The 115,343-nt window shown below is 34.5% G+C and carries 108 protein-coding genes, 5 pseudogenes and 1 riboswitch; of the genes and pseudogenes, 38 read left to right on the forward strand and 75 right to left on the reverse strand.

The window, feature by feature from the left end; genetic code table 11:
* Positions 1-378, reverse strand: a pseudogene (locus tag JM172_RS24705) (4-hydroxy-tetrahydrodipicolinate reductase); the annotation flags it as partial.
* 5 nt (positions 379-383) lie between these two features.
* Complete coding sequence (locus JM172_RS06400) at positions 384-716, reverse strand: nucleotide pyrophosphohydrolase (protein WP_214481271.1); 333 nt, start codon at positions 714-716, stop codon at positions 384-386.
* Between the two features lie 495 nt (positions 717-1,211).
* Here JM172_RS06400 and JM172_RS06405 point away from each other — a divergent pair, with 495 nt between their 5' ends.
* Positions 1,212-2,084 (forward strand): YitT family protein, encoded by an 873-nt coding sequence (locus JM172_RS06405; protein WP_214481272.1) that lies wholly within the window; start codon positions 1,212-1,214, stop codon positions 2,082-2,084.
* Positions 2,085-2,230: 146 nt separating this feature from the next.
* Here the strand turns inward: JM172_RS06405 and JM172_RS06410 are convergent, their stop codons facing one another.
* The 8 genes from JM172_RS06410 to JM172_RS06445 all read right to left on the reverse strand — a co-directional run bounded on the left by JM172_RS06410 (position 2,231) and on the right by JM172_RS06445 (position 9,844).
* A complete protein-coding gene (locus JM172_RS06410; RefSeq protein ID WP_214481273.1) occupies positions 2,231-2,908 on the reverse strand; it encodes a zinc metallopeptidase in 678 nt (225 codons plus the stop codon).
* Between the two features lie 67 nt (positions 2,909-2,975).
* On the reverse strand, positions 2,976-3,767 hold the full coding sequence (gene ypjB, locus JM172_RS06415) for a sporulation protein YpjB (RefSeq protein ID WP_214481274.1): 792 nt from the start codon (positions 3,765-3,767) through the stop codon (positions 2,976-2,978).
* Positions 3,768-4,249: 482 nt separating this feature from the next.
* Positions 4,250-4,843 (reverse strand): lipoprotein heptaprenylglyceryl N-acetyltransferase LhaT, encoded by a 594-nt coding sequence (gene lhaT, locus JM172_RS06420; RefSeq protein WP_214481275.1) that lies wholly within the window; start codon positions 4,841-4,843, stop codon positions 4,250-4,252.
* Positions 4,844-4,891: 48 nt separating this feature from the next.
* Positions 4,892-5,797, reverse strand: a complete 906-nt coding sequence (locus JM172_RS06425) for a chemotaxis protein (protein WP_214481276.1) — start codon at positions 5,795-5,797, stop codon at positions 4,892-4,894.
* Between the two features lie 631 nt (positions 5,798-6,428).
* Positions 6,429-7,004, reverse strand: coding sequence for a hypothetical protein (locus JM172_RS06430; RefSeq protein ID WP_214481277.1), 576 nt, complete (start codon positions 7,002-7,004; stop codon positions 6,429-6,431).
* A 153-nt stretch (positions 7,005-7,157) separates the two neighbouring features.
* Positions 7,158-7,526 (reverse strand): YybH family protein, encoded by a 369-nt coding sequence (locus JM172_RS06435; RefSeq protein WP_214481278.1) that lies wholly within the window; start codon positions 7,524-7,526, stop codon positions 7,158-7,160.
* Between the two features lie 229 nt (positions 7,527-7,755).
* Complete coding sequence (locus JM172_RS06440) at positions 7,756-8,748, reverse strand: NAD(P)-dependent alcohol dehydrogenase (protein ID WP_214481420.1); 993 nt, start codon at positions 8,746-8,748, stop codon at positions 7,756-7,758.
* A gap of 421 nt (positions 8,749-9,169) precedes the next feature.
* Positions 9,170-9,844 carry a DUF4386 domain-containing protein gene (locus JM172_RS06445; protein ID WP_214481279.1) on the reverse strand — a complete coding sequence of 225 codons (675 nt, stop codon included), beginning with the start codon at positions 9,842-9,844 and terminating at the stop codon, positions 9,170-9,172.
* Between the two features lie 997 nt (positions 9,845-10,841).
* On the opposite strand from JM172_RS06445, the gene JM172_RS06450 reads away from it, so the two are divergent.
* Entirely contained in the window at positions 10,842-11,045 is a 204-nt protein-coding gene (locus JM172_RS06450) for a hypothetical protein (RefSeq protein ID WP_214481280.1), read from the forward strand.
* Between the two features lie 217 nt (positions 11,046-11,262).
* Here JM172_RS06450 and JM172_RS06455 read toward each other — a convergent pair whose 3' ends face one another.
* A complete protein-coding gene (locus JM172_RS06455; protein ID WP_214481281.1) occupies positions 11,263-11,760 on the reverse strand; it encodes a DinB family protein in 498 nt (165 codons plus the stop codon).
* 409 nt (positions 11,761-12,169) lie between these two features.
* On the opposite strand from JM172_RS06455, the pseudogene JM172_RS06460 reads away from it, so the two are divergent.
* A pseudogene (locus tag JM172_RS06460) lies at positions 12,170-12,292 on the forward strand (YjcZ family sporulation protein); the annotation flags it as partial.
* Between the two features lie 100 nt (positions 12,293-12,392).
* Here the strand turns inward: JM172_RS06460 and ald are convergent.
* The 3 genes from ald to JM172_RS06475 all read right to left on the reverse strand — a co-directional run bounded on the left by ald (position 12,393) and on the right by JM172_RS06475 (position 15,394).
* On the reverse strand, positions 12,393-13,523 hold the full coding sequence (ald, locus tag JM172_RS06465) for an alanine dehydrogenase (RefSeq protein ID WP_214481283.1): 1,131 nt from the start codon (positions 13,521-13,523) through the stop codon (positions 12,393-12,395).
* Between the two features lie 216 nt (positions 13,524-13,739).
* Positions 13,740-15,098: an aspartate aminotransferase family protein gene (locus JM172_RS06470; protein ID WP_214481284.1), complete on the reverse strand. Its 1,359-nt coding sequence runs from the start codon at positions 15,096-15,098 to the stop codon at positions 13,740-13,742.
* 59 nt (positions 15,099-15,157) lie between these two features.
* Positions 15,158-15,394 (reverse strand): hypothetical protein, encoded by a 237-nt coding sequence (locus tag JM172_RS06475; protein WP_214481285.1) that lies wholly within the window; start codon positions 15,392-15,394, stop codon positions 15,158-15,160.
* Between the two features lie 306 nt (positions 15,395-15,700).
* Between JM172_RS06475 and JM172_RS06480 the strand changes: the two genes are divergently transcribed.
* Positions 15,701-16,849, forward strand: coding sequence for an aminotransferase A (locus tag JM172_RS06480; protein ID WP_214481286.1), 1,149 nt, complete (start codon positions 15,701-15,703; stop codon positions 16,847-16,849).
* Between the two features lie 430 nt (positions 16,850-17,279).
* Here JM172_RS06480 and JM172_RS06485 read toward each other — a convergent pair whose 3' ends face one another.
* The 6 genes from JM172_RS06485 to JM172_RS06510 all read right to left on the reverse strand — a co-directional run bounded on the left by JM172_RS06485 (position 17,280) and on the right by JM172_RS06510 (position 23,893).
* On the reverse strand, positions 17,280-18,185 hold the full coding sequence (locus JM172_RS06485; protein ID WP_214481287.1) for a hypothetical protein: 906 nt from the start codon (positions 18,183-18,185) through the stop codon (positions 17,280-17,282).
* 460 nt (positions 18,186-18,645) lie between these two features.
* A complete protein-coding gene (locus JM172_RS06490) occupies positions 18,646-19,047 on the reverse strand; it encodes an acyl-CoA thioesterase (RefSeq protein WP_214481288.1) in 402 nt (133 codons plus the stop codon).
* Between the two features lie 162 nt (positions 19,048-19,209).
* Positions 19,210-19,989 (reverse strand): GH25 family lysozyme, encoded by a 780-nt coding sequence (locus JM172_RS06495; RefSeq protein ID WP_214481289.1) that lies wholly within the window; start codon positions 19,987-19,989, stop codon positions 19,210-19,212.
* A gap of 492 nt (positions 19,990-20,481) precedes the next feature.
* Positions 20,482-21,480, reverse strand: coding sequence for a proline racemase family protein (locus JM172_RS06500; protein ID WP_214481290.1), 999 nt, complete (start codon positions 21,478-21,480; stop codon positions 20,482-20,484).
* A 203-nt stretch (positions 21,481-21,683) separates the two neighbouring features.
* Complete coding sequence (locus tag JM172_RS06505; RefSeq protein WP_214481291.1) at positions 21,684-22,709, reverse strand: proline racemase family protein; 1,026 nt, start codon at positions 22,707-22,709, stop codon at positions 21,684-21,686.
* Positions 22,709-23,893, reverse strand: coding sequence for an NAD(P)/FAD-dependent oxidoreductase (locus JM172_RS06510; protein WP_214481292.1), 1,185 nt, complete (start codon positions 23,891-23,893; stop codon positions 22,709-22,711). Before JM172_RS06510 ends, JM172_RS06505 begins: the two co-directional genes overlap by 1 nt.
* 229 nt (positions 23,894-24,122) lie before the next feature.
* Here JM172_RS06510 and JM172_RS06515 point away from each other — a divergent pair, with 229 nt between their 5' ends.
* The 4 genes from JM172_RS06515 (at position 24,123) to JM172_RS06530 (ending at position 27,777) form a co-directional block, all read left to right on the forward strand.
* Positions 24,123-25,853, forward strand: a complete 1,731-nt coding sequence (locus JM172_RS06515) for a sigma-54 interaction domain-containing protein (protein WP_214481293.1) — start codon at positions 24,123-24,125, stop codon at positions 25,851-25,853.
* Between the two features lie 81 nt (positions 25,854-25,934).
* Positions 25,935-26,207 (forward strand): (2Fe-2S)-binding protein, encoded by a 273-nt coding sequence (locus JM172_RS06520; RefSeq protein WP_413785427.1) that lies wholly within the window; start codon positions 25,935-25,937, stop codon positions 26,205-26,207.
* Positions 26,204-26,542 carry a (2Fe-2S)-binding protein gene (locus JM172_RS06525; protein ID WP_214481295.1) on the forward strand — a complete coding sequence of 113 codons (339 nt, stop codon included), beginning with the start codon at positions 26,204-26,206 and terminating at the stop codon, positions 26,540-26,542. Before JM172_RS06520 ends, JM172_RS06525 begins: the two co-directional genes overlap by 4 nt.
* Positions 26,539-27,777, forward strand: a complete 1,239-nt coding sequence (locus tag JM172_RS06530) for an NAD(P)/FAD-dependent oxidoreductase (protein WP_214481296.1) — start codon at positions 26,539-26,541, stop codon at positions 27,775-27,777. The genes JM172_RS06525 and JM172_RS06530 overlap by 4 nt, the downstream gene beginning before the upstream one ends.
* A 319-nt stretch (positions 27,778-28,096) precedes the next feature.
* On the opposite strand, the gene JM172_RS06535 is transcribed toward JM172_RS06530, so the two are convergent.
* The 15 genes from JM172_RS06535 to JM172_RS06605 all read right to left on the reverse strand — a co-directional run bounded on the left by JM172_RS06535 (position 28,097) and on the right by JM172_RS06605 (position 44,154).
* Positions 28,097-29,059 (reverse strand): NAD(P)-dependent alcohol dehydrogenase, encoded by a 963-nt coding sequence (locus JM172_RS06535; RefSeq protein WP_214481297.1) that lies wholly within the window; start codon positions 29,057-29,059, stop codon positions 28,097-28,099.
* A 287-nt stretch (positions 29,060-29,346) separates the two neighbouring features.
* On the reverse strand, positions 29,347-30,783 hold the full coding sequence (locus tag JM172_RS06540) for an aldehyde dehydrogenase family protein (RefSeq protein WP_214481298.1): 1,437 nt from the start codon (positions 30,781-30,783) through the stop codon (positions 29,347-29,349).
* Positions 30,784-31,154: 371 nt separating this feature from the next.
* Positions 31,155-32,036: a dihydrodipicolinate synthase family protein gene (locus tag JM172_RS06545; protein ID WP_214481299.1), complete on the reverse strand. Its 882-nt coding sequence runs from the start codon at positions 32,034-32,036 to the stop codon at positions 31,155-31,157.
* A gap of 513 nt (positions 32,037-32,549) precedes the next feature.
* Entirely contained in the window at positions 32,550-33,014 is a 465-nt protein-coding gene (locus JM172_RS06550) for an NUDIX domain-containing protein (RefSeq protein ID WP_214481300.1), read from the reverse strand.
* 323 nt (positions 33,015-33,337) lie between these two features.
* Complete coding sequence (locus JM172_RS06555; RefSeq protein WP_214481301.1) at positions 33,338-33,514, reverse strand: hypothetical protein; 177 nt, start codon at positions 33,512-33,514, stop codon at positions 33,338-33,340.
* 140 nt (positions 33,515-33,654) lie between these two features.
* Positions 33,655-34,527: an NAD(P)-dependent oxidoreductase gene (locus JM172_RS06560; protein ID WP_214481302.1), complete on the reverse strand. Its 873-nt coding sequence runs from the start codon at positions 34,525-34,527 to the stop codon at positions 33,655-33,657.
* A 432-nt stretch (positions 34,528-34,959) separates the two neighbouring features.
* Positions 34,960-36,456 (reverse strand): histidine ammonia-lyase, encoded by a 1,497-nt coding sequence (gene hutH / locus JM172_RS06565; RefSeq protein ID WP_214481421.1) that lies wholly within the window; start codon positions 36,454-36,456, stop codon positions 34,960-34,962.
* Positions 36,457-36,680: 224 nt separating this feature from the next.
* Positions 36,681-37,124, reverse strand: a complete 444-nt coding sequence (gene hutP / locus JM172_RS06570) for a histidine utilization transcription antiterminator HutP (protein ID WP_214481303.1) — start codon at positions 37,122-37,124, stop codon at positions 36,681-36,683.
* A 98-nt stretch (positions 37,125-37,222) separates the two neighbouring features.
* Positions 37,223-37,465: a DUF2164 domain-containing protein gene (locus JM172_RS06575; RefSeq protein WP_214481422.1), complete on the reverse strand. Its 243-nt coding sequence runs from the start codon at positions 37,463-37,465 to the stop codon at positions 37,223-37,225.
* Between the two features lie 95 nt (positions 37,466-37,560).
* A complete protein-coding gene (locus JM172_RS06580; RefSeq protein WP_214481304.1) occupies positions 37,561-37,770 on the reverse strand; it encodes a hypothetical protein in 210 nt (69 codons plus the stop codon).
* A gap of 594 nt (positions 37,771-38,364) precedes the next feature.
* Positions 38,365-40,083 carry a phosphoenolpyruvate--protein phosphotransferase gene (ptsP, locus tag JM172_RS06585; protein WP_214481423.1) on the reverse strand — a complete coding sequence of 573 codons (1,719 nt, stop codon included), beginning with the start codon at positions 40,081-40,083 and terminating at the stop codon, positions 38,365-38,367.
* A gap of 2 nt (positions 40,084-40,085) precedes the next feature.
* Positions 40,086-40,352, reverse strand: a complete 267-nt coding sequence (locus tag JM172_RS06590; RefSeq protein WP_214481305.1) for a phosphocarrier protein HPr — start codon at positions 40,350-40,352, stop codon at positions 40,086-40,088.
* Positions 40,353-40,508: 156 nt separating this feature from the next.
* Positions 40,509-42,581, reverse strand: coding sequence for a glucose-specific PTS transporter subunit IIBC (ptsG, locus tag JM172_RS06595; RefSeq protein ID WP_214481306.1), 2,073 nt, complete (start codon positions 42,579-42,581; stop codon positions 40,509-40,511).
* Between the two features lie 192 nt (positions 42,582-42,773).
* On the reverse strand, positions 42,774-43,619 hold the full coding sequence (gene glcT / locus JM172_RS06600) for a glucose PTS transporter transcription antiterminator GlcT (RefSeq protein WP_214481307.1): 846 nt from the start codon (positions 43,617-43,619) through the stop codon (positions 42,774-42,776).
* A gap of 82 nt (positions 43,620-43,701) precedes the next feature.
* Positions 43,702-44,154 carry a hypothetical protein gene (locus JM172_RS06605; RefSeq protein ID WP_214481308.1) on the reverse strand — a complete coding sequence of 151 codons (453 nt, stop codon included), beginning with the start codon at positions 44,152-44,154 and terminating at the stop codon, positions 43,702-43,704.
* A 336-nt stretch (positions 44,155-44,490) separates the two neighbouring features.
* Here JM172_RS06605 and JM172_RS06610 point away from each other — a divergent pair, with 336 nt between their 5' ends.
* The 3 genes and pseudogenes from JM172_RS06610 (at position 44,491) to JM172_RS06620 (ending at position 47,078) form a co-directional block, all read left to right on the forward strand.
* Complete coding sequence (locus JM172_RS06610) at positions 44,491-45,297, forward strand: HAD family hydrolase (RefSeq protein WP_214481309.1); 807 nt, start codon at positions 44,491-44,493, stop codon at positions 45,295-45,297.
* A 291-nt stretch (positions 45,298-45,588) separates the two neighbouring features.
* A complete protein-coding gene (locus JM172_RS06615; RefSeq protein ID WP_214481310.1) occupies positions 45,589-46,116 on the forward strand; it encodes a MerR family transcriptional regulator in 528 nt (175 codons plus the stop codon).
* 452 nt (positions 46,117-46,568) lie between these two features.
* Positions 46,569-47,078, forward strand: a pseudogene (locus tag JM172_RS06620) (DNA topology modulation protein).
* A 239-nt stretch (positions 47,079-47,317) separates the two neighbouring features.
* Here the strand turns inward: JM172_RS06620 and JM172_RS06625 are convergent.
* Complete coding sequence (locus JM172_RS06625) at positions 47,318-47,935, reverse strand: C40 family peptidase (RefSeq protein WP_214481311.1); 618 nt, start codon at positions 47,933-47,935, stop codon at positions 47,318-47,320.
* A 458-nt stretch (positions 47,936-48,393) separates the two neighbouring features.
* Between JM172_RS06625 and JM172_RS25110 the strand changes: the two genes are divergently transcribed.
* Entirely contained in the window at positions 48,394-48,528 is a 135-nt protein-coding gene (locus JM172_RS25110) for a hypothetical protein (RefSeq protein WP_284730435.1), read from the forward strand.
* Positions 48,529-48,612: 84 nt separating this feature from the next.
* On the opposite strand, the gene JM172_RS06630 is transcribed toward JM172_RS25110, so the two are convergent.
* Complete coding sequence (locus JM172_RS06630; RefSeq protein ID WP_214481312.1) at positions 48,613-50,061, reverse strand: PAS domain S-box protein; 1,449 nt, start codon at positions 50,059-50,061, stop codon at positions 48,613-48,615.
* A 218-nt stretch (positions 50,062-50,279) separates the two neighbouring features.
* Here JM172_RS06630 and dat point away from each other — a divergent pair, with 218 nt between their 5' ends.
* From dat to JM172_RS06645, 3 genes are all read left to right on the forward strand, one after another.
* Positions 50,280-51,110 carry a D-amino-acid transaminase gene (gene dat / locus JM172_RS06635; protein ID WP_214481313.1) on the forward strand — a complete coding sequence of 277 codons (831 nt, stop codon included), beginning with the start codon at positions 50,280-50,282 and terminating at the stop codon, positions 51,108-51,110.
* Between the two features lie 210 nt (positions 51,111-51,320).
* Positions 51,321-51,422, forward strand: a complete 102-nt coding sequence (locus JM172_RS06640) for a YjcZ family sporulation protein (RefSeq protein ID WP_214481314.1) — start codon at positions 51,321-51,323, stop codon at positions 51,420-51,422.
* 218 nt (positions 51,423-51,640) lie between these two features.
* Positions 51,641-51,775, forward strand: coding sequence for a YjcZ family sporulation protein (locus tag JM172_RS06645; RefSeq protein WP_214481315.1), 135 nt, complete (start codon positions 51,641-51,643; stop codon positions 51,773-51,775).
* Positions 51,776-52,676: 901 nt separating this feature from the next.
* Here JM172_RS06645 and JM172_RS06650 read toward each other — a convergent pair.
* The 5 genes from JM172_RS06650 to JM172_RS06670 form a co-directional block, all read right to left on the reverse strand.
* Positions 52,677-54,551, reverse strand: a complete 1,875-nt coding sequence (locus tag JM172_RS06650; protein ID WP_214481316.1) for a glycoside hydrolase family 30 beta sandwich domain-containing protein — start codon at positions 54,549-54,551, stop codon at positions 52,677-52,679.
* A gap of 423 nt (positions 54,552-54,974) precedes the next feature.
* Positions 54,975-55,436: an NUDIX hydrolase gene (locus JM172_RS06655; RefSeq protein ID WP_214481317.1), complete on the reverse strand. Its 462-nt coding sequence runs from the start codon at positions 55,434-55,436 to the stop codon at positions 54,975-54,977.
* 81 nt (positions 55,437-55,517) lie between these two features.
* Positions 55,518-55,976 (reverse strand): hypothetical protein, encoded by a 459-nt coding sequence (locus JM172_RS06660; RefSeq protein ID WP_214481318.1) that lies wholly within the window; start codon positions 55,974-55,976, stop codon positions 55,518-55,520.
* A 252-nt stretch (positions 55,977-56,228) separates the two neighbouring features.
* Entirely contained in the window at positions 56,229-56,435 is a 207-nt protein-coding gene (locus JM172_RS06665; RefSeq protein ID WP_214481319.1) for a hypothetical protein, read from the reverse strand.
* A gap of 3 nt (positions 56,436-56,438) precedes the next feature.
* Positions 56,439-56,966 (reverse strand): ATP-binding cassette domain-containing protein, encoded by a 528-nt coding sequence (locus tag JM172_RS06670; RefSeq protein ID WP_214481424.1) that lies wholly within the window; start codon positions 56,964-56,966, stop codon positions 56,439-56,441.
* Between JM172_RS06670 and JM172_RS06675 the strand changes: the two genes are divergently transcribed.
* The 8 genes from JM172_RS06675 (at position 56,911) to JM172_RS06710 (ending at position 65,883) form a co-directional block, all read left to right on the forward strand.
* Positions 56,911-57,099, forward strand: a complete 189-nt coding sequence (locus JM172_RS06675) for a hypothetical protein (RefSeq protein WP_214481320.1) — start codon at positions 56,911-56,913, stop codon at positions 57,097-57,099. The genes JM172_RS06670 and JM172_RS06675 overlap by 56 nt on opposite strands.
* Positions 57,100-57,485: 386 nt before the next feature.
* Positions 57,486-59,006, forward strand: coding sequence for an aldehyde dehydrogenase (gene adh / locus JM172_RS06680; protein ID WP_214481321.1), 1,521 nt, complete (start codon positions 57,486-57,488; stop codon positions 59,004-59,006).
* On the forward strand, positions 59,006-59,353 hold the full coding sequence (locus JM172_RS06685) for a DUF779 domain-containing protein (protein WP_214481322.1): 348 nt from the start codon (positions 59,006-59,008) through the stop codon (positions 59,351-59,353). Before adh ends, JM172_RS06685 begins: the two co-directional genes overlap by 1 nt.
* A gap of 543 nt (positions 59,354-59,896) precedes the next feature.
* The gene (locus tag JM172_RS06690) at positions 59,897-60,469 is read left to right on the forward strand and encodes a sigma-70 family RNA polymerase sigma factor (protein WP_214481323.1); all 573 of its coding nucleotides are present in this window, start codon (positions 59,897-59,899) and stop codon (positions 60,467-60,469) included.
* Positions 60,459-61,433 carry a hypothetical protein gene (locus tag JM172_RS06695; RefSeq protein ID WP_214481324.1) on the forward strand — a complete coding sequence of 325 codons (975 nt, stop codon included), beginning with the start codon at positions 60,459-60,461 and terminating at the stop codon, positions 61,431-61,433. The genes JM172_RS06690 and JM172_RS06695 overlap by 11 nt, the downstream gene beginning before the upstream one ends.
* Positions 61,434-62,462: 1,029 nt before the next feature.
* Positions 62,463-63,722: a metal ABC transporter solute-binding protein, Zn/Mn family gene (locus JM172_RS06700; RefSeq protein ID WP_214481325.1), complete on the forward strand. Its 1,260-nt coding sequence runs from the start codon at positions 62,463-62,465 to the stop codon at positions 63,720-63,722.
* A gap of 178 nt (positions 63,723-63,900) precedes the next feature.
* Positions 63,901-64,905, forward strand: a complete 1,005-nt coding sequence (locus tag JM172_RS06705; protein ID WP_214481326.1) for a permease — start codon at positions 63,901-63,903, stop codon at positions 64,903-64,905.
* A 12-nt stretch (positions 64,906-64,917) separates the two neighbouring features.
* Positions 64,918-65,883: a TIGR03943 family putative permease subunit gene (locus JM172_RS06710; RefSeq protein WP_214481327.1), complete on the forward strand. Its 966-nt coding sequence runs from the start codon at positions 64,918-64,920 to the stop codon at positions 65,881-65,883.
* Between the two features lie 60 nt (positions 65,884-65,943).
* Here JM172_RS06710 and JM172_RS06715 read toward each other — a convergent pair whose 3' ends face one another.
* Positions 65,944-66,597: a histidine phosphatase family protein gene (locus JM172_RS06715; protein ID WP_214481328.1), complete on the reverse strand. Its 654-nt coding sequence runs from the start codon at positions 66,595-66,597 to the stop codon at positions 65,944-65,946.
* Positions 66,598-67,057: 460 nt separating this feature from the next.
* On the opposite strand from JM172_RS06715, the gene JM172_RS06720 reads away from it, so the two are divergent.
* Together JM172_RS06720 and JM172_RS06725 are read left to right on the forward strand one after the other, a co-directional pair.
* Positions 67,058-68,146 carry a type III polyketide synthase gene (locus JM172_RS06720; RefSeq protein WP_214481329.1) on the forward strand — a complete coding sequence of 363 codons (1,089 nt, stop codon included), beginning with the start codon at positions 67,058-67,060 and terminating at the stop codon, positions 68,144-68,146.
* 19 nt (positions 68,147-68,165) lie between these two features.
* A complete protein-coding gene (locus JM172_RS06725) occupies positions 68,166-68,720 on the forward strand; it encodes an isoprenylcysteine carboxyl methyltransferase family protein (RefSeq protein WP_214481330.1) in 555 nt (184 codons plus the stop codon).
* A gap of 47 nt (positions 68,721-68,767) precedes the next feature.
* Here JM172_RS06725 and JM172_RS06730 read toward each other — a convergent pair whose 3' ends face one another.
* From JM172_RS06730 to JM172_RS06770, 10 genes and pseudogenes are all read right to left on the reverse strand, one after another.
* Positions 68,768-69,301 (reverse strand): chromate transporter, encoded by a 534-nt coding sequence (locus JM172_RS06730; protein WP_214481331.1) that lies wholly within the window; start codon positions 69,299-69,301, stop codon positions 68,768-68,770.
* On the reverse strand, positions 69,298-69,849 hold the full coding sequence (locus tag JM172_RS06735) for a chromate transporter (protein WP_214481332.1): 552 nt from the start codon (positions 69,847-69,849) through the stop codon (positions 69,298-69,300). The genes JM172_RS06730 and JM172_RS06735 overlap by 4 nt, the downstream gene beginning before the upstream one ends.
* 60 nt (positions 69,850-69,909) lie before the next feature.
* A complete protein-coding gene (gene ggt, locus JM172_RS06740) occupies positions 69,910-71,520 on the reverse strand; it encodes a gamma-glutamyltransferase (protein ID WP_214481333.1) in 1,611 nt (536 codons plus the stop codon).
* A gap of 287 nt (positions 71,521-71,807) precedes the next feature.
* Complete coding sequence (locus JM172_RS06745) at positions 71,808-72,131, reverse strand: hypothetical protein (protein WP_214481334.1); 324 nt, start codon at positions 72,129-72,131, stop codon at positions 71,808-71,810.
* A gap of 400 nt (positions 72,132-72,531) precedes the next feature.
* On the reverse strand, positions 72,532-72,696 hold the full coding sequence (locus JM172_RS06750; RefSeq protein WP_214481335.1) for a YvrJ family protein: 165 nt from the start codon (positions 72,694-72,696) through the stop codon (positions 72,532-72,534).
* Positions 72,697-72,845: 149 nt separating this feature from the next.
* On the reverse strand, positions 72,846-73,064 hold the full coding sequence (locus JM172_RS06755; RefSeq protein ID WP_214481336.1) for a DUF2922 domain-containing protein: 219 nt from the start codon (positions 73,062-73,064) through the stop codon (positions 72,846-72,848).
* A gap of 80 nt (positions 73,065-73,144) precedes the next feature.
* Complete coding sequence (locus JM172_RS06760) at positions 73,145-73,363, reverse strand: DUF1659 domain-containing protein (protein ID WP_250886544.1); 219 nt, start codon at positions 73,361-73,363, stop codon at positions 73,145-73,147.
* Between the two features lie 111 nt (positions 73,364-73,474).
* Complete coding sequence (locus JM172_RS25620; RefSeq protein ID WP_483297246.1) at positions 73,475-74,422, reverse strand: methyl-accepting chemotaxis protein; 948 nt, start codon at positions 74,420-74,422, stop codon at positions 73,475-73,477.
* Positions 74,423-75,172, reverse strand: a pseudogene (locus JM172_RS25625) (MCP four helix bundle domain-containing protein); the annotation flags it as partial.
* A 491-nt stretch (positions 75,173-75,663) separates the two neighbouring features.
* Positions 75,664-77,013: an aspartate kinase gene (locus tag JM172_RS06770; RefSeq protein ID WP_214481338.1), complete on the reverse strand. Its 1,350-nt coding sequence runs from the start codon at positions 77,011-77,013 to the stop codon at positions 75,664-75,666.
* A gap of 575 nt (positions 77,014-77,588) precedes the next feature.
* On the opposite strand from JM172_RS06770, the gene JM172_RS06775 reads away from it, so the two are divergent.
* Both JM172_RS06775 and JM172_RS06780 read left to right on the forward strand, forming a co-directional pair.
* Positions 77,589-78,005, forward strand: a complete 417-nt coding sequence (locus tag JM172_RS06775; RefSeq protein WP_214481339.1) for a Fur-regulated basic protein FbpA — start codon at positions 77,589-77,591, stop codon at positions 78,003-78,005.
* Positions 78,002-78,160 carry a hypothetical protein gene (locus JM172_RS06780; RefSeq protein WP_214481340.1) on the forward strand — a complete coding sequence of 53 codons (159 nt, stop codon included), beginning with the start codon at positions 78,002-78,004 and terminating at the stop codon, positions 78,158-78,160. The genes JM172_RS06775 and JM172_RS06780 overlap by 4 nt, the downstream gene beginning before the upstream one ends.
* Before the next feature lie 299 nt (positions 78,161-78,459).
* On the opposite strand, the gene JM172_RS06785 is transcribed toward JM172_RS06780, so the two are convergent.
* The gene (locus tag JM172_RS06785; protein WP_214481341.1) at positions 78,460-79,344 is read right to left on the reverse strand and encodes a hypothetical protein; all 885 of its coding nucleotides are present in this window, start codon (positions 79,342-79,344) and stop codon (positions 78,460-78,462) included.
* A 375-nt stretch (positions 79,345-79,719) separates the two neighbouring features.
* Between JM172_RS06785 and JM172_RS06790 the strand changes: the two genes are divergently transcribed.
* Positions 79,720-80,037: a YbjQ family protein gene (locus JM172_RS06790; protein WP_214481342.1), complete on the forward strand. Its 318-nt coding sequence runs from the start codon at positions 79,720-79,722 to the stop codon at positions 80,035-80,037.
* 314 nt (positions 80,038-80,351) lie between these two features.
* On the opposite strand, the gene cysK is transcribed toward JM172_RS06790, so the two are convergent.
* The 7 genes from cysK to JM172_RS06825 form a co-directional block, all read right to left on the reverse strand.
* Positions 80,352-81,281: a cysteine synthase A gene (gene cysK, locus JM172_RS06795; RefSeq protein ID WP_214481343.1), complete on the reverse strand. Its 930-nt coding sequence runs from the start codon at positions 81,279-81,281 to the stop codon at positions 80,352-80,354.
* A gap of 43 nt (positions 81,282-81,324) precedes the next feature.
* Positions 81,325-82,788, reverse strand: a complete 1,464-nt coding sequence (locus tag JM172_RS06800) for an amidase family protein (RefSeq protein WP_214481344.1) — start codon at positions 82,786-82,788, stop codon at positions 81,325-81,327.
* 209 nt (positions 82,789-82,997) lie between these two features.
* Entirely contained in the window at positions 82,998-83,636 is a 639-nt protein-coding gene (locus JM172_RS06805; protein WP_214481345.1) for a response regulator transcription factor, read from the reverse strand.
* The gene (locus JM172_RS06810; protein ID WP_214481346.1) at positions 83,620-84,681 is read right to left on the reverse strand and encodes a HAMP domain-containing sensor histidine kinase; all 1,062 of its coding nucleotides are present in this window, start codon (positions 84,679-84,681) and stop codon (positions 83,620-83,622) included. The genes JM172_RS06805 and JM172_RS06810 overlap by 17 nt, the downstream gene beginning before the upstream one ends.
* Before the next feature lie 12 nt (positions 84,682-84,693).
* The gene (gene liaF / locus JM172_RS06815; RefSeq protein WP_214481347.1) at positions 84,694-85,506 is read right to left on the reverse strand and encodes a cell wall-active antibiotics response protein LiaF; all 813 of its coding nucleotides are present in this window, start codon (positions 85,504-85,506) and stop codon (positions 84,694-84,696) included.
* Between the two features lie 775 nt (positions 85,507-86,281).
* Complete coding sequence (locus tag JM172_RS06820) at positions 86,282-86,677, reverse strand: VOC family protein (protein ID WP_214481348.1); 396 nt, start codon at positions 86,675-86,677, stop codon at positions 86,282-86,284.
* Between the two features lie 185 nt (positions 86,678-86,862).
* Positions 86,863-87,018 (reverse strand): hypothetical protein, encoded by a 156-nt coding sequence (locus tag JM172_RS06825; RefSeq protein WP_214481349.1) that lies wholly within the window; start codon positions 87,016-87,018, stop codon positions 86,863-86,865.
* 238 nt (positions 87,019-87,256) lie between these two features.
* Here JM172_RS06825 and JM172_RS24710 point away from each other — a divergent pair, with 238 nt between their 5' ends.
* A complete protein-coding gene (locus tag JM172_RS24710; RefSeq protein ID WP_214481350.1) occupies positions 87,257-87,358 on the forward strand; it encodes a YjcZ family sporulation protein in 102 nt (33 codons plus the stop codon).
* Positions 87,359-87,558: 200 nt separating this feature from the next.
* On the opposite strand, the gene JM172_RS25115 is transcribed toward JM172_RS24710, so the two are convergent.
* Complete coding sequence (locus tag JM172_RS25115; protein WP_284730436.1) at positions 87,559-87,681, reverse strand: hypothetical protein; 123 nt, start codon at positions 87,679-87,681, stop codon at positions 87,559-87,561.
* 315 nt (positions 87,682-87,996) lie between these two features.
* Here JM172_RS25115 and JM172_RS25385 point away from each other — a divergent pair.
* Together JM172_RS25385 and fdhF are read left to right on the forward strand one after the other, a co-directional pair.
* Positions 87,997-88,158 (forward strand): annotated as a pseudogene (locus JM172_RS25385) (hypothetical protein); the annotation flags it as partial.
* Between the two features lie 3 nt (positions 88,159-88,161).
* Positions 88,162-90,057 (forward strand): formate dehydrogenase subunit alpha, encoded by a 1,896-nt coding sequence (gene fdhF, locus JM172_RS25390; protein WP_352223068.1) that lies wholly within the window; start codon positions 88,162-88,164, stop codon positions 90,055-90,057.
* Positions 90,058-90,303: 246 nt separating this feature from the next.
* On the opposite strand, the gene JM172_RS06845 is transcribed toward fdhF, so the two are convergent.
* Positions 90,304-91,809: a vWA domain-containing protein gene (locus tag JM172_RS06845; RefSeq protein ID WP_214481352.1), complete on the reverse strand. Its 1,506-nt coding sequence runs from the start codon at positions 91,807-91,809 to the stop codon at positions 90,304-90,306.
* A gap of 168 nt (positions 91,810-91,977) precedes the next feature.
* Between JM172_RS06845 and JM172_RS06850 the strand changes: the two genes are divergently transcribed.
* A complete protein-coding gene (locus JM172_RS06850; protein ID WP_214481353.1) occupies positions 91,978-92,376 on the forward strand; it encodes a DUF2500 domain-containing protein in 399 nt (132 codons plus the stop codon).
* A gap of 178 nt (positions 92,377-92,554) precedes the next feature.
* On the opposite strand, the gene JM172_RS06855 is transcribed toward JM172_RS06850, so the two are convergent.
* Complete coding sequence (locus tag JM172_RS06855; protein WP_214481354.1) at positions 92,555-92,758, reverse strand: cold shock domain-containing protein; 204 nt, start codon at positions 92,756-92,758, stop codon at positions 92,555-92,557.
* Between the two features lie 584 nt (positions 92,759-93,342).
* Between JM172_RS06855 and JM172_RS06860 the strand changes: the two genes are divergently transcribed.
* A complete protein-coding gene (locus JM172_RS06860) occupies positions 93,343-93,933 on the forward strand; it encodes a GNAT family N-acetyltransferase (protein ID WP_214481355.1) in 591 nt (196 codons plus the stop codon).
* Between the two features lie 73 nt (positions 93,934-94,006).
* Here JM172_RS06860 and JM172_RS06865 read toward each other — a convergent pair whose 3' ends face one another.
* Positions 94,007-94,801, reverse strand: coding sequence for a C39 family peptidase (locus JM172_RS06865; protein WP_214481356.1), 795 nt, complete (start codon positions 94,799-94,801; stop codon positions 94,007-94,009).
* 498 nt (positions 94,802-95,299) lie between these two features.
* Here JM172_RS06865 and JM172_RS06870 point away from each other — a divergent pair, with 498 nt between their 5' ends.
* Complete coding sequence (locus JM172_RS06870; protein ID WP_214481357.1) at positions 95,300-96,301, forward strand: hypothetical protein; 1,002 nt, start codon at positions 95,300-95,302, stop codon at positions 96,299-96,301.
* Positions 96,302-96,558: 257 nt separating this feature from the next.
* Here JM172_RS06870 and JM172_RS06875 read toward each other — a convergent pair whose 3' ends face one another.
* The 4 genes from JM172_RS06875 to JM172_RS06890 all read right to left on the reverse strand — a co-directional run bounded on the left by JM172_RS06875 (position 96,559) and on the right by JM172_RS06890 (position 102,000).
* A complete protein-coding gene (locus JM172_RS06875) occupies positions 96,559-97,014 on the reverse strand; it encodes a hypothetical protein (protein ID WP_214481358.1) in 456 nt (151 codons plus the stop codon).
* Positions 97,015-97,658: 644 nt separating this feature from the next.
* Positions 97,659-97,901, reverse strand: coding sequence for a hypothetical protein (locus JM172_RS06880; protein WP_214481359.1), 243 nt, complete (start codon positions 97,899-97,901; stop codon positions 97,659-97,661).
* A 755-nt stretch (positions 97,902-98,656) separates the two neighbouring features.
* Positions 98,657-99,703, reverse strand: coding sequence for a ribonucleotide-diphosphate reductase subunit beta (locus JM172_RS06885; RefSeq protein WP_214481360.1), 1,047 nt, complete (start codon positions 99,701-99,703; stop codon positions 98,657-98,659).
* A 26-nt stretch (positions 99,704-99,729) separates the two neighbouring features.
* Positions 99,730-102,000, reverse strand: coding sequence for a ribonucleoside-diphosphate reductase subunit alpha (locus tag JM172_RS06890; RefSeq protein WP_214481361.1), 2,271 nt, complete (start codon positions 101,998-102,000; stop codon positions 99,730-99,732).
* A gap of 282 nt (positions 102,001-102,282) precedes the next feature.
* Positions 102,283-102,501, reverse strand: a riboswitch (cobalamin riboswitch).
* A gap of 207 nt (positions 102,502-102,708) precedes the next feature.
* Between JM172_RS06890 and JM172_RS06895 the strand changes: the two genes are divergently transcribed.
* Positions 102,709-103,398 (forward strand): tetratricopeptide repeat protein, encoded by a 690-nt coding sequence (locus tag JM172_RS06895; protein ID WP_214481362.1) that lies wholly within the window; start codon positions 102,709-102,711, stop codon positions 103,396-103,398.
* Between the two features lie 89 nt (positions 103,399-103,487).
* Here JM172_RS06895 and JM172_RS06900 read toward each other — a convergent pair whose 3' ends face one another.
* Positions 103,488-103,934 carry a DUF1330 domain-containing protein gene (locus JM172_RS06900; protein ID WP_214481363.1) on the reverse strand — a complete coding sequence of 149 codons (447 nt, stop codon included), beginning with the start codon at positions 103,932-103,934 and terminating at the stop codon, positions 103,488-103,490.
* A gap of 359 nt (positions 103,935-104,293) precedes the next feature.
* On the reverse strand, positions 104,294-107,137 hold the full coding sequence (locus tag JM172_RS06905) for a fibronectin type III domain-containing protein (RefSeq protein ID WP_214481364.1): 2,844 nt from the start codon (positions 107,135-107,137) through the stop codon (positions 104,294-104,296).
* A gap of 591 nt (positions 107,138-107,728) precedes the next feature.
* Between JM172_RS06905 and JM172_RS06910 the strand changes: the two genes are divergently transcribed.
* Positions 107,729-107,908, forward strand: a complete 180-nt coding sequence (locus tag JM172_RS06910) for a hypothetical protein (protein ID WP_214481365.1) — start codon at positions 107,729-107,731, stop codon at positions 107,906-107,908.
* Positions 107,909-108,622: 714 nt separating this feature from the next.
* Entirely contained in the window at positions 108,623-108,814 is a 192-nt protein-coding gene (locus JM172_RS06915) for a hypothetical protein (RefSeq protein WP_214481366.1), read from the forward strand.
* A gap of 82 nt (positions 108,815-108,896) precedes the next feature.
* Here the strand turns inward: JM172_RS06915 and JM172_RS06920 are convergent, their stop codons facing one another.
* The 4 genes from JM172_RS06920 to JM172_RS06935 form a co-directional block, all read right to left on the reverse strand.
* Entirely contained in the window at positions 108,897-109,595 is a 699-nt protein-coding gene (locus JM172_RS06920) for an Ltp family lipoprotein (protein ID WP_214481367.1), read from the reverse strand.
* Between the two features lie 302 nt (positions 109,596-109,897).
* Positions 109,898-110,527: a hypothetical protein gene (locus tag JM172_RS06925; protein WP_214481368.1), complete on the reverse strand. Its 630-nt coding sequence runs from the start codon at positions 110,525-110,527 to the stop codon at positions 109,898-109,900.
* A 39-nt stretch (positions 110,528-110,566) separates the two neighbouring features.
* Positions 110,567-113,677: an SbcC/MukB-like Walker B domain-containing protein gene (locus JM172_RS06930; protein ID WP_214481369.1), complete on the reverse strand. Its 3,111-nt coding sequence runs from the start codon at positions 113,675-113,677 to the stop codon at positions 110,567-110,569.
* A complete protein-coding gene (locus tag JM172_RS06935; RefSeq protein ID WP_214481370.1) occupies positions 113,674-114,834 on the reverse strand; it encodes an exonuclease SbcCD subunit D in 1,161 nt (386 codons plus the stop codon). The genes JM172_RS06930 and JM172_RS06935 overlap by 4 nt, the downstream gene beginning before the upstream one ends.
* A 263-nt stretch (positions 114,835-115,097) precedes the next feature.
* On the opposite strand from JM172_RS06935, the gene JM172_RS25395 reads away from it, so the two are divergent.
* Entirely contained in the window at positions 115,098-115,226 is a 129-nt protein-coding gene (locus JM172_RS25395) for a putative holin-like toxin (RefSeq protein WP_352223070.1), read from the forward strand.
* Positions 115,227-115,343: the final 117 nt, after the last annotated feature.

A 115,343-nucleotide genomic window follows, 5' to 3' on the forward strand; every position in this document is an offset into this window, starting at 1 on the left:
AGCTATTATCGTACCAAGATTTTTGCTTGCAGCTAATTCAGTAACTCTTGCTAAGTCTTCAGCTGAGAAACCAGTTGTTCCAACAACAGGTCTTACACCATATTGCAAAGCTATTTCTGTATGTCTTTTACCAATTTCAGGTGTCGTCAAATCTACTAACACGTCTGCTTGGTGAGCTTGTAAACAATTCTCTAAATCAGTATAAATGGGTGTATCCATATTAGGTAAACCGTCAATATCAGAGATAAGTTGCCCATCATGTTTGCGATCTACCGCTCCTACTAATGAAAATTCCTTTGTGTTATGTATTAAATGTAAGGCCTCTTTACCCATTCTTCCTCTAGGGCCTGCAAGAACAATGTTAATTTGTTCACCCATTGCTGTCATTCTCCTTTCGCTTTTAAAGTCCAGCGATTTTTATCTCTAGTTTGAAATTTTTCCATTACACGATCGTGCGAAGTTTCCAAATTTATGTCGAGGGAATTTGCTAAACAAATTAATACAAAAAGCATATCACCTAGTTCTTCTTCAATTTCCCGTTCATTCTCACTATCCTTCTTTTGCTTTTCACCGTAATAATGGTTTATTTCTCGTGCTAGTTCTCCGAGCTCTTCTGTCATTCTAGCGAGCATTGCTAATGGGCTAAAATAACCTTCCTTAAATTGATTAATATACTGATCAACATCAAGCTGGATTTCATTTAACGTTTTAGTCATTCATAACCACCTCTTTCTCATCTTACATGTTAGCCAAAAGCTACTCATTTGACAAATGTTTCGTTTTTCAATTGACCCTTTTATCCATTATTTCATCTATTGTAACTATCGACTAGTTCAAATATAATAAGAAAAGTTGGGGCACTAAAATTTACTTATAATAAGAGTATGTCATGTTCTCATAGGTGAAATGTCGATATCCTTGCTCGGCCGACAAGATACGACCAGTTGATTCCGAAACAAGACATAAATACCCTTATGAAGCGATAAAGCTCCTGCCCTTCGTTTTTATGCGCAAGATACATAACATAAGGCTCTTTGTTGCTATTGTTTTTCAATCTAGTACAAAAAAATGGGTTATACTGTTAAATCGTTGTACTGAAGAAAAGATAGTTTATATCTAATTTCGAAAAACAACAATCAATGCGAAAACACCCTAACATAAAAGCTTTATGTGTAATTCTATTTAATCTGACTACTGTTTTGGAGGACATTATGCAATTAGGAATCAAGACTAAAAATATCTTATTTATTTTACTAGGATCAGCAATTTTCGCATTTGGGCTCGTTCATTTTAATATGCAAAATAACCTTGCTGAAGGTGGATTTACTGGTATTACTTTGCTATTATTCTTTACTCTAAAAATAGATCCGGCTTATTCAAATTTGTTGTTAAACATTCCAATGTTTATTCTCGGTTGGAGATTACTTGGTAGACAGGCATTTTTGTATACGGTAATTGGAACAGTGGGATTGTCAGTCTTTTTATGGATTTTTCAGCGCTATACTATTCAAATGCCATTAAATGAGGATTTAACTTTAGCAGCATTATTTGCAGGAGTATTTATCGGTGTTGGTTTAGGCATTATTTTTCGTTTTGGTGGAACGACCGGTGGTGTAGATATACTTGCTAGATTAGCACATAAATACATTGGCTGGAGCATGGGAAAAACAATGTTCTTATTTGATGCAGCAGTCATTACGGTTTCACTTATCGTATATTTAACATATCAGGAAGCAATGTATACACTCGTTGCAGTATTTGTTGGAGCGCGTGTCATTGATTTTATGCAGGAAGGTGCATATGCTGCCAAAGGTGCTACGATTATCTCAGATAAAAATGAAGAAATAGCTGAAAAAATTATGAAAGAAATGGATAGAGGAGCAACTTTTTTGAAAGCACAGGGCTCATTTTCTAAAATTGATAAAAATGTCTTATATTGTGTTGTCGGAAAAAATGAAATCGTCCGTTTAAAAAACGTTATTACATCTATTGATCCTCACGCTTTCGTCGCAGTAAGTGATGTCCATGACGTATTAGGAGAAGGTTTCACACTTGACGAAAATAAAAAACCACTCGAACGGTAACTCATGATGATGTAGAGTAGTTTGTACTACAAAGTTCATTACGTTATGTCTTAGATAATGATACTTGCGATTTGAAGCAAACAAAAGACCAGGATATGATTTATCCTGGTCTTGGTTTATTGCGATTATTTGTATAGCTTTACTTCTTAATCGTCTTGTGACATACCAATATACATTAGTACAAATCTTACAAGTTCTAGGACTGCAACCGCTGCCGCTGCAACATATGTTAATGCAGCCGCATTAAGCACTTTCTTCGTTTCTCTTTCTTCCTCGTTTCTAATCACACCTAGTGATACCACTTGCTCCATTGCACGGTTAGAGGCGTCAAACTCTACTGGTAATGTAACCACCTGAAACAAAACTGCAAATGCCATAAAGATGATACCTAATAACAGCATATTTGCTGAAGCAAAAATAATACCTGCAAGAATAATTATCCAAGAAAAATTCGAACCGATATTTGCAACGGGAACGAGAGAATGTCTTAACCGTAAAAATGCATAATCCTGTTGATCCTGTATCGCATGTCCAACTTCATGTGCCGCAACAGCTGTACCAGCAAGTGAATGACCATGATAGTTATCTGACGAAAGACGAACTGTTTTTGAACGTGGATCATAATGGTCTGACAGCACTCCACGTGTTTCCTCGATATTGACATCGTGTAAGCCGTTCGCATCCAATATGCTACGAGCTACTTGAGCACCAGACATTGCTGATGATGACGGGACTTTAGAATATTTTTTATACGCTCCCTTCACTTTCATTTGAGCCCAAATAGGAATAATAATTAGTAGTGCAAAATAGGCGATGTACCACATGCTAACTTACTCCACTCCTCTATTTTAATAATATAATGATAATTTTAGCTGAACAACCGATATTATGTCAATCATTTAGCTTTTTACGTGACTGTTGTTTTACTTTATCAGCTCTGTATTTCTTCCATCCAGCATATGATAGTGATAATAAAATAACACTTCCAATTGAAATCATTACCCATAATAGTGACGGATCAGTATCATCATCCTTCACTGCATTAAATAATTCATATAAATCCGATTCCATTTGATCAAGTTGTTGGATTTGTTTTGCTTTTTCCAAACTAATATGCTGATTTGATTCTAGAAAACGAATATGGCTATCCACTCTCGTTACCCACTCAGGATTAACATCAACCTTAATACTAGGTTGGATAACTTCATACTTATTTAAAAATAAATTTAACATATATTGAAATGTTTCAGTATCGTCTTGCTCAATTGCACCTTTCATTTGATGAAAGTACTTCATTGTCGAATGCTCCATTTCAACCCATAACGGTTGATGCTCTGAAATGATAGCGTCAATGACCAATCGGAATTGTACGACTTTTCTAACTCGTTCTTCATGAGAAAGGGCTGTCTTAGTTACAGCTTCAACAGCATTATTATGTGTAATTGTTATTACTCTTAATTCATCCATAGTATATGGCTTATCACTAGTACTAAATTGTAAAAATTCTTTAGTAAAGTGTTCCAACAGACTTTTTGTGTCGTCATATCTCTCACTTTTCACCATTTGTAAAGCTTCATCGGCTATTTCATCAAGTTTTTTCCAATGTTCTATTTCCGCAGCGTATTTATTACTTGGCAATACTAATAGTATTAGTAGTAACAACAACATCATACGTCCATTCATACTTGTCCCTCCTCAAACTTCTATTAATAATTATGAGAAGGTGGACAAGAGTAGAACTAAAAATACGAAAAAAGCCTAGACAAGCTGTTCACCTCGTTTTAGTATGAAGATCGACAACAGGTCATAAGCTTTTAGCTTTTGCTAAAAGTGAATTAGTTAAAGCATTTTTATAAACAGTCTTTTCGTAAATTTTGTGTTTTTCAGACAGAATGACTACAGTAAAAGAAGTCTTATGTGATTATCATCATATTGTGAAAAGAAGATCCCACGAAACAATATTTGTAACCGTGTTTATTTATTAGTAGGAAACACCACCTTCAATGCAAAAACAGCCTTGTAAAAAGACAAAAGTGGAGATTCTGCTCCACCTGATTTACAAAACTGAAATGCATTCCCTAGAAAACGATAAAAATGCTACTTGTTATGATGTTCGATTTTAATCATCGTCGTCTAAGTTTTTCGCGAATAGCAAAAGTATGTTGTTACGTTATTCTCAACACAAACCTATCTTTCTTCACACAAAGAACGTACGTAATCCCAATTGATGCTATACTAAGCCAAAAAGTAAAATACCCGATTTGTTGTACATATTCATTTAACACGTGATACCATGGCAACATGCCAAAAACATAATCAATGACATCATTATGTAAAGTCCATACACTGGCTATTGCTAAATGATACCATTTTATGCGGTAAAAAGGCGCAAAAAGTAACCCTTGCATCGCCATGGCACCATGTGAAAAGATTAACATCAAACTAGCAAAATCTAATGAACCTAACTCAAAATATACTAGTATATTCATAACAACAGCCCAAATGCCATATTTAAATAAAGTGACAATTGCTAGCGCTTCAATTAGCCCCCAATTCTTTTTAAGTAAGAAGGCCACGAGAACAAAAACAAAAAATAATGACGCAGTAGGACTATCTGGCACAAAAATAAGGTATTTTGGAGGTGTAGCATATAATTGCCATCTATACCAATAATAACCATATATTGTACCTAGTGTATTAATGACTAATAAACTAAATAGTACCCATCTCTGCCCTAAAGCTTGGACGATCCATCTCATTTTACTACCCAACTTTCGACTTATAATAACTATATTATTACCTAATTTTTATTTTATTAACTCATCTATTAAATGTACTAATTGGTCAATTTCCGGTTTACTTACTTGCCCTTCTGCACCTACCATTTGCCCTTTGTGTCGAAGGTCGTCCGTTATTAAAGAAGAAAAAATGACTACTGGTAATTTTGATAACTTTTTATCCTCTTTAATGCGTCTAGTAAAATGATGACCATCCATTTGAGGCATTTCTATGTCAGTTATCACGAGTTGTACTACCTCTGTAATCTCTTTTCCTGCATTAATTGTCTGTTCCAAGTAAGCTAATGCTTCTTTACCATTTTCAAAAAACTCAAGGTTACTGAAGCCTGCTTCTTTTAACGTATCTTCTAACTGTTTCCTTAATAAAGGTGAATCTTCAGCGATGACCAGTCTTTTAGATGATCTCTCTCGTTTACCTAACTTCTTCACTTTATTCACATTCACACCTGAATCTGGATTAATGTCAACAACAATCTTTTCAAAATCAAGCAACAACAACATGTCACTCTCCATTTTTACTACACCAATAATTTGACTTTCTAAACCTTGGTACATATCTGAAGGCTTTTCAATTTTATCCCAAGAAATTCGATGAATCTGTGTCACAGTATGAACGTGAAACACAATTTTTTGTTGATTAAATTCAGCAACGATAAACTTATCAAGTTTTGGATTATTCGACTTAGAAAACCCAAGTGCCTTAGCAACATCTACAACTGGAAGAACCTCCCCACGCAACTCAATAATACCTTCTACGTTTGGGTGTACATGTGGTACTTCTGTAACTACAACTGGATTAATAATCTCTTTAACTTTTATAACATTGATACCAAATTTATTGTTACCAATACCGAATTCTACTATTTCTAGTTCATTTGTACCACTTTCAAGTAATATACCATTTTTTGTAGCCATTAAAATGATCCCCCTCTTCTACACTAACTAATTCTCTATTTTCACTTTACTATTATTATAATAATAAATAAAGAAAAAGGTTGCCATATTTTACATCCAAACTACTATTCTATTTTTCAGTAGTTAAACTATACATACTGTGGCATGCATTGTAGTAAAATCTTTCTATTAGTTTTTCGGTACGTCAACTAATAGTAATGAAAAATGATTATTCTAAAATATGTCCTCAACGTAAACTCTCCTTCTTAACTAAAGCTCCATTTCAAAATATTTAACTTAGTAGCTAATTAACTACATCATTCGAATTTCATCGAGCATAATTATTGATGAATGACGTTATTTCATTTCACTATCCGTTTCTTATTAATACAAAAAATCCCGGTTCCTTATCATTGAGATATGACAAGGAACCAGGCGTATTTAGTCTACTACAACAAGACATTGATATTATATCAGCCATCAACTACCATTCTTTCTCCAACTCCTTTACAACTTTCACCATTGCCCTTTAAAATGCATTTTATATGGTAGTCAACTGTCATCATTTGAAATTCATAAAATATGACAATATAATTTATAATATTCCCATCCATCATTTTGTCAGTTGGTCAGAAATGTAACAAAGGGCAAACTAAGAATCCAACTCATTATCTACTACGTTAATGACACTTTCTACAATTTCGAATGCTGCTTCTTGTACAAACTCTTCACTCAAATTAAATGTAAAAGAATAAGCAGCCTCTTCATAATTTAACGCTACAAATAAAAATTCATTCTTATCATTCTTTTTTTCTACATATTCAATCGTTTTTCCATTCAAAACCATTGTTTTTCCGTTTGAAAAGGATATTCCTCCGTCTTCAATGTAAGTATATTCCAATACAGTTTTTCCTTCATATACTCCATATAAAAATTTGGAATTTGTTTCTTTCTCATAAGCTTGTATCACTGCCGGATCACTAAAGTCCTCTATGATTTCTCCTCTTTCTTCAGCATATACTATAGTTAATTTTTTACTATTACCTATTGGTGGCATTTGTATGATAGCAAATACCATTGGATAGTTTTCAAATTCTGGAATTACTACTCCTTCACCTAATTCATCATAAACTTGCTCACTAATATCCGGTTCACCAATCGTTTTTGATGAACAAGAAACAAGAATAAACAGTGAGATTATAAAAAATGTCATTTTATGAATTTTCATTATAACCCCTCCATATAAATCCTCTATTTGTATGAATTATATGTCGTTCCTCTGTAATTTAAGCTGCTTTCGATTGAATTATTGTTTTTCATTCCAAGAACGCTCTTCTTACTCATGAAGTACTAACAAAGAGGTGTGACTTTTTTAGTTCAATCAAAGACTACTTAAATGTTCGTGGATTAACTTCCAGTCGTCATAATCATTATTTTTGACAAAGATATTTGTTGCTCGCCCACTTCCAGTAACAAATTTGCCATTATAATAACCTTCATAATGATATGTATATACACAAGAGGCAGTTTTTTGATCTACTGTAATCCACTCTACATCCTTTGCTGCATATACCTCGTCTTTGATTGTATGCCACGCATTTTCGAAATAACTCTGAATTTCTTCTAAATTTACACAAGACTTGTCTGTAAACCAATAAACGGCATTTTCATGAAGAACTTTTTTCACATTGTTGAAATCATGAGAATTTGTCGCTTCTATATACTTTTGTAAGGCTTGTTGATAATTCATTGCTTTCTCCTTTACAAATTATTAATTCTATTCTTTTTATTACTAAATTATGGATTTTTTTCATTATAGTCATTATTACAAAACTTTAATTCAAAAGGAAGTAATATGTAATTGTAACAGTTAAAAAAGGGCTCTTTTCTTCTCTAAAGACTATAAAATCATATAATACACGTCAGTTGCTAATGTAAGTGAAACAAGCAACAAAGTTTAAGAAAAGAGCCTTAAAAATTTACATAGTAATAACTACAAACCCCTTTTTTTGTCCGGATTCAACATACCTGTGAGCATCATCAGTCTGTTCCAAGGGAAAGGATCTATCAATGACCGATATGATCTTCCCCTTCTCAATAAGCTCCTTTAGGAAATGTAAATCTTCAGCCTTCTCTGTAGACAATGCACAGATTACTTTCTTACTGCTGAACATTGAAGTCCACAGCATTTCATACAGTTGTTTTATCTTAAAGCTGGCTAAAAGATAATAACCACTTTGCTTTAGTGAGCCTTTACATCTTTGAAACGAACTCTTGCCTAATATGTCAAAAATAAGATCGTATGTTTCACCGTTTTTCGTAAAATCATCAGTTGTGTAATCAATGACTTTGTCAGCTCCCAGAGCCTTCACAAATTCTACTCTCGAAGTACTACATACTCCAGTAACTTCTGCACCAAAGTATTTTGCAATCTGTACTGCGGCTGAACCTATACTCCCAGACGCGCCATTTATAAGTACTTTTTGTCCACTACGAACTTCTACTTTTCGAAGTAAATTCAATGCCGTCATTGCCCCATAAGGGACGACAGTGGCTTCCTCAAAACTCATATTCGTTGGTTTTGTGGCTAATATCCCTTTTTCAGTTAGACAAATATACTCTGCATAAGCACCCATATTTTGACCGAGATATCCAAAAACCTCATCTCCTAATTTAAATAATTTGACATCTTTTCCTACTAATTCAATTTGCCCAGCAAACTCACTTCCTAGAATATTTATCTTTGGCTTCCGAAATCCGAAGTAAAATTTAGAAAGTGCCCAGAAAAGCAACGGCATGTTAAATTTACTAGGAGAAATTTCATTAAAATTTCGAGCCACTAAATCTCCATAATTTATAGAAGTTGCATTTACTTTAATCAATACTTCATTGTCCTTTGGCATTGGCTTTTTCACATCTTTTAGTTCCAAGACTTCAGGTGAACCATAATTCTCACATACTATCGCTTTTATCCTAATCTCCTCCTTTAAATATATCAAAAGAATAATAATCTATAATTAACTTCAAATCAGAGTAAGCTATTAATAAAAAATGTGCCATGTTGCTGTAAATGCACACTCCGCAATACTCTTTCGTTAACTTTGACTGTTTACATATTAATTGTCGCATTTCGTAATTAGCACACGATTAGTACCTTTTCACCTCTAAAGGCTAGAATCATCATCAGCAGTTATTCAAAAGTAAGTGCAAAAAGTTTCACGAAAAGAGGCTAATCCTAACAACATTAAGTTCTATTATTCTCTTATTAAGTAAATTTAGAATATGGTCAAGGTGTTAATAAAATGACAACTGAATCGTCTAATTTCTATTTAATGAATTACTCAGAGAAACACATTTTAAACAAGTTGCTCATATTTTAACTCATTTATCATTTTAGTCTTCAACTATTGGATTGAAACCTTTCATTATCAAATAAACAGCCAGAACCAATTCAAATATAGCTGTTGGTGTATTCATAATAAAATAAATTGGTGTTATTAATTTAATTACATCAAACATCAATAGAAATGTTACTACCAGTGTTAAATTACAGCCAATAAAACCCCAAATTGATAGCCATTTAGGAAAAAGATTCATTCGAAAAGAACAATAATATAGAATTAAACCACCTAAACTCCACGGCAGTATCATTCCAATATGATTCACCCCATCTCTAAATAATCGAAGCAATTCTCCAATAGTTTTGAAATAGGATAGATCTGGCTGACTTTCTATCATAAAACGTTCACTTATGAATAATAGTAACATCAGCGAAACTATTCCAATAAAAAGAAATGCTGCTCCAATAATTCTGAATCCGAAATACGCAAGAGCTATTCCTTCATTATATTTCTTGATTATTGGATATATTAAAACAGCCACACAAACATATACAGTGGCCATAGTAAATTGAAAAAACATAGCCACAAGAACTTGCACTTTGATTGATGATAATTTAATTAGGTAATCCGATTGCTCTAGAGCTGGAACTGTTGAGAACATACCTGAAACTAATCCTAATATTAATAAAACACCGAATATTAAGGCTTTTTTTCTGTAAGAACTCATTGTTCATACCTCCTCAGCATGTTTCTTTATCTACTTTATATTCCATTCCAATAATAAAATATTGCTAAACACATACATTGTGTTCCACCAGAGCTAATGGAACCTCTTTAATGACTGTCTCTTTGGCATGACTACTTAGATGCCACTCAGTTAACTTATTTGTAAGATTGTAACTATATTACTTCTATAAATTGGAATTTCATAGACACTTTAGTGTTGTTTTCATATATACAAAACTGTTTTATCCTACAAGTCATGAAAACACACCTATATTAAATACTCCTTTTACAAGGCTGTTTTCAAATAGTTTGTAGCTTATTATTAATAAATAATCACGAATATCACTAGATTTCGTGCCGTCTTTTCTTCTTTAATAACGACAACTTAATCTTCTAGTCTAGGAACCGTAGCAACAAAGTTAATGAAGAGAGCCATTATAATGGGAGGGTCATTTAACATCTTAAGATTTAATATTCTGACATACTATTAGCTATTATTGAGACTTATTATAGAAAATAATATGGAAGATATATGTTAACAGTAACAAATTGAAAGCTTCTTACTTAAATCCACAAACAAAATGTAGCTTTATTTGCAGTGATATTACTTTCTCTGAAAGAATGGTCTTATACTCGTATAAGCATTGTAGAACTATTTATAATATTTAGATGTAGACAAGGTAACGAAATTCTTTTAGTAAACTCTAGGCATTTCGTTTTAATCGTGAGACCTAGACACCAAGGACACCTTCAACAAACTCTAGCTTTGAGAGAATCTGTTCTATACTATGACATTGAATCATATTAAAAATACAAATGGTGAACATCATTTCTAATTAGAAAAAAGTTTGATATAAATTGAGGATTATTTGTGCCACATTTGTGAACACTTTCACATTTCTATAGACATATGAAATCACTCGGAATAAAATGTAGGTGAATTTAAAAATCACGATAAATGATCACATAAATTAGCATGTAAAAAGGGGAAGATTTATATGAAGGGTACAGCCATTTTATTCAAAGAGACTCGACCTGTAACAATATTAGAAGACGTTGATAAATCAATATACCATGAAATAAAAAAACAGTGTGGATGTCAACAATGTAATTGCTCTATTGACAATAAAAATGTAGAATTTGGCCAAGTGTCACCTGTTATGTGGCATGAGGAAGAAGTTGATTGGGATTATGGATATTAAGTAAAACCCTCTTTGTACACTTTGGCACTATGGCTTTCAAATTTAAACAGCTAATTCTCACCATTTTCAAGAAGAGAAGTTGCTACAAACGCTAGTTATGTTTCATTTCTTAGTACGAAATTTTAAAGAAAGAAACCTTAGTTACTTAAAAAAATTTAGTTATCGCTCCAGTGTCCTATAATAGGTATACTGGAGCTTTGCTTTATGTGTATTCATTTTATGCCGGATAACCTCCACCAGGCGGGGGCCATGCGCCAAGTAATCGTCGAATTAAAATAATTTCGCCTAAATGATATGTATTATGTGAAGCTATATTACGTAATGAGCTTACTGGCGTTTCAGTAGGCCAATTTTGTAATGGCTCAACTAGTCGTATCTTTCGTGTTATTTCACAGGCTTTATCAATGCCATTTAAAAAATGTTCTACAAGCTTTATCCATTCTTCGTTACTAGATGGGGATTTATCCTGTGGCCAAGTATCCATTGCATTCTTAGGTAGGTCACGGTTTCCACCTTGAAGAAATTCTAAGAAAAAATCCTGCCAATACGACATATGACCTAGAAGTTGATAAATTGTATATGGTAAACCTTCGATGCTTTCCCCTGCAAGTTGCCTATCAATATCAGATAGCGCTCTGTTAATAGGGATATGCCCACGCTCACCCTTCAATGATTGTATAAGAGTTTTAGAAAATTCTTCGTTTACTGTCGACAACGTAAACAACCCTTTCTTGATTTATATTTTCACCGATCATAATACTAACAGCATACCATACTATATTCAAATAAGGCTGTTTTCACATAGATTGTTGTTTATCGTATTACAAAATAAACATGTAAACAACTTGATCGCGTCGTATCCTTTCTTCAAAAAAACGATGACTGTTACGTAAAACGATATCTTCATCTTCTAATTTACGTAAATTAGCTGCAAATTTCACGAAAAGAGCTTAATACAAACAAGTGAAAGTTGTACACTCATACGGTTTCCAACCTAAACAATAAATTGTACGTTTTAATCATGCACATTCGTACAGACAAAATTATAAATATGTCATAGACATATATAGAGAATGAGAAAGTGGGGTGATTTATTAATGTGTAACTACGGTGTAGCTGGCGCTGGCTATCCTGGATACGGCTACGGTCCAGGAGTAGGAGGAGCCTTTGGATCTACGTTTGCGTTAATTGTTGTACTATTTATTCTGTTGATTATCGTACTTGGAGCATTTTGTTTAACATATTAGTTAATCAATTTCCATTGAGTATTATCATACCTTTTCCTTTTCATTTCACTTTTCAACAACGTGGAATAGGGAGGTTACCACGTGATTACCTCCCTCCTTTTTATACTTTTTGACCTTCATTTAATGCCGTTTTTACTTCTCTGTATGAAAGACTATGTGCATCAGCGACTTCTTTATACGTAATAAACCCTCCAGCAGCGTTGACGCCTTTTAACAGAGCTGGACAGTCCAGGCATGCATTTTTATAGCCTTTACTTGCAATATTGACAGCATATGGTATCGTGACATTTGTTAAAGCGATTGTAGATGTTCTAGGCACCGCCCCAGGCATATTTCCTACAGCATAATGCACTACACCATGTGTTACATAGGTTGGGTCCTTATGTGTAGTAACCCTATCTGTCGTTTCAAATATACCCCCTTGATCGATTGCTACATCAACGATCACAGACCTCTCTTCCATCATCCTAACCATTTCCGACGATACAAGCTTTGGTGCCTTTGCCCCTGGTATGAGCACTGCTCCTATAACTAAATCCGAATCTAATACTGCTTGCCCAATTGTATACGGATCAGACATAAGTGTTTGAATTGAGGTTCCAAAAATGTCATCTAGCTCCCTCAGCCTATTAGGATTAACATCAATAATTGACACATTTGCCCCAAGCCCTATTGCTATTTTTGCGGCATTGGTGCCAACTACTCCACCACCTATAATCGTGACCTTTCCTCTTTTCACCCCGGGCACTCCTCCAAGTAGTACCCCTTTACCGCCTTTAGATTTTTCTAGAAACTGAGCGCCAATTTGTGTGGACATTCTCCCTGCAACTTCACTCATTGGAGTTAATAAAGGTAATGTCTTGTCTTGCATTTGAACTGTTTCATATGCTATAGCGACTACTTTTTTCTCGGCGAGTGCTTCTGTTAGCTCCCGATTTGTTGCTAAATGCAAATAAGTAAATATAATTAATCCCTCATAAAAGTAATGATATTCTTCTGTTAAAGGCTCTTTAACTTTCATCACCATATCACATTCCCAAGCTGTTTTTGCAGATTCAACAATTTCTGCACCAGCTTCAATGTACAATTCATCAAAAAAACCAGATTGTAGGCCAGCACCACTTTCAATAAAAACTTTATGTCCAGCTCGCGTTAAATGTAGTACGCCAGCTGGTGTAAGCGCTACTCTACTTTCACTTGTTTTAATTTCTTTTGGAATGCCAACTCTCATCTTATCACCATCCTTTCGACCATACTTATTTGTTGTGAGATCATTCAAGTTCCCTTTAACAATACTTATCGAATATAACTGTCAAGATTGAGCTGTTCAAAGCAATGTTTAAACAGCCCTTATAATAGATTTAAAATTTTGGATTTAAAACATTAATGTATGTAGAAGAAGTATTGTTACTACTCTGTATAAATGACACAACTACCATTCGTTTTACTAGCAGATTTCATATAACGCTTGGGTAACAACTTTAATTAATAAATTCACATCTTCATCATTAATTGTTAAAGGTGGTGAAATTGTCAAAACATTGTTATACCCTGAAACAGTCATCCCATTTTTCCCGATGATTACCCCATGATTTTTACAAACCTCAATTACTTTATTTACTTTGTCAATAGCTAATGGTTGTTTTGAGGCTTTATCGATAACTAATTCTATTCCGATTAGCAGTCCCTTCCCTCGTATATTTCCCACGTAGGGATGATCTTCAAGCCTATCATCAAACTCTTCTAATATAGTTGAACCTAGTCTTTTTGATCGCTCAAAGAGCTGTTCCTGTTCCATAATTTCAATATTTTTCATTGCAAGTGCACAAGCTGCAGGGTTACCACCAAAAGTATTGACATGACGGAAAAAATCATATTGCTCTGAACCATTAAACGAATCATAAATATTTTTTCGAACAGCTGTTGCTGCTAAAGGTAGATAAGCACTCGTAATTCCTTTTGCCATTGTAATAATGTCCGGTTTAACATCATAATTCATGTATCCAAATGGCTCTCCAGTTCGCCCAAAACCGCAAATGACTTCGTCTGAGATAAGGAGGGCACCATGTTTTTCACATACTTTTTTTACACCTTTCATATACCCATCTGGGGGCATTAAAATACCACCACCCGTAATGATCGGTTCCATGATTACAGCAGCAATCGTCTCGCTTAACTCCCATGTCATCACGTTATCAATCGCTTTAACAGATGCTATATCAACAGGGTCTTTTACAGTAGTGTCTTCTTCAGACCTGTAAGCATCAGGTGGGGCAACATGAATAAAGCCTGATGCAAGCGGTTCATATTTATATTTCCTTTGTGCCTGACCTGTAGCAGCTAACGAACCAAAGGTATTTCCATGATAACCTCTATAACGAGATATAATTTTGTATCGATGGTGATCACCACGTTGTTGATGATATTGTCTGACAATTTTGAATGCGGTTTCATTCGCTTCGGAACCACTATTTGAAAAAAAGAAAACATAGTCATCGCCCAACAAGTTAGTGAGCTTTTCAGCTAAATGAATAGCTGGTATATGACTTTGAGTAAGTGGGACATATGGACATTCCAATAATTGGTCATATGCAGCTTCAGCAAGTTCTTTACGACCATACCCTACATTTACACACCATAGTCCAGACATTGCATCTAAATATTTATTTCCGTTTATATCAGTTATCCAAGATCCTTTTGCTTGACTTATTACCATCGTCGATTTAGGGTCATATGGTTTCATGGAGTGCCAGACATAATGGTCATCCTTCATCATCATATCCTTTGCAGTAATTTCTCGTTCCATATACCTCCCGCCTTTCAATGAATTAATGGTTGCAGCAAACAATCAATGCTGACATAAATCTATTTGTTATTAATAGGGAAATAGGATTGAATTTCCTTCACCATATTAGTAAATTGAGTCTGGTCTCGAAAATCTTCAGGGTGCCAATTTTCAACAATCCACCTCACTAGCTCCACTGGACTATTAAAAATTTCACCACTAGAATCCGCTTTACGAATCATATACCTCCCATTGTCTTCGTCAATTGTCACTTCACAAGGTAAGGCACTCCCTTTACAACTAAGTTCATACTCCATGTTTTCTTCCTCCCTTTTTTACTAAGGCTTGAATTCGTCGTTAACGTGATGACTGTTGCATAAAACCTCTTATCGCAGTTTTAATGCAGTGACAATAACAAAGGTACGAAAGAAGCCTTTCTATAAAATGTTCTATTACTTTATCACAGTATTTTAGAGAAACTTGTAAAAATTCGACGTTTTTTAAATCATTTCTTTCGAATGATTTCATCTTTTTTGGACAAATGCAGTCATTATTTATATACTAATCTTAATCTTTTTATATGAGATAGCTTTTAAATTTTGTTCGGAAGGATGTACGTTAACATGGAACACCTTATTAATTCACGTGTAAAAAATATTGAAATATCTGGCATACGAAAATTTTTTAACTTTGTTGCAGATTTTGAAGACGTAATATCTTTAACAATCGGCCAACCTGACTTTCATACACCAAGCCATATTAAAGACGCAGGTATTGAATCTATAACAAACAACTATACTACATACACTCCTAATGCAGGTGATCTAGCATTACGAAGAGCAGCATCAGCTTTTGTATTGGAGAAATACAGTTTGCAATATGATCCAGAAAGTGAAGTCATTGTTACGATAGGTGCAAGTCAGGCAATAGATATCGCTTTTAGAACGATTTTAGAGGAAGGTACAGAGGTCATACTTCCTGGTCCAGTTTACCCAGGTTACGAACCAATCATAAAACTTTGTGGTGCAAAGGCTATTCATGTTGATACAACAGCGAGTGATTTTAAACTGACGGCAAAATTGATCGAAGAACATATTACTGAGAAAACACGTTGTATTGTATTACCTTACCCTTCAAATCCAACAGGAGTTACTCTCACACCTGATGAGTTAGAGGAGATCGCGGCATTATTAAAAGATAAAAATATTTTTGTACTATCAGATGAGATTTATAGTGAACTCGTGTTCATAGGAAGACATCATTCAATTGCAAGCTATTTACCGAATAAAACGATAGTCATTAATGGGCTCAGTAAATCTCACTCAATGACCGGGTGGCGTATTGGTTTTTTATTTGCTCCGTCGTTCCTAGTTAAACATATTTTAAAAGTCCATCAATATAACGTTTCTTGCGCATCTTCTATTTCCCAAAAAGCTGCTTATGAAGCACTCACTAATGGTAAAAATGATGCTATTTCAATGAAAGATACATATCGACAAAGATTGGAATATGTCGAAAGTCGACTAGAAAAAATTGGGCTCCCAGTTACTAAACCTACGGGTGCATTTTATATATTTCCATCCATTAAACAGTTCAAGTTAACATCCTATGAGTTTGCAATAAAGTTAGTGAAGGAAGCAAGGGTAGCAGTCGTTCCTGGAAGTGCTTTTTCCTCTTATGGAGAAGATTATATTCGACTATCATACGCATATTCTATGGAAACTTTAACAGAGGGTTTAAATCGTATAGAACGTTTTGTTTTAAACTATTAAGATAGTAAACCTTTTTCCAGGCACCAGAAGTTAAAGATAAACGAAAGTTGCTTTTTATAGATTGAGATTATATTTGTCTGTTATATCACACATTATATAATAATAATGATCAAGTACATCACTAATATTTAGAGGTGTACTTTATTATTTAGACCTCTAACCGGATGGATTTGTTATAACAGTAATATAGTATTACTTTTTATAAGAAAGTAATTTCTAGAAACATGCTACTTTATAAGGAATGTGAGAATGAGGAGAAGGTATACATTAATAGGTAGCCGAAATCCTAGGAAAATACGATAAAAAAACGCATTCAATACAACGCCATGGAACAACTTGTACGACCTATTTTGATTAGTTTCTTTATTCTAGATCAACATGTCATTTGAACAACTTCAGTACACAAAAATCCAGGTAAGATTTTTTATCTCTATCTCTCACTATAATTGACGTTAAATAGATAATCAGTAACTTGAGCACCTCGATAGCTTCTTTGTGTTATATTTCCTTGTGCATCTCGTTCCTCACCTGTTTTTTCCAACGCATAAGCTGAAAAATAATAACCTTCAACTGGTAATTGATTGTCCTCTAATAAGTCTATTTCACCATTTAATATGATGAAATGAGTACGATTTTCTATAGCATAATTGACCCGCTCCCCTGAACTTTGAATGCCATATGAAGAAAAGTCACCCTTAGCGTAAGTTATATCTCTAATATCAAGTACATTGAGATTTTCAAAGAAATGGGCACTTTCAATTATTCGATTGTAATCTAGCCATGTATCAAGTTGACTGTGCGTTATTCGATACCTCACTTTATCAAAGTCATATCGAATATTATAAAGATTATAGCTATTGCCTTTCTGTTCGAAGAACTGCCAGCTAAAAGCTGTAATTCTTCCATCTTTAACATAGTCTAATTCAAAATTCTTAAGCCTTAAATTGAGTTCCTCTAATTCTAATTTTTCCTTAATCAGCTCATATTCGTCTTGAAAGTTAATTGTATATACTGAACCAAGTTCATGCTCAATAAATAATGGGCGGCTTTGCCATTCATTAACAGCATATGGTAAAATCCAATGGACAATGATAAAAGTAATAACACCAAATACTGCTGCCATTCGCTTGACTTCTACATTTAAAGCTGGTCTAAAGAATAATATATACAATATAAACCCAAGAGGAAGTGTAATTTGATTGAAACTAAAAGCAAAGGAGCCTAATATAAAATATCCTACTATTTTTAAGGGAAAATACGATTCTTCTTCATCTTTTTTCCATACTAAATACAAGCAACAAACAATTAATAAAACATTGTAAACATTTGTTACCATTATTACCCCCCATATACTCATAAACGGAATTAGTCATTGAAAAATAAACTGAACAAAGCAATTCTCTGTAAAATATATTCCTTTTTCATAATGTTATTTCAAATAACTGTATAAGAATAGGAGGTGCTCGTTTGCTAGGACAAGTTGTTGAAGCTTACGCCACTTCTTAATAAATCGAAATTTTTACTAAAACGAATTTGCTGTCTAACAATCAATTTTTTATTAAAGGTCAAATTGTCATTCAATTGTGTGAAAACGTATTTCATTCCATATGCCATTAAAGTACATATTATTCATATGAACTCTTACTCCACGTTGATAAAAAAAGGATAAATAGAGCAACTTAATATATTGCCTACCATCCTTCGTTTAATTATTCTTTATAATGTCTAACAATAAAGAGATATATTTTTTTAATGTTCCTAACACTTTTAATAGAACATCTAGCCGTTTCTGTTTTTTAAACTACCAATTCTTTTTCTAGTTCCAACCTTAATTGATCCGGAATAACCTCGCTTTGCTGTGTTTCAAAATTGAAATAGACAATCACAGCTTCCCCTTTTGCGATATGTTGATTGGAATGAGCATCAACAATTAAATGCTCTATTTTAAAGCTTTTTGTACCTACGTGCGATACTCTTGACAAAATTCTTAATTGCTGGTCAAAAAAAGCTTGATTAATAAAATCACATTTTATTGAAACTACAACATATTTCCAATCTTTAATATCACAATGTGGATCAAATTGCTTAAAATATTCAACCCTAGCTTCCTCTAAGTAAATAAAATAACTAGTGTTATTGACATGTCCTAATGCGTCTGTTTCAGAAAAGCGTACTTTCACGTTACATTCATGCATCATTTCATCATCCCTTCTACAACCTCTGCTTCATTCGTCATATTCTATTTCTACATAGTATAGCTATATACCTTTTTTCTTTTAGCTTTCTATCAACTTAAATCTCAAAAATCAATAGGCATATGTTTAGTAGATTCTTGCTAGTTATTTTACAAATAACGATTGTTATTCTAATAGCTTTAATCGATCTAGAACTGTGGCTAGCTGTGCTCTCGTTACATGTTCGTTCACTCTGAAGTTTCCTTCGCTGTTAGCTGTAAGAACTCCTTTATTCATCGCTTTGCGGATCGAGTTCTCTGCCCAATGTCCTTCATAGTCTTTTTTTTCAACAGGCTCTTCATCCTCACCGATAAACCATGCTAACGACTTGCTCCCATTCAAAGTGTTTAAGTCAAGATTACCGTTGTACCATGATACTTTTCCCTTGCTAGTGTATTGCCAAATTTCACAAGGGTAGTCTGGTTTCTTTTGCTGGGTGCCGTCGTTGCTACCGTATCGAGGAAGCCATAGGAAATCTGCGTTCACTTTATCCATACCGAAAGGTTTATAAAGGTGATGACCCGTGTACAATCCTACTTTCCAACCACTTGCTTTACACACGTCAATAAATGCTTGAGTAGCAGGTTTCATCTGTGCAACGGTGGGCGTTGTTTTATCCTCAACATCGACCACTAAAAACTTGGCAGCTGGATCAATTCTATTAAGGAAATCACGTGCTTCTACAATTGCGTCGTTTTCACTGACAAACCTAGCGTATGCATAATGAGCAAATGGAATACCATATTTTTTACAGTTATGCACATGTTTGACGTATTCACGATCAATAACAGTAGAACCATATTGCACTCTAATAATCATTAACGCTACTTCTTCAGCAGCCTTTGCCCAATTAATATTACTAGTGAGTTGGTGGTGTGATACATCCACGATAAGTGTTTTGTTCATCATTTATCGACTCCTTATTTCACTATATGCAGCTAAATCATGTGTGCTTGTACATAATCCCCATATAATTGAAATAATTCGCATAGTTAAAAAAATCGAATCCAAAATGAATCAGGATCCGACTTTCATCTATACAAGTACGCATAGAAAGCTAGCAAAACGCTTTAGTAGAATTATGCTTATTAATCGACTTTTTGTAAACACTGTTGGATTGCAGCTCTTGAATTAATGTTACACGATTGCCCTAATGTTACAGGTGAAAAGATGGCACCAACTCTATTTGATACTATTTCTGACATACGTAAATGAACGATTCGTGTGAAAACAACCTTTTAAAATCAGAGATAAAACATGTAGTGATTGTTAAGAATGATCGTTACTAAACTGAAAACAGATTTGTTGGATGATTGCTATAGTTAAGAAACGGTACATAAGTTACTTGTGTACTCCATATGACAAAGTCTATTCTTTAATCAGCGATATATTCAATCTTTACTTTAATAAAAATCCATTCTTTAAAGGGTCATCTTCATCTACTAGAAATTGGTGTAGCCCTGTTATAAATGCAGAACCGGTTATTTGTATTGTAATTGCATCATTACCATCATATTTTGTAATAGAACTCATTTCTCCTACCAACTGACCACCTATTATACTTTCAAAAATAATTTTGTCTTGATATTGTATCTTGCCATAATGGTGCAATGCTGCCATTAAAGCACTAATACCGCTTACTGAAGGCGATCGATCAATATGACCTGTACTGTTCATTACTAATAACTGTACTTTTGAACTATATAACTGACTTTCGTCATATAATATCACTCCACTTATTTCTTTTACAGCTCCATGACTATGGCTAAGTAAATCTATATCGATTTGATTGTTAATCTCTTTGACGATTTTGCGAAATGCTACTAAATTTGTAACATCAAGCTCTATCCCTATGTCTTCAACCCTTACAATTGCATAGTATCCACCACCGTATGCAATATCAACATTCAACATACGATGTGGAACATTTAATTGTATGTTCATCATATCAAAATATGATGGACTGTACTGAAAGTTTACTGATTCTACTGTTGTTCGATCCCATTGTGCATAGGCTATGACCTTGCCAGCTACACTGTCGATAATTATATCTTTTGATATGCTATTCATGTCTATTAAACCTGTCTCGATAGCAGCGGTTACAACTTCAATAATCCCTTGACCATACATAGATGAATACCCTTCATTGCTGAAAAATATCATTCCAAAATGAGCATCTTCATGAACAGGTTCAGTAATCATACACCCCTTCATACCTGCATGTCCTCGTGGTTCTTTCATAAGAATATGACTTATAATTTCATAGTGATTTGCCAAGTAATCTTTTTTTTCTTCCATCGTTTTCCCCCTTATTGGAGGAACTCCACCAGTGATGATTCTTAGTGGTTCACCTGCCGCGTGCACATCAACAGTTGTAATCAATTTGTTAAATTCCATTACTCCACCTCTTGTTGATCATATTAATGGCTTATTCGTATTGCTTGTTGCGTTTTGTTCTAACATATAAGCATGTTATATTTAGCGTTAATGGCATTTTGTTACTTTTAATGATTGGTGTTTCTATTAAGCTTCGTCTTACAGTCTATTATTATAAAAAAATCGCAACAAATTATGCTAAAGTAGCATGCTAGATACCTATATTACTCATGTCCCTCCATTGGTGGAATGAGTAGAAATCCGTCCTTCAGCTTATCTTTTGGATTGTAAAAGAAATGGTGCATGCCCATTACCCAAGCAGAGCCAGATATTTCGGTGATTACTGCTTCAACATTTTCTACTGAAGTCGTTTGTATTACTCTTCCTTTAAACGTCGTTCCAACGATACTCTCATGAATAAATAGCTCATTTAATGCTATCTCATTTTTTGCATATAATGTCGCAAGTTTTGCAGACGTCCCTGTACCACATGGAGAACGGTCAATACCACCAGGTGGGACGACTACTGTATTTTTCACGTGTGCATTTTGGTTACTTGGGTACGTAAAAAATTCTACATGAGTTAAGCCATTAATAAATGGATGTTCAGGATGAGCAATTTCAGTGCTTTCATTTATTTTATCACGAAGCTTTACAGCTATTTCTACTATATTTGATGCATTTGCAGGGTTGAGTTCTAGCCCCAATTTTCTCGCGTCTGTTATTGCATAAAAATTCCCTCCGTATGCAATGTCACAGTGAACATCTCCATAGCCATCGAGGTTTACGTTAATGCTTTTCAATAAGAAAGAAGGGATATTACAAAAGGCTACCTCTATTGCTTTACCATTAGAGATTGTTATATTAACCTTGACCAGCCCTGCAGGTGTATCTAATGTAAGTGTTGTAATCGGCTCCTGGATATTAATCATCCCTGCTTCAACTAGTGCTGTGCAAACTCCAATTGTATCGTGACCACACATTGGTAAATAGCCGCCTGTTTCAATGTAAATCACGCCAATATCTGCTTCAGGGTGACAAGGCTCTGTGATTAAGGCACCTGACATCACATCATGTCCTCTCGGTTCGTACATTAAAAACTGCCGGATATAATCATAATTACTTTTCATATATAGCATTTTGTCAGACATCGTTTTGCCCTCTAACTTTGGGAGACCATTAATTACAGTTCTTGTTGGATTCCCTCCTGTATGTGTGTCAATTGTTGAAAACACCTGCCTTGCTTTCATTATTGTGTCACCCTCTCTTTAAAACGATCGTATCTTAGTGGTTTTAATGGAACCGCCGATTCTGACTTTTCTTGTATAAGATCATCAATTAATTTTCCAGTGATCGCTGCCAAGCTAATACCATCTCCTTCATGCCCGGCTGCTATAAAGAAGTTTGGTATCTCTTCAACTTGTGAAATGATCGGTAAATGATCCTCTGTATACGGACGTAATCCTGCATATGTTCGAATGAGTGAAAAGTCAGCTAGCTTAGGATAAAAACGAATCGCCCTCTTAGCCATACACTTTATCACTTCCATATCTACAGTCGTATTAAATCCGACAAATTGTCTGCTGCTCCCTATAAGAAAATTTTGACTAGCTGTTGGCTCAAAAACGAGGGCAACTCCATACTTCTCTGTTGTCTCATCAACCATTCTTTTCCCACCGAATTTAGAGATTAAATAGCCAAATTCCATTACTTTACGAAGACCAATTGGCTGTTGCCTTGCTGCAACGATAATATGTCCTTTTCTTGGTTTAATTGGAATAGTGATGCCCAACATTTCACCTATTCTAGGAGCCCATACCCCTGCAGCGTTCACGACATATGTTGATGTAAAAGTCCCGTTTGATGTTTCTACTATAAATTGATTATTCTTTGTTTTCTTCACTTGTTTTACTTCAGTATGAGTAACAACCTTAGCTCCATACTTCCTTGCCCCTTCAAATAATGAAAATGTCATTAAATATGGGTTGACTGTTGAATCTGTTTGACATTCCACTCCTCCGAGTAGGTCATCAGCAAAATACGGAGATTCTTGCTTTATATCAAATCGATCAAGCATACGAAACGGAAGTCCAGCTGCCTTCTGCTTTCTAACCCATTCTTCTGCTGCCACCATCTCCTGTTCATTTTCACAAACTAAAATACTTCCTGGTGCTCTATATTCAAAAGTGTGCTCTAATTCTTTACTTAATTGATCAACGAGTCTTTGACTCTCAAGGGACATTTGACTATCAAAGCCGGGGTCTTTATCAATTGCTAAGATGTTCCCATCACACCTTGATGAAGTTCCACTAGCTAGTTCCCCTTTTTCAATGACAGTTACATTGTATCCTGATTTGGAAACGTAATATGCAACTGCGCTTCCTATTACACCTCCACCAATAACTAAGACTTCACAATGTTTTGTCGTACACATGATAGACTCCTTCCTAACTACTATAGCTTTAGTTACATATTGCAAGAAGTATACCAATGTAGTAAAAATATAAAATCATACAAAAAATGAGTAAGCAAATAATGATATCTAATATAAAATCGTTATTTTATAATTTAAATATTGTAAATGTTCTAACAATGAAATAAAATGAGTGTATAATATTTTTTAATGTGTAAAAAAAGACATACATAAATTAGGGAGGGTACTAATGTCAATAACATATACGAATGCCATTGATTTTATTAATACTGAGTTTTTATTATATTCAAAAGAAGAATTTAATGAACAGCATGCTTCTAACGATTTAACTAACATAGACAATTATCCAATGCTCTTTGTCAAAGATCAGGATCATTACTTTTTTGCACCTTTAGACAAATCCACTACACAACTTGAAGAAGTCAGTTTAATTCCTTCAAATAGTTCTGTTACTCATTTAATTACTGAATTAACAAGCAGCAGTATCGTACTTGTACAAAATACGAAAGAAGTCATAGGTTATGTTAGTATTAAGCAGTTTATAGATAAGATGTATTATTCCTACCAATCATTAAACGCCTACTTCGAGGCTGTCATCAATACAATCGATGCCTCAGTAACAGTTATCGATCATCAAGGCATCGTGCATGTTTGGACTGAAGGAGCTGAAAAAATTTTTTCCTTAAGCAAAGATCAAATTTTAGGAAATCCTATCACCGATTTTTTTGACATTGATAAACTAGAAATTATGAAAACATTAAAGGAAGGCCGCTCTTTATACCGCCATCAACATAAACCTCGCTCAGACCTATTCGTCTTAATTAACTCAAATCCCATTCACCTAGAAAATGATATCGTTGGAGCAGTAGTAACCGAAATGGACATAACGAGTCAGGTTCGCCTAAATCAAGAATTATTTAATATGTCTACAAAAGTCCAACACCTTGAACAAGAAGTAGCAAAGTTAAATCGATTAAAAGATCCATTTGATACGATAAAGGGTAATAGCTCAGCTATAAAGAAAACCATTCAATTGTCAAAAAGAATATGCACCACAAATACAACTGTTTTAATTCTTGGTGAAAGTGGAGTCGGGAAAGAGTTATTCGCCAAGGCCATTCATGATACACGTGAATCTCATGATGCACCTTTTATTCCCATAAACTGTGGAGCCATTCCTTCATCATTGTTTGAAAGTGAATTATTTGGATATGCGAAAGGAGCATTTTCAGGAGCGGACCAAAAAGGTAAGAAAGGTAAAATTGAGCTTGCGATTGGTGGTACACTTTTTCTCGATGAAATCGGTGAAATGCCGCTAGACATGCAAGTTAAACTACTCAGGGTTCTTCAAGAAAGAAAATTCTACCCAATTGGAGGAACAAAACAGATTAATGCTGATATAAACATTATCGCTGCAACGAATCGTGACCTTGAGTCATTAGTAAAGCAAGGAGATTTTCGTCAAGATTTATTTTACAGACTAAATGTTGTAAGTATAAATGTTCCACCATTACGAAAAAGACAAGAGGATATTGTAGAGCTTACGCATTACTTTTTATATGAATTTTCCATTAGATACAACCGGCCAATTCATGGTATATCGCAGACTGTAATGGAACAATTACTACAATATGATTGGCCTGGAAATATTCGAGAGCTACGCAATGTGGTGGAAAGATTGGTTGTTTTTAGCACTGAAGGAAATATAAATTATGAAGATTTACCTTTTACAATTGACCCTATCAAAACAAGCGAATCGACATCATATGCTCTTTCATCAGCTGAAATCTTTTCACATGAGATCGGGACATTAAGTGACGAATTACATGCACATGAGAAAAAGGTTATCTTACATGCTTTAAAACTGCATAACGGAAATAAGCTTGCATGCGCCAAGCGATTAGGAATTACACGAGCAACACTATACAATAGAATGAAAAAACTAAATATACATTTATAAACCATCCTTCGGCATAAAACTTGCATCTGTTAGTAATAAGTTAATTCTAAACGTTTTTGAACCACAAAAAAGGAGTGACCTATTATGACCGAAGCACAAACGATCATCTGTCGATGCGAAGAAGTAACCTACGAGGAAGTGTTCAATGCTATTCAACAATATATGTGTTCCTCTCGAGAAATTAAACTAAGAACACGTGCTGGAATGGGCTGTTGTGGAGGTCGTACGTGTAGAGTACTGCTTGAATCGCTCATACAAGATTTTTCTGAATTTGAAACAGAGAGGCTACAGCCCTTAAAATATCAGCCACCTATTCGACCAGTATCTTTTGGGCTGTTAGGTGAAAATAAATGACCGAAAAAAACCGTATCGTGAATCACCCAATCCTTGGCATATTACAAGACAAAAAACGAATTACTTTTATGTTTGATGGACAGCTTGTCGAAGCTTATGAAGGAGATACGATTGCTGCCGCTCTATTAGCAAATAATATACGTACACTACGGTATCATGAAGAGACTGCAACACCGAGGGGCATATACTGTAACATCGGACATTGTTACGAATGCCGTTTATCGGTCAATGGCACGAATGGAGTTAGATCCTGCATAACTGTCGTTGAAGAAGGAATGAAATTAGAAACAAGTAAAACTCTACCGAGTCCTTTAAAGGAGGTGGAGTCTAAATGATTGATGTCGTTATTATTGGAGCAGGACCAGCTGGATTAAAGGCAGCCATAACATGTGCTACATATGACTTACACGTAAAGGTAATTGATGAGTTTGTGAAACCAGGTGGACGACTTCTCGGTCAACTTCATGAAGAACCAAATGGAACTTGGTGGAATGGTATAGAACAAGCGAACAATTTATTGGAGCAAGCCACAGCTAACGGCGTTACAATCGATTGTGGAGTATCTGTCCACCACCTTGAAAAAACTACAGATGGCTGGGTTATTCATACGAATAAAGAACAAATTATTTCACCAACCGTCTTATTAGCAACAGGTGCCGCTGAATATTCAACACCAATTCAAGGGTGGACACTTCCCGGAGTCATGTCAATTGGTGCCGCACAGGTGATGACAAATGTTCACAGGGTAAAAGTTGGTCAAAGAGGAATTGTCATTGGATTAAATGTTTTATCATTTGCAATAGCTCGTGAATTACAGCTTGCTGGTATTGAATTGGCTAGTATTGTTCCTCCAAAGTTCAGTCAAATCACGAAAGAAACTGGGCATCCACATAAAATTATGGATGCGTTACTTAAGTATTCTCACCTTGCTCCATCAGTATTTCTTAGATTCGGGAGTAAATTAATTAAAAATCAAACTTTGCAAAGAATAGCAGTTGACTTTTACCCTAAAAGTGGCATATCAGTTTGGGGCATACCTCTGCATCTACGTACTGCCGCTGTAGAAATATTTGGGGAGACTAAAGTTGAAGGTGTTAAGCTTGTTAATATTACTTCTAGTGGTGAACCTATAAAGGGGACAGAAAGGGAATTACTTGTCGATTTTGTTTGCATCTCTGGTGGACTATACCCATTAGCAGAATTAGCAGCTGTTGCTGGCTGTCCCTTCTACTATATTTCCGAATTGGGCGGCCATATTCCTTTACACAACGAAAGAATGGAAACACCATTGGAAGGACTCTACGTAGCAGGAAACATCACAGGTATTGAAAGCTCTAAGGTTGCAATTGCTCAAGGGAATACCGCTGGACTGTCAATTGTATCAAACTTAATGAAAAATAATGAGGCAATCGAAGAAAAGGTCAATGAATCAATTGTAAACATAGAACAAGTTAGACATAATTCAATCATCCAATTTCACCCTGGTATAAAGAAAGGAAGAAAACAGTTAAATAAATTATGGAATGACTACAAATGTCAATACCCTCAAAAATATAAACAAATGTACTAATGATCATCAAACTTGAACATTAGTGAAATCATATGGAGACTCTCCATAATAAAGAATCCCACCTTTAGCTGTGGGATTCTTATTTTCTCTCTAGTCTTCCTTTAAAACTGTGTTCACATTGATTGTTGTTTCTCTTAGTAAAAAAATAAACACGTAATCAAATAGCGTTCAAAGCATTTTTTATCTATATAATGATGACTAACATATAAAGCGACTTTTTATGGTACTAATTTGGTCAAAGTATACGAAAAGAGCTTAATGATAAGAACCTTTCCACCCATCCTATTATACCAATCATAATTCACAATAAACATTCCAATTAAGTGATGACCACATTACCCTTCTTACGTCCTTTATCAACATATTCATGAGCTTCAGTAATTTGTTCCAATGGATAGCATCTATCAATAACTGATACTAGCTTTTCCTCCTCAATAAGCTTTTTAAGAAAGACTAAATCTTCAGTATTGCCTGGAGCTATCCCGCTTACAACTTTTTTGTCACCTACTATTGAAGTACGTATCATTTGAAAAATTTGTGGATAATGAATAACAGCTAATACATAAAATCCATTTTGTTTTAAAGACCTTTTACAGTGTGAAAACTTGGTTTTGCCAACAGTGTCAAATATAATGTCATACTTATCACTTTGATGTGTGAAATCCTCAGTAGTGTAATCAATGACTTTATCTGCTCCTAAAGATCTCACCATTTCTACATTACCTGTACTACAAACTCCTGTTACTTCTGCCCCAAAGACTTTACCAAGCTGTACTGCAAATGTACCTACACTCCCTGAAGCTCCATAAATAAGGACTTTTTGTCCACTCTTTATATTGCCTTTACGTAGGAAATACAATGCAGATACTGCCCCAAAGGGAACTGCTGCCGCTTCTTCGTAGCTCATATTACTTGGCATAATTCCAATAGCTCCGTCTTCGGCTATGCTTATATATTCAACATAAGTGCCTTTCCCGCTAAATCCATACACTTGGTCACCGATATTAAACCGTGTTACTTTACTACCTATCGAGACAATTTCCCCAGCAAGATCCATACCTAGTATATTTTTTTTTGGCTTTGTAAAACCTATCGCTATTTTAGAAATTGGCCACATGGGTAATGACTTTCTACTTCCTTGTCGCATCCTTGCATCTCCCGATGATACAGTTCTTGCATGAACTTTGATCAGCACTTCATTATCCTCGATAGCTGGCTTATCAAGTTCTTTCAGACGAAGAACATCCGGTGACCCGTACCTTGTATATATCATTGCTTTCATAAATCTCCTCCTTAATCAATAATGTCCGTTAAGTATTAATTGAAGCTAATATATTATCTATATTACTAAAATATTCATAGTTCAGTAATATCTAAAACGGATAGCTCGTTCATAAAACGACATAAAGAATCGATTATTTTTTCATATTATTAAAATAAATATAAAAAAGCAGAGTAAGATACCCTGCCCTTGTTATTTGTCTTTTCCCTTGCACTATAAATTTAGTAAATCAATTTAAGCCGAACCCTTTGCAAAGATAGAAGGAACTGCAAAATATTCACCAAAGTTTAAAAAGAGTATTTAATTGCACAAGTTTTAATTGATGTATAGAAATCTAATGCAGCCTGCCCTTGTTCACGTGAATGAGAGCTTGATTGCTTCATACCACCAAATGGCGCTTGATATTCAACACCAGCAGTTTCTTGATTAACCCGAACCATGCCGGCATCACTTTCATCAAGAAATCGATGAGCTTTCGATAGATTATTCGTAAATACTGAAGCACTTAACCCGTATACTGTCTCATTACATAAATGCATCGCATCTTCAAAGTCTTGTGCTTTTAACACAACCGCAAGCGGACCAAAGACCTCTTCTTGAACAAGTGTATGTTTAGAGTCAACTCCTGTCGCTAGCATAGGGCTAATATAGAACCCTTCTGATTCTATTGAACTCATACCCTCTCCAATAATCTCTGCCTCGGTACGGGCTTGATTAATATATGCTGAAACACTATCAAACTGTTCTTTTGATGCTACTGGTCCTAAGTATGAACTGGCATTTAAGGCATTTCCAGTGACAAGTTCAGAAACAGCTCGCTCCATTTGCCCAACAAAGTTTTCGTAAACATTACTTTCTACAATTATTCTACTCGTTGCAGTACACTTTTGCCCTGCAGAACGATAAGCACCACTTAGTATGATAGGAACTGTTTTTTCTATATTGGCATCATTTAGAACAACTGCTGCGTTCTTGCCACCCATTTCTGTTTGATATTTAATATTTCGCTTTGCACATATACTAGCAACTTGTATCCCTGTATTCGATGATCCTGTGAAACTAACCGCATCTATGTCTACTTGTTCAAGTAGTGTCTTCCCAACGATACTCCCCTTACCGATTACTAAGTTTAATACTCCTTCAGGTAATTGGACTGTACTAAAAATCTCCATCATTTTTGTTGCTGTTAATGAAGCGATTTCTGCAGGTTTCCAAATTACTGTATTCCCACAAATGAGTGCTGGTGCTATTTTCCAAATAGGAATAGCTACAGGGAAATTCCATGGTGTAATTATTCCAACTACTCCTAAAGGAACACGCTTCGTATATTGAAGTACATCACTATCGGACGCAGGTATAACATTACCGTTTGAACGCACTCCTTCAGCTGCATAGTATTTTAATAGATTTACTGCACGCAACACTTCACCCTTCATCTCAGCAATTGGCTTCCCCATCTCTCGGCTAGATAAAGTTGCAAGCTCTTCAATGTTCTTTTGCAAGGCATCTGCCATTTGGGATAAATACGAGCCTCGCACAGCACTAGGTAGAGATGACCAAACCTTGAAGCCTTGCTTTGCCGCCGTCTCTGCTTGTAATACATGATTTTCATTAGAGCAATGCACAACTCCAACTTCTTCCGTTAAATTAGACGGATTATACACAACTTTTCTATTTTCTACTACCGAAACGACTTCCCCACCTATCCAGTTTTTTGTTTCCACAAATATCCCTCCTACTATTTTCATTTTGGTTATTTATTAAGGCTGTTTTCTCATTAATTGTTGTTTTTCGTATTAAGAAGTATACACCTACACAACTAGCGTTCGTGGCATCTTTTTCTCCTGTACAACGATGACTAACACTTTAAAACTACTTTTTATAATTCTAATTTGATAACGATAGCAACCCGGATCTTTATTAAAAAAGTCATTGATTAATAATTGTCTTAGTATACCTTTTAATAACAAATGGATTTTTTGTAATCATATTAACAAAAACTCATGCCATCTCTTCTTCGCTAAAGACTATAAAAAATCTATATGTCAGTTACTCAAATGTAGTAATAAATGTTTACAAAAAGATCTTATAATCGTTATTGCTTCACAGTAGAAGCTGCCCGTTGAAAGGCTTTTTTAACATCTTCATATTCTTCGCTACTTAAAGGTAAGCGTGGAGGTCTTGTTGTACCAACTGGCTGTCCAGCTAATTCCATCATGTATTTTATATATTGAACGAGCTGAGGGCTCGCATCATAATGAAATAAAGGGAGTAAACTTCTATATAACTCTATTGCCTCAGTCGCCCGACCTTCTCTACCTAGACGAAACAACTCTACACTTTGTTTAGGTAAAGCATTTGGAACCCCTGCAATCCAACCAGTTGCGCCAGCTAAAGGACCTTCCAACGCTAAGTCATCTACCCCGATTAATACTTCCAAGTCTGTTTTATCCAAAATGTCATGTACTCTTCGAATATCTCCACTGAACTCTTTTACAGCTTTAACGTTTTTCAGCTTTGAAAGAGTTTTTAATAATTCAGGAGTTAAATCAGTAGGGTAGTCGTGAGGGTTATTGTATGCAATAATCGGAATACCTACTTCATTTAACGCTTCATAATGAGCGATGACTTCGTTTTGTAGAGGTTTATAATTGATAGGTGGTAAAGCCATAATGCCTGCTCCACCTTTGTCTTTTGCGAACTGAGCCCATTTTACTGCTTGCTCTGTAGAAGGTGCTCCAGTACCAACTACTACAGGAACACGAAAATTTGCAGCAGCAATGACCGTTTCAATCACTTTTGCACGTTCTTCAACTGTTAACGTAGCATATTCTCCTAATGAACCAGAAGGAACTAAACCGTCTACCCCTTGAGAAATTAACCAATTACATAACTCATATAAGCGCTTATAATCAACTTCATAAGTTTCAGTAAATGGAGTAACAACTGCAACGTACACACCTTCAAAATTTGCCATATAACATTCCCCTTTCTAAGAAAACATAGCGGTATTTTTTTAAATTATACTTAGAGAAAGATTTGCAAATTTCATGCCAATTATTAAACATTTATATAATGTCTTTGTATTAGCAGAGGATTTTTTAAGCGTGTATAAAAAAGTATACACCGTTGATTTTTTTATACACTTCTACTTCATAAAAGTTAACACTCTAACGATAAGCCACTTTGTCATGCCATTATTACCAAATAAAAACTAGACTACCTTTTACTTTGATCTCATTCTTAGTAGCAAATTGCATATGATCTAGTTGATTTCTTAGTGTTAAAACTAGCAAAAGTCAAAGACTCTATGACTAAACTTTTTTATTGATATTTAACAATCACAATACCTATCCACTCATTCTTCATGCATTTAAGAATATCTGTCTCTCATTCTCCTATGCTACTTAAAAAAATTTGCATATTATCAAATAAACTAACATTCAGGCAACACTACAATAGAAGTCAAATTCAACAGATCAAAACTTAACTAGTTAATATCACCCAAATATACTGGTGCATTTTCTTTTCGAATATATTTACCAATATATGTTGTTAACTCTCTCGGATATATCCTGTATTGTTCTAAATTTTTTATATCCACCCATTCTATCCCTACTTGGTAACTATCAGGATTTGTAGGGACTTTATTTGAACTCACTTTATTTACTAGACTACAAATAAAATAATATTCGATTTGATGAACATTAAAATCATAAGCAGCATGCTCATGGTTTTTGCCAATATATTCTCGAATATGAAGTAGTTCTTCAATTCGTACTTCTTGACCCACTTCTTCAATGCATTCTCTAATTAAAGCGTTGCTAATCGTTTCACCATGCTCTTGACCACCTCCAGGAAATAGATAATATAACCCATCATCACCTTCATTTATAGTTAATAAGATCTTCTCCCCGTTAAAAATAATTGCTTTTGCAGAATTTCTAATATACATTTTCTAACAACCCCTCCATCAAGTATTGTTGTATTCATATGCATAAAAAAACCATAGAGATTCGCTCTACGGCAAAGAATGTATATGTCGTTTTTTACAATTTATTCTCCAATAAAGGTTTGCTACCATTTGTTACGAAATTTATAGTTGTTTGAATGATGTTTATCATTGTAAGACTTCTTTTATTTAGCTTATTGATCATAATATTATTATTTCATTTCTATGTAAATACCATTTTTGGAATTATAATCATAAAAAAGTAAAAAAGACCACAATTGTGGTCTTTGCTGATAAGCTACATATTTTTTCAATAGAGACAGCCATTATCCTTCATATAATCCGTTATTTTTTGAGGCATTCTCTCGTTTTGTTTTTTCTTTTTGTGCACGATTTGCATTAGCACTTCCAAATTCATGGCTAAATTCAGTATCAATCGTACTACTGTCAAATCCTTGTTTGTTTTTTTGTTCTGCATCATTTTTGTTCGTTCTTTTTGCCACTCCTAATACCTCCTTTATAATAGTTGATTTACCCACCTATTATTATCAAGTCATGGTATGGTTATTCGTTTAGGAATGAAATTATTTATACAGCTAAACTGTAGGCTTATGAAAATCAATTAACAACAAATTATAAAGCTTTAATATAACTTATACAATGCTTGTGTTCCACTTTCTCCTTCACCTTTTTTTGCTAATTCGTCATACATTGATTTAGCTAGGCTTAACCCTGGTGTTTGCATTCCCATTGCTTCCGCCTCATTTAGCGCAATTCCCATATCTTTAATAAAATGTTTCACATAAAACCCTGGCTCAAAATTATCATCTATGATTCTTGGTGCTAAATTACTTAATGACCAGCTTCCTGCAGCTCCCAACGCTATACTCTCTAACACTTTTGAAGGATTTAAGCCAGCTTTTTCTGCGTAAACAACAGCTTCACAAACACCGATCATATTTGTAGCAATCGCAATTTGGTTACACATCTTAGTATGCTGTCCTGCCCCTGCTTCCCCTTGCAAAATAATGTTCTTGCCCATTATTTCTAAAATAGGTTTACAAGTAGTAAACACTTGCTCATCACCACCTACCATAATCGTTAGCTGTGCCTTTTGTGCCCCAATATCACCACCAGACACTGGTGCATCTAAAGAGAATATATTTTTTTTCTTCCCTTCTTCATAAATTTTTTTAGCAAGAGTAGGAGTCGATGTCGTCATATCAATGACATATGTACCTGGTTTTACATGACTTAATATACCGTTCTCTCCAAGATAAACTTCCTCTACATCATGTGGATATCCTACCATTGTAAAGATCACATTTGCTTTTTGTGCAAGCTCTTCAACGCTATCTCTCCACATAGCCCCTTTTTCCAATAGGTCTTGCGCTTTTGCCTTCGTACGCGTATAAAGCGCTACCTTGTAACCCGCATCAACTAAATGACCTGCCATACTGTTACCCATTACACCCGTTCCGATAAAACCAATCTCTGTATTTTCTTTACTTAACATGCATAACATCCCCTTCACTATTTCCACATATTATTATGTTTATGTTCATTATCTTATCATTTAATTCAATCAGTTGACTGTCACTAAGTTAAAATTATAACGATCTTTTCGTAAACTTTGTTGCCATTGTTACCAAATTTGAACCGAAACATATCGTTTTATTTGTTGGTCATCGTTTTAGAAAAGTGAAGATGCCACAAACACTAGTTGTGTATATGTTTAAATCTAAGTACGAACAACAACAATTAAGGAGAAAAAAGCCAATCATAAATAGAAATTTCTTATAGTTTCTTTTCGAAAACGCCTATATCTTCCGAATGGGAGTCTCTCCCATCTGATAAGTAAAAGCCTGTACAGGTGGAGCGCTAAAGCTCTTGAACAAATCATCGTTTCAAAAAAACCCCACACTTTGTATGTGGGGTTCAATCATACTTAGACATTATGAGTCACTTGTTCTTCCTTCATCCACAAAGCTAACGCTTCTATATCTGTAGCAAACACTCTATCTTTCTTAATTGATGGAACAACGTTTCTCCCATTTTCGAATAGTTTGCGAGTTAGCGGAGCCATTTGTTCTTCTCCACGGTATTCTACCGCCTGCATACCACATATTAACTCAATAGCCAATACTCGACGTACATTGTTAATAATTTGATAAGCGTGTCTTGAGCCGATCGTTCCCATACTTACATGGTCTTCTTGATTTGCAGATGATGGTATCGAATCAACACTTGCCGGGTGTGCGAGTGTTTTATTTTCCGATACTAGGGACGCAGCACTGTATTGCATGATCATAGCTCCTGACTGAAGTCCTGGCTCTGGACTGAGAAAAGGAGGTAAGTCATTTAATTGAGGGTTTACTAACCTTTCAATACGGCGTTCAGAAATATTCGCAAGTTCTGCCATGGCAATGCCAAGGAAATCCATTGCAAAAGCAATCGGTTGGCCATGAAAGTTCCCGCCAGAAATAACTTTGTTACCATCATCAAAAATTAGTGGATTATCTGTTGCTGAATTAATTTCTATTTCAAGCTTTTCTTTTACATAAGATAATGTTTGCCATGTCGCTCCATGCACTTGAGGTATACAGCGTATTGAGTAAGCATCTTGTACTCGTATTTCACCTTGATGGGTCGTAAGCTTACTTTGATCTAAAATCTTTCTTATCCTTTCAGCTACATGAATTTGCTCTTGATACCCTCTAGCTTCGTGAATGTCGTTATCAAATGCATCGATTATTCCTCGCAAACCTTCAACTGTTAAGGATGCAATCCAGTCAGCTTGAATTGCTAATTTCTCTGCCTCAATGTATGCTACAACACCCATAGCTGTCATAGCTTGCGTTCCGTTAATTAATGCCAAACCTTCTTTTGCTTGTAGTACAATCGGTGAAATGCCGACTTCGGCTAACACTTCTTTTGCAGGATGTATTTTGCCTTGATAATACACATTCCCTTCACCAAGTAGTGGTAATACTAAATGTGATAGTGGAGCCAGATCTCCACTTGCACCTAGTGATCCTTGCTGAGGAATGACAGGATGAATTTGGTTGTTAACTAACTTTAATAATGTTTCAATTACTATTGGTCGAACACCAGATACTCCTTTCAATAGGGCATTCGCTCTCAACACAAGCATTGCTCGTGACACAACCTCTGGAAATGGCTCACCTACTCCACAAGCATGAGAAAGGATTAAATTCAATTGTAGCTCCTCTACATCTTTAGCATCTATTAAAACATCACTAAATTTACCAAAACCAGTTGTGATTCCATAGATTACTTTCTTTTCGGATACAATTCTTTCTACAGCTTCTCTGCTCTTTTTAACTTTTTCCATACTAGTTGAACAAGCTGTAACTTTTATATTGTCATTTAATATTTGTCTCATATCAGTAATTGACAGTGTCTGTCCAGTTAATGTAATCAGTCCGTCCACCATCTTTCTTTGTTTTTCTTCGACCTCATTTACGAACACACTCATTCTAATCCACTCCAAATCTCTTTAGTTAATTAAAGCGCAAATCACAAAAGGGGCTATATCTAGTTAACAAAATGTTATACCTAGATACAGCCCCCTAATGTCTATAAAACTATGGGCATATATGATTTTTTTATTCAACAATAAAGCATGAACCTTTGGTTATAGTGTGATTATATGTGATTAATTCCTAAACCAATTGCTTCATGTTCGTTCCCTTTTACTGGGGCACCAATGGTACCGTACAAAGCAACGGCAAGCCATTCTCCTTCAGCATCATTTTGATACGGTTTACCCCTAACGATTGAAAACCTAAGACCAACAGTACGTAGAACAGAGCCTAATTGAACTTGCCCCCTCGTAACTCCATGAAGCGCCTCAATAATTGCATGGTACAACGCATGTGATTCTCGGTATAATCCACCATCAATCATGCCATTTTTCCTTGCTGCAGTTTCAATTGCAGCTACGACTTTATTGGATTCCATTGAGCCTACTTTACCTACACATGTACTCCAAGTGGAGGGATACTGCTGTTGTGAAACGTCACTTTCATCTACACTTAGAACAAGCTGAATGGCAATCTTTCCAATACGATTTTCCAATTTAATCGACATACATATTCTCTCTTTCATTAATACATAACTAAAGTATCTACTATCTAATAACTATTTTATGTGTAAAACGAATTTGTTGTCAATTATTATTTAATAGTTTAGCCGTTCATTTCTTTTCTGAGTAGAGAATACATATCATCTTCTATGTTAGAAATTCCTTGGGTCATAATACGTATACTATCTTTTACACCAGCATTATAAAAATGTGGACCAAGTTCTTTCATGGCGAAATCTAACAAATTCCTCGCTGCTAATTCACCAATTTCCTCACTATGCTCATCATAGAAGTATCTTTGGATATTAGTTATTATGTCATCCTGAGACTCTTTTGATAATTTCATGTACACTCAATATACACTCCTAATAAGTATTCAAAAGATGGTTAACCCATTGTTAAGTGATTATAATGAAAGCATTTGTAAACGTCCAAGTTGGGTTATCGCATAGTTTGCTCGTTTTTGTTGTCATTATCAGTTTTCTTATAATATAAAATTCCTATAATTAATAAAAAGATTGGTAGTGTGATTAATGCTGTCATTTGAATTGAATGTGTTAGCAAATATATCGCTGTGAAAAGTAAAAGCAAAAATAATTTCAGTACATCCTGTAGGTTATTTTTAAATTTCACCTTTTTTCTGACAGACAAATAACCACTCTCCTTTTTTCAGACTGTTTTCTCACGATCAGTTGTTTAGCGCACAAACAAGCATGCTCTTATACACCAGGCGTTTGTGTCATCTTACCTTAGTGAATCTAATCTTGCTATTCTAATGTAATTGCAATAGCAACAAGATTTATAAAGGTTGTTTTAGCATTTTCGTTCTATCATATAATTACAGCGTTCGAGTCATTTTTTCTACAGTTACAACTATCCAGCTCTCATACTCATCGTCCATTATTAGTAAGACTGTTTTCGCAAGTGTTGTTTTTCACCATTACGTATAAGCACGTATAAACCTAGATTTCGTGGCATCCTTTCTTTTATAAGACGTTGACTTTTGTATGAATCGACATATCATCTAGTTTAGGAATTGTTACAACAAAGTATACAGAAAGAGCATTTTAGCATGTAACCAAATGTGCTTCTACCTATAATATGCGTATAATCATTATGGAGAAAATATCACTTTCCGTCAAGTCTTTTTCAGATTTTTCTGAAATTTTAATAAACCAACAAAAAGAAACTGATTTCTAATTCAACTTCAAATCAGTTTCTTAAATTTATTCCTCTAATATACAATTATTCTACATGAAATGTTTCTTTCACAAACTGAACAACTTCATCGGTCGTGCTCATTGAAAGTAATTTCTCTTTATAGCTTTCAGCTGTTGCTTTTGATAAACGTTTCAGCTGTGATCTTGCAGGTAATATTGATGTCGCACTCATACTAAATTCATCTAAGCCTAATGCGAGTAAAATTGGAATAGCGATAGGATCACCAGCCATTTCACCACACATACCAACCCACTTTCCTTCTTGATGAGCAGCTTCAATAACCATATTAACTAAGCGTAAAATTGCTGGATTATAAGGCTGATATAAATATGAAACCTGTTCGTTCATTCTGTCAGCCGCCATAGTGTATTGAATAAGATCATTCGTGCCTATGCTGAAAAAGTCTACTTCCTTCGCAAACTGATCAGCAAGAACTGCTGTAGAAGGGATTTCAACCATCATTCCTAATTCAATACTTTCAGATACACTGACACCATCAGCAACTAATTTTTCTTTTTCTTCTATTAATACTGCTTTCGCCTGCCTAAACTCTTCTAATGTCGCAATCATTGGGAACATGATTTTTAAATTACCGAAAGTGCTAGCTCGTAGCAGAGCACGCAACTGTGTACGGAAAATATCCTGTTCCTCTAAACAAAGCCTGATAGCACGGTAGCCCAGAAATGGATTCATTTCCTTCGGCAAATCTAGATAAGGAAGCTCTTTATCACCCCCGATATCTAGCGTACGGACGACGACAGGTTTTCCTTCCATATTTTCAAGTACTGCTTTATACGCTTCAAACTGTTCATCTTCTGAAGGAAAATTGTCACGACCCATATATAAAAATTCAGTACGATATAAGCCGACTGCTTCGCCACCATTTTTCTTAACGCCGACAATATCATTTGGCGTCCCAATATTTGCTGCTAACTCTACATGATGATGATCATCAGTAACAGTCTTTTCATTAACAAGCTTTGCCCACTCTGCTTTTTGCTCTTCAAATGAAGCTTTCTTTTGCTCAAATTGTGCAATAAGCTCTGGAGATGGATTAACAATAACTTGACCCTCAAGTCCATCAACAATAATTATATCACCATTTTTCACATCACTTGTAATCGTTTTTGTTCCGACAACCGCAGGAATTTCCATAGAACGAGCCATAATAGCTGAATGTGAAGTTCTACCACCTATATCAGTCGTAAATCCTTTCACATAATTTCTATTTAATTGCGCGGTATCGGATGGTGTTAAATCTTCTGCAATGATTACGACTTCTTCTGAAATCATACTAGGGTTAGCTAACGATACACCAGACAAGTGAGCTTGTACACGTTTTGTGACATCTCTAATATCTGCAGCACGTTCTTTCATATAATCATTGTCCATTTGTTGAAACATCGTTATAAACATGCCTGCTACTTCTTGTAGAGCATATTCTGCATTAACGTTTTCTGCTACAACTTTATCTTTCACGGGATTTAACAACTCTGGATCACTTAATACAAGTAAATGAGCAGCAAAAATAGCTGCCTTATCTTCCCCTAATTCGTCAAAGGCACGATCTTTAATTTGCTGTAACTCACCTTTTGCCGACTCTACTGCTGCGTCAAACCGAGCACATTCTTCATCTGTATTGACTATCGTACGCTTGTCAATGTTCAACTCTGGTTCTTCTAATCGAAATGCTTTTGCTATTGCAATTCCTGATGATGCGGCAATGCCTTTAATTTGTTTAATCATTACTGACCTAATCCTTCTTCCTTTATTGTTGCTTCTATTTTCGTTAATGCTTCGTTTTCATCTGAACCTTCAGCAGAAATAGTAATCGTTGCTCCTTTAGGAATTCCTAATGATAAGACACCCATAATAGATTTAAGATTTACTGTTTTGCCGTTATATTCTAAATTAATGTCTGATTGAAACCCCCCAGCCGCTTGAACTAATGCTGTCGCTGGACGAGCATGAATTCCTGTGTCACTTGTAATAGAAAATGTTTTGTTTGCCATTAATTATCTCTCCTTTTGAATGTCCCATTAATAAAGTAACTCAAGATAATTTAACTCAGGTCCTACATCTATAACTCGGCTTACATATATAGTATCACCAATCATTTAGAAGTAAGACCTGGTCCTCTTTATCAGCTTACTTTAGAAAATGGTAAATTATTTAGAAATCTTAACGATTCCTTTTTCTTGTTTACTTACTTTTCCTTGCTTATTTATTTTAACAGACTCTCCAGCATTTAGGTTAGTGAAAATGACTGGGGTCATTATTGAAGGTGCATGTTTATTAATATATTCAAGGTCGATTTTTAATAAAGGCTGCCCAGCTTTTACATTATCTCCTTGTGTAACAAGTGTTTCAAATCCTTCACCTTTTAAATTAACTGTATCAATTCCAACATGGATTAAGATTTCACGACCTGCTGTAGATTCAATACCAATTGCATGTTTCGTCGGGAAAAGGTTGACGATTTTTCCATCTACAGGAGCTACTAATTCACCATCTGTTGGTAAAATTGCAAAGCCATCTCCCATCATTTTTTGTGAAAACACTTGATCTGGAACTTCTTCTAATGGCTTAATTTCACCTGTTAGCGGTGAAACGAATACATCCTCTTTACCTTCTGATTGTAGCGCTTGAGGTTGTACGTCTTCCACTTGCTTTTTCACTTCTTTTTCAGGTGAAACTGGTTGTGCTGGTCTTGGTGCTTTTCCATCCATAATATCTTTCATTTGTGTTTTTAATTGATCAGACTTTGGTCCAAATATCGCTTGGATATTATTTCCTACTTCAAGTACACCAGCAGCACCAAGCTGTTTAAGACGGTTTTTATCAACATTTTGAATATCGTTAACAGATACGCGCAAGCGAGTAATACATGCATCTAAATGATCAATATTCTCTTTTCCACCCATTGCGTCTAAAATATTATGAGGTAACTCACCGGCTTCAACAGTTGCAGGTGCAGAATCTTCATCCTCATCTTCACGACCTGGTGTTTTTAAGTTCCATTTGCGAATTGCAAAGCGGAAACCGAAGTAGTAAATAACTGAGAACACTAAACCTACTACGATAACTAACCACCAGGCTGTACGGCCAGGAAGTACACCAAACAATAGGAAGTCAATGACACCACCGGAGAAGGTCATCCCAATTTTTACGTTTAATAGGTGCATTGTCATAAATGATAAACCTGCGAAAATGGTATGAATTCCGAATAATACTGGTGCTACGAATAAGAATGAAAACTCAATTGGTTCTGTAATCCCTGTGAGAAACGATGTTAACGCTGCTGAAGCCATAATACCTGCTACAACTGTTTTCTTCTCAGGACGAGCTTCATGATAGATTGCTAACGCCGCTGCTGGTAAACCAAACATCATGAATGGGAATTTTCCTGTCATGAATGTACCAGCTGTTAGCTCGGCACCGTCTTTAATCTGATTAAAGAAGATAGCTTGGTCACCACGGACGATCTCCCCTGCTGCATTAGTATACGAACCAAATTCAAACCAAAACGGCGAGTAGAAGATATGGTGTAAACCAAATGGAATTAGTGCCCTTTCAATAACTCCAAATATAAATGCTGCTAAAGTTCTATTTGCGTCAATCATCGACGTTGAGAACGTATTTAAGCCATGTTGAACAGGTGGCCATAAGAAAATCATTACAATTCCAAGAACTAAACCGGCGACCGCAGTTACGATAGGAACAAATCGCTTACCTGCAAAGAAGCCTAAATAAGATGGTAATTCAATATTGAAATACTTGTTATACAATGATGCTGCTATTATACCGACGATAATACCGCCGAACACCCCGGTTTGTAATGTCGGTATCCCAAGTACATTCGCGAAGGACGGATCTGTTCCAACGACTGCCGGATCCAATGTGCCTCTTGCTTGTAAAATAACACTCATCGTTTGGTTCATAATTAAATAACCAATAATTGCTGCAAGACCGGCAACACCTTCACCACCAGCCAAACCGATTGCTACACCAACTGCAAAAAGTAACGGGAGATTACCAAATACAATTCCCCCAGCGTTTTCCATTACTGAAGCAATAAGCGTAATCCATTCTGCCTTTAAAAATTCTGCACGATCTGTTAAAGCTGGATTTTGCAGTGCATTACCAAAAGCTAATAAAATACCAGCTGCTGGTAATATCGCTACTGGAAGCATTAATGACTTCCCGACCTTTTGTAAAACACCAAAGGCTTTTTTAAACATGTGAGTTTCCTCCTAATCATGGATGAAATATTCGAAAGCTGCTCATAATGTTATATTGTGCAAACGATTACTTTTTAAACAAATAAAAACAGGCATGAGTAAGAAAATGGTAAACAACAGAGAATACAGCTGTTGTTTATATCATTTCTTTACTCATGCCTGATCGAATCAGTAACACGTAAAGTATAATACCTATAATTCAGTTTTAGTTGAAAGCCTTTGCAAATGCAATGTCAAATACACTGCTTCTGCATGATAGACTGGTAATTGTAACGTTTGCTGCATAACTTTGATCAACTTCCAAGCAACATTATAACACAAGGGATATTCCTCTTTCAATACCTCAGCTAATTTTTTTGGTTCAACTACAAGTTCACCAGATTTGACTCGCTCTATCGCAAATTGCAAATGACGTACAAGCCGTAAATAATTCACATCAGAATAATTCACTTCTACTTCTAACGAATCTTCAATAATTTCAATTAACTTATGTATGAGCTGAGAGTTTTGATTAACTTCATGTAAATTGCGATTTGTAATTGCACTATGTATGTGTAGTGCAATAAAGCCAATCTCTCCTTCTGGAAGTGATACGTGTAAAGTTTCTTCTAGAAACTTTACAACAGCTGAAGCTGTTTCATATTCCTTCGGGTACAGCGCATGTGTTTCTAATAAAAATGGGTTATGTATTTCTAATCCTTCTTCAAGCCTCTTAATTGTAAATGCCAGATGGTCCGTTAAGCCTATATGAATATGCTCGTTTAATGGCTTATTTAATCGCTTATTAATCATATGAATAATATCATTCATAATAGCTATAAAGTCTTCATCGATATTTGGTATTAACTTCTTATACTGTTCTTGCTCCTTCTCACTTTTTAAAACGAACATTTTTTCAATTGTCGACTGTGGTATGTCATCGTTCTTCTTTTTGCCGAAGCCAATGCCTTTACCAATGACAATCACTTCTCCATATGATTCATGTTTAGCTATGAGCACATTATTATTTAACACTTTTACGACGGTAAAGTTCTGCAAGGTGCTCCCTCCTTTTACAACACACACTTGGCTACATAGTAACGAAAGAGGTAGCACTTCGTCAATGGAAATAGCTAGTTATTTACTCTCCATTCTTACTATCAAGTTCAACTGTCACGAAGTAGACACTTTCATATTGTTGAATGATCCTATTTATTTCCTTTCCAACACCTTCAAACACGTTATTACTTGTACTAATTAAACCTTCATTATGGTTTATATTGTATGCTACAATTTGCGGCTTGTTTACATAAAGTACTCTCTCATTTGATAATTGGGAGGACATTGCACGTCCAGAATTGTTGTTAGCCAATATTAAATTCGAATTAAACTTTCTAAATCCTGATTCAGTAACAACTGCTCCATCCCATCTTATATGCTTATCATCATTAAATTCTTCCTTTACTTTACTTATAAGGACGGTGTTTACATCTTCATCCAATCGAACATCCATTCCAGCAACTTCTTTTAATAGATCCCCATTCTCATAATAATCAATACTAATATTTATATTGATTATTAGTCGTTCTATCATTTACCTTAACATCAAATGCAAACAATTGATCTCCAGCTATTGATTTAAGTAAATTTTTTTCTCTTTGATCTGACTCCATCTTGGTCTTTCATGCAGCTAGACATTATGAATAGAGCCAACAAACAATACAATATTCTCCCCAATGACATCCCCTTCTATGTATAAGATATAATTAGTAAATTTTATCAATAATAAACATTTTTTTCTATAAAAAAATTACCCCTGAGACCAACACTGTATTAGGGCAATAACTACACATTGAATTTTCTGAAAAATACATTTCCATTTACAACGAACTTCAATTATGTTATCACTTTTATATTGGAGGGATAATTAATGATAAAACTTATTGTATCTGACTTAGATGGAACATTATTGAATTTTAATAAGCAAGTAACCGATGAAGATATAGATGCCCTAAAAAGAGCAAATGAGCAAAATATTACATTTGCCATTGCAACTGGTCGAATGGAGCCAGAGGTCCTTGAGGTTTTAAAGGTTGTAAACGATCGCTTTCACCGTATTAGTCAAAATGGGGCCTTTGTAATTACAAATGACAACGAAGTATTACATCACACAACATTTTCTCCAGCAATTGCTCATGACATATATAAGTACACACGTGATCAAAACGACATCATTACATTGGTTTGTCACGACAATACTAATTATGCTGAGAAAATTGATGAGCATATTGAAAGAATACAAGGTCGTATGTTTTTCCCAATAGTTGAAAAACCAAATTTATTAGCAGAAATGAAGGCAGGAATGGCACCAACAAAAATAATTATTGGTGGCTATGACGTACAAAAACATGAAAAAAACTTATTAGAGCTGTTCCCTACACAACTTGATGCTTTTGTATCTGAGGAGAATTGTTTAGATGTGATGCCTAAAAATATTAGTAAAGGTAATGCTATACAAAATTTACTAAATCACCTTAATTTATCTACTGATGAAATTGCATGTATTGGTGATTCTTTTAACGATATACCGATGTTTAAATTAACTGCCAATAGTTATGCAATGTCTGAAGCACATCCAGATGTTAAAAAGGAAGCCAAGTATGTTGTAAATTCAGTTAGTGAAGCAATCGATCATGTCATTAACCAAAATCAATTGCAAGAAAATGTTGTTTTATAACTAAAAGATCTCTTAAGATGTTATAAGAGATGATGCCCCCTATCATATTCCCTATATCCTATATCATGGGGTGGCAGCCTCTTTATTTATCGAATATTCATGAAATTTATGTAATTACACTTCATTTTACCTAATCCACCAAAAAAACGACAAACGCTTCTCACATATGCACTCAAATTGTAAGAATAAAACTTTCTTTTGCTAATTATCACTAGTTTTGTCACACGTAAAGGAATCTTTCCATACATAAAGAATTTGTAGACTATGACTTGTATGGGAGGAGATAAGCAAATGAATACATCTGAATTTGCGTATAAACTTGGTGTTTCCCCGAAAACAATTCGCCGCTGGATACAATATTTTGAGTTACCATTTAACAAAAATGATAATGGGCATTACTTATTTACTCATGAAGACGAGGAATTATTTCGCCATATTCAAAAACAATTGAATAGTGGTGTTGTGATGAAGGACGTGCAGTTAATAAAAGTACGGAAAGGAGTATTATCAAATACGAATACCCAGGTCAATGAGAATCATAAACCACCTACGACTTACTTACAAAAATCTGATTTGGTACAGCTTATTGATCAAGTAAAAAACATTGAACAAAGCTTGGACAAGAAAGCAGATGAAGTTGTATCATACCAACTATTACAACATCGTAAAGAAATCGACATGTTACAAAAAAATGTCATTTCACTAGAAAAGAAAATTGAAGAAATTGAAGACAAATACGCACAAATATTAACACAACAAAAGTCAACGGAACCAATTACACAAAAGAAAAAAAATTTCATATCAGCAATCTTTAATTAAGGCTCTTTTCAGCAGGTTTGTTCTAAATGTATAAAACCTAAAATGAGCTGCTGTGTTATAGTAAAAGTTATCAAAAGTACGATCACTAATTAGATTAAGGGTTATTTCTTGACAGGTAACTAGACAAGTATTGATATTATTATAAGGATGCTTTCGCATTGATTGTTGTTTTTCGTATTAAGATATAAATACCTACACAACTTGAGTTCGTGGCATCATTTCTTCTGTACAACAATGAATAGCGTTATTAATCTACTTTTTATAGTACGAATTTGAAAACAAATGGTAACATTGTTTTCGCAAAGAGCCATTCATAAACAATTGCTATAGTTTCACTAATTAGAACTTCAAGAAGTGGTATTATACAGATATCATCTTTTTATCAATAAAATCTGGGGTTTCTAAGTACGAAAAACAACAATCATTATGAACGTTATACAAGGGGAAGCATCATGAAAAAAATAATACTAATTGGTTAGGGCGGATCAGGAAAATCTACACTAGCAAGGAGATTAGGTGATGAACTCAAAATAGATGTCTATCATCTCGACGCGTTATTTTGGAAACCTAATTGGGTTAGTGTTCCAAAAGATGAGCAGTGTACCATGCAAAAAGATTTAGTGAAAAAAGAAAAATGGATTATTGATGGAAACTACAGTGGAACGTTGGATATAAGACTTAATTCAGCAGACACGATCATTTTTCTTGATATTCATAGAACGATATGCATGTATCGTGCATTCAAAAGAATGTTACTGTATCGAAATAAAACGAGACCAGATATGGGAGAAGCTTGCGAAGAAAGGTTTGACTTAGCTTTTTTTAAATGGATTTGGGATTATCCAAAAACTAAAAGGCCTGAAATTGTAAAGAGACTGGAGCAATTTTCTAATGACAAGAACATTTTTGTACTTAAATCTCCAAAAGAAGTACAAAAATTTTTAAAACACCAGCTATTATAAATTGTTAACTTTATTTTTAGAAAGCAGTATACTACAATATAAGAAGGCTTGGATTTACTTTATCCAAGCCTTCTTATATGTTCTGAAATTAATGTTTGTTTAGCTTTCTTTCTAGTAGCCTATAGCCTTCTTTTTTCGTAGACCCTGTTCCTTTTGTCACCAAATAAATTGAATGATAGTACCAAAAAGGATATAAAACCTAGCCCATACATTTTCTATATGTGGTACGGTGATCCAGCTTAATTAATGATGCGTACAGCTTTTACTGCAAATGGACGCCAATAAGTATTTAAATCAGCTTTTGTTACCCCTGTTGAACTTCCTGCATGAAGGATTGTGTCTGAATCAACGACGATAGATACGTGATTGATGACCCCATCTTTAGTCGTATCAAAGAAAATCAAGTCACCTTTTCGAATATCAGAAATCGCTACAGGTGTCCCCTGCTTTGATTGCTCTACTGAAGTACGTGGCAGTTTAATACCATTATTTTCATTAAAAGCTCTATACGTAAAGGAAGAACAGTCGAACGCATCAGTTCTTGTCACTGAAGCTCCATATAAATAAGAAGCACCAATATATTTCATTCCTGTTGACACGACTTGATCAGCCTTTTCTTCCCATGTGCTTAATTCTTTATTACTTGCTGATGGAATTTGGATAGCTTGTCCTATGTAAATTATATTAGGATTTTGAACTTGTGGATTTGCTTTTGTTAATTCAGCTAAAGTGGTTTGATGCTTGTTCGCTATTTTTGAAAGTGTATCCCCAGATTGAACTGTATAAGATGCAGCTAATGCACTTTCACCAAACCATAAAGAACCTAAAATTGTACCAGCAACTATCAATTTTTTCATATCATTTCTCTCTCCCTTTCACACTACTTTTTCTGTCTAAATAAATCATAACACTGTTCAATTATCATTTTTTCTACCATATACATCCAAAGTTGCCCTATTTCAAAATGATAGGTCTATAGTCTGGTGTAGCTTAACATTTAGTTTACAATGCTGTAACTATTATCGTTTAGTTAGACTTTTGTTGGAGTTCAAACGCCACACTTACCATTAATTACTATATAAAATATTCTTAATGATAAGTGGATAACCAATAGAGTACACGCTTATCTGTTTGTTATTGTGGTAATGCTATGTTCAATACTGATCAAATTTTGTCATGGAATAATAAAGAGCTGAGAACTATAGTGTTAATGACTATTTTTTCACATAAAAACACAATCTAATATGAGTAAAAAGTACATTGTCTACCATACTAACATTGTGTTTATTTTTACAACTACGAAAGGGTGATTATTTTGGAAAAAAAAGGGAGACAAAATAAAGTGTCAAAAGAAGTAGCAAACCCAACAGTATCAGCAGCTGAGGCTGAATTTGCAAATGAACTGAGTGAAACGACTGAAAAGCAATCTAGAAAAAACAATAAAAGATAAAAAAAATAAACCTCACACTATGAATGTTGTGAGGTTTACTTTTCCATGATCCATTATAATCATTTTATTGTTACGAAGTTCTTTCTACAAGAGCTTATCATTGATTTGACCAATATTTTTTTGTTTGATTGGTAAGATAATTTCTACTCGTGTACCTTCTCCAGGATTACTATAAAATGACATTTGCCCTTTATGTTGTTCAATTATTTTATAACTAATCATTAACCCTAATCCTGTACCTTTTTCCTTCGTTGAATAAAAAGGTTCCCCTAAGTTTTTCAATCTATCCTTAGGTATGCCACATCCATTATCAACAACTGCAACTGTTACAATATCATTTTTTCTATGTGTAGACATCGTAATAAATCCAGTATCCATCGATTCAATTGCGTTTTGAATAATATTCGTAAATACTTGGATTAACATTTCATCTTCGCATTCCACTAGTGGAATAGTTTCATCAAACTGTGCACCGAGTTCAATATTATGTAAATCAGTATTTGTTTTAACCAAAGTAATAGCTCTATTAATAATGCTATGAAGATCATTCATTTCAAAAGATGATGTTGATTTTGTTTTTGCTAATGATAAAAACTCATCTATGATTGTTTCGACTGTAGACAATTCATTCATCATAATAGCTGCGTGTTGTTCATTGTACTCTTTCGTCATTTGAAATAACTGTGTAAACCCTTTAATTGTAGTTAATGGATTTCTAATTTCATGTGCAACGCCGGCTGCAAGTTTACCTACTAACGCCAATTTTTCTGATTTAACCAACATTTCTTCATATTTTTTTCTTTCTGTTATGTCACGTGCAATGACTTGAATGGCTTCTTCTTCCTCATATACCGTTTTTGTAGCTGTATATTCAATTACACGTTCACCTTTATTTGTTATGACTATTTGTTCTTCGTTTGTGTAAGAATTCCCCATTAAAAGCTGATTATAATTATACTCAGCAAGTTCAACCCGATCTTTTGTAAAATAATCATAAATATTCGAACCAATTATTTCTTCTTTACTAAATCCTGATAATTCACATCCAGCTGGGTTTACGAAAATCACTTTTTCATCACGTACAACATAAAACGCCTGTAATGAATCTTGAATTAAGGTTTCGTATTTTTCCTTACTTTCTAATAGTTCTTTTTCTATACTTTTACGATGGGTTATATCATGAATTTGAACTATAGCAAATTGTGGGCTTTTATCTTCGTTTCTTTGAAGGATACCTTTTAATTCTCCCCAAACGATTCGTCCTGATTTATGTATATATCTTTTTTCTGTTGCAATCTCATCGATATGCCCAGTTAACAAACAGCTAATTTTATGTAAATCACGTTTATAGTCATCTGGATGTGAAATTTCTTCAACAGTTTTGCAGCACAGCTCTTCCCTTGTATACCCAAGAAATTTACAAAAAGCATCATTTATTGCAAGCGGTATTCCTACCTCACCTTGACAATCATATATTGCCATGGCTATTCCTGCCGATTCAAATGCTAGTTTGTATAAATTTTTAATATTCATAGACTTCACCCGTCAATCATATTAATTTATATTTTTAATTATAGAACGATTAGTATAAAAATGGTATAAATATGTTTGATAATCTAATAGATTTGACGTTACTGTGACTTTTAAGCTGTTGACTTCACACCAAAATTGCTATAATAAACCATAATTAATGAACAATGCATAACATAAAATGAATTGAGCATGAAGAGATATTAACGGAGGTTGATGACATGGAAGTTGGTTTTTATGGAGATAAATTTATTGATATTAATGAAAAGGTCGTACCGATCCAAGAAAGAGGGCATCAATTTGGAGATGGAATATATGAAGTTATTCGAGTTTATGATGGCAAACCATTTTTATTAAAAGCACATTTAAACCGACTTGAAATGAGTGCTAAGGAAATATTAATCGATTTACCTTTTTCTCTAGTAAAAGTGAACGAACTAATATTAGAGGGGATAACGCGATCGGAATTGAAAGATGCACAAGTATATATTCAAGTAACTAGGGGAATCGCACCGAGAGATCATATATTTCCTAATGTCCCCGCACAGTTTTCAATGACTGTACGCCCCTCACGTCATGTAGACCTTGTCAAACGACAAAACGGAGTAGCTCTTCAATCATTCGAAGACACCCGTTGGGCGAATTGTTTCATCAAATCGCTAAATTTATTACCAAATGTCATTGCAAAACAAAAGGCTTCTGAAGCAGGTTATGACGAAGCAGTCTTTATACGTAATGGCATTGTGACAGAATGCTCTAGTTGTAATTTATTTGCTGTAAGAGATGGTGTTGTCTACACACATCCAGCAACAAACCACATTTTACATGGTATTACAAGGGAAGCAGTCATCAATATTGCATCTCAAAATGATCTTTCCGTAAAAGAACATCCTTTTGATATTGATTTTCTTTACAATGCTGATGAAGTTTTTATAACGAGTACATCAATCGAAATATTACCTGTCAATAAAATTGACAACATGAATATATCAATGAATAACCCTATAACAAAGCAACTTATTTCAGCTTTCCAACAATTAAAGGAACAATAAACAGATTAGAAATCATGCTAATGAACAGTTAACCCTTAAGTAATATAAGATGTGTGAAACGGTGATATAAAGACCATATCACCGTTTTTTTTGCTTTATATATTCAATCAATTAATTAAAATATCTAAAAATGTATGTTTTCATCATGTCTAAACGTACAATCAGAGTTTAAATAATTCCATAAAATATTAATATATCAAGAAAGGAGGAATGGTAATTATGAGTAATTTCGGCGGTATCTTTGCCTTAGTTATTGTACTTTTTGTGCTCTTGATTATCATCGGCTGTGCTTGTGGCCAAGGATTTTATTAATTCCTAATCTACACAGCATAAAAACTCCCTAATTCAACCAATCATACTTCACATTTACTCAATTGTACTTTCTATCCTTCCCATGATAAAGCTTCTATCATTCATTTTTTGTGAGGTGATATAATCACCTCCCTAACACAAAAAAGTAAAATAATGTTAAATTCGGGAGAGTATTTAATTAAAAGGAGTTAACTACACAAGAAAGGAGGTTTGAGCTTATGTGTGGATACGGTGGCGTAGCACCAGGCTACGGTTACGGTGGCGGGGGCTTCGGCTCTGGCTTCGCGCTAATTGTTGTCCTATTCATTTTGTTAATTATCGTATTAGGAACGTTAGCATTTGTTTCTTATTAGAGAACCGAAGACAGCATCTTAGAATATCATACTAAACAGACTAAATCACTTCGAACATTTAGTCTGTTTATTTTGTTATAAATTAAGGGTGCTTTCACAATTCTTACGAAGAAATAGTTTGTTTACACTTGGAGTTGGTAGTATTTTTTCTTTGAAATAGGATGTTTTAGCATTGACTGTTTTTTTCCTACGAAGAAATAAACACCTACATAACTATAGTTTGTCAAATCTTTTTTTCTGTACAACGCTGACTTACAATATATAACATTAAAAATGAACAAAGTTTTAAGATAACAGCTTAAAGCCTTCTAGATGCTGCTACTTTGTTGATTTAGTAAGAGTAATAATAACGTGTAGTTTAGATAGTAAAACAGTGAGTTTGGACAGTAAAACAGTGAGTTTGGACAGTAAAACGTGTAGTTTGGAGAGTAAAACAGTAAATTAGAGAGAAAAACGAGTAGTTTAGATAGTAAAACAGTGAGTTTGGACAGTAAAGTGTGTAGTTTGGAGAGTAAAACAGTGAGTTTGGACAGTAAAGCGTGTAGTTTGGATAGTAAAACAGTGAATTTTAAGAGTGGAATACCTCTCTCTTTTTCCCCAATAAACAACTTATATTGGCTGCTTACGTGATCGCTTTTTAGCTTATAATCATCATAAGAATAAGTTGTTAGTTACTTAATTTGATTCTCTGTGAAGCTCTTCTTACTCATGATTTCTCTTACCTCATATTTAAACCTGTAGCTGTAGTTATTACTTATTCAACAGGCACCCTTTAGATAGATTTTTGCTGCGCCCATCTAAAGGGTGCTTGTTATACAACAATATCGTTTAGTATAAAACCACAAAGGTCAAGCCTAGTTATTTCTAAAAAACATCTTTGTATATACCTATAAAAATTATTTTACTTCTTAATTAGTTGAATATGATCAAAGGCTGCCCAATTATGCTCATTTCCATCAGAGTATACACCAATAGTAACAGTGCCTGTCGTTACATCGATATTATCTATTTCAAATTTCTTCCAATCACCTATTGAGGATGATCCAATATTTTCATAAAGGGTGGAACCACCGTGATTACTTGCTTCTAAACGTAGCGTATTTTGACCTCCACTTGAACGGACCCAAACCGAGGCTTTATAAACTCCATTCTCTACATTTATATGTTGATATGTCGTCTGTTGATAAGGGGAAGATTGCCAATGAGTCAATTTATGCGCTCCAGACAATGGATAGTCTGTATCAACTTTGTGAACTGGGTCTTGTCCCTCTGGTGTCCAGCTTTGCCAATTATTCAATGCTCCTAATTCAAAATCTCCATTTACAATCAAATTACTATCATTATTTGAGTTCCATAAGAAAGTAGCTACTGCTCCTGCTGGCAGAGTATAGTTAAATGATTCGTCTCCCTCTTTGACAGTGAACGTTTGATGGGTATTAGCATTATTTAAAACTAACAAGGCTTTTGATCCATCTGTGTTTTTAAAAGCAACGTTTTGAATATCGTTATCGTAATTAGTATCTATTCTTTTTGCACCAGGTTTAACAAACTTACTAATATGACCAAGCACATAATATTCTACATTTTTGTATACATCACCTGTTTGTTGGTTAATCGTTACAACACCACGACAATCTGTACAACCACCATTAATTGGTCCAAAGTTTTCATCTAATGCTAGATTCCATAGCAGAACTGACTTCGCCCAATTTCGAGTCGAACCGATTACTACATTCGACATATTCCATGCTAAATTATCTCCAAAATCAGTTGACCACTCCCCTCCTGAACATTCGGTAAACCATATACCTTTGTCCGGGTGAGCATTTTGCACTAAAGATTGTTGCTCGGGGGAACCGCCATAACAATGAAAAGCACTACCCGCCAAATAAGATTTTGCTTCCTCATCATTCATTACTTCTATTGGATAATCATATTCATTCCAGTTGTGATCCCAGCTAAGTATTTTCGTATCAATTGCTTGACTATTAAAAGTTGGCCCAAGATGATTTTTGACAAAATCAATTTGTTCAGATGCTTCCATCTTCATACTCGGATAGCCGGCAGTTTCATGATGTGGCTCATTTTGAATGGTCATTGCATAAATAGGAAGTCCCTCATTTTGATAGCTGTTAATATATTTTGCAAGATACTGTGCATATACACCATAGTATTGCGGAAGAAGTTTACCCCCATTTAATGATCCATTATCTTTCATCCAACCAGGTGCACTCCAGGGCGTGCCCATAATTTTCAAATTAGGATTTATCGCTAATGCTTCTTTTAACATAGGAATTACATTTTGTTTATCTTTATCAATAGAAAATTTTGCTAAATTCGGATCTGTTAATCCTGCTGCCATATCATCATATGAGTAGCTTTCTAAAGAAAAATCTGATGCACCTACAGTATGGCGAACAAAACTTAAACCAATACCTTCATAACTAAATAGATCGTTATATATCGCGTTTCGTTGCCAATCGTTTAGTTTTTGATTAAAAAGCCATGCTGAAGACCCAGACATCGCTGCCCCAAATCCATCCATTACTTGATATTCCTTACTTTCATCAACTTGAATCGTTACACCCTCTACGCTGTTGTTTAGTGAAAATTCAATATCAATTTGCTGCTGAAGTAATTGCTGTTGATCAGCTGTCGTTAACCATACTTGCACATTTCTTACTTCAGCGTTAGCAGGAGTAACAAAACTACTCATTAACAATAATGACAACGCTATCATAATTATCCGTCTGGTTGAAATTACCTTCACTTCCATAACCTTTCTCCCCCTTGTTATGATTAATAAAATCGAAGTACACCATTTAATGTTAACGCTTACATATTTATATAAAAAAACACAAGCGTTACACTTAATTTCATTTTACAAGCTTTATATATTTTAAACAAGCATTAATTCGTAATCCAATAATACTTTGAATAACCCTATAAATCTCCCAACAATCGATTTATCTAAAGGGGGTAGACCCCTTTAGACCTCACTGGAATTTTGTTACTTTGATCGTCTTAGGTCCCCCATTGGCAAAATGAATATTTCTTCAATTATAACAACAACCTAGTAAATCGGTGTTTAGTCTTCCTCAGTTGGTTACATTCATTCTGCTGTTATTAATATATACATGATGATTAACATTTACATCCATATATTTATGTGAATATTAGCATCAATACTTGTTTAATACTACAAACTTGTGAACTTTTTTATATATGTTTGAACCATTTTGCGGTGACTACCGACTAGCTTCTCAGGAAGTGAACGTAATGGAAAAAATACTGTTTCTAACCCCTCCTCTTCATTTGTTTTTACCACACCACTGAAATCATTGCAGAAATATGCAATTGTTACAACATAGAACTCATCACCATTTTGTAATTTGCAATAATTTTCTTTTCCAGAAAAAACATTAATAAGTTCTAAGTTACCCACAGTAAGACCTGTTTCTTCGTAAACTTCCCTTTTAGCTGTTTCTTCTGTTGATTCAGCTAGTTCCATTAACCCACCTGGAAGCCCCCAAACACCATATGGTTCTTTTCTTTTTTGAAGTAATATCTCGTCTTGATCATTTATTAGCAAAACAACTGAGCCGACAAGTATAATAGGACGATGCCCTATAACCTTCCTTAAATCTTCTACATAACTCATCTATATTTTTCTCCTAACCTTGACTTATAAAAGCAGCTTCATCCGCTAACAGCAACGAATGTAGATTTTTTTACTAGTTTATTAATATTCAAACTTTTTAAACCGATATACGATAATACTCGAGGCAATAATTATATAACTGATAACAATGATATAGTTTTGAATGATCGTTGTATTTATTATAAAGGAATCACCAAAATTATGTATATGGACAATGTTATTAATTGGAGGGAGCAACCACAAGATCCATGCTAAAAAGGTTGGTATACCATTAGCAACAGCTTCGGTTACTAGTGACACCATTAGTACAAGACAAGTAGCTAACCAATGATATTGACTATGTTTTGTTACAGCAAAAAACATGCCTACGATCACACCCAACTGACAAAGTAATACATGGCTAATAATCGAGACGATGATTACTGAAATTGACGGGGTTGTTAGAAATCCATTTAAAATAAGTGGATATACAATTGCCAAAATAATAAGTAGGCTACCATACACCAACACAGCGATATTTTTGCTTAATAAAAATTTCATTTTTGATTTGATATGAGTTAAAATTATTGCTCTTTCAGAGTGATCCTCTCGATGAAACCTCGAATGTGTTAGACAAGCAGAAATTAAATATAAGACCATGCTAGATATTAAATAACTATTCATTATATCTTTTTGACTATAAGTATAAAATATTACAACCCACAAGCAAAAACAGCTACTGGGGGAATAAAACGAAATGACCGAAAATATGTTATAACAAAATAACGTGATAAATATACCATACTAGTTCTCCTATAATGCATCTAATTTACTTACTAAGATGATTGAATGACCTTGTTGTAAAAGATCTAGTAACAGTTGATCATTATCCTGTGCCCTTACCGTTACTTTTATTTGATCATCCCCAACCATCGAATAGTGATACACATCTTTTAATTCATTTAAGGCATTTTCGTTGCTATTCTGCGAAATTTTACAAATAATCTCATAAGCATCCATCTCTTAATTTATTAATGATTTTTCACTACTAACATTTTTATTACTTATGTACAACACCTTATCTGCTAATTCATCAACTATCGATTTTTCATGACATGAGAAGACCATTGAGGTACCAGTTTCTTTAATTGCTAATAGATTTTCTACCAAGGATGATTGCATTCTCCGGTCTATACCTGATAGCGGCTCATCTAAAACAAGGATGTCAGGTTCATGAATTAACGCTTGTATAAGGCTTATTTTCTGTTTCATTTTTTTAGAAAATGATTGAATTTGCTTACCTCTTACATGTTTCAACTCAAATCTATTAAGTAATTCCATGATTTTTGTATCTATCTCTTGTCGACTATACCCGTTAATTTTAGCTAAATGATACAAATATTCATACGTAGTCATGCGAATATTACATGTAAACTGTTCAGGTACATAGCCAACTCGTTTAGAAGGCAAGTTAATTGTTCCTTTTGAGGGCGCAATGAGTCCTGTAATTAATTTAAGTAATGTACTTTTTCCGGAACCATTTTTCCCTATAACAGCAACCGCTTCACCTTTTTACAAAGTTAACGATATTCCTTCGATTATTGTTAAATCATTAAATGATTTAGATACATTATCTATTTTACAAATTATATTACTCAATGACTTCACCCGATCTTATCATTGATTATCACTTTACAATTAAACTATTATTTTTTTGTGTACTAAGTATGCAATAGGAACCAATAAGGTGGTTATATGGCCCTTCAATATCTTCTATTATTATTTTACAAAAACTACTTTCATATTGTACCACTCCCCTCTTCCAAAACATAACAATATTTCTCACAACAGCTTTACCATTAATAGTTACGTGACAACTTGGCATCATCAAACATTTTCCGTAAAATAGATCCTTATCACGTAAATCACATTCTTTAATGCTACTTAATTAATGTAATAAGTACAAAATCCCTCGAATATCATAGAATTGGTAGGGAAACAAGTTTTAGAAAATTAGCAAGTACACTATTTCCTTATCAAAATTAACTTATTGATAGGAGGAATGAACATTTGATTTATGCAAATCCTGGTTCGCCAGACTCAATTATTACATTTAAGAAGAAATATGATAACTTTATCGGTGGAGAGTGGGTCCCTTCTGCAAGTGGTGAATATTTCGATAATATGACGCCGATCACTGGACAAGCGTACTGTCAAGTTGCTAGATCTAATGGCGAAGATATTAACAGAGCTTTAGATGCTGCACATACCGCAAAGCATACTTGGGGAAAAACGAGCGTCACTGAACGATCAAATCTATTAAATAAAATAGCTGATCGAATTGAAGAAAATATGGAGAAATTGGCAGTTGCAGAGTCATGGGAAAACGGGAAACCTGTTCGGGAAACATTAGCTGCTGATTTGCCATTAGCGATCGATCATTTTAGATATTTTGCTGGCTGTATTCGTGCAGAAGAAGGAAGCTTAGCACAAATTGATCAAGACACTGTAGCATACCACTTCCCTGAACCAATTGGGGTTGTAGGTCAAATAATCCCTTGGAATTTCCCTCTATTAATGGCAACGTGGAAACTTGCACCAGCACTCGCTGCTGGAAATTGTGTCGTTCTAAAGCCAGCGGAGCAAACTCCAGCATCCATCATGGTACTTATGGAGTTAATTCAAGATCTACTACCTCCAGGTGTTGTGAATGTTGTTAATGGTTTCGGAGTTGAGGCTGGCAAGCCACTTGCAACTAGTGATCGAGTAGGAAAAGTAGCATTTACTGGAGAAACAACGACTGGACGGTTGATTATGCAATATGCGTCCCATAATATTATCCCTGTGACACTCGAATTAGGCGGTAAATCGCCAAATATTTTCTTTGAAGATGTGATGGCACAAGAGGATGACTTTTTAGATAAAGCAGCAGAAGGCTTTACAATGTTTGCTCTAAATCAAGGTGAAGTTTGTACTTGTCCATCAAGAGCTCTAATTCAAGAATCTATTTATGAACCTTTTATGGAGAAGGTCTTGTCACGAGTAGAAGCAATTAAACAAGGTAACCCTCTCGATATGAATACAATGATAGGTGCGCAAGCTTCATCAGAACAGCTAGAAAAAATAATGTCATACATCGATATTGCTAACCAAGAAGGAGCAGAATTACTAGCTGGAGGGAAAAGAAATATACTTGAGGGTGAATTACAAGGAGGCTACTATATTGAGCCTACTGTTTTTAAAGGTACCAATAATATGCGCTTCTTCCAAGAAGAGATTTTCGGACCAGTTGTAGCGGTTACAACTTTTAAAGATAAAGAAGAAGCATTACAAATTGCCAATGATACGTTATACGGTTTAGGGGCAGGCGTATGGACGCGAGATATAAATACAGCTTATCGCTTTGGGCGTCAGATCGAAGCTGGTCGTGTATGGACAAACTGCTATCATGCATATCCTGCTCATGCAGCTTTTGGAGGATATAAAATGTCTGGTATTGGGCGTGAAAATCATAAAATGATGCTTTCTCATTACCAGCAAACGAAAAACTTACTAGTAAGTTATAGTCCAAAGGCGTTAGGGTTCTACTAATGCTTGAAAAGGTGATAGCTACTGAAACTGCGCTAAATCTTATAGCAAAGCTAACAGCGAAACATGGACCTCTTATGTTCCATCAATCAGGTGGCTGTTGTGATGGTAGTTCACCAATGTGTTATGCAAGAGATGAGTTTTTAATCGGTCAATCGGATGTCTATTTAGGAGATATTGGAGAAACTCCTTTTTATATGAACAAACAGCAATATGAATATTGGAAGCATACTCAATTAATTATTGATGTTGTCGAAGGTCGAGGAGGCATGTTTTCTCTAGAAGGCCCAGAAGGAGTAAGATTTCTTACAAGGTCAAGATTGTTTCCAAACAATGAAAATCAAATATAAACACCATATTCAGCTGATACCTTGTCAGCTGTTTTTTTGTTATTTGTGTTTATCGTAGCCATCCATCAACATTAACGTTTCCTCGTAACATACTCCTACTTGCTCATCATTAGAAATCTGTTAAACTATTATTTCTTAATAATATTATTTTATTTGTAGTTGTGTGTGCATGATATGTAGCATACTAAGTAAGACCCGGTACAAATACACCTTCGGGGCATTTTTTCTTCTTTTATACGATGACATTTTTATTACACTAAGTTTTGCTGCGGTTTATTAATGAACAGTAGAACAAGATGAAAAAAGCCCTATAGATTAATGATCTCCCAATGTTTATTGTATGACGTACTAAGAAATAAACACGACACAGTTACAGCTTCGCGGCATTTTTTCTTCTTTTATACGATGACATTTTTATTACACTAAGTTTTGCTGTGGTTTATTAATGAACATTAGAACGGGATGAAAAAAGCCTTATTTTTTTTGAACTTTTTCTTGCAATCGAACCAATAAATAGAGAGAGAGAAAAAAGGAGGCTCTAATATGACTGATGAAGAATTACATAGCTGGTTAAAGGAGTTGACAACTGGAAGCGAAAAAGCTTTCGAAATTGTCTATGAAGAAATACACCATCATGTCTATCGAACTATTTATTTTTTAGTGAATAACAAACAAGATGCGAATGATGTAGCAAACGAAGTGTATATTCAATTGATTAAATCCATTCCAAAGTACGATATGAACAAACCTTTCTATTCGTGGCTAAATGGTCTAATCGTTAAACAAACAGCTAATTGGAATAGAAAGCTTTGGAGGAAATTTAATCTTGATAAGAAAAATCAGTTATTTTCAATCGAAGAACGTCCTAGATCAACAGAAGAAACAATGATAACAAATGAAATGAATAGCCAATTATTACAGCATGTTAATAGGCTGCCATATAAATTAAAGGTAGTCATTGTACTTAGATACTTTCATGACAACAGTTTTGAAGAAATTGCAAACACATTAAATATTCCGATTGGAACAGCAAAATCAAGGCATCATCATGCATTAAAAAATCTTCGAAATAAGAAATTGCCAACTGAAAGTGAGGCGTCATTACATGTTCATTGAGAAGGAATTGAAAAGTGAATTCGAGAAAACAGCAAGTAGTATAAAAGAGCCGGAAAGCATAAAAAACAATGCACAACTTGTTTTTAAACATTACCATACCAATAAGAAAGGAATCCGTAATCAAAGGTTTAGCAAGATTGCTATCGCTATGGCGTGTCTATTGTTATTCTCTGGTTTTGCTTTCGCAGCCAATATTATTTACGAATTAACATTTGATAGCTTTGAATTTAACATTTCAGATGACACAATCATAGACATCCCTAGCTTGCAAGAAAAAGAACACATACAAAACACGGTTGAAGATATTCGTAAATCATTGAAGCCTGGGGAATCTGCAATTATGTACAGCTCTGCGTTGGATAATGGTCAGAACGTTTCATTTTCTTTAGCGACCATCAACAATCCTGAGGAAATAAGTATGGAAGATTGGCAAAATCATATGGATGATTACTTTTCTCAATACAAAATACCTCAAGCATTATATAACGGGATGACGCTTAAAGCGGCGCATTACCAAACGGTAGTTGGTGGCGTTGAGCCTGAGATGGCTGAAAAATATTACGATACACTAAAGACTAGATCAACTAAGACTACAGAAAAAATCACATGGGATAATCTAGGGTCTTTTTCTAAAGAACCAAATAACTTATGGAACTTACCAAATTTGATTTATAGAACAAATACAAATGACGAAATTCTTATATCCTATCACCTTCTTACAAATGATGTAGTTTCAATGACATCGTATATGGGAGAGGATTTTAAGCAATTTACGGTAGACGGATATGATGCATTTTACGTTGAATCAAATGAAAGTTTATATACGACTAATAAAGAAAAAATACTAAGTTGGTTTGAAAACAGGAATGGCCAGTTTATTTTATACAACATAACCACTGAATCAGATAATATTACTCAAGAAGATCTAATAGCTATTGCAAATAATATGGAAATAGCAAAATAGAAAACAATCAGTTTTTCAGTATGTAAAACGAGTTCTATGCTGTAAAGTTAGCTCCTATGATAACCAAAATAGCTAGTCACCTATAAGAATAAATTTATAGGTGACCGCTATGTTCTCATACTATCATTTAGTTTTATCACTACTTTTAAATGGCTTGGCAAAAAGAATCGTGTAGTTGTCTTTACTTTACACCCATTGATTAAACTACCTGTAAATCACAATGGAGGCTTTATGAACACAATAACACAATAAAAGATTTTAGATGTAATTAAAATCGACTTTAATCTTATACAATTTTATGCCATCATTTCAAGCTTTCAAAAAGGTAATAATGTAGATACTCCCCAAAATGAAGAATCTGGTGGAAGTAATGGGATTTTCTGTTTACTAAACTCCTTTTAACATTTCTTCACAATATCTTGCATTCTTCCGCAATCTATCTCTTCCAATTTACTCCTTTATTTTTAAAGTTTATAACTTTTATCATACTGCCCTTCCACATTAGTATTTTCAAAAATTAATTTTTCGTGACTGTTACAAATTTTTCTTCTCAATAAAATAATAATCTTGGAGCAGTCGGTGTTCATTTCTTTATTTATTAAGGTACTTTCACAAACTTTTTGCTATTTAGACTAATATAGAACAGCAACAAATGACCTTATTTAACAATAGAAAATATGTTACAACTGCTTTGTTTATATGTATTTATTTCATAGAACAAAAAGCAATAATCAATGCGAAAACTGCTTTTGTTAACAAACATTTATCTTATAAAAACTCAATTCCTTTGTTCATAACAATCCCCATTAAAACAAGTTCCATAATTCTATCTTCAAACTCCTTATCCCATTTTTCTAGTAAGTAATTTAACTATTTTTTATATGTTACATTATTGTAAAAATTTTTTAAATTGTTCTTAAACCATTTACAAACTAATATACATGATTTAGTATATAAAACGAAATGATTACGATTTACCTTTTTAAAACGCTTTAATTACACAAATTTATTAAGTTAGGAGCTAACAACATGAAAATCAACAAATCTTTTTATACTTTAGTTTTTGCTATGAGTCTTATTCTTGCAGGCTGCGGAAACTCTGAAACTGTTAAAACAGGAATATCTGAAAATGAAAAGATAACAATTTATACTACGATTTATCCACTTGAAGATTTTGCGAAAAAAATTGGCGAAGACTATGTTGATGTGAAAAGTATTTACCCTCCAAATGTAGATGCCCATTCTTTTGAGCCGTCTGCAAAAGACATGGTTGCTCTAGCGAAATCTGATTTGTTTATTTACAGTGGAGTTGGTATTGATGCGTTTGCAGAAAATGCTATTAAGTCCTTGAAAAATGAAAGTGTTACTATTTTAGAAGCAGGAGAAGGCATTGAACTATTAGAATCCTCTCAAAACGAGGAACATCTTCACGAAGAGGTAGATGCTGATGCTGAAGAACACGGTCACGAAGAGCAAAATACTAACACTGAAGAGCATGATCATGAAGAGCAAGACACTGAAGCTGAGGAACACGGTGACGAAGAGCAAAATACTGATGCTGAAGAACACGGTCATGAAGAGCAAAATACTGATGCTGAAGAACACGGTCATGAAGAGCAAAATACTGACGCTGAAGAACACGGTCATGAAGAGCAAGATGCTGACGCTGAAGAACACGGTCATGAAGAGCAAAATACTGACGCTGAAGAACACGGTCATGAAGATGAAAGCATTGAAGTGGATGAAGACGAGCATAACCACGGTGATTATGATCCTCACATCTGGTTGGATCCTCTCCGTGCAATCGAACTCGCCGAAAATATCAAAAATAAGTTGAGTGAATTAAAGCCAGAACATGCTTCAATATTTGAAAGCAATTATATTCAGTTAAAAGACAACTTAGAAAAACTTGACGAAGAATTTAAAAGTACAATTGAAAGCTCCAAGACGGATATTATTTTAGTATCTCATGCAGCTTATGGATATTGGGAAGCACGTTATGGTATTGAACAGATCGCTATTACTGGTTTATCTCCTACACAGGAACCTTCATTAAAACAGTTACAAAATATTATTGAAGAATCTAAAGAACATGATCTTCATTATGTTATTTTCGAACAAAGTGTTACACCAAAAGTAGTAAAAACGATCCAGAAGGAATTGGGAGCGGAAGCTCTAACTCTCCATAATCTTGAGTCCTTGACAGAAGAAAATATTAAGCAAGGGGATGACTATTTCAGCATCATGAGAATGAATTTACATACCATAAAGACAGCTTTAAATGATTAATCGTTTTTTAAATAAAACTCAACTTAAGAATGTATACTAACTATCGACCTCAAGACGAGGAATATATTACTCTTATATAATATTTTTAAAATTTCAAATTATAAGATTTATTATTTATCCCCTATTAATATACATAATTAATAGGGGAATTATAACAGGCTATTAAAAGGAGGTTAACATGAATAAGATTATACGAGGTAGTATTATAGATATTACAGGTTTAGCGATTATTGCTTTAACTCTTCTTCTTTTGTCGTTTAGTACAAGCTTTAGTGGTATCTTTACTTTTCCTCCTTCTTTGCTGAATTTGAATACTATTTTTCTAAGTATATTAATAGAAGCTCTTCCTTTTGTTTTGATAGGAGTATTAATTGCTGGAATGATTCAAATTTTCGTAACCGAAGAACATATAGAAAGGTGGATTCCCAAAAATAAAGTAATGGCGGTCATTATGAGTTGCACTGTTGGAGCGCTTTTTCCTGCTTGTGAATGTGGCATCGTTCCAATTGTTCGTAGACTTATTTCTAAGGGTGTGCCGATTTATGCAGCCATTGGTTTTATGTTAACGGGTCCCCTAATCAACCCAATTGTCATTGCGTCTACATATATGGCATTTGGCAACAGTTTTAAAATTGCTGGACTACGAATGGGTTTAGGTTTCTTAATTGCTATTCTGATTGCATTGACAATAAGCGTCGTTCTTAAAGGTAACCCATTAAAAGCGCCAATTAGTATACAAGCTACACATTCACACGCCCATTCAGCTAACAAATCTTTTACGAATAGATTTTGGTCTATGTTAATTCATGCTATTGATGAGTTTTTTGATATGGCAAAATTTCTAATTATTGGTGCTTTTTTAGCAGCGTTTGTACAAACCTATTTACCGGCAAAGGCGTTATTGGAGACAGGTAGCGGTCCCGTTTCTTCTTTACTCGTTATGATGGGATTAGCATTTGTTTTATCCTTATGTTCTGAAGCGGATGCCTTTATCGGTGCGTCCTTTAGTAGTATTTTCCCTACTTCTTCGATTTTAGGTTTCTTAATATTCGGACCAATGATCGACTTAAAAAATACGTTAATGTTGCTAAGTGTATTCCGGTATAAGTTTGTTATCGGCTTGCTTGCTTTGATTTCATCTACAGTATTCATCGTAATCATGATGCTGCAAACTTTTATCTAAGGAGGAAAAACCGTGAAAATTTCTTATCAGCAAGCTTTTAGAGCATTGATACTATTAACATTTTCAGCAATGATCTTAAAGATGCATTCTACTGGAGACATTACCAAATTTATCAACCCTAAATATGTCGGTTTAAGTCAGTCTGCTTCAGTCATTTTTTTATTTTTGTTTTTTATCCAAATAACAAGAATCTGGCGTGTTAAAGATATTAGCCACGAGCATTGCTCCCATGAAGACAATAACTGTGGACATGACCATGGCAATTCAGCTTTTAATGTTAAGAAGTTCCTATCCTATATGATTATTATTTTTCCTTTATTAACTGGGTTTTTTCTGCCTCCGAAAGTTCTCGATTCTTCTATTGCTGCTAAAAAAGGAGGTATGGCGGTTTTATCCAGCCAGAAATCTTCCCAGAAAGATACAAATAATACACCAGCAAATGATACGAATGACGATAATACACAAAGTGATACATCGATTAATGATAATACACAAAGTGATGCTTCGATTGATGATAACCTTGTCAATCCTAATATTACGGAAAGCCAGAAAGAGATTTCAAAGGAAGAATTTACTCAGCTTATTCAAATGCTAGAGACGATGCCTATAATTGAAATGAATGACTTTGTTTTTAATGCCTACTATGAGGAAATTAGTAAAGATGTAAGTAAATTCAAAGGGAGAAATATTGAATTAAAGGGATTTGTTTACAAGGAGGATGGATTTGAAGAAAATCAGCTTGTTATTTCGAGGTTTCTAATTACTCATTGTGTAGCAGATGCCAGCATCATCGGATTCCTCTCAGAGTTCAATGAAGCCTCTAGTATTGAACAGGATACATGGATCGAGGCCAAAGGAGTTTTGGATGTTACGAACTATAACGGAATGGAACTTCCTTACATCAAAATTACTGAATGGAAAACAATAAATGCCCTTAAGGAACCTTATCTTTATCCTATAAATGTAAAAATATTATAATAAAGAAGGAGCGCCCTGGTAACATTATAGCTCTCCCCTTTTGTTAGAGAATTGATTATATTATAACGATCTGCATTCACTCTCATAGTGTGTCGTATCACCATGCAATAGTATCTCATTATTATGATCACCTATTTCCACAGTAGATAAACTTGCACCATGTATAAATGGACCTTTCCATAGTTCTTCAAGAGGTCTGTTTTCAAAATAAGCCATCATCGTTTTAAGTACAATGGCATGGGTAACAAGCAATACATCTTTTCCTTGATTCACATTAATAACATATTTAAGCATATCGAGGCTGCGTTTTTGAACGTCAAAAAAGTTTTCACCAGATTTGCTTTCATAGAGCTGTGGTTTTGACCAAAACAGCGCACTTTCCTTCGGATATTTTTCTCTTACTTCATCGGTCGTTAACCCTTCCCATTCGCCCATTGCCATTTCATACAAACGGGCATCTGTATGCATAGGGATATCTCGTTTTCCAATGATTTGTTTACTAGTTTCTAACGTGCGACCACTTGGGCTAGAATATACAGCATCTATATTTACACTTTCTAGCCTACTCCCAAGGCTTCGAGCCTGTGTGACCCCATATGCTGTAAGGGGTGTATCTTTCCTACCCTGCATCCTTTTTATAACATTCCATTCAGTTTGACCGTGTCTCGTTATATACAAGCGTGTTACATTGTTCTTTGGTTGTTGTTTACTCATATTCATTAATACACCTCTGCCATTTCTTTATTTTCATTTTGTGAGTAGAGAGTTAATTAACATCAATGTAGATTCCATGATTCAATTAGATATTTAGAATTATCCCATTTGATATATGGGTTTTATTTTTAAAAGACTGTTTACACATTGATTGTTGTATTTTGATTTACACATACACAATTATCCTTTGTGGCATCCTTTGATCTGAAAAAAGGTGTTAAACATATAAAACCCTTCTTACTTTGCTAATTTGGTGACAATAGCAGTAAGAGCCTTCTGAAATGAGTATATTTAGCTATAAAATCAATATTCTTCGTTCTAATATTCTATCATTATTAAAAATAGCTCGCGACCCGACTAACATATAATGGTGATTCAAAACTTAGAGAAAAATTTTTAAGAAGTATACTAATTTCCATTATGTTACACAATAAACATAACATGTAAATGAGGTGTTTTTATGCCAAAAGTTATTTCGATAAGTAAGTACATCCCACCTTTTCAAATTAATCAATTGGCAACTCAAGAAATTGCACAAGAGCTCTTTAAAGACAAAATAACTAACCTTGATCGGTATCTTCGTGTATTTGAAAATACTGAAATTGAGAAACGTCATTTTACTAAAAATGTTGATTGGTACAAGCAGGAGCATACGTTCGAAGAAAAAAATAATATTTATATTGAAAGTTCAGTACAATTCGGATCAGAAGCAATTAAAGAATGTTTACACAACGATGTATATTTGAACGAACAGATACACTTTGAAGAGATTGATGCCATCTTTTTCATATCAAGTACAGGAATTGCCACACCAACGATAGAAGCAAAAATTATGAATATCCTTCCTTTTGCTAATCATACGAAGCGTATTCCTATATGGGGATTAGGATGTGCTGGTGGTGTAGCTGGCTTATCCCGTGCATTTGACTATTGTAAAGCTTACCCTCACTCAAAGGTCATCGTCTTGTCAATAGAATTATGTAGTTTAACATTTCAAAAAAACGATGCTTCAAAAAGTAACATAGTCGGAATGTCATTATTTGCTGATGGTGTTGCTGCCTTATGTGTTGTAGGGGATGAAGTAAATGCTGATCAATTATCAACGCTGAATACTCTCCCTCATATTTCATGCACTCAGTCAGTGTTTATGAAAAAATCCGAAGACATTATGGGGTGGGATGTAACTAATGACGGCCTTTCAGTAATCTTCTCAAGGCATATTCCTACATTAGTAAACTCTTGGCTATCACCTGTCGTCCATTCTTTTTTAGAACAACATGACTTAAACATTGATGATATTAATCATTTTATTGCTCATCCAGGAGGAAAAAAAGTCATTGAGGCTTATAAGAGTTGTTTACATATGAGTGATGACTTATTACAACCATTGTTAACAGTTCTTCAACAATATGGCAATATGTCATCCCCAACAGTTTTGTATGTACTTGATTTAGTTATGCGACAGCATGTAAAGCAAGGATCAATAGGCTTAGCCATTGCATTGGGACCAGGATTTTCAGCCGAATTAGCGCTGTTAACATGGAAATAACATTAATGGAGGTGTAAGTATGATTTTTACTATTTTTTTAACTGTTATCATTATTCAACGTCTGTCTGAAATTGCTATTGCAAAATCTAATGAGAAATGGATGCTTACTCAAGGTGGAATAGTCATTCAACAAGATCGTTATCCACTCATCGTGTTACTACATAGTTGCTTCTTCTTATCATTAGTTGTAGAAGTTAATTTTTTTGGAAAAACGTTATCTATAGCTTGGCCATTATTGCTAAGCTTGTTTTTTCTTACTCAAGTTATTCGTGTTTGGGCACTACATTCATTAGGAAAACATTGGAACACGAAGATTATCATTTTACCAAATGTAGACTATGTAACAAAAGGACCCTATAAATATGTTCAACATCCAAATTATGCAGTAGTAATTATCGAGTTCATTCTTATTCCTATTATGTTTGAAGCTTATTTGACCGCCCTTGTTTTTACTGTATTAAATGCAGTGGTTCTAAAACATCGCATTAAGCTTGAGGAAAATATGCTAGCGAAATATATGATTAGCAATGAGTTAAATAATAAACCAAGGTTCATTCCATTGCTGAAGAATTAGCGAAGTTAATCCAAGCTCAAAATAAGATAACACCCAAGTTAAGGGTGTTATCCTCCAAGGAAAATGGCACCATAGCCAAGTGCTGCAACAATCACATAAGCTGGATGAACTTTCCATTTTTCCAATAGCAAATAGCTAAGAATTATTAAGATACCTGTTTGTAGCGTACCTGAGCCTTCATACGAATTAACAAAAAAGCGCATAGCCATTAACCCTAGTAACACAGCAATCGTAGGCCTTATAAAAGCAGTCATACGCTTCACTTTTGGCGAGTCTTTAAATTTATATAAAATACTTAATAACGTAACCATTAAGATAAGTGAAGGTGCGACAGTTGCAAAAATCGCGGTGACTGCACCAAGGACACCACCTTGTTGGTACCCTATGTATCCGGCCATTTTTGTTGCAATTGGGCCTGGCAATGCATTTCCAATTGCTATAACTTCACTAAATTCATTAACAGTCAACCAATGATAACGGTGTACAACCTCATTTTCAACTAACGGAATTGAAGCAGGTCCACCACCGTACCCAAGTATTCCTGGTATAAAGAAAGCAAGGAATATTTGCCAATATATCATTTGGAAGTCCCTCCTATTTTATCTTTTTTCATGAGAGCTACCAATAATAAAATGGCAATAATGACTCCAGGGTGTACATTCAATACTTCTAATAACAATAAACTAACAAGCGCTAAAAAAATTGTCTTTGACCAGCCCAGTCCTTTTTGAGCGTTATTTAAAAACTGCCATGTTAATACAGCTAGCATTACCCCAACCACTGGAATTACCGCTTTTGTCATCCCAATAACCCACGGTTGGTCTTTGACAGATGTTAATGATGTTAACAACAGAACCATCAGCAAAATTGTTGGAACAATTGTCGCGAGTACTGCATTGATCATCCCTAATATACCAGCAACACGAAAACCAATATATCCAGCCATCTTTGTTGCAATGGGGCCAGGTAACGCGTTACCTAATGCTAGCACATCTGCAAACTCATCATCATTCATCCATTTATATTTTTCCACAACTTCCTTATGTACTAGTGGAATACTGGACGGGCCACCACCATAACCTAGCATACCCACTCTAAAAAATGCTAAAAAAAGGTGTATTTGCTTCATCTTCATCATTTCCTTTTTAAGTACAAGTTACTTTAAACCATAACCTATTTCATTGGATTTCTAATATGCCGCAATAGTACCATCTGTACGTGACTCTGTACCACCAGAGAGCACACCCGTTTGCTTGTCACGACAAATTATTTGACCACGACCAAACTCTCCACGATCTGTTGCAATTTCAATCTCATGACCTTTTCGAGCTAGTTGTTGAGCTATATGATTCGGGAAGTTATGCTCTACTCTAACTTTTTTACCATCAATCCACTGCCACCTAGGGGCATCAAGTGCTGCTTGTGGATTTAAATGAAAGTCAATCATATTCATTACGACTTGTAAATGACCTTGGGGCTGCATATACCCTCCCATTACACCAAATGGTCCAACCGCCTCATTATCTTTCGTTAAAAACCCTGGAATAATTGTGTGGTAAGTTTTTTTACCAGGTTGTAGTGCGTTTTCGTGCGTTTCGTCGAGCGAGAACTCTTGTCCACGATTTTGCAGAGCAATACCAGTGCCTGGAACAACTAAACCTGATCCAAACCCCATGTAATTACTTTGGATGAATGAAACCATATTTCCTTCTTCATCAGCTGTCGCTAAATAAACTGTACCGCCCTTTGGTGGTTTACCAGCTTCTGGTAATATAGCTTGATCAGTTATTTCGTTTCGTCTAATTTGTCCATATTCATCAGACAGTAGTTCGTTAACTGAAGTAGACATATGGTCTGGATCAGTTATATATGCTTTACCATCAGTAAATGCCAGTTTCATTGCTTCAATTTGCTTATGATATGTATTAACATCGTCTTTACTTGAGAAATTAAATCCTTTAAGTGTGTTAAGTGCCATTAAAGCAATAAGGCCTTGTCCGTTAGGAGGGATCTCCCATACATCATAACCACGATAATTAACTGAAATAGGTTTTACCCATTCAGGTTTATATGATGCAAGATCTTCCAATGCTAAAAAGCCATCATATTGTTTTGAGAAAGCTGCGATTTTTTCTGCAAGCTCCCCTCGATAAAAGCTCTCTCCATTTGTTTCAGCAATTAAACGTAAAGTTTCCGCATGTCCTTGAGAACGCCAAAGCTCCCCAATTTCAGGTGCCCTTCCTTCAGGAGCAAACGTTTCAAACCAATGAGTAAATTCTTTATCAGTTAATATTTTTTTGAATATTTTATAAGCTGAATTCCAATACTTACCTAATATAGGTGATATCGGATAACCCTTTTCAGCATATTCGATTGCTGGCGCTAAGACATCAGTCAATGGTAGTTTACCGAATTTTTTTGAAAGCTCTGCCCATGCACTCGGTGCACCAGGTACGGTAACCGGTAACCAACCGAATTTAGGCATTTTCTCATAACCCTTCGATTTAACCGCATCAATTGAAATATTTTTAGGAGCTGGGCCACTTGCATTTAGACCATGCAGTTCTCCTTTCGTCCAAACTAATGCAAAAGCATCGCCACCAATACCATTAGAAGTTGGTTCTACAACAGTTAAACATGCTGCTGTTGCTATAGCTGCATCAATGGCATTTCCACCTTTTTTCAAAATATCTAAGCCAGCTTGAGCTGCTAAAGGTTGTGATGTGGCTACCATACCTTTGCTAGCAAAGGTTGTCATTCGTTGTGAAGAATAAGGATAATTTAAGAAATCTATACTCATCTGTTTTTACACCCCATTAACTTTCAATTGTTAACATAAAAAATATTCTAATTGTAGATTATAAATTAATCACTCAGAAAAATCTATTATTTAATAAGAATTCCCTACATGTTGTACTAAATATGATCGTTAGACATTTAAAAATTCACACTAAAGTAAATATATAGAATATTATCCACTAATTTCATGAATTAAACTATCACAACGATGATACCCTTTCAATACGTAATTTACTATATCAATAAAGCATATAAGTTATCAACAGGAACAAAAAAAAGACAGTCTCGCTATGCAATCGAAGACTGACTTTTTCTATTAAACATAAATGTTATTATCGCCATAGCTAATAGTATGGACAATTTGAAATAATAATTTGGAACAAGAAGTCCAATTACAAACAGAGTTAAAATAGTTGATAGCTCTACCAATTTGTTTTTTATCGATTTGTTTTCGATTATAAAATTAGCTAACATGTCACAGCACACCCAAACAACAATACCTACATAAATTGTTGTTTGATGTTCTAACACATCTTCAAGACTAAAAATAAATGCTGTAAAAAATGTTACTAACCCAACCATCTTAATAAGTAAAAATCCAACCTTTTTCATGATGGCCTCCATTATTTTAGAGTTTGTCCTAGTTTCATTAAGGCTGTTTTCGCAATGATTGTTGATATCTGCATTAAACAATAAACAGGAATAAAACGAAATTTTCGTGGCTTCTTTCCCTCGATAAAAACGATGACAATCGACAAAGGCCTCGTTTTGCTGTTGTAAGTTCATACAATGAAGTGTGCGAAAAAGAGCCTTCATAAAAAACATTAACTATGTTAACATATTTTTCATCCATAATCAATGTCAAAATGATGAAGCTATGATGCAGTCGTTGAAGGATAGTAAACTTGTTAAAACAAACTGTATATCTAAAAATTTGGTGAAGTGACTGCTACACCTGATAGAATAGTCCCATCAAGAAAGATGGGACCTTGAGTTGGAAATAAATTTTAAATTAGCTACTTCTCTTACTCGGTAAAAACTCATCTCCACTTTTATTTTGTAAGCTTTTTATCGTTCGTATCACAACATCAAGCTTAACTTCAATACGGTGTAACAAATAAAATGATATGACAATGGGAAAGCCAACTTCACTAACGTAAGAGAACCATTGATCCATTCCAATTCCCCCCTTCATGTACAAAAGTTAGCATAATAAATGATCAATAGACCGCCATACAACATGAACACTCTATGTGATTGATAACTTTACTTAAACGTATTAATGATGAGGGCGACCTTATTAATACACTCAACTTAAGTCAGGTTTTACAATATTTCAATGTCTGTTACATTTCGTTCAACAACACGTGCACCTTTTTTACTTGTAAATTCTCCACCAGATGAAGTGAATACGTTTGATGAAAGGATTGTATCCATGACTGAAGATACATGCGTTGAATCAACTGGTTCTGTTGGATATTCAATAGAGATTGTACTTACTTTCCCTTCTTCATTCCCAAACTTCAGCTCTAAAGTTTTTGCCAAAACTTACACCTCCTCATTACAATATGCATGGTTAATAATGCTCAATTATCACCGTCTACTTTACTAAATTAAAGTTAATATTATTGAACAAGTTGTTGAGAGTCGTTTCTTTCAACACGATGCACTTCATTTTCCTGTAGACTAATAATCGCTTCAGCAGCAGTATAGAGTTCATCTGTTGTTGCTTGTGTTTTCACATTGTTGTAGTTTTTATTACGAAATATTTGCTTTCCTTCCTCATCAATGCCTAAATCGTAAATAACCCGTAATTGAGAGTCAGTTATAATCGCTTGAGCCAAGATTCTCACCTCCTTTCGCTATATTAATAGCGAAAACAAGGTAAAAAGTAGCGTTCAGACACAAAAAAACTACTCAATTTGATGAGTAGCTTTCCTGAAAAAATATACAGCTTATACTTTAAATTGGTTAATGGACTCCTGAAGTTCCATCGCTAAATGGCTTAAAGCCTCTGCAGACGATGCCACCTCCTCCATCGTAGCATTTTGCTCTTCAGCAGCCGCTGCAACATGTTGTGTACTTGCAGCTGCTTGTTCTGCGATCGATGAAGTATGTTCAACTACAGATATAATACTTTGAGCATTGGTGTTCACTTGTTCAACGACAGTAGATACTTCTAATGATTGAGTTGCAATGCCCTTAATACTAGATTCAATCTCACTAAACGCTTGTCCAGTTTGGTTGACGAGGTGTATCCCATCTCGAACAGCAGTTGTTCCAGCATTCATTGCTGTAATTGCTTTCGTAGATTCAACTTGCACTTCATTTATAATGTGATGTATCTTGTTTGCAGCACGACTAGACTCCTCCGCGAGTTTACGAACTTCATCAGCAACTACTGCAAAACCACGCCCGTGCTCTCCAGCTCGAGCAGCCTCTATAGCCGCATTTAATGACAATAGATTAGTTTGATCAGCAATATCAGTTATTAATGAGACAATTTGTCCAATTTGGTTAGATTTTTCCCCAAATGCATCAATGACAATTGAAGTTGCTTCTACTTTATCGTGAACGAGATTCATCTGTTCAACTGTTTGAGTAACGACTGCTGATCCTGATGTAGCTTTTTCCTTCGCAATTTCAGAAGCTTGTGCAACTGATTGAATTGAAGCAGTCACCTCTGTCATTCCTTTAGAAATCTCATTTATCGCCGTTGAAGATTCTTTTGCACCAGTCATTTGCTGCTCTGCACCGCTCGTAATTTCTTGAATATCGTTAGAAATTTGTTCACTAGCTCTACTAGTTTGTTCAGCACTTGCAGTAAGTTGTTGAGAGGATGCAGCAACCTGCTCAACGTTCTTTATCACACTGCGGACTAGATTTGCAACGTTCTTACCCATTACATTAAATGCAGTACCTAACTTACCAATTTCATCTTTATTTTTCACTTGTAAAGGATCAATTGAGAAATCTCCTTTTGCAAGACTGTCTAGTCCATACAATACGTGTAATAATGGTTTTTTAATACTTCTTCTTAAGACAAGTAACAATACAACTGTAATTACGATAATTGCTATCGATACAGCAATTGCCAATAATCTCATTTGTTCAAAAACAACTGTACTTTCCTCACTTGCTTTTATCGCTTCATTTTTGTTAATGGTTAATAATTTATCAACATAGACGTTTGTATTATCAAAAATTTTACTAGCAGTGTTTACCATTTCATTTATTTCATCGATATCCTGGTTGTCTCCCATCTCGTCAATTCTATCAATGAAGTCATAATGAAAGTTGATATACTTTTCCCACAATGACACAAATTCACTAAACAATCTATTTTCTTCAATTAATAGGCCTTTATTTTCATATAACTCAATTTCTTCCTCTATTTTCTCAATCGTATAATCCATTTTATTTTTTATGTTATTTTCTTGTTTATTTATATATGTAAGTTCTAATCTGAATAAATGCTCCTTCATATAATTCAATTTATTAATTGATTCCACACTAGGCAACCACTTTGTCGTGATTTTTTCTGTTTTTTCGTTCATTTGTTGTTGTTGATAAATACCTAGACCGCTAACAAAGAACATTCCTACTATTATAACTGCAAATGATAATGTGAGCTTTTTCCCAACTGAATTCATGATAGCACCCCACGCAACTGTAATGTAATATCTACCTTTAATAATAAAGAATTCCAGTTAGGTTTGTCTATAAAATTTAGGTATCTTACTATTTTCTACTATTTTTCCTATTAATTGTTGTTTATCTTACTAAGAGCTAAAAATGAATAAAATTATCGTTTCTATCAGTTCCTACCCTAGCATCTTTTTATGAAAGGCTCTTTTCGTAAACATTTTTGCTATTGATATCAATTTAATACTATAAAAAGTGGTTTTTATATTGTTAATCATCATTGTACAGAAGAAAAGATGCCACGAACTCTAGTTGTGTTCGTGTTTAACTCTTATTACGAAAAGCAACAATTAATGCGAAAACAGCCTTATGAAAAGACGCTAAAAATCTTATATAACATAAGCAACTTCTCAATTAAGTTAAGTAGAGTTGACAATAAAATAAGGCTTACTCATTCTTTTAAAGAACAAGTAAGCCCACTACTTCAGCTAATTATTTTTTATTTGTAAAAGTTCTCATACAATGACCGTACTGCTCTGTCGACAGCTGATGCTTTAACTCCAAACATCATACTCACTTCAGAAGACCCTTGGTTGATCATTTCAATATTCACTTCAGCTTTTGCAAATGCTTCAGTAGCTTTTGATGCTATTCCTATACTATGATTCATTCCTTCACCAACGACCATAATCATGGCTAAATTTCTCTCAATAGATATATCGTCTACGTGCAATTCTGTTTGAATTCTGTCTAGCAACTTATCTTCTTTTAATCCATCTAGCTGATGCTCGCGCAAAATGATTGACATATTATCAATTCCCGAAGGAGTATGTTCATACGACACACCTTCATCTTCTAGGATTTGCAACAGCCTTCTACCAAAACCTATCTCTCTATTCATTAAGAATTTACTCACATAAATACTACAAAACCCTGTATCACTTGCAATCCCAACAACTGGATTTTCACCAATTTCTCTTTCAGATAAAATGAGTGTGCCTTCTGCTTCAGGATTATTCGTATTCTTTACACAAACTGGTATTTTAGCCTTAAATACTGGCTGTAATGCCTCATCATGAAAAACCGAAAACCCTGCATAAGATAGTTCACGCATTTCACGGTATGATAATTCTTTTATGTCTTTCGGTTGATTAACAATATTTGGATTAACACAATATATAGAATCAACATCAGTAAAGTTTTCATAAAGGTCTGCATGGACGCCAGCTGCAACAATAGCCCCAGTTATATCTGATCCACCTCTTGAGAAAGTAACTAATTGCCCTTTAGGAGAGTAACCAAAAAAACCTGGAATGATTAAAAATCCACTTCTGTTCCTAAGTTTGTACAGATGATCGTAGGATTCAGGTAAAATATTTGCGTTACCAGGCTCCTCACTTACAAAAATTCCTGCTTCTTTCGGATTAACATAATGTGCCTCAAAACCTATGTGATTCAAATAAAATGCCATCAGTTTTGCGTTATTGTCTTCGCCACTTGCTTTTATTCTATCTAAAAATTGCTCATCATCATCTTGATAAGATTCAATTACGTCCTTAATACTTTTTTCAATTTCTGAAACGATATTACTTGATAACTCTAGACCTGCAGCTATCTCAGCATATCGTTGTAAAATTGCAGCTTGAGCCTCTTCATACGTGTCTCTTTCGATAACTTTTTCTGCTAGTGTAATTAGCATATCAGTCATTTTAGTATCTTCTTTATGCCTCTTGCCAGGAGCAGAAACTACGACAAATTTTCTCTGCAAGTCTGCTGTTATTATTGAAGCTACCTTTCTAAATTGCTCAGCACTCGCAACTGAACTACCACCAAATTTTGCCACTTTCATCTTCATTAACACCTTTCCGTCAAGTTAATCATTGCATTAACGCATTAATTTGTTTAAATTTTTATAATATTTTATACTACCACATTTTCAACCTTTTTTGTCAGTATAAAAAATTCCAAATTGTTTAACTACACCTTTCTTTTTCGTTTACTATGCCTTTATTAATGGTTTTTTTTCGCATTAATTGCCCGATTTTCATTATTAAATATAATCACGTTTTCTATTATAAAATTATTGAGGTCTTATAGTAAAAATAGGAATATAGTTTACGAAAAAAACTTATCTAAATATGTATTGTGTTTCATTTTCTAACTACTCTATTACACTAATAAACAGCAATCAATTTCAATCATGTAGCGTCTAGTTTTTCTAGGGAAGAAATGAATTTACAGAAAAAATAAGCTATAACACATTTATCACATATTGTTTTGTTAACATCTAATCAAGGTGGTAAACACCACACATTTTTTTAGCTTTATGAACAATGATGAGCATTTATCAGCACAAATCAATGATTCATTCTTAAAAAATATGTATATTAACATATCATACTTAACAATTTGGAGGAAATTTTAATGAAAAAACTTAGAGCCTTAACATTAGCGGGTGCAATTACATTGAGCGGACTAACTACAAACAATGTACTTGCAAACAGTGAAGAACATACTGACACATCGAAAGTTATTTACTCTGAAACAACAAATAATGAGACACAACATGAAGATGGAAAAAAACAGTCAAATGCAAATTTGTCAACGGTAGATATTGACGCTAATCATATACCTCTTGAAACAATGAAAGAAATAATGAATACAGTGGACGAAGAAAACGAAAGTTCAATGCATGAAGCAATACAAGATTTAGGGATCTCTATTCTTATAGATAACGGGGTTTTCAAATCACCTGACGATCGTCATCTCTATGAACTTAGTCAAAGCGAATTATTCACATTATTAGAATCCGTATATTTGCAGAATGAGGTATCAATATGAGTAAAAATAAAAAAATGTATATATACGAAGTAATGTCGAAAAAGAAATCGGGGGATAAAAAGCTAGAATCCGATCAAATACGTTATCAACGAAAAATTATTCTTGAAGAAGCAAAGGATTATGGTGAAAATGGAAAAAACTACGATTTTCGATGACTAGCAATAAGTAGTTGTCTCAAAAACTAATAACGCTCCTTCGATTAAACTAAAATCCAATCAGGTGGAGATTGTACTTCACCTGATTGAACAACTCCATTTGTGTGGCATTTGATAGACGGAAATCCCATAATTCTTCATATTCTAATTTAACAATATTAGCAGCATAGTGTATGAAAAAGTGGCTTAAATTTAATATGATTAGATCGATTTTCACATTGTTGTACAATCATGTTTCCAAGTATAGATGATCATTGTACTTACGTCATTTTATAAAAGCATTACTGGTTTATTCACTTTTAATGATGTCTAAGCTCAATTCGTTCATCGATGTTTTTCAAAATTAGAAACAAACAATATATGACTACAACATTAAACAATGGAAATAGTATAATCTCACTTATACTAACGTGGACACCTGATAATAATTGACTAATAATCATTCCTGTAATTGCAGTTAGCATTGTAATTCCTTTAACGATTACGATAGATGCAAGTAAATAACCGAAAGAATTTTTTCGTAGTACTAAATAACCTGATAAAATAGAAATTGGTACAAGAAATCCAAGATCTAGTGCTTGTATCACTAACGTGTTATAGTGTTCCAAGCCAATTGGTATTGAATTGTCAATAAGAGCAGGAACAATCCTACCTAGCCACATCAATCCAACTGTTACCCCTATGAATAATAAAAATCCACCTACAAACTTTGTGGGAAACCGGTTATCGAAAACCGAAGAGCTTAGCTTTTTCAAATCAAATGACGTCATGGCGAGTGTAAATGCAAAAAACGCCGCTGACATCAAAAGTACATATATAAGAAAAAATGGATTATACATCGATAGAAAAGAATACGAAGTATACGTATATAAAAAATACCCTAAAGTACCTGTGAGTAAAATATCACCTTTTATTAGTCCCTTCCTAGACATATAGAGAGATATAATAAGTAAAGGAATACCTACTACTATCGTCACGAGATCTTGTGCAATTGCCTGTGACGCTATGGCTATAGAATCATATTGATATAACCCATTTCCTTGTACGGTTACTGTTTCCCCACGTACAGACATAAATTCAAACTGACCTGGTCCTCGATTTGAGAAAACACCATAAACAGATGAAATCAACGACAAGACTATAATAAGTATAACGAGCATCTTAATTACCTTTGCGTGCTTCATATTAGCTCCACTCCCCCATTATGAATGATATGCATATTTCCACCAGAGTTCGCAGTTTAATATATTTCAATGTTTAGCACATAATCTCTCTACTATATTTTACCTTATGATGACCTATACATTCAGTCTATCTAATGACAACTTTATGAATGCTCTTGTTGTAACCTTTTAACAAGAACCTCTAGGCGAAGTTTAATAGCTTGCCATTTTTTATAAGTAAGAATGCTGTGAACTCTAATTGTATAACTATGTATTTCTTAGGACAAAACAACTTTAGAAAGAAGTTGAAGTAAAAATGAATCTCTTTTTGCAGTTAATCGTATTAATTATTGAAGGAACTCAAAAACACGAATCCATTACAAGGAGGAATTAGAAATGATTGTAACAACAACTAATTCATTAGAAGGTAAGAAAATTGAATCGTATTTAGGCATCGTAACAGCTGAGGCTATTATGGGTGCTAACGTCGTCCGAGATTTTTTAGCAAGTGTAACAGACATAATTGGTGGAAGAAGTGGCACATACGAGAGTAAGTTAGCTGAAGGACGTCGTGCAGCAATTGCTGAAATGGAAGGAAAAGCAAAGCAATTAGGTGCTGATGCAGTAATTGCAGTAGACTTAGACTTTGAAACACTAAGAGATGGAATGATGATGGTTGTCGCTACAGGCACTGCAGTGAAATTGGCTAAATAGTACTTTTTATAGAGCTATTTTAAAGTTGCTACTAGAGGTTTTATAAACTATCAACAATATATAAAACAAAAACATGAAGTTATTTCTTAATATGACAATAATAAAAATCATTTATCTAGAAGCATCCAGTAAATATAATGCAAAAGGTAGCAAAGCAATTGCTTCGCTACCTTTGTTTTGTTAAATAAACTCACTAAACTTAACATGGATATCTAAGAATTAGTCACTTCTTTGCGTAAATAATAGTATAAACAGACTGATGATTTTATTAAGTTATCATTCATATAGCTATCTCTTTCGTGCTATGCAAACAGTCACTCTTTGAATACATCACTGGATAAATAGCGTTCACCAGAGTCCGCGGTCATACATATTACAATATCCTGTGGAGATAATTCTTTCGCAACCTGTATAGCTGCGTAAACTGCCGCACCTGAAGACGGTCCAACAAGAATCCCCTCTTTTGATGCAAGATCTCGAACAATACTATATGCTTGATCATCCTCAATTTTGATAATTTCATCGTATATGCTTGTATTTAACGTAGCAGGAATAAACCCCGGACTCGTTCCAACAAGTTTATGCTTACCTGGCTGCCCCCCAGATAAAACAGGCGAGCCCGATGGCTCAACAACATATACCTTTATGCTTTCATATTCTTCTTTTAACGTTTCACCAGTTCCTGTAATCGTACCGCCAGTTCCAGATGTCGCAACGAAAGCTGATGGTGTTTTACCAATTTGCTTCATAGCTTCAATTATTTCAACCGCTGTAGTTGTACGGTGGGCATTTGGGTTTGCTTCGTTTTCAAATTGCATTGGGATAAAACTATTAGGAATCTGTTTCGCTAATTCTTTTGCCTTCTCTATCGCTCCAGGCATACGCTGTTCACCAGGGGTTAAGACAACCTTTGCTCCGTATGCTTTAACAAGGTTAATTCTCTCTTCTGTCATCGTGTCAGGCATAACGATAATAGCTTGATATCCTCTCGCTGCAGCATTCATAGCAAGACCGATACCAGTATTACCAGAAGTAGGCTCAATAATTGTTGAACCAGGCTTTAGCAATCCGTGTTTTTCTGCCTCAATAATCATATTATAGGCGGCACGATCTTTTACACTCCTACTTGGGTTGTAGTATTCAAGCTTAACATAAACCGTTGCTTCATTTTGACCAGTGAGACGATTTAATTTAATAAGTGGTGTATTACCAATTAAATCTGCAATATTTTGCACGACACGCATATGTACACTCCTTCGGGGTCTGCCCCCCAATGCTATAACGCTTCTAAGCGCCGGAGGGCTGACTCCTTGGGGGTTGACGATGTTTAGTTTTTTGTTCGTATGAGTACGCTATTTTAATTAATTTAGTTTCTGTAAATGCTTTTCCGGTCAATGTGAACCCATACGGCTTCCCATCTGTAGTAAAGCCACAAGGTACACTTATTGATGGATAGCCAGCTCTAGCTGCTATATCTGCTCCCGAATCTGAAGGAAATAAAATCACATCAACATCGTACTTATCTATTGCGTAGTCAATCCCTTGGTCTCTCGATAAAGAAATATCATTCGCTCTACTATGAATATATTCCGCCTCTGTTAATGCCCCACTCCTACTTTGGGATTGTAAAAAATAGTGTTGCCCATATTTTAATGCTTTCTCAGGAACACTGTCATTAAAAGAAATGATATCTTCAAGTGTACGGATATGACCGTGATTCAACTTCTTTAAATATGCATTGATTGCTGGCTTAAATTCATAATCCAATACGTTCCAATCCCAGTCGGATTTATAGGATGGAATTGTAATTGATTCTACGATTGTTGCCCCTTCCTCACGCATGACGTCAATAACGGTTTGAATGAGTTTTCTTTCACTAACACAATCGTATTCAACATCTTGAAATACACCAATCTTTGCTCCTTTTAAACCATCTTTATCAAGAAATTGACTATAATCATTCTCCGTTTGCCCTATACTAATGGCTGTCGAAGGATCTTCATGATCTATGCCAGTAATTGAACTTAACAAGATTGCAGCGTCGCTCACATTTCTTGCCATTGGGCCTGCAACATCTTGACTGAAAGCTATCGGAATGATTCCATCACGACTGACAAGACCAACCGTAGGTTTGATGCCAACGAGGGAATTGTTTATAGCTGGGTTTAGTATCGATCCAGATGTCTCAGTTCCTATTGCTGCAGCTGCAAAGTTGGCTGCTATTGCTGCACCGGACCCCGAACTTGAACCTCCAACATCAAACTTGCCAGGTCCGTACGGGTTTAATACTTGTCCACCTTTTGAACTATAGCCAGAAGGCATATTTTCAGCCATATAATTAGCAAATTCAGTCATGTTAGTCTTCCCAAGTATCACTGCCCCTGCTTTTCGTAACTGCTTTACTACAAACGCATCATCAGCAGCATAAGAATCTGCTAGCACTAACGAACCTGCACTCGTATTCATTTTATCATCTGTATCTATATTATCTTTTAATAAAATAGGAATTCCATGCAAGTGGCCGCGAGCTCCTGTTAACTTTCTTTCCCTATCAAGAGATTCTGCAATATGTAGTGCATCAGGATTAATTTGTGCAATGGAATTAATCGCTAGCCCTTTGCTATCAAAGGATGCTATTCTATGTAAAAAATACAAAACAAGTTGCTTAGAAGAAATGAGTTCAGCGTCCATAGCTTCTTGCATTTCAAATATAGTGGATTCTTCTCTCCAATAATTTTTTATACTATTCATGCCTTCTAAATAACCTCCTAAAAATATTACAAACTAAAGTAACAAGTTAAATAAGGCTTTTCGAATTGATTAATGTGTTTCCGTATACATCTAGCCTTCGTGGCATCTTTTCTTCTATATAAAGATGACTGTTAGATGTTATCTTCTAGTTTAGGAACAACTGCAACACACTGTTTTCGAAAAGGTCCTTAAAAATACATTACTATTTATTAACCTACTATGCCATTACGATTAGCGTAAATGGCTGCTTGGGTGCGGTCAGCTACTTCAAGTTTACTGAGGATGTTACTCACATGTGTTTTTACCGTTTTTACCCCAATAAATAATTTATCACTGATCTCTTGATTGGTTAAGCCATCACCTAAACATATTAACACATCTAGTTCTCTATCAGTAAGCTTGTCATGTGGTTTTTCAGAACTATTTCGAAAGCGATTCATCATTTTATTTGCTACTTTTGGTTCAATTACATTTTCTCCACGAAATGCTTTGCGAATTGCATCACTTATTTGATCAGCCCGTGATGTCTTTAGTAAATAACTAAACGCTCCGGCTTCTATTGCCGGAAATACTTGTTCATCATCATAATAGCTTGTTAAAATGATGACTTTACACGCTGGATTGATAGCCATCACTTGCTTAGTTGCATCGATGCCTGTACCGCCCTCCATTAACAAATCCATTAACACAACGTCAGGTTTGTTCTTTTTTACTAGTTCAATTCCTTCCTTGCCATTTTTACCTTCACCAACTACCTCAATATCCCGCTCAGTCATAAGATAGGAGATGATACCTCTTCTTACCATTTCATGATCATCTACAACGACCACTTTAATTTTCTCCTCCATCGTGTTCTCCTCCTTTAAAAGGTATGCGAATATCGATATATGTTCCTTCTCCAACATTGGATTTCACGCTAAATTGTCCACCAATTTCTTCACACCGTTCTTTCATCGTGTGTAGACCATATGAAGCCATTTTTAAATTCGTTACATCAAAGCCTTTGCCATTATCATATACGTGTAAAAAAATATACTGATCTCTTTTATATAAGTCGATTTTCATCTTTGATGCGTCAGCATGACGTAAACTATTTGCTAAAGCTTCTTGAACAATTCTAAATAAATGATCCTCCACTGCAAATGAAAGGTCATTTATATTTTGGATAGAAACTTTAAATTTGATCGGGCATCTTTGCTCTAACTCATTAACAAGCTGGTTAATTGCTTGATCGAGAGGCTCTCCTGACAAACGCACAGGTCTGAGATGAAGCAAGAGAGCTCGCATTTCAACTTGAGCTTGACCAGCCATATCTCCTATTTCTTGAAGCTGTTTCTTAGCTAAATTTGGGTCATCATCAATAAGTCGGACTGCAGCTGACGATAACATACTTAACGCAAAAAGTTGTTGACTTACTGCATCATGAAGATCTCTAGCTAGTCTTTGTCGTTCTTCAACAACCGCAACTGTATGCGCATTATTAGCTAACTCTGCTTTTTGCTCTGCAAGCCGTTGTAAGGAATCTACTTGTCCCTCAATCTTTATCGCTAGTTGGTTTAATTCATCACTAATTCTACCAATTTCATCTTTTTCTTCACTTTGTATACGCTCTGATAAATTCCCTCTCGATAACACTGTTATATATGTTGAAACATCCTCTATTCTTTTTTTGATAGACATGCTATTTCGGTAGCCAATAAAAACACCCGATCCTATTGATATACATGTAACAAACAACGTCATCCACAAGATTGTAGGAATGTGTATGGATTGTGTAGGAAAAAACAAGAAAAACAGCTGTAAACCAACAAAGAAAAGGATAGTTGACACTAGAGCAGCTACGAGATGGGATCGAATAAATTGAAAACGTATACTTATAATATTTTTAAGCATGAGCTTTTCCTCCTACACTCGATCGACTCGAATTGAACCTGCTTTTAATGAAAGATGGATTGTTAGCTTTCTCGTAGCATTTGAATAGTTGTCAGACTCGAAGCTTATAGTATTGTGGACTCCGTCCTTTCTAAGTTCAAAAACTTTTACTTCTCCCATGTTTACTGTCGTGTCGATCTTACAAGCAATATCTTCTGGAATAAGCATTTTAATGTCCCCAACTAATCCTTGAATAACTATTTCAGTTTCTTTATCAGGGATATAAGCTCTGCTAAAATCAAAATAGTAGTCACCAATCATATTCTTAATATTAATTGGTTTAACAGCCCAATTTTCATCATCGAATTTCATTGTGCCTATAGAGAAATTTTTCAAGATAACCCCCTTTGAGTCGTTAGGTATATCATCGTCTTCATCATAGAATTCACTGACCTTTTTCAACACTTTATCCTTCCTTTCACTTGACTTCTCGACTTTTATAACTGTAATTTTCCTGTTACGGAACATTTCCAACCCGAGAAAAATGAAGAAAAGTGGCCACAATTTATAAACATCCCAAAATCCAAATTCAATAATAAAAAATCTATCAAGTATTAGTAATGACCCAAAAATTATAACAAAGACTCCCTTAAACCATCCTGTTCTTCCCTTAGTAATTACCCATTCTACCACCCATTTCAAGCCGATGATGACGAATAAAAACGGATAGAAAAAGTGAAAAACATCTCTCACATTTAGTGTAATAACATTAATATTCATCAATAATAGTACGATCCCAATTCCAACTAATAAAAATCCCCAAATAAATTGACTAAGTGTTTTCATAATAAACCCTCCAGAAAAGAACCTCACTTGTGTTCTCCCCATAAATAATTTGACTTTAATACTGAATGTTCCTTCTTATTCACTCTATTTTATAAATATACTTTAAAAGGATTGTGAACATTGTTGCTTTAAATAAAGCTGTTTTGGTATTGATTGTTGTTTTTCGTATTAAGAAATAAACTCGTACATGACTGACAATATAAAATCACTTTTTTGGTACTAATTTGATAGCAATAGTAACAAATTTTACGAAAAAAGCCTTAAATAAACAAAATGATTACCTATTAGATCGAAATTCGACTAGCAATCTGTCAAATATTTTAATATTATACCATTATTATAAACATACCTCATACGTAAGAAAACATGCTAAGGCACGGAGGGTTCTCAGTCTGTAGACCTATTGTTTGTCTTAACAAAAGGCTCCATGAATTGTTGTTTATTACACTAAGGAGTTAGCACGATACTGTAAATCACACTTAGAAAGACAAAAAAAGAGGAATTTCAAACCTCAAAATCACTGTTGTAGTCGGACATAATAGCAGGTGCAATAGGATTGCTCATAAAGCAAGAACAGTGCATGTGGAAGAAATTGATACTGCAATAGGTAAGCTTACTACATAGAACAGTAGATGAAAGCTTAAAGCAACGTGTTTTTGACATTGGATAACCGAATAGACAAACACTAATTTCAACGTGTCAAAAAGTCTAATTACTAGCTGTAGAGATGTTAAGGAATACATAATAAAAGACCTCTAAATTTAGAGGTTAAAGTTCAAGGAGCTACTAATTCGACCTTAATTCTGTCTGGGTCTTCAAAAAAAACTGCATAATAATTTTCCCCTCCTGCGAAGGGATGTTTATCAGTATAAAGGATTTTAACACCCTTTTCTGTTAACTTTCTTGTCATATCGTCAACTTGTTGCCGTGAACTTGCATGGAAAGCCAAATGATTTAAACCTACCCTGCTTCTATGATAGGTTATGTCCAAAAACCTTTCATCAGTTTGAACGAAAATAATGTATGTGTCTCCAATTTTCCAACTTCGACCACTTTCCCACTCCTGAAAAGGTTCATATCCTAATTCTTCTAATAACCAACCCCAAAAGGCAACTGAACTCTTCAAATCAGTAACATTTATTTCAATATGATGTATAAGCCCTTGTGACAATTGACACCCTCCTTATCTCTACTTTTTCACACAATTATTTTATCAGATCATTCCAGACTTACAATTATTTATCCTAAAAACGATAACTTTTTAGAAACAGCCTTTTTCATTTAATAATGAGCTCAATTGTAATTTTTTTACTGCCCTTACTGACTCTCGATAGCAACAAATTTTGCGGAAAAACCTTACAAAAAGAGCACATCAAAGTCAGCTTGATTAAACAAATCACCACCCTCGCCTAATGCAAACTTATAGTAGCACGGCACGTTACCCATCACTATTTTTATCATGCTAATTTTGCCATTTAATTTTATCTTTCGTTTTAAATTTACCAACGGCATTGTAGTTCGTGATACCATTTCACCTTTAAAGCATTGGCAAACCCTATAAATATTTCCTTGATCGAGATATGAAATTTCAGTTAATTAAGCAACAAAGAATAAGAAAAGACCCTTGTAGATTATGAAAAATTTCTCGATAAAAATAGTTGAATGACCCAAGCAATATTACCTAGGTTGCATATGTTATTTTTAACGAGGCAATTAGGCCTCATTAATTATCCTATAAGGAGGGTTATAAGTGGCAGAATATGGCGGTGGCGGTATTTTTGCATTAGTAGTCGTGTTGTTCATTTTATTAATCATAATTGGTTGTGCTTGTGTAGGCCGTTTTGGTTATTAATATGCACGCTGAGATCTCTCACCACAATTGATTTAAAGCTTAAAAAACACTCTCTTGGTCACCAATTAATGGAACCAAGAGTTTTTTTATACGGGTCTTTTATGATTGCTTAAAATCTTGCTGAGATATTAGAACTTACACATCACATTTAGTGTTCGTAGCATCTTTTCTCCTTTTACAAATATTGAGATCTCATAAAACTAATCATACTGTTCATTTTTAAGTAAGGCTGTTTTTGCATCAGAAATAAACACGTACTTAACCAGAGTTCGTGGCATCTTTGCTTCTTCTGTACAACGATGACTAACAATATAAATCACCATTTTGAAACTACTTTAATAACAATAGCAACAAAGTTTACGAGAATACTTTTATAAAAACTGCTTGCACAATAGGTTTTGCACAATTAATTGTAACACTTGCACAATTGTAGTTTCGTGGCTTTTGTACTTCACTTCACGATGATAATCCTAATAAAATAACAACAAGGGATAATCTGAGCAATTTTGATGAAATTTTCTTTATTTTTCACTAGAAAAATTACACAAACGTAAATGAGGATTTGCTAAAATAATAGTAAGCTTATCATCTTTGTTAAACAACTTGATCTTTATTAGATTGTAAAGGAGGATAAGAGTATGGAAGAGGCTAAAAAGGTTAAAACAATATGTGGCTATTGTGGCACAGGTTGTGGACTTGTTTTAGAAGTAAACGATAATAAAATTACTAGAATACGTGGTGATAAAGAAGCTCCTGTGAATAAAGGACAAACTTGTATTAAGGGAGCTTTTGCATATAACTATGTGCATTCACCTTCAAGATTAACATCCCCACTCATTCGTAAAGCAGGAAAACTAATACCAACTAGCTGGGAAGACGCTTTATCTTTCATAGCTAACAAATTAACGCACATTAAAAATAATTGGGGTACAGATGCAATAACAATGTTTGCATGTTCTCGTTCAACAAACGAAACAAACTACATTACTCAAAAATTCATGAGAGCCGCAATTGGAAATAATCATATTGATGGGTGTAACCGTACTTGACACGCTCCTAGCGTCGCCGGTCTGGCGACTATACTTGGAAGCGGTTTCCCTACCAATAGATTAGAAGATTTTGATAAGACAGATGTCCTTTTATTAATGGGATCGAATACAACCGAGGCCCATCCAATTATTGCTAACCGCATGAAAAAGGCTGTAAAAAAAGGGCTAAAGATCATTGTAATTGACCCACGGGAAATAGATATGGTTAAATTTGCTGATGAACATTTACAAATTAATGTTGGTTCTGACATCGCGCTAATGAACGCATTCATTCACGTTATATTGAAAGAACAGCTGTATGATGACAACTTTATATCGCGCGTTACTCATGGTATTAATGACCTTCAACAGCAGGTAGCAAAATATACTCCTGAATTTGCTGCAGCAATCACCGGTTTGCAGCCAGAACAAATAGTAAAAGTCGCAAGACAGTATGCAAATGCACAAAATGCAATGATTGCATACACCCTTGGCATTACTGAACATCATAGTGGTGTCAATAATGTATTCGATATAGCAAACTTAGCCTTATTAACTGGTCATATCGGTAAAGAAGGAAATGGCATTATGCCACTAAGGGGACAAAACAACGTTCAAGGTGCAGGCGACATGGGATGCCTACCTAATCAACTACCTGGCGGTTTCAAGGTGAGCAGTCAGGTGCATAGAGAAATGTTTGAAAAAGAGTGGCAAGTGTCAATAAACCCCCATGCCGGAGATACCCAAACGAGAACTTTTGAAAAAATGGAAAGTGGCGAAGTAAAGGCATTATACGTAATCGGCGAAAATCCTCTGATGGCGGATGTCCATATGTCACATACGAAAAAACTTTTGGAAAAGCTTGATCTATTAATTGTGCAAGATATATTTCTTACTGAAACAGCTGAATTAGCTGACGTTGTTCTACCAGCACGTTCTTGGAGCGAGGTAGAGGGTACGTTTACGAACACAGATCGTAGAGTTCAGCGTGTAAGGAAAGCGATAGAGCCAAACCCTAACACAAGAGAAGATTGGGATATTTTATGTGACCTATCTACGAGATTAGGCTACCCTATGAAGTATCAGTCTAGTGAAGAAATTTGGAATGAAGTACGTAATCTAGCTCAAGAAATGTACGGTGGAATGCCGTATGAACGACTTGATCGAGAGAATGGGCTTCACTACCCTTGCCCAACAGAGGATCACCCGGGTACATTATATTTACACGATCGGTTTCATACTACTGAATTTACTAGCGAAAAAACATCATTTGTTCCTGTCTCATATACAGCACCATTAGAATTACCAGATGAGGAATACCCTTTTACCCTTACGACTGGAAGAAGGTATGAATCGTATAACACACATACGCAAACCAAATTCTACGCTGATGGAGTTAAAATAAAGCAAACAGAAGAGACAATTGATATGCACCCTGACGATGCGGTAAAAATTGGTGTGGATGATGGGGAACTTGTCAAAGTAAGCTCACGTAGAGGAAGTGTCAAAGTGAAAACAAAGCTTACAAATAAAATGGTCCCTGGGCTTGTCTTTATGAGCTTTCATTGGTCTGAAGTTCCGACAAATATGTTGACACTTAACGAATATGATCCCATCTCTGGGACTGCAGAATTTAAATCATGTGCCATCAAGATTGAGAAAATAACTTAACATGTCCTATCTTGACATCAATACAACGTATAATTTTGAAATGGCTTTGCTACTACACTCTTCGGAAAAATCAATATAGAGCTAAAAAAGCTGCTATCAAAATAAGTTTTGATAGCAGCTTTATAAATTTGAGCAATAGAAGTATGATCGATTTAATGATCAAGTAAAATAGATCCTTGAAGAAATGTTGGTCAACCTCTCCTCCTTAACACCGTGAAAAGCTTTGGGCTCAAATTGAACGATACATCATTTTTCTCCAGCTTCAATCGCCATCGCATCCTTTACCATATGAACAAATTCAAACTCCTTCTCAGTATTAGCATTTTGTTCTGCTACTTCCAGAACATGATTAAATGTCCCTTCCTTTGCCCAATAGCTACCTCGTAATATCTCTGCAAATTCTGCAACTGCAGCAATAAAGTTAAAATCTGTTCCAGCATCTCCTGTTATAGATAAAGGTTTAGTGATTTCATTTATTTCGTTAAGTTCCACATCAGTATACCTAAGGTGAACGTCTCCAATATTATTTGGATTTTCCGTTTTCAATTTCAGTTCATATAGTGCTGTTACAGTATGACCTGCACCTATCTCACCACCATCAACTGTATCGTTCCGAAAATCTTCATCATCCACGTACCGATTTTCATAGCCTATTAACCTGTATCGGTCCACTGTCTCGGGGTTAAATTCCACCTGAACCTTCATATCTTTTGCAATTGTATATATTGTACCAGTTAACTCTTCCATGAAGATGCGACGAGCTTCTGAAAACGTATCAATATATGCATAATTTCCGTCACCTCGATCAGCAAGCTGTTCCATTAACACATCATTATAATTTCCCATACCAAAACCAAACGTACTCAATGTAATGTCTTTCTTGGCATATGATTTAATTTGTTCTAATATGCCATTAGCACTTGTCTCACCCACATTTGCTACTCCATCAGAACAAAGGATAACACGATTAACTGCACCAGGATGAAAGTTTTCTCTTGCCATTTCATATGCCATTCTCAACCCATCCTCAACATTTGTCGATCCTTCTGGCCCAAGTTCATTTATAGCTCGTTCAATAGCCGTTATGTTATCTAGGGAGCTCGGTTGTAATACCACTCGTGCATTTGATCCATAAGTAACAATACTCACTTTATCTTCAGGCTTTAACTGACTTAACAGTAAATGCAAACTTTTTTTAACAAGCTCTAACCTGCCTTCTTGTTCCATAGACCCAGATACATCAATGACGAATGTTAAGTGTGCTGGTTTTCTATCATTCACATTGATTTCTCTTCCTTTAATATCAACCCTCATCAGTTTATAGCCTTTACCAAACGGTGAAATTGACCCATCGACACGGACTGAAAATGTCTCTTTTTCTGGTGGAGAAACATTTGATTCGAAATAATTAACAAATTCTTCAACTCTTACAGCATCATTCGGTGGCATCGTTCCTCTTGATAAATAATTCCTTACTACACTATAAGACCCTGTATCTACATCAACAGCAAAAGTAGAAAGTGAATCATCTTCAGTTGAAACGAACGGATTTGTACCGTAATGTTCAAAATACATAGCATCATAAGTAGCACCATTTGGAAGAGAATTTTCTATACTAACTGGAGTAGCTTGATCGTATGAAAGACTTGAATCAGTTTTAGCTTCGTTACTTTCGACTGCTCCAGAATCTTCCTTCCCCCCACATGAAGCAAGTATTAACATACATACTAAAAGGACAAGTATTTTTCTCATTATTTTGACCCCCCTCAACCAATAAGACGAATGAATGAAATTATTTGTTACAGTGTTTAATACTATAAATGCACTTTTTTGGTAACTAATTCTATAGATTTGTTATAATGTGATGTACAATATTTTTTTCATTTGTACTTGAATTGCCGTCTAAAGGAGGGGAGATAAATGCCATTCAATAATTTCAACAATGGTTTTGAGCAAGGCTTTGAGTTATTTCAAATCATACCTTATATAGTCATATTTGGGTTTATAATGACCTTTGGAATTTTTATTTTTGTAGCAATAACGGGTATAAAACAATGGAATCATAATAATAATCAACCAGTCTTAACTGTTAATGCGATTGTCGTGACAAAGAGAATGAATGTTAGGAGACGTACTAACCACCATAATGACCACCCTACTACTAGGTCTAGTACAACGTATTATGCTACCTTTGAAGTTGAAAGTGGTGATCGCATGGAGCTACAAGTTAGCGGCAAAGAATATGGCACACTTGTCGAAGGCGATCAAGGAAAATTGACCTTTCAGGGGAGTAGATATAAAGGATTTACACGATCTTAACTGAAACTTTTGCAAAATCGTTACTTGATACTACAGCAATATGTATTTGTATCATTTTTGATCGACGGCATAAACATGGGGTATCTTCACGGGGGAAACTGTTCTTATTAAATAAACTTACAAAAAAAACCCGAAGTGTAGCTTACACTTCGGGTTTAGTTTATTTATTTTGTTCCTATTACAGCTTTACAACGTTTTCAGCTTGAGGGCCACGGTTACCTTCAACGATATCAAATTGAACTTCTTGTCCCTCTTCTAAAGTTTTAAAGCCTTCACCAGTAATTGCACTAAAATGTACAAATACATCGTTGCCGTCATTAGCTTCGATAAATCCAAAGCCTTTCTCAGCATTAAACCATTTTACTTTACCAGTTGTTTGCATAATAATACCTCCAAAATTTAATAATATGCTTCATTATCACTTCTATACAAAATAAAAAATTCACATATTATAAAAAGTACCAATGTTGAAGTGATAACTCTTTATAATACATGAATTATTTACTCCATTAACTATATTTATACATAATTTGACCTAAATTACTTTTATATAAGATTACTAGCACAAATTAACATTCCTTCATCTAAAACAATGAAAGCCCTACCTCTCTTTCATCCTTGTGACTCCGATGATCACGCCAGTGAATTAGAAAAATTCAAATATAGACTGGCATTATATAAAACTTGATAACAAACGTTCGATGCTAAAGCACCTAAGTCATTATAACATATTCATGTAAATTATCAATATGTTTATTGATTTATATTGGAAAAAATTTATATTACCGTATTTTTTTAGTTGAATTTAATATCTTTCAACTGGTAATAATATACTGAGTTGTTTACCTTAATAGGCATTTAATAATGAATTTATAGTTGTATTAATTAATGAGTAGTGCTATTCTAAATGCTTATCGGTTTTAGCTTGTCAGAATTGTACTTAATAAAGTAAGGAGACATTAATTTATGAATTGGTATGAAAAATTAAACCAATACTTTCCTATTGAAGAAATGAAGTCTAAGGAGCATATGGAAGCTTTATTAAAAGAAAAGAGTAATATTTATTTCAAAGATGAAGGACTTCATCACGTCTTGATGTATGTCGAAACAGAAGAGTTCATCATGATCGATTATTTATTTGTCTCAAAAAATGCGCGAGGTCAAGGATTAGGGAATAAGCTTATTGACAAAATGAAGCAGCAAAATAAGCCAATATTACTAGAAGTTGAACCTCTTGATTATGAAGATACAGATACAGAAAAACGCTTTCGATTTTATAAACGCGAAGGCTTTACACATGCCAAAAACATTACTTATCGCCGTCGGTCATTAGCAACTGAAAAAGTAAATGAGATGGAAATTCTATATTGGACGCCTCATAACGAAACCGAAAAAGACGTTGAACAAACGATATTCCGCAGTATGAAAAAAACGTATGAGCACATTCATACATATAAAGACGAAAAGTTTTACGGTCAGTCATATCAACCAGTTGAAGAGGTACTAACCTTTCAACATGATAATAATGAATCTAATAACTCTCATCCAAATTTATAGTTGATTTGTTCTAGGTTATCGTAGTCACAAGGTTCTCGTAAGACATCGACTAAGTTGATTTACATCAATCAACTTAATAAAAACTATGGTGAGCAACAGGATTTAATTTAAGGGCTAGCGTAATAGCTTGACTTCCTAGTTGCTTCCAACCACTAAAAAAGTCTTCACGATTTAGTTTTCTATTTTTTTCCTCAACAAGAGGGTCATTTACATAAACATACTGACTGTCAAATCCAGTTAATAGCACAGCATGTTCCTTTTTAGTTATTTTAATCGAGCCTGTAGATGTTTCCCACGTTTCCCAGTATTCTTCTGGTACTACATTAAAAGTACTTGTTGTAATTACCCATACAGGCACTCCTTTTTTCAAATAATCTTCAATTAATGTAAACGGCTTTCCAGTTAAATTAATAATTTGCCCAGGCATGTAACGATTTGCTAGGTTCTCAATTGGTTTATTGTACACAGCATAGCCATCATTATCATATGAATACATATCGCCAACAAACCCATCATTCGGGTCTCCGTACAATCCGCGCTGATAATAAGGTACTTTCGGAATTTTTGCTGCTAATTCCATTTTATCTATTTGAATTCCTGCATATGAAAGTAGCATCGCAAGGCTAGTAACTTCACAACCTCTTGGAAGTTCAGGCAACTGCTGAAACAACGGTGCTTCAATGACCTTTTTTGATAATGACTGTAAATCATTTGACTTGTATAACGCTTCATTACTAATTTCTGTCGAGTTGCTTCGAAGTGTTTTTGCTAATTCTACTGATAATAGTTGATTTGGTTGATTCATACAACCGCCAATTAACATTACTATAAAGAATAAACAAATAAGAGTATTAATTTTTTTATACATAAGTACACCTCCAAAAATGAACCAGTCGAAATCATTCAAACCATTGTTCAAGGTAGAGCATACCTTGTCTTATTTAAAAACTATAAAAATGATAGAATACTCATCAGCAACTAAAATGTAATTGAAAAAAGCAATAGAGTTTACTAATAAAGCCTATTAAATAAAGAAATAAACACGTATAAAAAGTGTTAGTTGCATCTTTTCTTTTATATATCTATGACACTATATAAAAGCCACACCTTGCAGTTCTATTTTGTTTAATAGCAAAAGTTTTTACGCTTTAGATCCTAGCTCTAAGGAACAAGATTATTAAGCACATTGCTAATTCTCTAGTAATATTACTATGCGCACTGTTTTTTTATTATTATTTTATGTCCTTATATTTAATTAATGAGAAAGCCTTATCGTCTATTGAACTAAATATTGAAAATTATTCCTTGTAAAATATGCTATTGTTAAGAATAGAGAAAACCTACTATTTGACATGGAGGATGCCTAATGCACACAACAAATATTGTTCGTCAATTCAGGGATGTTGGTGGAACTTTACTAACGGCTATTATAATTAGTTACACAGTATTAGATCGTGGTCTACTAGCTACTTTGCCTATTACATTACTTCTAGCATTTAGTTTATATTTTGTTGGATACAAGATATGGTGGATGCTGTCTACCACTTTAATTGTATATTTTATAATAAGTGCCACAGAAGCTACTGATATTAATATCTTCATTTTATTTAACAGCATTATAGATATTAGTGCTGCCTACTTATTAGGCGTATGTATTAAAAAGTTTAATGGAAATTATCTAAAAATTAAGTATATTATTTTACTTCTTTTCAGCATTATCTTTGCAACCTTATCCATAATCGTGCACAGTTCAATTTATGGAACTCCTTTAGAGCATTTCACCGCTAAGAATAATGCTATGATCTACATTAACGAAACCTATAACGGTGATCTAGAAATTTCAGGTGTTCATTATAATTCAATTTTAAATGAACATATTGTCAATGTTATAAATAAAAAGGACAGAAGAGATGAAGGAAGACTATATTATAAAAAATATAGTATTTTCGATGATTACCACTATCGAATCGAAAAGAGTCAAAGTGAATTGATAAGTAAAATGTTCAAGGTAATGCTGGATCAAAATATAAATATTTCCATAGAAGAAATGAGCTCACATGTTACACTTCCTAAGAATAAATACCTTACTAAGGATATATACTCTGGAGTTGAACCTATTGGAATTAGCCTTACCATAAAACCTCATGCTCCAGATACTTACTTTGTTTCTAAAGAGGCTTTTAGTAAAGAAGCTTTTAACATTTTAAACACGTTTAAGAAACTAGGATTTACGTACGAAAGTATTGATATAGAATCTTTTTTAGCTGATGGTAATACATTCTATTCTATTTCAATTGAAGATCCCATTGAATTATATAGCTTTGAAACTGTAGTTTCGCAAACTAAAGAAATTGTTGAAAAAAAATAAAATTATAGTTCTATAATGAAAACCATAGAGATCAATGTGAGTGCACAGCATTGAAAAAAAAAGATGTGTACAATTGCTTAGGGGAAATTAATGAAAGAAGTTAGTGTAACTTACCTTCTACAAATGATGATAATGCAGTAGAAGAACACTCTTACACTTAGAAGTGATACATTTATTAGGAAAAACGCATCAAAAAACTTTTATTGATGAAAGAGTCTGTCAAAGAAAATTTGAAGAAAGATGCTCTATATAAAGCATCATTCAGGTAAGTTGTTTTTATTTCTATAAATTTCAATTCCTTTATAATAAGTGTCTGGAACTTTTAATACCCAATCCAATACAGGTAAGTTTTCTAACACTCCCATTCTGGTACTAGCCGTCGCTCTAGTTGACTTAAATGGATAGAATTCATAAAAAATTCCTTGTTGTTGTGGTTTTTCTTCGTCAATTGCTCTACTCAATCTAACAATATGTTGAGATTTTTCAGTCTCGATATAAAAATAACTATCAGCAATATATTTAATGTCCAAGATCTCCGAATCATCTTCCAATTGACTTTGAGTGTTTCGAATATCTATCCGTTCGAGTTTCTCCATTGCATAGTCAAATTCATTAAATTTTTTTAATGGATTAAAATTAGCAATCAAGGCCATTACTGTCATTCCAGCAATAAACATAGCTAAAAGATAACCGATTAATTTTCCTCTGGTCATAATAAATCTCCTTTAGATGAATTGAATTGTCCATCTAATGGTAGCATACCATTTATCCAATAATTATTAGCAATTAATGCTAACACAGAATCATAATTATACTCCCTCACTTATAGGTGGCAAAGGTATAACAAACATTTCTTGAACACTCCATATCTATTATTTTCTTTTCTTAATTTACTCATTTGTATTTATCATTACAGTGCCATTCCTTTTAGATCCTAGTACTCGTAGTTGTCTCGTTACTTCACTTGTTCTCTAATCTCTTTCAAATCGTCACTATTTATGGAATTTACGTTGTTGTTGTTTTGTTCTATACATACGTGACCAACATCCCAGTATTTTTTATGCTTTAATGGAAAATGGTAATGACTTTCCCCTTCTGTTACTAATTAAGTTTTGGGGTCACACGTATCACAAGAATTCTAAGTTTTGAAAGAATCTAATAGTTCTTTAAATAAAAAGCACCTCTATTATTGAGATGCTTTTTCCGACTTCTAAAATATGTATGATACTAATAATTACGTACAAAATTAATATTCAAAACCATTATTTACTGATTTAAATGTTCTAAGTACTCTCCTGCTTTTTTCCCTTAATCCATATAACCTTTCAAAAAATTTTGAAGTTTATTCTTCTTGTTTTTAGTTAGTAAGTTCCGGCTTACCATTAATTAATACAACATTAAAGTATTCACCAGGTGGTAGATTACTTTTTTCTTTGCCTACTATGGTATAAGTGTTTCCTCCATAGTTAAATACAAGGTTATTACCATGTTGTACTGCATTTCCTTTGTGAACATTGCTCACTTCACCTCCACCTCCACCTCCACCACTACACCCAGATAATAGGATCGAAGTGATAATTAAAGAGTAAATAATTTTCATAATAACCACCTATTCATCAAAATATGCTAAGGAAGAGTTCAAGGTCTTTTTCATTTCTTCACTTTAAGTTTTTTGGTCCTTCACATGGCAGTACCTAAATTGTCATTTTCCTGAGTTAATTTATCATCGTTAACTATATCTTCAATACCTCACTTAATCTCATTTATATGCTTCAAATTACAAGCATTCAATCGATAACAGTTTCGAACCCACGTTCATACAATTTAGCAATTTGATAAACTTTACTGGGGAAATTGAACAACCTTCCTTTTTTTTCTTAGCCTAAATGTATCAATAATGGTACCATTTGTAAACTAAATTAGGAGGATTTTATGTAGTTCAACCGACAAAAAATGACAAATATTATGACAACACGATTCTTAGGATTTTATGGTGTCTTGTTGATAAAGGAAAACTATGGGATTGGTGTGCTTTTTTTATATGAATTAAAAAGTTTGAAGTTAAGACGTGACGGAAGGAAATGTGTTGAAATATACTTGTGCATGATACCGCCCGTTCAGATGTATGTGTAATTAGTGTTGTCGAAATAATCTCTCCATATCCTGTTTCCACATTTAAGTAAACTTGAATATCAGTGAATCAGATGAAGATCCTACTCCACCTAAATTCACTGATTCCACCTATAGAAGCGGGGATCTTAACCATCGATGAGGGACAGTATACCCTATTTAGTTATATTCCATTTTGAATGCCCTCTATAAGGCTAGGATAGAAAAGTTTCACTTAGGGATACCTTACAAATCATCAAAACCATTCACGTCTGATGCTTTTGTATATTGACGAGATTTTTGTTCAAAAAAGTCTGTTTTACCTAAATCGACTTCTTGGTAAGCGATAATCCATCGCAATGGATTTTTTATCGGTGCATGAGGAAAAACATTTCTACCATGCCCCAATTGATGACAACGTTTATTGGCCATATATTGAATGTATTGCTCCAATTCCTCAAACACAATTCCATCCATTTTATTACCTATTATTTCACGACCCCATTCAATTTCTAATTCTGCTGCCTTCCGGAAGGTAGCAATTGCATATTGCTCTAGTTCTGGGGTGTTATACTCAGGGTTTTCTTTCAAAACTTCTTTATATATTTTTTCAAATAGACCTACATGGATTTGTTCATCTCTATTTATATAATTAATCATCGTTGATGTTGCAACCATTTTTTGATTTCGTGCTAAATTATAAAAGAAAGCAAAGCCACTATAGAAAAACAAGCCTTCTAATATCACATCATATATGATGGAGTGCAAAAAGTTTTCGATGGATGGTTGTTCAGTAAAATCTTTATATCCATTCGTGATAAAGTCATTACGTTTTCGCAACGTATGTTCTGTACGCCAATATTCAAACACTTCATCCTGAATTTTTTTTGGTACAATGCTTGATAAAACATAGGAATACGAGTGATTGTGAATGACCTCCTGTTGAGCTAGCATAATCATGAGTGCATTGACAGAAGAATCTGTAATATAGTCAGCAACCTTACTTGCATAGTCAGATTGAATGCTATCTAAAAGAGCTAATAATCCAATGATTTTCAAAAACGCTTCCTGCTCAACTTGAGAGAGCTGTGGAAATTGTTTTATATCCTTGCCCATATTAATTTCAAACGGTGTCCAGAAGTTTGCTAACATTACTTTGTATTTTGGGTATGCCCAAGGAAAACGGACATCATCCCAGTTTAATATATTTGAACTTGCCCCGTTGATCATACTTGTTGAACAGTTTGGTGCTTGTGCATCCATGAGCTCTCGTTTTGCAATTGTAATCATCATTATCCCCCTCTTTTAACTTTTAACTATTAACTATGGCAGCTATCGCAATCTTCAATGTCAGCAGTTGATGTTGAACGTACATAATACGTTGTTTTTAATTCGTTTCGCCAAGCAAGTGTATGAAGCTCCAATAATTCTTTAGCCTTTACGTCATTCCGAACGTAAATATTAAATGAAATCGATTGGTCGATATGCCGCTGTCGTTTCGCGTTTTGCATAATACTCCACTTTTGGTCAATAGTATAAACCGACTTGTAATACCAGTTTGTGTGAGGTGTCAAATCTGGTGCAGTAACTGGTATTTTATAGTTCTTTTTCTCTTCAGAGTATTCTTTTCTAAATATCGGGTCAATACTTGCTGTAGACCCTGCAATGATCGAAGTTGATGAATTAGGTGCTACTGCAAGCAAATAGCCGTTTCGAATACCGTGCTTCTTAACATTTCCTTTTAACTCATTCCATGGTTTTGAATGATATTTTCTGTAATCAAAATATACTCCTGATTCCCAATCTGAGCCGTAAAATGCAGGATAGGGTGTTTTTTCCTTAGCCAATTCCATGCTAGCTTGAATTGTTTCGAACGCTATTTGTTCATACAGTTCATCACAATAAGCGACAGCTTCATCACTTTCCCACGCTATACCTTTTAATGCTAATAAATGGTGCCAACCAAATGTACCTAATCCAATCCCTCTATATTTTTCATTCGTTATTTCTGCTTGTAATACAGGAATTGCATTTAAATCTATTACATTATCAAGCATACGAACTTGTATTTTAATTAACCTGTTAAGGACATCATCCTGAACTGCTTTAGCTAAAGAGATTGATGATAAATTACAAACGACAAAATCCCCAGGCTCTTTCACAGTAATGATTTGACCATCATCTACCATTTGTTCAACAACAACTGTTGGACTCATATTTTGCATAATTTCTGTACATAGATTACTACAATAAATCATCCCTTTATGTCTGTTTGGGTTTGCTCTATTTGCTGTATCTCGGTAGAACATATATGGTGTTCCTGTTTCTAACTGTGAAATCATAATAGCTTTGAAAATATCTATCGCCGCTACAGTTTCTTTTGAAAGGATCGGATTGTTGACGCATTCCCAATATTTATCTCTAAAAGACCCTTTGCCACGCTCCTCATCAAAATAATCCTCTAATGAAAAGCCCATTGTTTTTCTTACTTCGTGTGGGTCAAAAAGATACCATTCACCACGTTTTTCAACAACCTCCATAAATACATCAGGTATACACACTCCGGTGAATAGATCATGTGTACGAAGTCTTTCATCTCCATTATTTAATCTCGTATCAAGAAACGACAATATATCCTTATGCCATACATCTAAATAAACTGAAATCGCTCCTTGCCTTTGGCCAAGCTGGTCAACAGACACTGCCGTATTGTTTAACTGCTTCATCCAAGGTATAACCCCTGATGAAACTCCTTTAAAACCCTTTATGTCACTACCTCTCGCTCTAATTTTCCCTAAATAAACACCTATCCCTCCACCATTTTTAGATAAATTCGCGATGTCTGTATTCGAATCATATATCCCTTGCAAGCTATCATCAACTGTATCTATAAAACAACTTGATAGCTGGCCATAGCTTTTTCCTGCGTTAGCAAGTGTTGGTGTTGCAACCGTCATATACAAATTAGAGAGTGCCCAATACGATTCCTTAATAAGCGCTAATCTATTTTCCTTATTTTCGTTCATCATCAATGTCATTGCAATGATGAGAAACCGCTCTTGTGGTAACTCAAATACTTCTCCTTGATGAGATTTTGCCAAATAACGATCCGATAATGTTAATAAACCTATATATGTAAAATATTGATCCCGCTCTGGTACGATAATGTCTGCTAATATATCAATTTCTTCTCTTGAATATTGTGAGAGTAATTTCGGACTATAAATTCCCATCTCCGTCAGCTTTAATAGCAATTGATAAAATGAACCATAGTGATAACCTGACGACTCACCTCTATTTTCAGCCGCTTTTTGATAAAGTGAATCAAGATATATATTTGCAGCAAAGAAAGTCCAATCAGGCTCTAACGATGTAATTCTTTCCAGTGCAGATAATATTAACGCGTTGGTAAGTTGATCAATATGCCATTCATCTTTATTCTCAAGTGCTAGCATTATTTTCTCTCGATATTCATCAAATGATATATGAGGAAATCTATCAGCTATTTTTTGAACATAATCTAAAACCATTTCAGACGTACCATCAGCCAGCTGCTGATACTCAACTAATACCTTTTGCATTCTTTCCATCCCCTTTTAATAAAACTGCATATGAATCTCGCCTGCCACCAACATGCAATGAAATCATTACACATGCTAGGTTTATTGTGAAGTGACTCATTGGGTTAGAAGGCAGATCTAGACCCTGCTCATCCTAAAATATAAAAAAGCTCATCCTTAGTAAGATGAGCGAACAGAACGATGGATATATAAAAGAGAGAATTATCACCCTTTTAAGAATAGTCATTCAACAAAAAAATGTTTGAATGATTTTTCTTCTCCTCGTCCTATCCTCCCAACTCCCGAAGAAAATAGCACTACATAAAAAAGGCAGGTCTCCTGACTTGTGCTTCGCTTTACTTTAAGCCCCTTCCCATGAAATCGTACTTCACAGTGGTTTCGCTTATTTCATCAGCACTTACAGTTGCGGGTACAGTTTTGGATTTTCACCAAATTCCCTACATGGAGATGTTCTATATTTCTCGAACATCTATACGTCGATTTTTCGACACCTTTTTTACTAGATAACAAAATATTGTATTATCAACTTAATTATACTACTAAATATTGAATTTCATTTTAAATTATAATAGGTTTTGACATTTCTTGCAATAAAAACTATACGCAAATAAGTAGTATTTTTTGATGAGAGCTTAACCCTGATTCTGTCATGATGGTATACCAGAATAGTCTCGACTCAGATGAAAACACCATGTTACAATCTATCGTAATCGTATATTGAAAAGACAATGTAATTTCAAATGGCATGGATATGTTCATGAAGTAATTGAGGTTTCCGGTAAAGTATTAAAAACAGATATTGCTATAAAGCATAAAAGCAAACGAAGGAAATCAGATCGAAATATTAGAATATACGAGAAAGCCATAGCCAAAGGGGCAACGTTTTCTCCGAGGGATATTTTACATTATGCTAATGAATGCTTGGATCACAAATACTATGAGCAAGCTATTCATTTGTATGAAACCATCCTTGCTATAACAAATCAGGATAAAGAATTTAAGTGTTATGCTATATGGAAGATTGCTGATACTTATATTAACCTTAAAAATTATGACAAAGCGATTGAGTATTGTTTAGGCTCTTTTAAGGTTGATTCTCCAAAAGCTGAAATATGTTGCAGGTTAGCAACATGCTTTCAGTTAAAGAACGACATTCACCAAGCCATCAGTTGGTATAAAATAGCGACAACTATTGAAATACCTCAATTAGAAGATTGTGGGTTTCCCATTTTTCAAGAATCATGTTACACATGGATTCCTCACCTAAAATTATGTGCTTGTTATATATATTTAGAAGACTATTCAAAAGCAAAGGTGCATAACGAGTTAGCAGAAAAATATATTCCTAATAGTTTTGCTGTAAAAGAATACAATCGGTTCTTACATGAAAAACATCTAGAAAGCTGAAATTCCAGAAAATTAAACGTCAACTAACCCACAATCCGTTATAATTTTGGGTTAATTGACATTTATCTGAAGTGTGCATATTCCTTTAACTACATCGGTATCGGAAGTTCTGTCATGGGCAGAAGGCGTGAATCTTCGATTGCTGCAGTCCGATGTCCAATACCGGCAAGGTAGTCTTGATGACTTGAAAAAGCAAGAAACGACTGCACGCTGTTCTGGCGGATTAGCATGACAAGATCCCACCTTTCGTCTTCTGGACCGATAAGAAACTCTCCGCTATCACCAAGAAACATGACTTCTCCCCCACTTTCACGGAGAAATGGGAGCGTGTGCTCAATATAGCGGTTGAAAGCTTCAGCACCGCTAATTGGGACCTCCGATGATAGTTCAGGATTAGCTGTGTAATCGGCAATATCACGAAAACGCAGCAGGTTCAGCATGATGATGCTACCCTCATATCCCTGTTGGATGAACCTCATACCAGCACGTTGCGATGGTTCGATGTAACGAACGGTTTTAGTGTTCTTTACACTCATTTTCTTCACTCCTTGACGTAATTTAAGTCAATAGTAACAAAAGACATAAATTATGTCGATGCTTTTGACATAATTTATGTCTTTATTGAAGTGATCTATCCATTAGCCCAATAAGCTTTACTCCACAATATGGTCCTAAAATGAAGAAAAGCACTAATCCTTGTTACAGATTAGCGCCAGACTGTTGAGACTCAATTTACCTTATATAAACTAGGGTTGTTCTATTAAATTGCTATTTTACTAGATTCCTTATAGCATGGATATTTTCTAATTGTTTCTTTACAACTTGAGTAAGTTGAACTGCTGCTTCATAAAATCCATATTGGTCTGTACCTCAACGTGTATTGAATTTTATGTTATTATTTCTCCTCGACTGTAAGAGATTTTACATTATTGTTTCCAACTGGATTATCACTTAGGTCTTTATCACTCACAGTAAATAATTGACTTGTCCCCCCAAAATTAGTTCTTGTGTACAAAGTCGCTTTGTAATCACCGACAATATATATGGAGGATAATGAGCCTTCCGTAATTCCAACTTCCTCTGTCGTGGAATAAGCCCCAATTTTAGTAATCCTTTTATACGTATTTAGTGGATTATAGTTTTTATCTTTAAATAAATAAACTCCTTTTGGCAATATCATAAATGAAGAAACTTGGTTTTTGCCAACATTTGAACCCGATAGCCACTTTGATCCATCTTTATATGAAGACATACTTCCCTCATAATTCATATGTTCATATAATACAGCAGCCCAATCTCCTATAACGAGGACTGAACTTAATGCATCATTAGGAAAACCACCTTCACACCCATCCTTAGTAATTAATCCACACAATAACCAATTATTATATCTATTGTGTTCTCCTTTGAAGTTTTTATCTTTAAAGAAGTGAACACCTTCACCTTTTACTATTTTGATGGCAGATGCTCGATTATCACCTATATCTCTATCATCTAATGTTTTGTCACCGCCATCATTAAACCAAGAAACTTCACCATCATAGCCTTTATATTGATAGGTTATTAGCGCATACGGTCCAACAACCTTCACGGAAGATAAATCATCATTTGGAAAGCCGATATCTGCTTGAATATCATCAAATGAGGATATACCATCATTATTTCTAGATTTAAATAGCATGTCACCCATATACTGAGATCCAGTAAATAGATAAACACCATCTTTCTTTTCTTGCACCTCTAGAGATGAAACCGTATTAGCGCCAATTTCCTTTGAATCTAAGTCACGGAAAGTCGCATTGCCAAATATCGTTTGAGTTAAACCACCATAACTTTTATCTTTGTGTAGTGTAACGTATACATCTCCTCTTACTAATATAGATGATAGGCTATTATTCGGAAAATCTATTGAACTCACATCAGATATTTTTTGACCTTTACTGACTGCAACACACTCCCCGTTAAATCCTGTTTTAGTAAAAAGAAATGCAGTTTCTGTTACAGAAAAGTTATTAGCTATTTTAGAAGTTGGTGATTTTATTAATTTATCATTATATAAAACTTCCTTCCCAATATAAAAATCTACGTTGTTATTTTCAACTAATACATCGTATAATTCAGCAGAAATATTCACTGAAGCATCTGTGCCTTCAAATGCCCCTACTTCTTCACCGCCTGCGTCAGGATTACCAATATATACTCTATAATATGTTCTCTCTCCAGCTGGTAGTTGATCATCTTCCCAAGAAAAAGGAATAGAACAGCTAGTTTGAACAATATCTCTTAACGATGCGGCTGTTAATTCGACTTTCCCAAAAACCTCATTACTTGGACGTGATACAGTTTTATATAATGTTCTGTTATCAAAAAGGGTATCTTTATGATAAGACTTGATCCAATAAACATTATTTTTTTCTGGCTCTACATTCACGTCTAACCAGCTCGTAACAGTTGGGTCTTGAATGAGTGCTGCGATACTATCATTTTTATATACGATAAAGCCATCTACATTCGGGTCAGAAGTTTGATCCCAAGACAAAGTTGTCGTCAAATCTGCAAATGATGAATCTACACGTACATTTGATGGTACTTCTAAAAGAGAATCTTCAGGATAAATTGGTACTTCCATCGTTGCGTAGCCTTTATTGACCATTTTGATGACATAAGAATTTTTATCAGGTCTTAGGCCATAATCGTCTAGGTCATTTTCAAACGCTTTGCTAAGTTCATGAAAATGATTAGCTTGCGTAAAATTAACTTTAGATTGCGTAACTAAGTTATAAACTGCCCATTTATATGGATTTGCACCAGCTATTGTTCCGAAAGGCTTAGTAAATGTTTCTGTGTTAGCCTCATTTATCGTTCTAGAAAATGCATAGCTTCTTGAATCAGAGTAATTATAATTTAAGCTTACTCCTACTTTAAATTCTACTGCAAAAGCTTTGCTAGTAAATTCAGTTGAAATACCTAAGCCAAACCCATGAGTAAGTGTTGCCATTTCTTGCTGTGACTCGGTTAGTCCATAAGATCTTTGAAAACTAGCCGTAGCAGGCCCACCTGTTTTCTCATTCCCATATGCAGCTCTCTCCCACCATTCTTCTACATCCAAAGTCAATCCCTCAGCAAAATATGAGTTTTTGTCCAATAATAAAGTAATTTCTCTAGGAGTACCGACAGGAAAGATAGAATTTAACAACCCATTATCAGGGCTATATATTGCTCTGAATGTGTCAATATTTGGATCATATTTATCTAACGCATTATTTAGAACACTTAATGACTCGCCAGCAAGCTTTTCATAATATTCCGCATTGTAATAATGATCATTATAACCAGGATCAACGATAAAATTTATCGGGATATATTCAAATGGTTCAATTCCATGAAATATTGTTCGATTTTCATATGTGTCGAATGGAAAAGCCTCGTTGTCATCAAGCGCAGGAACAATTAATTCTGGTTCCACATAACCGTTGCTGTTTCCCCTTTCTCCTACCTCTTCTACATTAGTAGTATCTGTCTTTAGCGATTTCGAAATAGATCCAGATGCTGCAGAATCATCAGGTAAATATAATTGATATGTACCTCTATCAATTACTTCATATCCTGGAGGTGCTACTAGCTCTTCACTTTCATCATCTACAGCACCGAATACATTTGAAGGAATACAAACAAATAATAACAGGAAAAAAATGATGTTTATCGAATATTTAGTCGAACTGCTTACTATACTTTTCATAACCTCACCATCTTTTCAATTATTTTGGGCTAAAGGCATTAACATAGACTCATTTCGTAAACTTTTGGCTAGGTATCAACAAATAAATTTTTTTTATGACTTGAGAAAGATGCTACGAAGCTAGGTATAAACGCATTTATTTCATAGTTAGAATAACAACAATCAATGCAATAACAGCCTCGAATTAAGAAGAAAAACTAATTGTGAAGTATAGCTATTAATCACCTCCTTAAATTAAATAATAAAACTCGTTAAAGTTTGATAGATTAATAGAGAGAATAACAACTTTAGTAATGAGGGATTAACCATTTGACTAAATCATACAAAATTCGATACTTTTCAACAAATTCGATTTTTGACTGTATAAGCCCATTTTAGTGAGGAAATGATCTGTTATCAGCTTGGAGAATAGAATCGGAGCGGTTTTAATAAATATATTGATGTACTGACAGTCAAGCGCCCGAGTGGGACAGTAAGATACTCTGTTTGAACAGTATTCATAGTAGTAACGATAGTAAAGCATCTAGTTTAGATAGTAAAGTACCTTGTTTGGATAGTAATTATGGTTGTTTCGATAGTAAATTACCTAGTTTGGATAGTAAAGTACCTAGTTTGGATAGTAATCATGGTTTTTCGACAGCAAAGTACCTAGTTTGGATAGTAATCATGGTTGTTCCGATAGTAATGTACCTAGTTTGGATAGTAATCATGGTTGTTTCGATAGTAAAGCATCTAGTTTGGACAGTAATCATGGTTGTTCCGATAGTATAGTACCTAATTTGGATAGTAAATATTATTGTTTCGATAGTAAAATACCTAGTTTGGATAGTAATCATGGTTGTTCCGATAGTATAGTACCTAGTTTGGATAGTAAACACGGTTGTTCCGACAGTAAAGTACCTAGTTTGGATAGTAAATATGATTGTTTCGATAGTAAAGTACCTTGTTTGGATAGTAAACACGGTTGTTCCGATAGTAAAGTACCTAGTTTAGACAGTAATCATGGTTGTTCCGATAGTAAAGCACGCAATTTTGATAATAAGTATTATTGTCGGATAATTTCATTCTAAAAAATGGTAAAATAGCTTTGTATTTATCTAAGGAGGAAGTATCTATAATGTTATATTTATCTAACGAGGCATCTATAATGTTAGCCTTATTACCGCTTGGACTTGGGACTTTATTGATAGTTTTATACCCTATAATCAACAAAGAAAATAAGACCTTTGCAAGGATTAGTTTTATTATGGGTGCATTGATCATATTGATCCTATTATATATTTTAATTTCACCTCATATTGTTATAACTTATAATTGATTTAGTTCTTAATCTAGTAGGTGGATAACAGATGATGAAAATAAGGAGATTTTACACATTGGAGTAATAGATCGAGTTAAATAATATTAATTGATAACTTATATGAGGTATGGCTCCCATTAAATAATAAGACGTATTCTCTTATCTAATTGCTGAAATCCCCCTTTTTGGATAATAAAAACACAAGTCAATTGCATAAAATTAAAGAAGAAGATAGATTATCGAACGTCACTGGTGAAATCGGATCATTTACTCTACATTATTTAGAACTATCAATAGACACCCATCCTACCAACACGATCTTTGCGATACATACATTGGCATCAAAAAAAGAACCGCACACATGCTATAAAAAATAACAGATGTTCGGTCATCAATCTTTGAATTCTCAATATATTATTTAATGTATAACTTACTAAAAACCGATTAATTTCCTCTGTTTTAATTACCTAAATTTTCAATCGCGTAATCGGCTTCTTCTTGTGTGAATTTTTCACCATACTCAGACACCAATTGGTCTCTTATCGCTTCAGGTGACATGCTCATTGTTTCCTGGTAACTTTTCGCTTTTTCCAAAGCATTTTTATTATAATCAGCCATTAAATTATCAATTGCATATTGGGCTTCATCCTCAGTGAATTTTTCACCATGTTCAGACGTCAGTTGTTCGTATATCCCTTGCTTTGACATATACATAGTTTCCGAATAGGATTCCGCTTTCTTTAAAGCATTTTCTTTCCAATCATATTCTAAATTATCCATTGCATACGTCGCAGCTTCCTCAGAAAATTGTTCACCAAATTCTGAAGTTAATTGATCGAAAATAGCAATTTTAGACATATTCATCGTTTTTGCGTAAGATTCAGCCTTTTTCAAAGCAGATTTGTATTCTACAGGAACATCATCTTCTACGCTTTCTTCCTCTACATCATCTTCTACGGTTTCTTCCTCTTTCTCTGTTTCCTCAACTTTAGATTCCTCGTTTGCCACTTCAGCAACAGAAGGGCTGGCTTCTTGTTCTCCCGTATCTGCTTTTTCATCCCCCATTCCATTGACAGCCAATGCAATAATAGCAAGAGCTATAATCCAAACCCACCATTTTTTATAGAATGGTTTTCTTTGTTTTGGTTGTTGTTCCATTTTCCATATCCCCCTAATTTTGTATTCCAAGGAAAAGTATAACATAATATTCCAAAATTTATTTATTAATACAAATAAATAGTAGAAAAAGTCGACTGTGGAGAATATATATAAATGGATATTTAAAACAAAAAGATTATTATTTTATATGCACAAAATTAAATATCATGTGAACAAATAAAAAAACTCACCTATAGGCGAGTTTCTTTAAATTTGTTTATATTTTATATTTATCTATCAAAAATAATAATGGCTCTTCTAAATTAGTCTCAATATCAACAAAGCGGGCCTTTTATTACTAGTTATTTTTTTATATGATCAGGACCAACATGTATTTCAACATTATACATTGTCTTATTAAATCCGTGTGGGAAGCCTCGTTCTAATTGTTGATATGTGAAATATGGCTTTTCAAGATCTTCTTCAACAACTACTCTATAAAATCCCCCACCTACATTATCTTCCTTTAATTCGTTATCAACATAATAGAACCTTACAGGTTGTACCTCACCAGCAACCTCTTGAGTGTAGTATCGTCTATATTTATCGATAATCTCTTCCTCTTCCTCGGCTTTTACAACAAGTTCTTCACTATATTGAATCTCTTCAATTTCTTGGGTAAGCACCTCTAAATTATTAATATAAGGTAAGACGTACTCTTGCTCCCAATCTTCCATTCTTCCAGGAAATTCTTCATCATTGGCAAGCGCTTTTTCATAATCAAAAAAGTGTACAACTGATAAGGCGACCACAAGTACAGCACCTATGATCATATGGCTCTTTATTCTTTTTACACGGCTAGAGCCAGCTAATAATGCAATATACAATAATAAGATAATGACTAATACAATCACTGTTTGCCAAGGTTTCAATAAATCCACAGCTTGCAACTCTATCTGTGAACCAACCTCTATAATTTTTTCAACTGTCAATTTCTCTCTCTCCTTTTCGGAAACGAGACCCTCGACACGTTAACGCAATAACGTAGCAGTGGTCAGGCCCCGAGTTTTGCTGTAGCCTTCTTTTGTTTTTGTAACTTCTAATATTGCGGGCATGGCATTTTTTAATTCTTGGACGTGCGATATGACACCGATCATACGCCCGGTTTGTTGTAATTCAACGAGTGTATCGATAGCTTTATGAAGTGCCTCTTCATCAAGTGATCCAAAGCCCTCGTCAATAAACATCGTTTCGATTGAAATTCCACCTTCGTAAGATTGAATAACGTCAGTCATACCTAATGCTAAACATAATGACGCATTAAATTTTTCTCCACCTGATAAGGATTTCACATCTCGCTTTTGTCCCGTGTAAGTATCATAAACATCTAACCCTAACCCACTTTGTTTACCTCGTTTTTCTAAACGTTCACTACGAACAAGGTAATATTGCCCATATGAGAGTTGCTTTAATCTCTCATTGGCAGCAAGAATGATTTGCTCTAAAAATTCAATCTGTAAGTATCTTTCAAATGAGATTTTCTTTTCATTATCTCCACGAACAACGTTATATAGATCACTCATCAGCCCTAGTTCTTGTTCGGCATTTTGTTCTGCTTCACTCGATTCAACAATTAATTGCTTTAACTTCTGTGCCTCCATCTTGTAATATTCTGATGTTTGCAAAGATTTTCTCACTAATTCAGTTTGTTCTTTTAACTCCATAACACGTTGTTCTAGTATCTCTACGTTACTTCGTTCTTTTCCAACAAGCTCCTTGTCGAGCTCTTCGACTTGCTTTCTTGTAGTATTTAGTGCCACATGGAAGCTTTCGATTTCGCCCTTTAATTTCTTCATAGCTTCCTTATTACGCTTTGCACTCAAATATTCTTGATCATTCTCAAAATTTGCTAGACGTAATTCAGTGTAAAATGTTTGTTCAGTTTTTTCAAGCTTTGTTTTTGCTTTTGCTAACTGATCCGTTACATTTACCACATTTACGTTAGCTGTTACAACATTTTCATTGGTTTGTTTAAATTGGTCTTGGACCGCTTTCCACTTATGCATGAGATGATTCTTTTCGTTGGTAACTTTCGTTATTGTCGCTTGAAGCTTATCTACAGAACGAAGCTCCTCACTCACTTTTGTTATATTTTGTTGTAAAAGTTCTTCCTCTGTACCATATTTTATCGTAACTTCTTGATATCGCTGTTCAACTTGTGTCCTTTCCTCTTCTTCTTGTTGAAGAGAAATCTCAAGCTTAGCGTATTCTTTTTTATATTTTGCTACAATTTTTTGGTCCTGATCTAATTGCTCTACTTCAGCTTTTAGTAGTTTTCCTTGAATCACTAATTGATCATATTGTTCTTGCAATTGATCTATAGAAAACCCATAATGCTCAATTTGTTCTTTTTTCTCTTCAAGCTGTATACGTAAGCTTTCATAAACTGCTTTTGCATTCAAATACGTTGTTTCACATAAATTTTTTTCTTTTTTATGCGATTCAAGCTGTTCTTTTGTAGTCATATCTTCACTTAAAAACGCTTTATTTGGATGATCAATACTACCACAAACAGGGCACGGTTCTTCTGGTTGTAACCTTAAAGCTAGTAAACTAGCTTGTCCATCTATCCACTGCTTTTCCAATTGACTATAAACTTGGTTAACGTATTCATACTTTTTAAAGCTCTGTGTCATTTTATTATATGCTTGTTTACCTTGTAAAACGAGCTGGAGATATTCATTGACAGCCTTAGATTGCTCTCTTAAATACAACAATTGTTTATGTTTGTCAGGCAGAGACTCAACCTTCGATTCAAGCGTTCGAATTTGTTCAAAGAGTTCCGTTTTTTTAAGAGAATTTGTTTTATGTTGATTTTTAAGTTCATTAAGCTGGCTGCTTAAATGTTTTAGCTCACGACTCAATCCGCTTACTAATTGTTGTTTAGCATCAAGTTCTTGTACAGTAGGTATTAAATCGTGAAGACGGTTTAATTCTATTGATAAAGCTTCACGTAAACCTTCTTTTTCTTGCTCCTGCTCATAAACTTTTTTCACTTGATCGAAAATTTGTTTCGTGCTCTCTAACTTCTTTGTAACAGCTATAAGCTCATTCTCCTTATCGTGAACTTCTAGCTTTACCATATTTACTTGTTGTTCAAAAACTTGGAGCTGTTCAGCTTGAGTAGCAAGCTCTAATTCATCCACTTTTAACTTTATTTTTTGCTCTTGACCTAATAGATTTGAGAGCTCTGATTTTTTTGTGTTAAGCAAATCCAAACGTTCATTGACTACTTTGCCACGGTGTAGTAGCTCATAGGTTTCATCATATTTTTTTTGTTCCATCTTTTGCTTTTGCAACAGTGATTTTGATTCCTCGTCAAATTCATCAATCTCTTGATCAAGTGCTGATAGAATTTGATGTGTATTATTATGCTCTTCTTTTAGAAGTTCAGTTAGTTTAGACCCGTCACGATCGCGCAATAACCCTTTTAGCTGATCAAAATATAAGCTTCGTTCATTCAACTTGTTCATATAGGTTAGCTCAATTTCTTTTTTCATCTCTCTCAATCGATCAGCTATCCGTTTAAACGAATCAGTTTTAAAAATGCGTCTAAGTATTTCTTCTTTATTTTCTGTTTCTGATGTTAATAATTTACGGAACTCTCCTTGTGGTAGCATAACAATTTGACGAAACTGGTCTCTCGTTAAGCCGATGATTTGTTCAAGTCTGTTATTTATGTCAGTAACTTTGAAACGATCTACACATGGAATTTCTTCACCATTAGTCAATTGCTCATATAATTCATAACGCTCACCTGTTGGTGTCTTGTTACCTTCCTTGACATGTGATAGCTGTCGAAGGATACGAAATTTCTTACCCCTTAGCGAAAACACTAACTCTACTGAAGTATGTGTATCATCATCTGCAAAATGACTTCGTAACATTTTCGTATCTTGACGTTCTTGCCCACTTGCCTCTCCATATAAAGCAAAACATATAGCATCAAAGATCGTTGTCTTACCTGCTCCTGTACTTCCGGAAATAACAAACAACCTTTGCTCACCTAATTTAGTAAAATCAATTACTTCTCTATCCTTATATGGACCGAATGCGCTTATCGTTAAAGTAATTGGCTTCATGTCCGTTCTCCTTCCCCTCGGAGAATTTGCTGTAGTACATCCCGAAACAAATCTTCCGTATCTTGCTTCACTTCAGTACCTTTAACGTCTGTATAAAAAGCTTTGAAAAGTGATAACTCGTCCATTTGTGTCCGTTGATTATTTTTTTTCTGCGCACCCTCTGGCATATTTGGTATATTTTGCTTTTGCTCAATATGCATAGCATTAGGGTAAACAGCACGAATTTTTTCCATCGGAAATAGTACAGGATGATCATCTAGCAATCTAACAAACACATAATCTTCATTTTTATCATGTAATTGGATATCCTTCATATACCCTTCTATCGTTCGCATATCACGTCGAGGAGAAAATAATCTCTTTTCTATCGATGTATTACCTACATCATCCATCTCGACGATGTAAAAACCTTTGTTATGTGTCTCTTCAGAAATCGAGTATTTTAATGGTGATCCTGCATACCTGATTTTATCATTTCCAACTTTGTGTGCCTGATGTAAATGACCAAAAGCACTGTAATGAAAATGTGAAAAATAACTTGCATTTACTTGCTCAGCTCCACCAATTGCTAGTGGTCGCTCCGAATCACTTGTATTTTCTTCTTTTTCACCTTTTGGTGTGACAAAATGATGTCCAATAAATACATGCCTGACGGTATTATCCATTTGTTCAGTTATTTGAGTTACTATGGCTTCCATAGCTTCATCGTGGCTTCGTATCTCTTCATTTTTTAACAAGTGTTTGACAACGCCAGGTTCAGCATAAGGTACTAAATGGAAATGAACTTCACCGAAATCATCTCTTATAATAACTGGTTCTACCTTTTCAGAAAGATGCCCGACAATATGTAGTCCAGCTGCTTTCAACACACTGCTTGCAAAATGAAGTCTACCAGGGCTATCATGATTCCCTGCAATTACTAAAACTGGGGTTTGTAAATCTATTATAATTCTTCTTAATATTTCATCTAACAGTTGAACTGCTTCTGTCGGAGGCACAGCACGATCATAGACATCACCAGCTATAATTACAGCATCTGGTCGTTCTTGATCAACTGCTTCAATTAATTGATTTAGCACATATTCTTGATCTTCAGTCATATAAACACCATGAACTAATTTACCTAAGTGCCAATCAGCTGTATGAAAAAATTTCATCTATTACACCTGCCTCATTAAAATCTTCTTCTATTATATTCTTAAAAAGTAGTATAGTAAATTCTAGATTATCATGTGGAATCCATATCGGATGTTGATTCATTCATATCTTATCTACTGAACGACCTTACTTTTGTTGTTCAGTAATTAATTCCGAATAAGAAAACAATAAGCTAACTTGCAATCTATATATTAAATATTTTTATAATTTATTACATAATAGTGTTATAATGGAAGTAATACAATAGTTGGTACTCAAGGGTGTGAAGGCTGAACCCGTCATTCCTTATTGGAGAGGGGGTGATGCCTTGACGGTATATGAATCGGTGAGCTTAATGGTCTCTTTTGGGATTCTCATCATCGCGATACTGTCTTTCGATAACAAGAAATAACCACCCTTGAGCTTGTCGGCAAAGAAGGGTGGATTATATCATCCGCTGCCTTCCCCTTTGAGGGGAAAACTATTGTATGAGCAGACTGTTGGTGTTCAAGCACCTATAGTCTGCTTT

Origin of the sequence: Bacillus sp. SM2101, from assembly GCF_018588585.1 — a bacterium.
GTDB lineage: Bacteria > Bacillota > Bacilli > Bacillales > SM2101 > Nanhaiella > Nanhaiella sioensis.

What these genes read in the sequence shown, in the direction of transcription:
- JM172_RS06400 (WP_214481271.1), bottom strand. Translation starts at nt 716, where the DNA reads ATGACTAAAACGTTAAATGAAATCCAGCTTGATGTTGATCAGTATATT.
- JM172_RS06405 (WP_214481272.1), top strand. Translation starts at nt 1,212, where the DNA reads ATGCAATTAGGAATCAAGACTAAAAATATCTTATTTATTTTACTAGGA.
- JM172_RS06410 (WP_214481273.1), bottom strand. Translation starts at nt 2,908, where the DNA reads ATGTGGTACATCGCCTATTTTGCACTACTAATTATTATTCCTATTTGG.
- ypjB (WP_214481274.1), bottom strand. Translation starts at nt 3,767, where the DNA reads ATGAATGGACGTATGATGTTGTTGTTACTACTAATACTATTAGTATTG.
- lhaT (WP_214481275.1), bottom strand. Translation starts at nt 4,843, where the DNA reads ATGAGATGGATCGTCCAAGCTTTAGGGCAGAGATGGGTACTATTTAGT.
- JM172_RS06425 (WP_214481276.1), bottom strand. Translation starts at nt 5,797, where the DNA reads ATGGCTACAAAAAATGGTATATTACTTGAAAGTGGTACAAATGAACTA.
- JM172_RS06430 (WP_214481277.1), bottom strand. Translation starts at nt 7,004, where the DNA reads ATGAAAATTCATAAAATGACATTTTTTATAATCTCACTGTTTATTCTT.
- JM172_RS06435 (WP_214481278.1), bottom strand. Translation starts at nt 7,526, where the DNA reads ATGAATTATCAACAAGCCTTACAAAAGTATATAGAAGCGACAAATTCT.
- JM172_RS06445 (WP_214481279.1), bottom strand. Translation starts at nt 9,844, where the DNA reads ATGAGTTCTTACAGAAAAAAAGCCTTAATATTCGGTGTTTTATTAATA.
- JM172_RS06450 (WP_214481280.1), top strand. Translation starts at nt 10,842, where the DNA reads ATGAAGGGTACAGCCATTTTATTCAAAGAGACTCGACCTGTAACAATA.
- ald (WP_214481283.1), bottom strand. Translation starts at nt 13,523, where the DNA reads ATGAGAGTTGGCATTCCAAAAGAAATTAAAACAAGTGAAAGTAGAGTA.
- JM172_RS06470 (WP_214481284.1), bottom strand. Translation starts at nt 15,098, where the DNA reads ATGGAACGAGAAATTACTGCAAAGGATATGATGATGAAGGATGACCAT.
- JM172_RS06475 (WP_214481285.1), bottom strand. Translation starts at nt 15,394, where the DNA reads ATGGAGTATGAACTTAGTTGTAAAGGGAGTGCCTTACCTTGTGAAGTG.
- JM172_RS06480 (WP_214481286.1), top strand. Translation starts at nt 15,701, where the DNA reads ATGGAACACCTTATTAATTCACGTGTAAAAAATATTGAAATATCTGGC.
- JM172_RS06485 (WP_214481287.1), bottom strand. Translation starts at nt 18,185, where the DNA reads ATGGTAACAAATGTTTACAATGTTTTATTAATTGTTTGTTGCTTGTAT.
- JM172_RS06490 (WP_214481288.1), bottom strand. Translation starts at nt 19,047, where the DNA reads ATGATGCATGAATGTAACGTGAAAGTACGCTTTTCTGAAACAGACGCA.
- JM172_RS06495 (WP_214481289.1), bottom strand. Translation starts at nt 19,989, where the DNA reads ATGAACAAAACACTTATCGTGGATGTATCACACCACCAACTCACTAGT.
- JM172_RS06500 (WP_214481290.1), bottom strand. Translation starts at nt 21,480, where the DNA reads ATGGAATTTAACAAATTGATTACAACTGTTGATGTGCACGCGGCAGGT.
- JM172_RS06505 (WP_214481291.1), bottom strand. Translation starts at nt 22,709, where the DNA reads ATGAAAGCAAGGCAGGTGTTTTCAACAATTGACACACATACAGGAGGG.
- JM172_RS06510 (WP_214481292.1), bottom strand. Translation starts at nt 23,893, where the DNA reads ATGTGTACGACAAAACATTGTGAAGTCTTAGTTATTGGTGGAGGTGTA.
- JM172_RS06515 (WP_214481293.1), top strand. Translation starts at nt 24,123, where the DNA reads ATGTCAATAACATATACGAATGCCATTGATTTTATTAATACTGAGTTT.
- JM172_RS06525 (WP_214481295.1), top strand. Translation starts at nt 26,204, where the DNA reads ATGACCGAAAAAAACCGTATCGTGAATCACCCAATCCTTGGCATATTA.
- JM172_RS06530 (WP_214481296.1), top strand. Translation starts at nt 26,539, where the DNA reads ATGATTGATGTCGTTATTATTGGAGCAGGACCAGCTGGATTAAAGGCA.
- JM172_RS06535 (WP_214481297.1), bottom strand. Translation starts at nt 29,059, where the DNA reads ATGAAAGCAATGATATATACAAGGTACGGGTCACCGGATGTTCTTCGT.
- JM172_RS06545 (WP_214481299.1), bottom strand. Translation starts at nt 32,036, where the DNA reads ATGGCAAATTTTGAAGGTGTGTACGTTGCAGTTGTTACTCCATTTACT.
- JM172_RS06550 (WP_214481300.1), bottom strand. Translation starts at nt 33,014, where the DNA reads ATGTATATTAGAAATTCTGCAAAAGCAATTATTTTTAACGGGGAGAAG.
- JM172_RS06560 (WP_214481302.1), bottom strand. Translation starts at nt 34,527, where the DNA reads ATGTTAAGTAAAGAAAATACAGAGATTGGTTTTATCGGAACGGGTGTA.
- hutP (WP_214481303.1), bottom strand. Translation starts at nt 37,124, where the DNA reads ATGTCGATTAAATTGGAAAATCGTATTGGAAAGATTGCCATTCAGCTT.
- JM172_RS06575 (WP_214481422.1), bottom strand. Translation starts at nt 37,465, where the DNA reads ATGAAATTATCAAAAGAGTCTCAGGATGACATAATAACTAATATCCAA.
- JM172_RS06590 (WP_214481305.1), bottom strand. Translation starts at nt 40,352, where the DNA reads ATGGCAAACAAAACATTTTCTATTACAAGTGACACAGGAATTCATGCT.
- ptsG (WP_214481306.1), bottom strand. Translation starts at nt 42,581, where the DNA reads ATGTTTAAAAAAGCCTTTGGTGTTTTACAAAAGGTCGGGAAGTCATTA.
- JM172_RS06605 (WP_214481308.1), bottom strand. Translation starts at nt 44,154, where the DNA reads ATGATAGAACGACTAATAATCAATATAAATATTAGTATTGATTATTAT.
- JM172_RS06610 (WP_214481309.1), top strand. Translation starts at nt 44,491, where the DNA reads ATGATAAAACTTATTGTATCTGACTTAGATGGAACATTATTGAATTTT.
- JM172_RS06615 (WP_214481310.1), top strand. Translation starts at nt 45,589, where the DNA reads ATGAATACATCTGAATTTGCGTATAAACTTGGTGTTTCCCCGAAAACA.
- JM172_RS06625 (WP_214481311.1), bottom strand. Translation starts at nt 47,935, where the DNA reads ATGAAAAAATTGATAGTTGCTGGTACAATTTTAGGTTCTTTATGGTTT.
- JM172_RS06630 (WP_214481312.1), bottom strand. Translation starts at nt 50,061, where the DNA reads ATGAATATTAAAAATTTATACAAACTAGCATTTGAATCGGCAGGAATA.
- dat (WP_214481313.1), top strand. Translation starts at nt 50,280, where the DNA reads ATGGAAGTTGGTTTTTATGGAGATAAATTTATTGATATTAATGAAAAG.
- JM172_RS06640 (WP_214481314.1), top strand. Translation starts at nt 51,321, where the DNA reads ATGGTAATTATGAGTAATTTCGGCGGTATCTTTGCCTTAGTTATTGTA.
- JM172_RS06645 (WP_214481315.1), top strand. Translation starts at nt 51,641, where the DNA reads ATGTGTGGATACGGTGGCGTAGCACCAGGCTACGGTTACGGTGGCGGG.
- JM172_RS06650 (WP_214481316.1), bottom strand. Translation starts at nt 54,551, where the DNA reads ATGGAAGTGAAGGTAATTTCAACCAGACGGATAATTATGATAGCGTTG.
- JM172_RS06655 (WP_214481317.1), bottom strand. Translation starts at nt 55,436, where the DNA reads ATGAGTTATGTAGAAGATTTAAGGAAGGTTATAGGGCATCGTCCTATT.
- JM172_RS06660 (WP_214481318.1), bottom strand. Translation starts at nt 55,976, where the DNA reads ATGAAATTTTTATTAAGCAAAAATATCGCTGTGTTGGTGTATGGTAGC.
- JM172_RS06665 (WP_214481319.1), bottom strand. Translation starts at nt 56,435, where the DNA reads ATGGATGCTTATGAGATTATTTGTAAAATTTCGCAGAATAGCAACGAA.
- JM172_RS06675 (WP_214481320.1), top strand. Translation starts at nt 56,911, where the DNA reads ATGAGTCCTGTAATTAATTTAAGTAATGTACTTTTTCCGGAACCATTT.
- JM172_RS06685 (WP_214481322.1), top strand. Translation starts at nt 59,006, where the DNA reads ATGCTTGAAAAGGTGATAGCTACTGAAACTGCGCTAAATCTTATAGCA.
- JM172_RS06690 (WP_214481323.1), top strand. Translation starts at nt 59,897, where the DNA reads ATGACTGATGAAGAATTACATAGCTGGTTAAAGGAGTTGACAACTGGA.
- JM172_RS06695 (WP_214481324.1), top strand. Translation starts at nt 60,459, where the DNA reads ATGTTCATTGAGAAGGAATTGAAAAGTGAATTCGAGAAAACAGCAAGT.
- JM172_RS06700 (WP_214481325.1), top strand. Translation starts at nt 62,463, where the DNA reads ATGAAAATCAACAAATCTTTTTATACTTTAGTTTTTGCTATGAGTCTT.
- JM172_RS06705 (WP_214481326.1), top strand. Translation starts at nt 63,901, where the DNA reads ATGAATAAGATTATACGAGGTAGTATTATAGATATTACAGGTTTAGCG.
- JM172_RS06715 (WP_214481328.1), bottom strand. Translation starts at nt 66,597, where the DNA reads ATGAGTAAACAACAACCAAAGAACAATGTAACACGCTTGTATATAACG.
- JM172_RS06720 (WP_214481329.1), top strand. Translation starts at nt 67,058, where the DNA reads ATGCCAAAAGTTATTTCGATAAGTAAGTACATCCCACCTTTTCAAATT.
- JM172_RS06725 (WP_214481330.1), top strand. Translation starts at nt 68,166, where the DNA reads ATGATTTTTACTATTTTTTTAACTGTTATCATTATTCAACGTCTGTCT.
- JM172_RS06730 (WP_214481331.1), bottom strand. Translation starts at nt 69,301, where the DNA reads ATGATATATTGGCAAATATTCCTTGCTTTCTTTATACCAGGAATACTT.
- JM172_RS06735 (WP_214481332.1), bottom strand. Translation starts at nt 69,849, where the DNA reads ATGAAGCAAATACACCTTTTTTTAGCATTTTTTAGAGTGGGTATGCTA.
- ggt (WP_214481333.1), bottom strand. Translation starts at nt 71,520, where the DNA reads ATGAGTATAGATTTCTTAAATTATCCTTATTCTTCACAACGAATGACA.
- JM172_RS06745 (WP_214481334.1), bottom strand. Translation starts at nt 72,131, where the DNA reads ATGAAAAAGGTTGGATTTTTACTTATTAAGATGGTTGGGTTAGTAACA.
- JM172_RS06750 (WP_214481335.1), bottom strand. Translation starts at nt 72,696, where the DNA reads ATGGATCAATGGTTCTCTTACGTTAGTGAAGTTGGCTTTCCCATTGTC.
- JM172_RS25620 (WP_483297246.1), bottom strand. Translation starts at nt 74,422, where the DNA reads ATGGGTAAGAACGTTGCAAATCTAGTCCGCAGTGTGATAAAGAACGTT.
- JM172_RS06770 (WP_214481338.1), bottom strand. Translation starts at nt 77,013, where the DNA reads ATGAAAGTGGCAAAATTTGGTGGTAGTTCAGTTGCGAGTGCTGAGCAA.
- JM172_RS06775 (WP_214481339.1), top strand. Translation starts at nt 77,589, where the DNA reads ATGAAAAAACTTAGAGCCTTAACATTAGCGGGTGCAATTACATTGAGC.
- JM172_RS06780 (WP_214481340.1), top strand. Translation starts at nt 78,002, where the DNA reads ATGAGTAAAAATAAAAAAATGTATATATACGAAGTAATGTCGAAAAAG.
- JM172_RS06785 (WP_214481341.1), bottom strand. Translation starts at nt 79,344, where the DNA reads ATGAAGCACGCAAAGGTAATTAAGATGCTCGTTATACTTATTATAGTC.
- JM172_RS06790 (WP_214481342.1), top strand. Translation starts at nt 79,720, where the DNA reads ATGATTGTAACAACAACTAATTCATTAGAAGGTAAGAAAATTGAATCG.
- cysK (WP_214481343.1), bottom strand. Translation starts at nt 81,281, where the DNA reads ATGCGTGTCGTGCAAAATATTGCAGATTTAATTGGTAATACACCACTT.
- JM172_RS06800 (WP_214481344.1), bottom strand. Translation starts at nt 82,788, where the DNA reads ATGAATAGTATAAAAAATTATTGGAGAGAAGAATCCACTATATTTGAA.
- JM172_RS06805 (WP_214481345.1), bottom strand. Translation starts at nt 83,636, where the DNA reads ATGGAGGAGAAAATTAAAGTGGTCGTTGTAGATGATCATGAAATGGTA.
- JM172_RS06810 (WP_214481346.1), bottom strand. Translation starts at nt 84,681, where the DNA reads ATGCTTAAAAATATTATAAGTATACGTTTTCAATTTATTCGATCCCAT.
- liaF (WP_214481347.1), bottom strand. Translation starts at nt 85,506, where the DNA reads ATGAAAACACTTAGTCAATTTATTTGGGGATTTTTATTAGTTGGAATT.
- JM172_RS06825 (WP_214481349.1), bottom strand. Translation starts at nt 87,018, where the DNA reads ATGCCGTTGGTAAATTTAAAACGAAAGATAAAATTAAATGGCAAAATT.
- JM172_RS25115 (WP_284730436.1), bottom strand. Translation starts at nt 87,681, where the DNA reads ATGGTGATTTATATTGTTAGTCATCGTTGTACAGAAGAAGCAAAGATG.
- JM172_RS06845 (WP_214481352.1), bottom strand. Translation starts at nt 91,809, where the DNA reads ATGAGAAAAATACTTGTCCTTTTAGTATGTATGTTAATACTTGCTTCA.
- JM172_RS06850 (WP_214481353.1), top strand. Translation starts at nt 91,978, where the DNA reads ATGCCATTCAATAATTTCAACAATGGTTTTGAGCAAGGCTTTGAGTTA.
- JM172_RS06855 (WP_214481354.1), bottom strand. Translation starts at nt 92,758, where the DNA reads ATGCAAACAACTGGTAAAGTAAAATGGTTTAATGCTGAGAAAGGCTTT.
- JM172_RS06860 (WP_214481355.1), top strand. Translation starts at nt 93,343, where the DNA reads ATGAATTGGTATGAAAAATTAAACCAATACTTTCCTATTGAAGAAATG.
- JM172_RS06865 (WP_214481356.1), bottom strand. Translation starts at nt 94,801, where the DNA reads ATGTATAAAAAAATTAATACTCTTATTTGTTTATTCTTTATAGTAATG.
- JM172_RS06870 (WP_214481357.1), top strand. Translation starts at nt 95,300, where the DNA reads ATGCACACAACAAATATTGTTCGTCAATTCAGGGATGTTGGTGGAACT.
- JM172_RS06875 (WP_214481358.1), bottom strand. Translation starts at nt 97,014, where the DNA reads ATGACCAGAGGAAAATTAATCGGTTATCTTTTAGCTATGTTTATTGCT.
- JM172_RS06880 (WP_214481359.1), bottom strand. Translation starts at nt 97,901, where the DNA reads ATGAAAATTATTTACTCTTTAATTATCACTTCGATCCTATTATCTGGG.
- JM172_RS06885 (WP_214481360.1), bottom strand. Translation starts at nt 99,703, where the DNA reads ATGATGATTACAATTGCAAAACGAGAGCTCATGGATGCACAAGCACCA.
- JM172_RS06890 (WP_214481361.1), bottom strand. Translation starts at nt 102,000, where the DNA reads ATGGAAAGAATGCAAAAGGTATTAGTTGAGTATCAGCAGCTGGCTGAT.
- JM172_RS06900 (WP_214481363.1), bottom strand. Translation starts at nt 103,934, where the DNA reads ATGAGTGTAAAGAACACTAAAACCGTTCGTTACATCGAACCATCGCAA.
- JM172_RS06905 (WP_214481364.1), bottom strand. Translation starts at nt 107,137, where the DNA reads ATGAAAAGTATAGTAAGCAGTTCGACTAAATATTCGATAAACATCATT.
- JM172_RS06920 (WP_214481367.1), bottom strand. Translation starts at nt 109,595, where the DNA reads ATGGAACAACAACCAAAACAAAGAAAACCATTCTATAAAAAATGGTGG.
- JM172_RS06930 (WP_214481369.1), bottom strand. Translation starts at nt 113,677, where the DNA reads ATGAAGCCAATTACTTTAACGATAAGCGCATTCGGTCCATATAAGGAT.
- JM172_RS06935 (WP_214481370.1), bottom strand. Translation starts at nt 114,834, where the DNA reads ATGAAATTTTTTCATACAGCTGATTGGCACTTAGGTAAATTAGTTCAT.